The organism is Bifidobacterium sp. WK041_4_12, from assembly GCF_041080795.1.
In the GTDB taxonomy this organism is placed as follows: Bacteria; Actinomycetota; Actinomycetes; order Actinomycetales; family Bifidobacteriaceae; genus Bombiscardovia; species Bombiscardovia aquikefiricola.
In genome coordinates, this window is record NZ_CP129674.1 from 576,717 (window position 1) to 692,059 (window position 115,343).

The window sequence follows — 115,343 nt, forward strand, 5'->3', positions numbered from 1 at the left end:
GCCGTGTGAAATTATACATGCGGGATTGGTCTGCATGTGTTCTAGAGCAAGGTGATTTCCGTTGGAATTGCCGGATCACCCTTCATCAGGCTTTGCGCGGTTATCGGCAGTTCGCACAAGGCCTGAGTGCGATGCTCCTGGGCTGCAATGATTGCATCATTGCCCTGATATTCGCTATTCACCACACCGTCGACGACATAATCGACCAAGAGATTGCGCCAACCCTCCTTGGGTTCATAGGTTGCAAGCTGATCCTCCGAACCGGCGATGATATGTTCGCAATCAGCCAGATTATATTCGTATGACCGGTATGCGAGCTTGCGTCCTGGCACATTGCCCTTGTTCTTGGACTTCTTGGCAACGGGCTGCATGATGCCTGCGCTGTTCTCGCGCTCGGTCAGTTTGTAGACCATCCCGCAGGTGGGAGCTCCCGAACCTGTGACGAGCATGGTGCCGACGCCATAGGAGTCAACCGGAGCGGTCTGCAGTGCGGCAAGGGCGTATTCATCCAGATCGTTGGTCACCGTAATCTTCGTGTTGGTGGCTCCCAGAGCATCCAGCTGGTTGCGAACGCGCTGGGCAAGGGAAGCCAGATCGCCAGAGTCGATTCTTACGCCTCCCAATGCAGGCCCGGCGACTTCGACGGCCGTTCGTACCGCGCTTTCAATGTCATAGGTGTCGGTGAGCAGCGTGGTTCCCACGCCAAGAGCGTCTACTTGCGAAGTGAACGCCTCCTTTTCACTGTCGTGCAGCAGGGTGAAGCTGTGCGCGGCCGTGCCGATGGCGTGCAGACCATACAGCTTGGCAGCCAGCAGATTTGCGGTTCCCTTGAATCCACCGACCACTGCTGCACGCGCTGCGCTGACCGCAGCCCATTCATTGGCCCTGCGTCCGCCCATATCCATGCAAGGACGATTGCCGGCTGCGGAAACCATGCGAGATGCGGCCGAAGCCACAGCAGAGTCGTAGTTCAAGATGGAAAGCAGCAGTGTTTCCAGCAGCGTGCATTCTGCAAAGCTGCCCTCGACCTGAAGTATCGGAGAATCTGGGAAGAACATCTCTCCCTCGCGATATCCGCGAATGGTTCCAGAAAAATGGAAGTTTTCAAGCCACTTCACGCACTGTTTGCTGATCACCTTGTTGTCGCTCAGAAATGCTAGATCATCGTCGGAAAGATGAAAGTGCGCCAGAGCGTCGAGAATCCTGCCGGTTCCTGCGAGCACGGCGTAACGTCTGCCTTCAGGCAGGTGCCTCGTATAGATTTCGAACACGCAGTTGCGGTTTGCCGTGCCATCTTTCAATGCTGCATTGAGCATGGTGTATTCGTACATGTCAGTCATCAAAGCCGGCGAATAATCGTCGGTGAATCCACGAGAAGCGGCCATTTTAATCCCCACTTTTTTCTGAGAAGCGCTATTAATCGCTATTACTGAAGAGTACTCAGACTAGGCGATGATGCCGCGAACGCTGGGCTGAAGCGTGGGCTATGCTTTCGGTATGAGATTTTTTGTGGGCATATACCGTCTGATTATTGCATTTTTCTGTTTTTCTGGAACATATGAAGGCTGGCTTCTGGGAATTGGCAGTAAATGGGTCTACTTCACTTTTGAAACGAATGCCGTTCTTGGCCTTATCATGCTGTGGGCGGGTGCCGCATCGCTGTTGAAGGGCATTCAGCCGCCCGCATGGCTGAAGGGTTGCCTGACACTGTATATCATCATCACCGGGCTGGTTGCCTGGTTGATACTGCCTCCGGCTGATCCGGCGACCACCACGCATCTCTACGGCATGATGACGTCAACGATGGTTCATATCATTGCCCCAATCTTGGCAAGCATCGACTTCGTGCTCTTTGACCCGCATCGCCGTTATCAGTGGCACTACTCGTTGAGCTGGCTGGCCTACTTCCCCTTCTATGTGGCATTTGTCGTGATTCGAGCCCAAATCTGGCCGAATGCAGGCCCCGGCAAGGATCCATACCCATACGGGTTCATCGATCTGAAGGCCTTGGGATGGCAGCAGTTTGGCATCAACATCGTGACCTATGCGCTCGCATTCTTTGTCATGGGACTGTTGCTCTTTGTGATTGACCGTATCCTTCCGAAAAAGACGCCACTGACGGTGTCTTGAGCAGGACTGATTGGGGATCAAGGCCATGGCTTTGAATGGCTGGAGTCTGTGAAGCATGGCTCTCGATGCTTTGTCGGCTTTGAAAGATAGCGTCTGAACAGGATGAACGAAAGTAATACCAGTAGGTAACGAGCAGAAGGCTTGACGATGGCAGCAATACAAGACATGTTGAATCAATCTCAGATTATTCGTCCAGACGGCAGAACCGTCGATGACTTGCGACCGGTGAAGATAACACGCGGATGGACCGATGTGCCAGAAGGATCTGTGCTGATCGAGTGCGGTAATACGCGCGTCATGTGCACGGCGACCTTCACCTCGACGGTGCCGCGCTGGCGCAAGGAGTCAGGGCTGGGATGGGTCACCGCAGAATATTCGATGCTTCCGAGAGCTACCAGCGACCGTACCGATAGAGAGTCGGTCAGAGGCAAGATCGGTGGGCGCACCCATGAAATCAGCCGTCTGATAGGACGTTGCCTGCGCGGGGTAGTCGATATGAAGGCGCTTGGTGAACATCAGATTCAGATTGACTGCGACGTGTTGCAGGCAGATGGTGGGACACGCACCGCCTCCATCACCGGCGCCTATGTTGCGCTCGCTGACGCGTTGAGCTGGGCAGAGAAGAATCATCGCATCCGCAACGCCAAGAAGGTGCTGAAGGAACAGGTCTCAGCGGTCTCCGTCGGTGTTATTGACGGGACTCCGATGCTCGATCTGCCCTATGTCGAAGACAGCAAGGCGATGACTGACATGAACGTAGCGATGACAGGTTCGGGCGCGTTCATTGAGATTCAGGGCACCGCTGAGCATCGACCATTCAATCGTGAAGAGCTCGGAACTCTGCTCGACCTGGCAACGAAGGGTAACAAGGCGTTGCAGAAGGCCCAGCGACAGGCTTTGGAACAAGCACTCTGACGCACGAGCGCTGTGTCAAGCTTGGGTGGGCATGACGCATGGATGGAAGTCCCGGTACTGAGAACCCATTACTCAAGACTCGATGCATTGAATCCATCAGAAGAGATGAAACAAACAGGATGTGAGAGAAGCCACGATGAAACTCATAGTTGCAACGCATAATGAAGGTAAGCTCGTTGAGATTCAGTCGATTCTCAAGGCTGATCTTGGATCTCGCAGCGAGACTGTTGCATTGGTTACCGCTGGGTCGCTTGGATTGCCTGATCCTGTCGAGACGGGAACGAGCTTCGAAGAAAATGCTTTGCTCAAGGCGCGCGATGTGGCGTCTCGAACTGGCTGCCCTGCGTTGGCTGATGACTCTGGTTTGATAGTTGACTTTCTGGGTGCGGCACCGGGAATTCTTTCTGCACGATGGTCCGGCGTGCATGGCAATGATGAGGCGAATCTGCAACTGCTTCTTGCGCAACTGAAGGATATTCCCGATTCCAAGCGTGCAGCCCGTTTCGTGTGTGCCATGGCCTTGGTGATTCCTGCGTCGGGAGCCAGCAGCGAAACATATGAGCATGTTGAATATGGAATCATGAAGGGACGCATCAATCACACTCCGGTGGGGGAGCATGGTTTTGGGTATGATCCTATTTTCGTCCCCGATGATCAGCCGGGGCAGGCGCGTGCGGGCGAAAAAGACGAAAAGCTCACATCGGCGCAAATGTCGGCTCAGCAGAAGAACGCGATATCCCATCGCGGGCAGGCCATACGAAATATCGTCCCGTTCATCGATGACAAGCTGCTGAAATAAGGTCATAAGCCCAAAAGCTGCCGTAGTTGTTATTGTGATTGCGAGTTTTGCGGCAATTTCCAAGTATAAAAGTCGATTCGGGGCAAAATAAGGACCCTAAAAAGCCAAAAACCGTCATTGATACTTTGAAATTGCCGCAAAACTCGTAGTCTTGGTGAAAAATGCGGTCAATCAGACTGAAATGAACTCGTTCAGTATCGTTATCAGCATCAGTGAGAGGATTCCGGTGCTGGCGAGGGTGAAGCCAGCGAGCTTCGCGTTGCCAAGAACTCGATCCGTAAAAAGCGTGCTGAACACTGCGGTTGGAGCGAGGCATACCAGTACCACCGCCTTTCTGACCAGTGGCTCGAACGGCAGAAGATACCAAGCCGCGAAACCGAGCACTATGCCAAACAGCAGTTTCCATCCAATAACCGAGCACACGGATTTCAAATCTTCGACGGATGCCGGAAGATCCATCAGCATGCCAACCATCAGCATCGAGCAGAAACCATTGGCATTGGCGACAGGTCCGAAAAAATTCGCAAACCACCCAGGCAAATGCACCCCAATGACCATAAGTAACACCATCACGACATAGGTGTCGAAGGGGACTGAAGTATAGAAGCTGCGCAGCACATTGCGAACCGTAGCCCTCCGGCGCAGACCTCGGGCATGGCGGTCAGTGAGCCGGTGATAGGGGAGCTTGGCAACGTTGCCAACATTATTCAAATTCACATGACCCTGTTGAGGAATATGCAGAAGCGCCGTGGTCATCACGTACATGCCCGCACACATCATCAGAGAGTTGCCGATATCAAACATGATAACCGACATGCTCGCTCCCTGCCCCAACAACGCGGTGATGACTGGAAGGCAGAAATTGCCGACATTCATGCCGCAGCCGTTGAGCATCATGAAGACGCGGTTGCGAATCTGCATGTGACGAGAAGTCGCAAAGATCGTCAGTAGCGGGATCAAGCTTGACATGACGCCAAACAGCGAGATCCAGAGCATGTTGAGATGATGGTCGCTGGTCGCGAATGAATAGATGATTGCACAGGGAAGCGTGAAGTCAAAAACGACGCCTTCCATGACCTTGTAATCGTTGGGACCAAATATGCGCGCACGCTTGAGCCCATAGCCGCCGAGCAGCACAGCTAACAATGCAAGCGCCTGTATGACTCCCGACACAATCTCTCCTCATTGCTTGGTCTGAGGACCATTCTTCAACTATTGAGAGACTTTCTTAAGTTTCGTCCATCCCGCAATACAACAAACCGCTCCGAACCAGTTGCGTGAATCCGCAATAACTGGTCGAGAGCGGTTTGCATCCATCACCAGCCAGGTGATGAGCCATGACTTCATAACATCTCATACGTGAATTCGAACAGTAGCCGAGCCCACGCAAAGTTTGTAAGAAGAGGCACGGCTATGGAAGGACTACTCGATGGGCTTGCCGGCGTTTGCGCCAGGTGCAAGGCTATCGATGCGGGTGATTTCCATGATGGGAACGGTAACGGGGTGCTTGGTTCCATGTTCGTCAGCGAAGGCGACCGCCTTGTTGAACACATCATCATCGCTATGCAAGGTCACAGGACCGTGGAAGCGGAAACCGACCTTCTTGGCGGTATCGACGACCATGACGATCAGGCGGCCATTGTCTGTGATGTTGCGGTAATGCTGACCTGCAGTGCGCTCATAATATCCAATGTGATTGTCGTCAACGACGTGAATGGACATCTTTGGTCCAATATCTGGATTGCCATCGTGATCAACGGTTGCGATGAAGGCAACGCCATCATCGATCATATGCTTCATTTCATCGGTAAGTTTGGCCATGAATACTCCTCAACTAGCGTGTCAGTTTTCAAAAGAAGATTCTAAGCTCCGATATGCCTACTGACCACTCATTCACCCTGAGAACAATATGGCATAGGTCACATTTCCCTATGCATGGGTGTGTTCGCCAAGGCTATGTGATGCTCCTTGAAGCAGTCGCATAAGTCCGTGAGTCTGGCCACGGAGTCGCGCTTTATAAGAGAAGGTCAGTCCTGCAGCTCGTATCCTTCTCCATCCTGATGCCATTGGCTTCCGGGATGAGAGGCCAGAATGAAGATGCCCTCGACTATCGTCCAGATTTCCACTGCAACCGCACCGATGCCGAAGGTCAGAACGCTGATGAGCAGCTGTGCGACTGCACGTCCGGTTCTTCCCAGATAGAAGTTATGGACGCCAAATACTCCAAAGAAGATAGCGAGAAGCCCGGCAACGATCTTCGACTTTGTTGAGATTCGTGCACCGTATGGGTTGGCCTGCCAGTTCGGTTGTCCGTATGCGTTGTATCCGGGGTTCTGTCCGGCCTGCACGTATGGATTCTGCTGGGCATACTGGGCGTTCTGGGCATATGGCGCATGCTGGTTGTTCTGACCATAGTATGGCCCGGCTCCTGCTGGATTGGATGCCTGATACTGGGAATTCGGGCTCCCGGGCGCATAGGGACCCTGCTGCCCAGCATAGGCATTCGGGTTTGAGTAGCTGCCTTGCCCGCCATATCCGTTCTGTCCCTGCGGTTGTGTGTTATTGCTTGACTGATTGATGTCATCTTCATCATGTGGTGCGGATTGATTGGTCATCATGCTCCTGTCGCTGAAATCGTGGTGATCTAACTGTTGTGAATATCTGACTCTACGATATCAACATCGACGATCTGTCGCACGCTACGTTCTTGCAAGAAGCGACCACATGCGTATCATGGTTGCGTCTGGAGGAGATATGAGAATGTGGAGCGTAACCCCCGCTGCCCTCGATGTCAAGGCATTGGTGGCGTGCTGGAGAGAATCCCTGCTGGCTCAGGCTGTATTGCTGGGGAAAACCAAGGGATATGTGCATCATCCGCAGCTCACCCGCTTTCGAGAGACGGCGGACTCCACGGTAGCCATTGCGACGTTCCTTGCTTACATTGCCGATGAGGCAGATAGGCGTGGCTACCATTTCAACCGGGAACGCATTGTTGAGACACCGAATCCACAGATGTCGATTGATGTTTCCGATGAACAGCTGGCCTATGAATGGCGATTGCTCATGGTCAAGGAATCGCAGCGAGATGCAAAGGCGTATCGCAACATGGTCGCCATGCCAGTCGGCAGCAACCCGCTGTTCCATGTGGTTCAGGGGGCGATTGCCCCATGGGAGCATGTCTTGGATCTGAACGCTCTGGATGGGCTTGGCGTTCTCGCCAGCTCTGAGCAGCACTGAGCAGCTCTGAGCAGCACCGAGTGGCACTGAGCAGCACTGAGTGGAGCGGCCGCGCCAAGCTTCGCAGACAATGCTGAGACAGACAATGCTGAGACAGACAACGGCGACACCGGTGAAGCGGCAATCAGATACGATTGCAAGGTGAGCACAATCGGACTTCTGTGAGTGCTGCATTGCATTCATTGCCACCAAAGGGCCGGATTCTTTGCCCACATTCACCACAGTTGAAGGAATTTCAATGATTTCAAGGGCACTGCGAGTAATCGCCAGAAGTGTGAAGCGCCTGGATGCGAGTGATGTCGGTGCGGGCATCGTATTGCTCGTTGCTGCAGTGGCTGCGCTTGTGGTTGCGAACTCTCCTCTGCGCAATTTCTACGACAATCTTGGCTCCTTCACATTCGGATTCAGTGCCTTGGGTGTGCAGTTGCAGCTCAGGGAATGGGTTACCGATGGGCTGCTTGCAGTGTTTTTCTTCACTGTCGGCCTTGATCTGAAGGAAGAATGTACTTCAGGAATCTTGTGTGATCCTAAGGTTGCGATTCTGCCAGTTGCTGCCGCATGTGGCGGAGTGGTCTGTCCGGCGGTTATATATGTGCTTGCGATCATGCCAATCGGTGGAGAGGCAATGCAGGGATGGGCCATACCTACGGCTACGGATATTGCCTTTGCCGTTTCGATTCTTGCCATGGTCGGCAGGGGTCTGCCACATCAGTTGCGCACATTCTTACTGACCTTGGCCGTTGTTGACGATTTGATTGGCATCACCATCATTGCTGTCTACTACACGGCGGGCATTCATGTATTGCCCTTGCTGCTGGCATTGGGTGCGCTCGCGCTATTCGCGTTCCTGCTCAGGAAGGGCATCTCGTCGCCGTTCATTGCTTTTCCACTGGCAGTGATCGCTTGGATGCTCGTGCATGCTTCAGGGATTCATCCAACTATTTGCGGCGTGGCACTGGGACTATGCGTTCCTGCAAGTGCACCGTGGAAGGGTCATGATTCGATGGCTGGAATGCTGGCGAGAAAGCTTGCACCCTATTCGAAGCTGCTGATTGTCCCGATCTTCGCTTTCTTCTCGACGGGTGTCAATGTAGACGGTTGGGCTGGACTGGCATTGCGGCTTCAAGAACCTGTGACGCTTGCAATCGTGGTTGCCTTGACTTTGGGCAAGATGCTTGGCATAACGGGGACCACATTTCTGCTCACCCGGCTGCCGGTGCTCTCGTTGCCGAAAGGTTTGCGCTGGTCGGAGATGATAGGCATGGGATTCGTTGCAGGGATTGGTTTCACGGTTTCCATGCTGATTGGCGAGCTTGCCTTTGGCGCGCACAGCAGCATAGATGATGATTCCAAGATCGGGATACTTGTTGGATCGCTGCTGTCGGCTTCAATTGGTGCTCTGATCCTGCACGCATGCGCACAGCACAGGCGAAGGAAGGCATACGAGGCAACGCTTCTTCAGTCAGGGCGGGGCACGAGAGATGCTCAGCGCATGCATGATGCATGACGCATGATGCATGACGCATGATGCATGATTGCTTTTCGGCAACACAGGTGCCGGCCGACACAATTTGTTCTCTCAGCCACAAAGCCTGATTGTGATGAAGCATGGCGTAATCTATGATTTGTGGAATTCGACTAGCAATAGTGAGGAATGATCGTTTTATGGCGAGCAGCACGCGCGGGACATATCACAAGGGTGAGGCCAGAAGAAAGCAGATTCTTGACGAGGCCCTGAACATTGTTGCCGTCGAAGGGTTCGATCAGACAACGTTATCGAAGATTTCGAAGGCTGTGGGGATCACTGAGGCCGGTGTGCTTCATTACTTCGATTCGATTGATGATCTGCTCGTCCAGGTGCTGCGTGAACGAGATGCGACGGATTTGGCTGCGAGCAGGCTTATTCCAGAGAATCTGAAGGATCCTGTGACTGTTCAGCCGGAGAGTGACGATAACCCGGTGAGTCATGCGCTCGCCATCATAGCGCACAATCAGAAGACACCAGGGCTTGTCGAGTTGTATGCACACATGTCAGTCAAGGCCGCAGACCCTGAGAGCTGTGCCTATAAGTATTTCAAGGAGCGGGGAACAATCGAACGTGCTCTGGTCGGTCAGACCGTTGCCACGCTCTATGCTTCCCATCGTGTTGCGCCACTGGTTCCTCCAGAGGATGTTGCACGCTTGCTGCAAGCCCTGCTGGATGGGTTGCAGATCCAATGGCTTCTGGAAAACGATCTTGATATGGAATGTTTGGCTCAAAAAGCTATCTTCGCCATGCTCGATCTGCCTATCCCGTCATCGACAGATGCCTCAACGGAGCAGGCTCCGGAGCAGACTCCAAGCAGTGGCTGAGGGAATGCAGATATTATGCAGGTATTACAGGGAGCCGCACCATATGCCAAGGATTCCTGCACCAAGGCAGATCATGAGCATCCCCCCAGTATGGACGAGCACGCGCAGAGGATGCTGGTGCTGAATGAGACGGTATCCTTCGACGCTGGCCGTGGAGAAGGTGGAGTATCCACCAAGCAAACCGGTGCCCAGTATGAATCTGATGGTCTGTGCATCCGCTGCATTCCACGATGACACCCATCCCGTGAGCAGCCCAAGGAGCAGACATGCTGATATGTTCACCGCGATGGTTCCCAGTGGAAAGTTCAGCCGGTTGCGCTTGTTCACCGTGGAGTCCACAAGAAATCTGCAGACGGCTCCCACGCCTCCACACAGTGCCATGAAGGTGAATGTCAGCACGGATTGTGTGTTCATCGGTTATCGCCAACCTTTCGACTGAATTGGCGGACGCAAAGCGACGCAAGTTTGACCCCGCATCCAGCGAAGACCAAGCCAAGGATGATGCTTACTGCCGCATATGACAGTCCAACGAGCAGATGTGCCCCCAGAAGCCTCGTGTCTGTCTCGAGAATGAAGGTCCCATAGGTGGTAAAACCGCCGATGACACCGGTTCCGGCGAAGAGACGGAATGTCTGACGAGCGCCGACATCGTTGCCGGTGCCTGCAAGATACTCAAGAAGGAATCCCAACAGCGCTGCACCAACCATGTTGATGCAGAATGTCACCCATGGCCATGTCCAGTTCGAAGACTGCATTTCGCTTAACGCTGCTCGTATCGCAGTGCCTATCACGCCTCCGACGAATACTGCCGGAGCGGCATGGAGCCGTGGATGCTTCTTGCCGAAGCTGTGTTCTGGATCATCATGTGTGTCTTGCAAACTGTTTCTCCCTCGCATGTGGGTAGAGCATCTGAGCTTGGACGGCCGGCGAACCGAGCACTACCCGTAACGTAGGAACTATCAGCATGTGCGGTTCAGATGACGGGAATCTCATGGAGACCTGTCATCTCGGCGGGTTCCATCGCCAGAAGACAATACGACAAGGTGAGAGTATACCATCAGCATTCACATAGTTGAGTGATATCGTGTTGTCAGGCGATGGAGCCCGCCTGAATCCGTCGATTCAAACCGCTTGTATGCTGATAGCCCCTGCCAAGAGACAAGCATAAGGAGAAATACTATGCATGATGCTAGCGCAGGTTCATCTTCGATAGTTGTTGGAGTCATCCCCGGACAGCCTGATCGGGTCGTGGAAGAGGCATGTCGGATGGCGGGCTCGATGTCAGCTTCGATGCTGTATCTCGTATACGTGAATTCCACGCTGACCGAGGAAAACGGCCACATGGTGCCTTTGGATTCTGACAGCATGAGCGAGACATGGCGTGACGACTCGGCGCGACTTTCTGAACATGTGCTCGGCATCGCCCAAGATGCTGGCGTCACAGCGCAATACCAGCTTCTGGCAGGGGATCCGGCGAAGGAGCTTGCTAAGTTTGCGCACAGCCACAATGCTTCGATGATTGTGGTTGGCACTCGGGAGAGGGGTGCTTTGGCAGCATTGCAGGAGTGGGCCAACGGTTCGGTTTCATTGCGCCTGTCGCACACTCAAAGCATTGCTGTTCTTACCGTTCCGCTTGCAGACCAATATAAGAGTTGACATTCTCTGCTACACTGATCCTCGTGGGTATGAAGTTACCCTGAGACTTCTCAGCACAGCGGCGTTGAGAGTCCGAACCGCCATAAGGCTGATGACTTCTGCAGAGATGCAGGAGTCTGTTTTTTTACCTCCTCATCTGTGCACAACACGTTTGCACAACGAGTTTGCGCAACGAGAGGAGGAACATGAGCGATACGAAACGCTTGTCCGTCCTTGTGGAAATACCACGGGGACAGCGCAACAAGTATGAGATGGATCATGCAACAGGCAGAATCAAGTTGGATAGAACGTTGTTCACATCCATGGGGTATCCCGCAGATTATGGCTACATCGAGAATACCTTGGGGGAAGACGGCGATCCTCTTGACGCTCTGGTGCTCGACGAGGTTCCGGTATTCCCTGGCTGTCTGATTGATGTCCGTCCCGTCGCGATGTTCGTCATGACCGATGAGCACGGGCCTGATCCGAAGATCATCTGCGTGCCGGATGATGTCAGATATGACGGCGTGCGGGATCTGAACGACATTAGTTCGTGGAAGAAGGCAGAGATTCAGCATTTCTTTTCGAATTACAAATCGATAGAGCCAGGCAAGCATGTCGACGCTCACATGCTCTGGTCTAATCTCACCACTGCGCAGCATGAAATTGCTGACGCGTTCGACAGGGCGAGTCAGCACCATTTCAATTCATGAGCGGTGCGGCGACGCGGCACATTGTTGCCTCGAAGCAGTCGAATCCTATGAACGACCATGTTTCACAAGAACGAAGGAAGACTATTATGAGTAAGATTTCGAATATTCACGCACGCGAGATTCTTGATTCTCGTGGCAATCCAACCCTGGAAGTCGACATGCTTCTGGAGGATGGTTCATATGGCCTCGGATCTGTTCCTTCCGGCGCTTCGACCGGGGAGAACGAGGCCAATGAGAAGCGTGATGGTGATGCCAAGCGCTACGACGGCAAGGGTGTGCGAACTGTTGTCGATGGAGTGAACGGTGAGATAGCCAAGGCGGTGGTCGGGCTTGACGCGTCTGATCAACGGCTTGTGGATGAGACGCTGATTCATCTGGATGGAACCGATAACAAGTCTCGGCTTGGTGCCAACGCCATACTGGGTGTTTCTCTGGCCGCACTTCATGCATCGGCAGCCTCGGCGCATCTGCCGCTATACCGGTATATCGGTGGAGCCAACGGACATATTATCCCCGTCACCGCAATGAACGTGCTCAACGGAGGAGTCCATGCCGTCTCTTCCAATGTGGACATTCAGGAATTCATGTTTACGCCCGTGGGGTTTGATTCCTACCATGAGGCGTTGCGAGCCAATGTCGAGTCATATCATGCGTTGAAGAAGGTACTGATCGACAAGGGGCTTGAAACCGGTTTGGGAGACGAGGGTGGTTTCGCGCCCAACCTCAAGTCCAATAAGGAGGCTTTCGATCTGTTGATCGAGGCCATCGAAAGAGCCGGTTACGAACCTGGACGTCAAATCGCCATCTGCTTCGACTCGGCTGCATCGGAGTTCTACGACAAGGAGAACGACGTCTATGACTTCGACGGTTCGAAGGCGAGCGCGCAGGATATGGCTCGGTTCTACGAGAGCCTGATTGACGAATATCCCATTGCATCCATCGAGGATCCATTCGATGAGAACGCGTGGGGTGATTTCGCATCTCTCACAGCCAAGATAGGGGACAAGGTGCAGGTGATGGGAGACGATATTTTCGTCACCAACCCGAAATTCCTGACTCGAGCAATCAGCGAGCATACCGCCAATTCCACGCTTATCAAGCTCAATCAGATAGGAACGGTGACCGAGACCTTAGAGGCGATCAAACTCGCCAATCGCAATGGATTGACCACCATGGTGTCCCACCGTTCTGGCGAGACCACCGATGCGACGATAGCCGATCTGTCCGTGGGCACCAATGCGATGCAGCTCAAGTCCGGTGCTCCTGCTCGTGGCGAACGCGTGGCGAAGTACAACCAGCTGCTGAGAATTGAGGAGCGGCTAGGGGACACTGCCGAATATGCGGGAGTGAACGCATTCCCTCAGCTTGCTGCACGAATCTGAATCGCAGCAATCGCAGGGATCGCACCACTGTCCCAGCACGTGCTGAGGTAACCGGAATTGCAATGCGCAGAGGCATGTTAGGGAGAACATAAGGTAGGGGTTGCAGGAATTCAACTGCAACCCCTACCTCAATCCATTTCAATGCTCACAGCAGGATCATTGCAATTGCAAGGCTAAGCTGTGTGCGCGAGATGGGACTTGAACCCACACGTCCGAAGACACAGGAACCTAAATCCTGCGCGGCTACCATTACGCCACTCGCGCTTGAACTGAACACGGCACGATGGGAATTGTCAGGACTATAACTCTGCATTCGCATCGCGCCATGTCTGGAATGCACGTTGCCCAGCATCCTCTCGGATGTGGTGCAATGTGTGCATGGAGCCACTTGACAGAATCGAACTGTCGACCTGCTCATTACGAGTGAGCCGCTCTACCAACTGAGCTAAAGTGGCAAGTTGTCGAAATCTTCTGCAATAAGCGATTCTCATGATTCCAACCTATAGGGGCTGGTTTCTTGAAAAACCTCGTATTGCTCGGACTTTGCCTCGGCATCAATCATGACAACCATAAGCCTTGGCTTAAACTTCGGCACAATCTCAACAGTGTACTGAAAACTTGAGATTTGTCCAGTCGCCGGCTGAGGTGTCGCGAGTTTCAGCCGTGTACAACATCTGCGAGAGAATGAAGACATGACAATTGAGGACTTTCACGCAATCATTCCGGCTGGTGGCGTTGGCACCCGTCTATGGCCATTGAGCCGCAAAGCCAAGCCCAAGTTCCTGTATGACATGGTTGGCTCAGGGCAGACACTGATTCAATCGACGTACAACCGGCTGGTGCCGCTGTGCGGAGCTGACCACATATACGTCTCGACGGGTGAACGGCATGTCAGCGCCATCTGCGAGCAACTGCCCGAGTTGGATTCCTCGGCACTGTTTCCCGAGCCGTCTCCCAGGGACTCCACGGCTGCCATTGCCTTGGCTGCAGCGGTGATCGCCCGACGCTTTGGAGCGCAGACAGTCGTCGGTTCGTTTGCTGCAGATCATGTTATCCGCAACAATGCTGCGTTCGCGGAATCGGTACGTCAGGCCGTCGTCACCGCTCGTGCCGGATATGTCACGACAATAGGCATTGCTACATCACGGCCCTCCACGGCATTTGGCTATATCCATGAGGGCAGGTCCTTGGCCTCAGAGATTCAGGACGCGCCACAGGCACATCTCGTTGAATCCTTCGTCGAGAAACCGGATGCTCAAACGGCTCAGGCATATCTGGAAACGGGAGAGTATCGCTGGAACGCCGGCATCTTTATCATGCGTGCCGATGTCATGCTCGATAGCCTGCATCAGACGCACCCAGACATCTACAAAGCCATTCAGGCGATTGCACAGGCGTGGGATCAGGGAGAGGAGCAGCGTTCGCAGGCCATGAAGCGCTGGTGGAATGGCATCGAAAAAATCGCCTTTGACTATGCCGTGGCCGAACCGGTGGCGGCAAAAAGTGGCGTGGCTGTGATTCCCGGCGGATTCGGATGGGACGATGTGGGCGATTTCAATTCGGTCGCCGCCCTGCTGCCGAGTTCAAACCGGCAGAATATCAAGGTGTTGGGGGATTCGGACGACTTGGTGTATCTCGATTCGGCAGGTGACGTCGTTGCTCCACAGTCCGGAAGAACCATTGCCTTGCTTGGCGTCGATGACCTTATCGTGATTGACACGCCTGACGCACTCCTTGTTGCGCCGCGCGCTCGGAGCCAAGAGGTCAAGGATATGGTTGCGCATCTGGCTGAATCGGGTCATGACGACATTCTCTAGCGGGAAGCAGTGCTCATTGTGAACTCTTCAAAGTATCAATGGCATTTTTGGACGCAATCAAGCCATTTACGAGTGTTATTTCGCCGATTTGAAGTGTCTATACTTTGAAGAGTTCACAATGAATATTAAGTTGTTAAAAAGCGTGATGAGAATCTGCTTTCGATTTTGCATTATGCAAGAACTTGTTTGATAATGTCCACTTTTGTTAGTAAAATGAACATCGAATTCGAGGCAAACCTGAACTGCAAACGTTTGCATCGCTTGACAATGAAGGTGACGAAAGGACCGAATCATGGCAATTAACCCACCAATTGATGCCACAACCACCCAAGCATGGAAGGACCTGCAGAAGCACTTCGAAGATCTGCAGCGCGAAGGCATCGATCTGCGTACGTGGTTCAATGAGGATTCACAACGTACCGCAAAGCTTAGTTTCGATGCCGGAGACCTGCACTTTGATCTTTCCAAGAATCTGATCAAGCCTGAAACCCTGCCGTTGCTGGCAAATCTTGCCAAAAGCGTGAACTTGGAAGAGCGTCTCAAGGCAATGTACAGCGGTGTTCATATCAATAACACCGAAGATCGTGCAGTGCTGCACACCGCGCTTCGCCGTCCGGTCGAAGACGAGGGCAAATACATCGTCGATGGTCAGGACACCGTCAAGGACGTTCGTGAAACACTTGACCGCATCTATGCATTCGCCGACAAGGTTCGTTCGGGCGAGTGGAAGGGCGTCAGCGGCAAGAAGATCGAAACGGTTGTCAACATTGGCATTGGCGGTTCCGATCTTGGTCCCAACATGGCGTACCAGGCACTGAAGCCATATGCTGACGCTGGCATTTCAGCCCGATACATCTCCAACATCGACCCTAACGATCTCGCTGAAAAAACCAAGGGTCTCGACCCTGAGACCACGCTCTTCATCATCGTCTCCAAGACGTTCTCAACGCTTGAGACCCTGACCAACGCACGTGAGGCAAAGGCGTGGCTGCTCGAAGAGCTGCAGGCACAGGGCGCCATCGATGGTTCCGAAGAACAGAGCAAGGATGCCATCGAGCGTCACTTCGTTGCAGTATCGACCGCGCTTGACAAGGTTGAAGCCTTTGGCATCGATCCTCGCAATGCCTTCGGGTTCTGGAACTGGGTTGGTGGACGCTATTCTGTGGACTCGGCAGTCGGAACATCCCTGGCCATCGTCTTTGGACCGGCACGATTCGAAGAGTTCCTGCATGGCTTCCATGAAATCGACGAGTACTTCGCCAACACCCCGATTGAGCAGAATGTCGTCGCGCTGCTCGGCCTCATCAACGTCTGGTATGTGAACTTCTTCGGCGCTCATTCACACGCCGTTCTGCCATATGACCAATATCTGAACCGATTCCCTGCATATTTGCAGCAGCTGACGATGGAATCGAACGGCAAGTCCGTGCGCTGGGACGGCACTCCCGTCACCACGCAAACTGGAGAAATCTATTGGGGTGAGCCAGGAACGAACGGTCAGCACGCCTTCTACCAGCTGATTCATCAGGGCACGCGCCTTATTCCTGCCGATTTCATCGCCTTCGCCAATACGCCAAACCCGGTCAAGGATGGCGACCAGGACGTTCACGAGCTCTTCCTCGCGAACTACTTCGCACAGACCAAGGCGCTCGCATTCGGCAAGACCGCTGATGAAGTTCGCGAAGAAGGAACGCCAGAGGCAATCGTTCCAGCACGCGTATTCACCGGAAACCGTCCAACGACGTCAATCCTCGGCGATGCGCTGACACCATTCGCACTTGGCGAGCTGATTGCTCTCTATGAGCACATCACCTTCGTTGAGGGTACGGTGTGGGGTCTGGACTCCTATGATCAGTGGGGTGTCGAGCTTGGCAAGGTTCTCGCGAAGCAGATCACACCAGCCATCTCAAGCGATGACCAGGCTCTCGCGAAGCAGGATCAGTCCACCCAGTCGCTGATCAACTTCTACCGCGCACACCGTCAGTAATTACCGTCAGTAATTATCAGTAGCAGTTGTGGTTTGGCCCATCCTTGCATCAAGTCGTGAGAATGGGCTAACATTCTTGTTTGTTATGCCGGAATTAGGGTTGCCGTATAGACTTCAATTCCAATAGGTCCAGCCATACGAGGCGAATGCCTTGCAACGTGGCGGATTGGCAGGATCCCACAGGCAAACTTGTGGGAAATGATTGGGTTTGACTTACGCGGATCAACGCGTGCAAGCCCCTTATCATGCGCTGATATACGGCAGTGATGGAGGAACAGCATGAATGCTATTCAGGACTTTGAAGCCAAGCAGCTCAAGCCAGAAGAGTCAATTCCGGATTTCCGTTCTGGAGATACCGTTGAAGTCAATGTGAACATCACAGAAGGCAACAACACGCGTATCCAGGCTTTCACCGGCGTGGTGATCGCTCGTTCGGGCACCGGACTGCGTGAGACTTTTGTGGTTCGCAAGGTGAGCTTCGGCGTTGGAATCGAACGCCGCTTCCCACTGCACTCCCCACAGATTGCTTCGGTGAAGCTGCTGCGTAGGGGTCGTGTCCGTCGTGCAAAGCTGTATTACCTGCGCAACCTTCGCGGTAAGGCAGCTCGTATCGTCGAGCGCAAGGATAACAAGCCAGCAGCTTCCGAAACGAAGTAGTCTTGTGAGTTCCCTTGCAGCATAGGACATCAGATGACCCGAAGCCTTTTAGCTCCGGGTCATTTATTATGGACTAGACTGCGATATAGTCGTGAGTTGCGTCAAGACTGCCGCGCTGGATTGCAGCGCGAAGTGTGAGTTCAAGAAGGCATTGAGTCACCTCATAGGGCGCTGTGTCACCTCAAGAAAGCGAAGTAGCAAGCCGTGCACGATTCAGATGACGATGAATATGTGATCGCCGTTGCGGATAGAGGCGTTGACCCGGACGCACAGTTGCGTCGTGGCCGCACAGCTCGCCATAAGGCACCGCCGCAGGGGTCTGACACCGAGTCATTGTTTAGCATGAAAACCATGCTCACGGTGCTTGTGCTCCCTCTGGTAATAGTCTTCGTTGTCCGAGTCTTCTTTCTTGGACTCTATTCCATTCCGTCAGCGTCCATGATGGATACCATTCAGATTGGCGATCGAGTCATCACCTCCAAGATTGCACCGAAGTATCCTGGCCTTGCTCGCGGCGATATCATAGTGTTCAAGGATCCCGCACACTGGCTGAGTGCTGAGAGCTCCTCCACTTCCTTTCAAAACAGCGAATATCTGATTAAACGCCTGATAGGTCTGCCCGGTGATACCGTGGCGTGCAAGGGTTCAGGCTGGCCAGTTACGGTCAATGGCGTGGCGATAGACGAGAAGGATTACATTCGGCCGGGCGTTGATCCCAGTTCCATGGCGTTCAATGTCAAGGTGGCCGCCGGGCATGTCTTCGTGCTCGGTGACAACCGCTCAAATTCCGCCGATTCCCGATATCATACTCAGGATGGTGACCATGGCCTCGTACCTGAATCCGATGTCGTCGGTGTGGGTATTGCTGTCTATTGGCCCATATCGCGATGGTCGGTGTTGAGCAATTACGAGAAGGTATTTGCCTCGGTTCCCCAGGCGAGCTCGGCCACGGAGTGAAGATGCTATGTCGTTGAACGCTTCCACCGTTTCCACTGTTTCCAACGTTTCCGCCACGTCCGCCACCTCGACAGCGCGGACAACGATTCATGCCGCTCCGACCTTGACGATGGAGCAGTCACTCGTTGCAGATGGATTTGACCTGGTCATTGGTCTTGACGAGGTGGGACGCGGCTCACTTGCAGGACCTGTTATGGTAGGCGCTGCCGCTGTGAGAGCCGATTCGATGCATGCTCGTCACGTTCCTAACGGCTTGGCGGATTCCAAGATGCTTACTCCACACCGCAGGGAATCGCTGATAGATCCTTTGCAGAGGTGGTCTGATGCATGGTCGGTAGGGTCAGCAAGCAATGCCGAGATAGACCAGTCGGGCATCTCGCACGCTCTCGGATTGGCTGCTCTCCGTGCGATTTCAGCCGTCGAAGACTCCTGCGACTTGCTGGCATCGCAGTATGGGCTGCAAGGGCAGCATGTGACTCAGACCGTTCAGGAGCAGCGGACAAGGCATGCGGCGCAAGCAGCTGTGGTTGGGGAGCAAGCGCCAACCATGCCTCGCCCAATCACCGTGGCAGCGATTCTCGACGGGCCCTTCGACTACATCACGAAGGCCTTGAACACTTTCGATGCTCCAGAAATCACCATCATTCCAACCGTATTCACCAAGATACGGGCCGATGCGTCGTGTGCAACAGTCGCGGCCGCGTCAGTGCTTGCCAAAGTCAGACGGGATGCCCTGATGACACAGCTATCGCAGACACATCCCGAGTATCAGCCATTTCATTGGGAACACAACAAGGGCTATGGTTCCGCTGCTCATCGGGCGGCGATACGGCAGTACGGACCATCCGATCTGCACAGAATCTCGTGGCATTTGAGCTAGTCGTCTTCTCGAACGTAGTGTGCACCTATGATGATTACGGTACTGAATGCATTGAATCGTCCAGAATTCTTGCAGTGTGTTGGTACATGCAATTGCAGCGCATCGAGTATGCTCAAGGGAATCGAGCCTGATAGGAGAATGCGCATATGAGCAGTGCAAATGGCACACGCCATGGCAGCAAGCGCCCTTCGATATTTGAGGTAGCGCGGTGTGCGGGTGTCTCCCATCAGACCGTGTCGCGTGTAATCAATCATTCTCAGGATGTCTCTGACTCGACTCGCGCCAAGGTTCAGAAGACCATCGATAGATTGGGTTATCGACCCAGCAATTCCGCACGAGCCTTGGCTTCCAGCAGGTCGCGCACCATAGGCTTCATTGCAGGTGGCGTCCAGTTCTATGGACCTGTATCCTCAATGAGCGCCATCGAAAGCGTTGCCAGATCCCATAGTCTTTTCATGTCGGTTGGCATGATTGATGAGTCCAAGGCATCGAAGAAGGACGTAGAGGAACTGTGCGAAATGTTCCTCGAACAAAATGTTGATGCCTTCATATTTCTCGCCCCCACCGATCTGATGTTTGCGGCCGCATGCCAGGCGAGAATCACTCAGCCGAAGGTCATCATCACGTCAACCCATGGTGCCATGAGCATTGAGGAGGGCCTCGCTCATAGCCATGGCACGCAGGATGTCTCATTCCTGGGCATAGACCAGTGGTCTGCAATGCGAGACGTTGCCGCCCTGGTCAGAAGTCTGGATCACAGGACGGCGCTGTATCTCGCCGGACCACGTCAATGGCGCGACGCGCATACGAGGCTGCAGGCATGGCAGACCTTCTGCACGCAGCTGAACATTCATACCGATGTGATTCGGGCTTCAAGCTGGTCTGCTGGCGAAGCCTATGCCCTCATGAACCATTTCTTGGATGAAGTCGGCAGTGGGGGCAGCGCATTGCCCACCGTGGTCGTCACCTCCAATGACAATCAGGCGATAGGATGCTCACGCGCGATGCACGAACATGGCATTCGCGTTCCGCAGGATATGAGCCTGGTAGGTTTCGATGACATGCCGGGAATGGACAATCTCTCTGTGCCTCTGACGACCGTTCACCCTCATTTCGATCAACTCGGCACCTTGGCGATGCGCGAAGTGCTTGCACTGCTCAACGAGGGACCTCACCCGCTGTTTCGAGAAAGTCTGCATGGCGCAGGCCTTGTCCCAGCGACGCTTATGAAAAGGCGGTCCTTGGCTCAAGCCAGAAGCAAGTGAGCCTGGCAGCTCGCCATCCATACGTATGCCGTCCCTGTTTTCAACAAGAGAATCACTTCGTTGAAAGCGATTCGGACACGTTGACCCCCGAGAAACTCAGCATGCATAGAAATCCAGCACGTAAGGCTGATCATTTTGTTGAGAATGCGAGTTTTGCGGCAATGTGGGAGTATACCTGCCTAAAAACCTTGAAAAGGTGACCTCAACAAGCAGAAAATCGAGCTTGATACTTCAGAATTGTCGCAAAACTCGAAACCTTGATCCTTTTTCGAGCGCTGGAGGGCATTGGCAAGCATTCGCACGCTGATGGCAGCACATTCGACCACATGGGAGCATCATGCCACACTTCATGCCGTGGGGTAATTAGAGTCGAAACTGCTTGTCGAGCAAACCGATATTTCCTGGATGCCAAGCTTTGAGCAGAAGGGACCACTGTGAACAGAGATCACAGCTCACCGCAGGCCAGCACGCCGCAAGGCATGACACCAGCCAGCGCGCTCGCCGGGGGAGATGCAATCCCCCACACGGATGTGGACATGCTGCGAATCCATGATGTCATAACGTCACGTGGCGGTCCGACACGAATTTCGAAATCGAGGACCCTGCACCGAAGTTGTCAATGGCAATGGCAATGGCGCTTGCGGCGCTTATGGCGGTTTCGTAACGCCAGACCACTGGGACGGCTCTGTGCCTTGATTGGGGTTGCGGTGGTGGCGGGCATCGTCGCTGGCTTGATGCTGCCGAAATTCAGCGACGATATCAATGACCTCAGTGGTGGCTATCACGTCACGGGATCCGCAGCAATTGCCCTGCAGCTGTTGGAGATGAGCGAGAGCAAAGCAGCCAAAACCGTCAAAGCTCAGTATGATCGCGCCTCATTCGGATTTCGTCAGACCGATTTCGACGGCAATGGATGCGATGCACGAGACGATGTGCTTGCCAGAGACCTCACCTCGCTGAAGTTCGCCCATGCCGGCAGTTGCATCGTTCAATCAGGGATTCTCAATGATCCGTATACGGCCCAGACCATCGATTTCGTAAGAGGTCCGAAGACGAGCGCAGCGGTGCAGATCGACCATGTAGTAGCCCTCGAGAATGCGTGGATTTCGGGGGCATATGCATGGACGAAAGCCGAACGATATCGATTCGGCAACGATCCTTACAATCTTCTTGCCGTCGATGGCAGCTCCAACCAAGAGAAAGGCAGCAGTTCCGCGGCATACTGGCTGCCGAGCAGCAAGACATATCAATGCAGCTATGTATCCAGACAAATCGGGGTAAAAACCAAGTATCGCTTGACGATTGCGCAATCGGAGAAGCAGGCAATGCTTGTCGTGCTCCACAGTTGTCCGCATCAGGAGCTGCCGAAAGAGTAGCTCGTCGGCTCAAGGGTTTACCACGTCATCCTTAGGCGTATGAGACACATACGGAACATGAGAAATCACATGACGTTCCGAAAAATCCTCGATGCTGCGCAGAATCGGAGCTGAATGAAGATCGGGCAGATGCACGATGCGCATCTTGCGCAATGCCACGCGAGCCATGGCGCGTCCGCTGCCAGCCCCATCTCCCTTCACCCCGAGGAAAATCAGCATGCACATCGCCACGCATATCAGCGACGATACGCGCAGAATCCACTCAATGCCGAAGATGCTTGCCGGAACTGCCGTAGCCGTCCCGCCGCCCATCGCTGACTGACGTGCAGCCACAAAACTCTCCATAAGGATGACCAGCACCGGTGCTCCCATGGCTCCTGCGAGCTGCCGAACGGTGTTCGTCACTGCCGAACCTGCAGAAACCTCCTCAGGTTCAAGACAGTTGAGTGCCCATGTCGTTATCGGCATCAGCACGAATCCCATGCCGACCTGCCGGACGAATTGGCAGATGGAAACCCACCAAATCCAGGTATCAAGCCCCACGAGACTCATGCCAATCGTGCCGAGCGTCAGTACCAGACTGCCGCTGATAGCGACAGGCCGAGCGCCGAAACGGTCAAGGAAGCGACCTCCGAGGAACTGTGCGATGGCCATGCCCAGAGCACCAGGAAGCATGATCAGACCACTCATGGTTGCCGAATACCCGCGGTCGGTCTGAATGTACAGCGGCATGATCACCATGATCGAGCTGAATGCAAAGAACGAAAGGGAAGCGGTGATGGTCCCGACGGTGAAGCCACGATTGCGGAACACTGCCAGATTGAGCAATGGCACCGTCAGATGTATTTGACGCAACACGAACCATGCAATGCCTACGATTCCTACGATCATGGGAAGCCACGTCAAGGGACTCTGCATCGAATATGCCTGAATGTTCGTGAAGCCGAACAGCAATCCGCCAAAGCCAACCACCGAAAGGCTCGCCGAAAAGAAATCAGCGTGCGCCCTCTCATCGCGGGAACCGAAATTACGCAGCCAGACCATCGAGACGATCAGACATAGCGCGCCAAGAATCGTAAGTGAAAAGAATATCGACCGCCATCCGTGACTGTCGGTCTGCAATCCTCCCAATGTCGGCCCCAATGCGGGGGCGACGCTCATGGCAATACCAACGGTTCCCATCGCCACGCCGCGCTTGGCCAGCGGATATATGGAAAAGACGGTTATCTGGAGAACCGGCCACATCACGCCTGTTCCCACGGCTTCAAGCGTTCGACCTGCCAGAACGAGAATGAAGGAGGGCGAAAGCCAGCTCAGCAACGAACCAGCGGTGAAGATGGCCATTGATGCAATCACGATCTCTCGAGTCGTGAAGCGTTTGGTGAGGAAAGCTGTCAAAGGAATCATGACGCCCATGACGAGCTGGAAGATGGAAGTCATCCATTGGCCGGTGGTGACTGAAATATGGAATTCACGTACCATGGTCGGCAGTGCGCTGGTCAGCTGCAGCTGAGTGAAGTTGCCCACGAAGGTGATGAAGGTCAGAATCGAAATCGAAATAAGTGCTGGACGAGTCAGTTTTCCGTGTGCAAATGCCTTGCTCCCTGTAACCGTTTCAATTGGACCATGCCACCGTGCGCGCATTAACTCACTTCTCTCGAGTTCCTAGAACATTCAACAATTATTTCGCAAGAGAATTGCACCGCAAAAAACTCCCGCAAAAATGTTAAGTTTACCTGCACGGGCAGATATACGATGTGGCCTGCCTGTCCATGATTGTGGCGTTCCGGCAATATCATGGAAGCGGAATCGTCAATGAATCGTCAAAGAACAGTCAAGGAATCATCGAGACTTCAGGGGAGCAAACACAATGCACATCGGCATGCTGGGATGGCAGATCAGTCTTGCAGCAGCAGTGGCTGTCGTGGCACTGTGCTGCGTAGCCTGGTGGTTCTATAGGCTTGGCGCTTCGCGCACAGCGAAGAAGAATGCCATCGATGACGCACGTCGCGATTCGATTTTCGGAAGAACCGTCGTCACCGCTCAGGCTGAACGTGGGCTTATTCAGATCATGTACGGCGGCGTCATCGTGCTCAGTCCCGAGCGAACAGTGGAATATGCAAGTCCTGCCATCGAGGAATTGAAGCTTGTCGATGGAGGCCGTCTCGTCTCCGAAGAACTGATAGACATGCTCAACCAGACCGCCGCTGACGGCATATTGCGAGAGCGTGAAATCGAATGCGACCGCGAAGGTTATGCCGGTCCCGCTGGAAAGTCGGGAAGCCCTGCACCGATGCAGCCGCAGAGCATCTCCGGGCTGGGAGTGCAGCCGGGAACTGTTCTGCCATCCAAGAAGGTCAATCTGCGGGTTCGTGTGGGCAGGGTCGCCGGTGAAATCTATGCGATCCTGATTCAGGACACCAGTGAGCAGCGAAGTTTCGAGCGCATGCGCCGCGATTTCGTCACCAATGTCTCTCACGAACTGAAAACGCCGGCCGGGGCGATCGCCCTGCTCGCAGAAACGGTTTCGGACGCTTCGGATGACCCCGATGCGGTTCGCTACTTCTCAGGAAGAATTTCGAAGGAATCCGAGCGTCTCACGGGGTTGGTCAGCAGGCTGATCGAATTGCAGAAGGCTGAGGAAACGCTGGATGTCTCTGAAAACAAGCAGACGAATGTTCTGGAAACGGTAGCCGACGCCATACGGGAGAATCTCGTACAGGCTGAATCAAAGCATATTGAGATCATGCTCTCAATGAACGGACAGCGCATTGCCTTCGATGGCGAAAAACCAACAAACGATAACCCAAACCCCTTGCTCATTGTGAACAATACCGATGCATTGAAAACGGCCGTGAAGAATCTGGTGGAGAACGCCGTCAGATATTCCCCGGTGAAAACGCATGTGGCCGTGGGAATCGTTGCCGATGATCAGAATATTCGTATCAAGGTTGTCGATCAGGGAATTGGGATACCGGAACGTTCCCTCAGCCGAGTCTTTGAGCGCTTCTATCGCGTTGACCCGGCGCGCTCGCGGGAAACCGGTGGAACGGGTCTAGGTTTAAGCATCACCAAGCATTGCGTGCAGGAGTGCGGGGGAACCATTGCAGTATGGTCTCGTGAAGGGGAGGGTTCCACCTTCACGATAACGTTGCCTCGGCATTCGAAAGTCAACGATGTGCACGAGACTGATGGTGGCGCTGCCGCAATATAAAGGACATCAATACTATGGTGACACTCAGGGAAGGCATTGCATGACTCGCATACTGATTGTGGAGGATGAGGAATCGTACAGAGAGCCTCTGGTATATCAGCTGAATAGGGAAGGATATGACGTTTCCTCAGCCGCGACAGGCGAGGAAGGCCTTGACATATTCACCAAGGGCGGTGTCGATTTGGTGCTGCTCGACCTGATGCTCCCAGGCTTGGACGGCATAGCCTTGTGCAGGCGGATACGCGAGCAGTCGCGCGTTCCCGTCATCATGTTGACGGCAAAAAGTTCGGAAATCGACAAGGTCGTCGGGCTTGAAATCGGGGCAGATGACTATGTCACCAAGCCTTACTCCTTCCGTGAGCTGCTGGCGAGGATCCGTGCCGTGCTTCGGCGCAACCAGAGCGACCAGGCTCCAGAGCGGGGGAATTCGGTTCATGCAGACATGCCTTTGACCTGCGGTGAGGTTTCCATGCAGGTTGGGGAGCATGCAGTGCAGGTTCGAGGCAGTGACGTGTTCTTTCCGCTCAAGGAATTCGAACTTCTCGAATATCTCTTGCAGAACAAGGGCAGGGTGATGACCCGTCATCAGCTCATCGATCGCATCTGGGGATCGGATTACGTCGGCGATACCAAAACTCTTGACGTGCATGTCAAGCGAGTGCGTTCGAAGATTGAAAACGATCCAGCCCATCCTAAATATCTGACAACGGTTCGAGGGCTCGGCTATAAAATCGACGAACCGAAAGACTAGTTCCTCCGAACGTCGAAAAATCAACACCTGTTCATGCTCCGTTAACCTTATTCGCTTCACGGTGCCGGATTCACCCAATACGCTTGGAGTTGTCATGAACTTCCATGTGCCATGTTCATGATGGGTGTGGTCGGTTCGTTTGAGACCGCCACAATGTATTGAGGAAGGCACCCAGGCGGGCAACCGTCAAGGATGATAGAGGAAAGAATATATGCGTAACAATGCGTTGATCCGTTCCGTCGCTGCAATCTCCGGTTTCGCCATGTTGGCAGCCCTTGCAGCTTGCGGTGACAACACAAATGCAACTTCGTCAAGTTCAGCTTCAACTTCTGCCGCTGCTTCAATCTCTGGTGAATTCGCAGGCGCAGGAGCATCGTCACAGCAGAGTGCCGTTGAAGCATGGATTGCAGGCTTCGCGGACAAGCAGCCTGATGCAAAGATTTCGTATGACCCATCCGGTTCAGGTGCAGGTGTGAGCACCTTCCTCACCGGTTCAACGGTCTGGGCAGGTTCTGATGCCGCAATGACGTCAGACCAGGTTTCCCAGTCAAAGTCAGTATGTGCTTCGGGCACAGCCTTCGATGTACCTGTGTACATTTCTCCAATCGCCATCGTCTACAACCTCAAGTCCGCTGGTCTTAACGGCACCAGCAAGCACTTGAAGCTCGATGGTGAGACCATTGCCAAGATCTTCGATGGCAAGATCACCAAGTGGGATGATTCCGCAATCGCCAAGATGAACCCAGATGTCAAGCTCCCTGATCTGGCAATAACGGTCGTTCACCGTTCAGACAAGTCTGGCACGACCAAGAACTTCCTCAGCTACATCAAGGACACCGCCGGTTCGGCATGGTCATATGAGGTTGGTGAGAATTGGCCAAACAACGTCGGTCAGGGTGCCAAGGGCACGTCCGGCGTCATCACGACAGTCAACCAGGCCGAGGGAACCATCGGCTATGCCGACGCTTCACAGGCTGGCAGCCTGGGCACTGCTGCAGTCAAGGTCGGCAGCGACTATGTTCCTTACTCAGCAGAGGCTGCTGCCAAGGTCGTCGATGCTTCTCCCAAGGATGATACGGCAACTCAGGCCAACCGCGTGGTCATCAAGATTGACCACAACACCACTGAGTCGGGCGCATATCCGGTCGTGCTGGTTTCGTACGACATTGCATGCCCCGCATACAAGACTGCCAAGAACGGTGAATTTGCAAAGCAGTGGCTCACCTATGTCGTCAGCAAGGAAGGTCAGAAGACCGCCGCTGACAGTGCAGGAAGCGCCCCAATGTCAGCATCTCTGCGCGCCGATGTCATGAAGTCGATCAACGCCATCAAGACCAAGTGAACGACTTCCACAGGTTCTGACCGATTCGTGAGTGCTGATATGGCAGGAGACATGTTGAATATGCAATCCGTTTCGTGAGTGGCTTTGTCCCTCGCGAGGCGGATTGCTTGCCGAGAAGGTACGGTTCTTCTGCTGTGTCTGGAAGCATCCCGGTAAGGTTATACAGTGAGACTCAATGCGTGAATCGCATACGACGAAGGAGAAGCCTTGAGTTCGCAGACAACGGTGACACAGAACACTACATCGGGAAAGTCCGGCGACAGAGTGTTCAAAGGTCTGGCTTATGGGGCCGGAATCATGATTCTGGTGGCATTGGCCGCCGTGACGTTATTTCTTTTAGTTCGAGCGATGCCTTTGCTGACCGGCAGTCAGAAGGCCAATGAGGATACCATCGTTTCATTCACAGGTGGGCAGGCGCATAACTTCCTGCAATATGTTGGGCCACTGGTTTTCGGCACGATTCTGATTTCTGCTTTGGCCCTGCTCCTTGCATTTCCCATTGCTGTCGGCATTGCATTGTTCATATCGCACTATGCATCGCGTAGGCTTTCCACGGTGTTGAGCTATGTCGTCGACTTGCTGGCTGCCATTCCATCAGTCATATACGGCTTGTGGGGAGGCATCGTGCTCGTGCCTCATATCACCGGTTTCTGGAGTTTGGTGGCGAAATATCTAGGTTGGTTTCCACTGTTTCGTGGTCCGGCTGCAAACCCATCTCGCACGGTTGCAACGGTTTCCGTGGTGCTTGCAGTCATGATTCTGCCCATTATCACTTCCGTCTCCCGTGACATATTCCTTCAGGCTCCTCGCTTGCAGCAAGAGGCGGCTTTGGCCATGGGTGCCACCAAGTGGGAGATGATTAAGCTTGCGGTATTGCCTTTCGGGCGTTCTGGCCTGATTTCGGCATCCATGCTGGGACTGGGACGCGCACTCGGCGAGACAATGGCTGTGCTGATGATTCTTTCACCTGGAATGTCCTATTCCTTCAAGCTGCTGCAAGCCTCGCAGAATCAGACCATCGCGGCCAACATCGCGGCGCAGTTCCCTGAGGCGAACGATTTGGGAGTCTCCACGCTGATTGCGACTGGACTGGTTCTGTTCCTGATCACATTCCTCGTGAACTTCATAGCTCGTAGAATCACTGAGAAAGCGAGAGTATGATGTCAGATTCACGTTCAACGATTGACTTCGACAAATTCAAGCCGACCAGATCATTCCTTGCGGCTCGTAAGCGCAAGGATTGGATGATGCGAATACTCATCGTCCTTGCCTTCCTGATTGCCTTGATTCCGCTGATCTCCGTGCTGTGGACCACGATTTCTGCTGGTGTGGCACGGCTGAATCTGAACTTCCTGAGCTACAACATGTCAGGAGTGGTCGGTGGGAACGCGACACCCAGCGGTGGTTACGGCGGCATTATTCATGCCATCATCGGCACGCTTCTGGTGACCTTTGGATCGATGGTCATTTCGATTCCTCTCGGACTGATGTGCGCCGTGTATCTGGTCGAATACTCGCATAACGGTGCATTGGCTCGATCAATCGGTCTGCTGGTCGATGTCATGAGTGGCATTCCTTCAATCGTTGCGGGCTTGTTTGCCTACGCTCTGTTCAACACCTTGGTGGGTCCGGGAACAGTGAATGGTTTTGTCGGTTCGGTTGCCCTGTCACTGCTGATGATTCCAACCGTGGTCAAGACTTCCGAGGAAATGCTGAAGATCGTTCCTAACGATCTGCGCGAGGCTGCCTATGCACTGGGCGTTACCAAGCAGAGGACGATTACGAAAATCGTGCTCAGAACCGCTCTTCCAGGCATCGTATCCGGCGTGATTCTCGCCATTGCGCGTGTTATCGGCGAAACTGCGCCCCTGCTGATTGCAGCGGGCTTTATTTCCACGACGAACCTGAATCTTTTCAGCGGCCGCATGACGACCCTGCCCGTGTATGTCTATCAGGAATATTCGCAAGGTCTGGCAACATGCTCGGCTGCGGCAATCAAGGCAATACCGCCATGCCTGCCGCAGATTCGCATGGAGCGGGCATGGGCAGCGGCCTTGGTGCTGATCATCATCGTGCTGCTGCTGAATCTGATTGGTCGTCTGGTAGCCAAGCTGTTTGCAGTAAAGACCGAAAACTAAAATCGAAGACTGTGTCATCACGGATTCCAGCAGGAATCGTGAAGTAAAGGAACGAATATGGGACAACGCATAGATGTTAATCATCTGAACGTCTACTACGGGAAGTTTCTCGCGGTTGAAGATGTGAACATGGCCATAGAGCCAAATAAGGTCACGGCCTTTATCGGCCCTTCGGGTTGTGGCAAGTCAACGGTCTTGCGAACCTTGGATCGCATGCACGAGATCATTCCCGGCGCGTATGTCAAGGGCGAAGTGCTTCTGGAAGGCCAGAATCTGTATGCGCAGGACATCGATCCTGTAACGGTTCGCCGCGATATTGGCATGGTCTTTCAACGTCCAAACCCATTCCCGACCATGTCCATTCGTGACAATGTGCTTGCAGGGGTGCGGCTGAACAATCGACATCTCAAGCAGTCTGATGCTGATGAACTCGTAGAGTGGGCTCTGAGGGGAGCAAATCTCTGGGAGGAAGTCAAGGACCGTCTGGGTAATCCTGGCATTGGCCTTTCCGGTGGACAGCAGCAGCGCCTGTGCATCGCACGCGCAGTCGCCGTGCATCCGCAGGTCCTGCTCATGGATGAGCCGTGCTCGGCCTTGGATCCTATTTCGACGCTTGCCGTCGAGGATTTGATCAACGAGCTGAAAAAGGACTACACCATAGTCATCGTGACGCACAACATGCAACAGGCTGCTCGTGTGTCAGATTACACGGCATTCTTCAATCTTCGGGCAGTGGGGGAGCCGGGTCATCTGGTCGAGATGAACGATACGACCACAATCTTCTCCAATCCTGGCGAAAAGGACACCGAGCGCTACATTTCTGGCCGCTTCGGATGATCCAAGATGTAGTGATTGCGAGTTTTGCGGCAATTCTGAAGTATCAAGGCTAAAAATCGTTGAAATGGTGACGAGAAATAGCCAAAAATCGAGCTTATACTTCAGAATTGCCGCAAAACTCGCATTCTTCATTTTTGGCAGCGCAAAGGCACCCAAATTTTGGTGCTTGTGTTAATTTCTCTTTACAATTTTTGGCGCGAAAGTACCGATGTGTGACTTAACGCACATCCTGTCTGATGAGGCAACAATCGCGGGCTATTGCCGGTGATATGCTCTCCTTGTCCAACACATCTATAACTAGGGAGAAGAGAGTATGGACAAGTTCTTCAAATTGAAGGAGAACGGGACTAGCGTCTCAACAGAAGTGGTTGCAGGTATCACAACCTTCTTCGCAATGGCCTACATCATCGCTGTGAATCCAGAAGTGCTTTCGAAAACGGGAATGCCTTGGGGGGCAGTCTTTCTCGCAACAATAATCGCATCCATCATCGGTACGCTCGTCATGGGCTTGGTTGCAAACGTGCCTTACGCTCTGGCTCCAGGAATGGGTCTGAATGCCTTCTTCACCTTCACCGTCGTGAAGGGTCTTGGCTTCACATGGCAAGAGACCTTGAGCATGGTTTTCGTATGCGGTCTGATTAACATCATCATCACGGCCACCAAGATTCGAAAACTCATCATCAAGTCAATCCCGCCAATGCTCCAGCACGCCATCGGCGGCGGTATCGGTATCTTCATCGCCTACGTCGGTCTGCTCAACGTCGGCATCATCAAATTCAGCCCGGACAAGACGGCACCGGCACTCGCCAATCCTGCACTGACCGTATTCAATTCAGGCACGACCATCCTGTTCCTTATCGGTCTTCTGCTCGCCATCTTCTTCTTGGTATTCAAGTTCAAGGGCCGCCTTTCATTCATCAATAAGGGCGGCTTTGTTATTGCCATCGCACTGACGACCCTCATTGGAATTCCTATGGGCATCACGACGATGAGCGCGGCAACAAATCTTGGTGAGTCCTTCAGCGAGCTTCCGCAGACCTTCCTGGCCATCTTCACCCATGCAGGCTTTGGCTCGCTGTTCTCCGATCCAGCAAAGCTGCCAATCGTCATCATCACCATCTTTGCCTTCTCGCTGTCAGACACCTTCGACACCATCGGCACCTTCGTGGGAACCGGTCGTCGTTCCGGCATCTTCTCGCAGGCTGACGAGGATGCGCTTGAGAACGGCTCTGGCTTCAGCTCAAAGATGGACAAGGCTCTCTTCGCAGATGCTACGGCAACTTCCATGGGCGCGCTCTTCGGCACATCCAACACCACGACCTACGTTGAGTCTGCAGCAGGCATCGCAGCCGGTGGCCGTACAGGTCTGACCTCGGTCGTGGTTTCGATCTGCTTCGCATTGAGTGCCTTCCTTGCTCCTGTCGTTTCCGCGATTCCTTCTGCGGCCACGGCTCCAGTGCTTGTGCTCGTGGGCTGCATGATGATGAGCTCGTTCCGCGAAATCAAGTGGGACGACATCACCGAAGCAATTCCTGCCTTCTTCACTTCGGTGTTCATGGCGTTCGCCTACTCGATCTCCTACGGCATCGCAGCGGGCTTCTTGGTCTACTGCCTCACCATGACCTTCAAGCGCAAGGCCAAGGACGTCAACATCGTCATCTGGGTTGTTGCCCTGCTCTTCGTACTTGATTTCGTACTTCAGGCAGTGCTCTAAGCCTCCATATCGGCAGCTGGTCTCCACAGCGATTCCAGCTGCTTGAGCTATGAACCAATCCGCTTACCGAGTGTGCCCGGTCTTCTTGAGAAATATGAATAATCTCAAGAAGACCGGGCACACTTGTTATTGGTTTTGGTTTTGTCTTGGTTTGGTACATTCCCAGGATTGCGATGTTGACAATTCGATTCTGTGCTCATTCCGCACCGCACTCGAAATAAGCGCTAAACAGGCCTTCTTGCGGCTACCTGGCAGAAGATGTACTTTCCTACTCCCTAGCCGCCTATCGTCGTTGATAAGCAGCTAGAGCAACGATTGATTGATTCTCAATCGCATGGATGCAATACGGTTTAATACCATCCAGTGGATTGCGAATGAGACCAGGCACCGCAAGGGCTGGAATAACGTCCCGCGATGTATCCAAGACCCCAGGTAATCTGCGTTGCAGCGTTGGTGGACCAGTCTGCACCTGCGGATGCCATCTTGCTGCCCGGCAGCGCCTGAGGAATGCCGTAGGCGCCTGAAGGATTAGCTGCAGTCGTGCTCCAGCCAGACTCGCGGTTCCACAGCTGAACGAGGCAGGTGAAGTCGCTTTCGCTCCATCCGTGGGCCAGAACCTGAGAATGTGCAATGCTCTGCGCCGTTCCGACTGGGGTTGTGGACGTTGAGGATACAGGAACCGTTGCAGAGGTGGTGGCAGCAGTCGTAGCCTGAACCGTTCCCGTGCCTATAAGAATGACCTTGTTCACTGGTGCAGTCTTCACATACGATGCGAAGATGTTGCTTGAAGAGTCCTTGCCGCCGACCTTGGTAATCAGGCTGGTGGTCTCCATGATGCCTACCTGGCCTTCGGTTTCTACCTTGGTCGTGCCAGCAGGAAGGCTGTCAGTCTTCTCTTCGATGGTGTTGAAGGGAATCTCGCTCTGTGAGGACTGAATCTCGTTATTTGAACGTGAAATCTGAATGACCGTCGATTCCGTGACCTTGGTGTTCAGGCCTGGCGCAACGGTGTCGTCGGGCTCAAGTGTGATGTCTCCCGCATCGAGCACCGATTTCACGGTGGTGAAGTTGTCGCCAAGAATCAGTTTTGATTTACCGTTGATGACTACCTTGACGTAGGACGTGCCTGTGGAAGATCCCCCTTGACCTTCGTTGATGGCCTTACGTACTGAGTCTCTGGAAACTTCAAGGCCTTGCATCTGCGTTGCGGAATAGGACGTGACCTGAGTCTTTGCCTGCGCTTCTGGTTCGCTATAGAATCCTCGTGACACAATGCCCGCGGTGCCTACCAGAATGAGTGCCGCAGCTCCTGCGAAAAGCCTGGTTCGCTGTCTTTTGGTCAAGACCTTGAACACGGAAATACGTTCTCTTCGGTGGCTTACCATCGTTCTCCTCTATGTTCGACTACAAATTCTTAAGCTGCGCGTTCCGAATATATTCCATCTCGGATCACAATGCCTTCTCGTCCCGCGCCGGGCGGGTGCACCCTTAACGCATACGCGCTGATGCTTACACAATTTCAACATAATAGCGCAGCATGCTTATTTATGCATGTTACAAAGTAAGTTAGTGGACTCCCGACATTGCACTACAAAGGTGCTCGTCCACAGAAAAAGGCACGATATGACCCTCGTGCCTTGTGTGACAACCATCTGCAACAGCAGCATTCCTGCTTCAGTTCTCTTACTTCTCTGGAGCTGAAACGTCAGCCTTCTTTGCCTGGGCGATCAAGTCGTCCAGATCGGAGGCGCGGAGCGCTCCTGCCTGCTTGAAGATGATCTGACCCTTTTTCGTCACCATCAGAGTCGGCACGGCCTGAATGTCAGCTGCAGCCGCGAGCTCCTGGTTGGCATCGATATCGACCTTGCCGAAGGTGATGTCAGTATTGGATTCAGATGCCTTTTCGAAGATGGGCTCGAACGCCTTGCACGGACGGCACCAGGTTGCCCAGAAATCGACAAAGACAAGATCGTTGTCATTAATGGTGTGCTCGAAGTTCTGTGAAGTTACTGTCTGTGTTGCCATCGTAATTGCCTTTCATCTGCGGTGTTGCCTCCGCATGCTTAGTGTCATCACTCTAACAAGTGCGCTGATGTAGCACAATCTAGCTCACCCTCGGCTTATACGCTCTAGGCTCATTGCCATGACCCGACCTTGTCTTGGAAAGGCTTTGGTCATGTGCTGTACAGATAATGGGGCTATGCCAGTTTTACATGATGAGATTCCCGACGATGGCGACTTCGACGCCGATCGCAAGCGCGGTGAATTTGACCACATCACGCCTGAAGACTTTGTCAGCGGGGCCGACAACCCTCCAGGGTGGCTGGGGAGTGCGGACATCGACCGTGCCAGGCATCAGCTGCCGATTGCATATGTAGAGATTGTGCCGGTTCGTACCAACGAGTTCGGGCAGATCGAGCAGGTTGGTTCGCTGCTGCGCATGTGTGAGGATGGAGCGATAGAGCGCACGCTCATCACCGGCAGAGTGCTGTTCCATGAGTCGTTACGTGAGGCAATTGCCAGAAACATTGCCAAGGATCTTGGTGAACTTGCCCTGCCAATGATTCCGGTCAGCCTGCAGCCATTCACCGTTGCAGAATTCTTCCCCACTCCCGGTGTATCGGAATTTTATGACGCACGCCAGCATGCCATTTCGCTGTGCTATGTCATTCCGATTGCAGGGGATTGCAAGCCTCGTGACGAGACTCTGGATGTTGAATGGGTTGCTCCGTCCAACGTGGTGCTTGACCAATTCATCAGCCAGATGCCCAATGGCCATGGAAGAATCGTGCGGCAGGCGCTCGCATGGGCAGGTTCACAATCATGAGATACAACTGAACCATACAGTGGATGGATGTAGACGGGAGTATCACATATGACGATGACGATAGAAAACACCACGTATCGGGATGGTTTCGGCATTCCGCTGGTGCTGATTCATGCGTTCCCCATTGACCATCGCATGTGGGACGAGTGTGCACATGCAATCTGCGACCTTTCTGCTCTTAATGACGTGCCGCCATTCTCAATCTATGCCCCAGAGATGCCCGGAGCCGGAATGAGTGAGATACCGACCGCTGCAGCAAGCGGTCCAGCCGATCCAGATGGAGCATATCCGCAGGCATTGGAGCGCATGACGCAGGGGTATGCGGATCTGTTGAAGTCCTTGGGGCACACCAAGGCCATCTGGGTGGGACTGTCCATGGGCGGATACGTCGCACTCATGATGCAGAAGCTGCATCCTGAAATGGTTGCTGGAATTGCATTGTGCGATACCAAGGCACAAGGCGACACTGACCATAGTCGTGAAAAGAGACTGAACATAGCGCAGCAGTGTGAGAAGACGAACTCTATCGAACCGGTGATGGGCTTTGCACATGCCACGAAGAACGATTCATCGGTTAAGCAGTCGGCGGCATTCATCAGACGGTTCACCGCCTGGTTGAATGAGCAACGCCCGGAAGGTGTGGCATGGCGTGAGCGCATGGCAGCCGGACGACCGGATTTGAGCGATGTGCTGCCACAGATCACCGTTCCTGCTGCAATTGTGTCTGGAGAACTGGATCCTTCAAGCCCGCCGAAGTCCATGAAGGAGTTGCAGCGGGCAATGAGTTCGACCAGTGCAAGCTTTACCACCATTCAAGATTGCGGTCATTTCAGCGCAGTCGAACATCCCGAGCAGGTAGCTCGGGCGCTTCTCGATCTGGTAAGTAGGGTACATGACTGATCACATGTCTACAGACAACAATGAAAATGCACAATCCAGCAATGCATCCATGTTCGCGCCTTTGGCGCTGACTCAGGTTCTGCCATTTCTGCCGCTGGCGCAGGATGATGTCGACTATCAGGTAAACCGCAGGGATGACCCAGGGTTGATTGCCAGTCTGCTTGCAGATGATTCGACGCGTGTCATGCTGGTGCGCTCAGGCAAAGTCGCCATTCCTCAGGGGCAGGGAAAGCTCGTCGACTACGATGTTGCCAAGATTCGATTGACCATGCTGGCCGGAAGCTATGTGCGTGATCTCATACCGGAATCTTCATCGCAGCGCCAGACGAGCAAAGCAAGCAGCACAGGGCTGGATACTACAGGGCTGGATACCACGAGGCTGGATTCGCAATGCATCCCTATCTTCCTTGGTTCGCATGCAGGTCACTCCTATATTGCTCTTGACATTTCACGAAGCGCGATGGCTGCCGAGGTTCCGAACCCCAGGCATGGCAGTGTCGACGATGATTTCTTCGCCGACGCATCATCGAGATCCTCATCTGCTCGACCATCCATTCTCGAACTCGCACAGAGTCGCTGCGACTGGGTGGGATTGCGAGAATTCGCGCCACATGCGTCAAAGCTTGAGGCGGGGCTTGCCACCACAGCAGCAACGCTCTCCATGTGGCACAGAGCCGCGCACTACTGCCCGCATTGCGGTGCCGCCACCACCAGCGTCTTCTCTGGCTGGGCGCAGCGCTGCCAGAATGCGGCGGACGACAATCGAACCATATTCCCTAGGATCGAACCCGCCGTCATCACCGCAATCGTCGATGCACAGGATAGGTTGCTCCTGCAACATAACAGCGCATGGAAATCTGGATTCTATTCGGTCACCGCAGGCTTCGTAGAGGCAGGAGAGAACCTCGAACATGCGGCCCGACGTGAGGCATACGAGGAGACAGGAATAGAAATCTCCGATCTTACCTACACCGGTTCTCAGCCCTGGCCGTTCCCGTCTTCGTTGATGGTGTCGTTCAAGGGGTATGCTCGCGATACGTCAATCCATGTCGATGGTGTCGAAACGCAAAGCGCTCGCTGGGTAAGCAGGGACGAGTTCATTCGAGCACTTACCACCGGAGAAATGCAGGCTCCGGGCAAGGCGACCATCGCGCGATACATGATTGAGGAATGGTATGGAATGCCGTTCTAAACGGTGACATGTATCTTATACATAGCAGATAATTTAGCCGAAATGTGAAATTCGCAACATAAGGCATGCCAACTGCAATAATTGGGTTATATGGTGGCTTGTAACTCATTTTGCTAGTAGAATCAGCACGGCAAACGCAGCGAGTCCACGGCCACGAAAGTTGGAAGGCCACCGGTCAACCATCGAATGGGAATTGACGAGTACGAGACAAGCCGTCAACCAGATGAGATGAGCTGTGTGAGAGACATAGAAAGGCCCAGTATGTCAGATAACTGGTATGTTGACTCAGGTATTCCAGAACCACCTGTGCCACACGGGAATTCACGTAATGCTGCAAATGCCAAGTCCCATGCCAGCGATGATGTGCAGAGCACCATGCAGTTCTCGCCACTGCCTCCAGCAGCGCAGTTCACAGGGCCGTCCACAGCGCAGCCTGCTTCGGACGTGAATCTTTCACAGTTTGAGGATCGGTCAGACGAGGGTGCGGCCACATCTCACGGGCATGTGGGATTGATCGTTACCTTGGTACTGCTTTTCCTGCTGATAGCGGCAGCCGTTGGTGGATTCTTCGCGGCGCAATCCTATTTTTCGGATAAGGCGGCACCTGGTGTCATGTTCGGCAGTCGTAGTGTTGCCGGGCAGAATGCAGCTCAGCTGACCCAGACGGTTACGTCGGCCGTTTCCGATTCACGCGTTGAGGTTGCCGATAATACAGAGCACGATACAAAGGTAAGCCTGAAGGATTTGGGCGTGATGGTCAATGTCAAGGCGACCGTCAACAAGCTCTTGCAGGCAAAATCCTCTGCCGGAGCGTTGAGAATCAATCCATTCCAGCGACAGCAGGTTGCGCTCGTCTCTTCGACTGACGAGTCTGCCATGAGTGACTACCTCACCACCACATTCGTCCCACAGAATGAACGAGCCAAGGCTTCAACGGTCGCGTACGACAAGGAAACCAAGCAGTTCGTGGTCACCGTTGGCAGACAGGGCAAGGCCCCACAGCTTGCTACGGTAAAATCTGCGGTCGCACAGATCGTCAACAATCCTGGCTCGACTACTTCGGCTGCAATCACCTATGGCTCGGTGTCAATGCCAATCAGCGAGGATGCCGCTCGGCAGACTGCCGACACTGCCAACAAGCAAATCGACCAAAGCGTTGAAATCAACAACGGCGAGGGCAAGAGCTTCACCATTCCTGCCGATGTGCTCGCAACATGGATCAAGCCAACGAGCAACCTCGACAAAGGAACCGTGACGCTGCAATACGATCAGGATGCGATAAGCGCCTATCTACAGTCTGAACTTCCGAAGCAGCTCAATCAGGATCCTGTAACGCAGGAAGACATTACCAACGCGCAGGGCACCGTTTTGACAGTTACCACCAAGGGCGTCAACGGCGTCACCATCAACAACACCGATACCACGGCGCAGAAGGTGCTCGACAGCCTGACAAACGGTTCCACCCAAGCCATCACCGCCGAGACTTCAGTGGAGAAGTTCACAACCAATTCGCATGTCGCCGACTACACCAAGCCCAATGGTGACATGTGGATTGAAGTTGATCGCGCGAAGCAGATAGCAACGGTCTATAAGGGATCTACGCTGGTCAAAACCTTCAACGTTTGCACCGGCAAGGATGACACCCAGACTGACAGCGGCACCTACTACGTCAATATCAAGTACCAGACGCAGGATATGCGTGGCGCAGACTACTTCTCGCCCGGCGTCAAATGGATCAGCTACTTCAACGGTGGTGAAGGATTCCACTCTGCTCCTTGGAATCCGGTGGGCATCGCAACAGGTAATCCTGTGGCCTATGGCTCCCACGGCTGCGTCAATATGACGGCGGACGACGCCCAATGGGTCTTTGAGAATGCGGGAGTCGGCACGATGGTCAAGGTCATCGGAGCGCAGCCAACAGGAGCTGTTCGCTAGATTCGATAACCGTTTCAGCGGCTTAGCGAGGACTCACAGTGGTTGCACAGATCAGCAATGTGAAAGGTAGGAATAGTCGTGAGTGAAGAACAGAATGCACAGAATACGCAGAATCTTGATGTTCCTGAACATCTTCAATATTCACAGGACCATGTCTGGATTGACACTTCAACATCCCCGGCGGTTGTTGGCGTAACCGAATATGCACAGGATCAGCTTGGCGATTTGGTGTTCGTTGATCTTCCAGAAACCGGTGGACACGTTGAGGCAGGCGATGAGGTCCTTGAACTTGAATCCTCGAAGGCTGTCGAACCGCTTGTCAGCCCGGTTTCCGGCACGATCAAGTATGTAAACCGAGAGGCATCTGACGATCCCAGCGTCATCAACAATGATCCCTATGGCGAGGGATGGTTGCTTAAGATTGAACTCGATGACGACGAGCCTGATTTATTGAGCGCCGAGGACTACGCAAAAATCATCGCGGCATAACGCTCATCAGGGTGTAGCGACGACTCAGACTCGTTGCCTTGTGGGATCTGCATCACACAACTGTGTTTGAGAACAATCAAATTCAGTGAAATGTGTGGAGATTGTGTATGGTAGGGAGTATGGATACGCCCGACTTACCACCAATACGTGCGAGAAAGACTGCGAGTAGCTTTGACACGGTTTCTCCCCGCATGCGGATTGAACGTCAGCCGTTGCTGATTCAGATCGGCAGAAGGGTTCTGATCCATTCCTTCAACCTGTGGACACGTTTCTCCACGGCGGTCACGCGACAGCTTGATTGGTTCCCGCGCGTCGAGCCATATGTCGGCTATGGCACGGATTCCTACTCAAGGCTGATCTGCAGGACCATGCTCGCGCCTCAGCGCGGAAAATCCGGGGCTGCGGTTCGTGGCATCCGTACGTTGTTCACAGTCCCAGCACCCCATACGCGAGTCAAGATAAGCATCGACGGCAACCCTTTGCGCACGGTCCAGATCGGCGAATCCGAGCTTCACGACAGACCCGATTCCTCGAAGGAGCTCAGCAGCAAATACGCGTGGTCGGATACGCGTGGCTATCTGGATCTGCTCGCTCAGCATCACCTCACACCTGGAGTCCATAGCGTCTCATACAAGATTCGCGGACGGGCCCCGGTGTGCTCCGCGTTGTATACCATTCCCAGGGCAGCGGGAATCGGCGTTGTCTCGGATGTCGACGACACGATCATGGTCACCCAGGTGCCCACCATATGGAAGGCAGCGTATAACATGCTGCTTCTCAATCCAAGAAAGAGAATGTCGGTGCCCGGCATGAGCGTTCTCTATTCGAAGATTTCGGACATTTTCCCCGACGCTCCCTTCTTCTATCTCTCAACCTCACCATGGAACGTCGAAAGCTCCATCCGGCATTTCATCTCCTATCACGGCTTCCCATCTGGACCTCTGCTCCTACGCGACTTGGATCCTCGGCCAAAGAGCTTCATCCCTTCGGGAGTGCAGCATAAACTTGAGTTCATCGGCCAGCTCATGGCGGATTTTCCAGAAATGCGCTTCGTTCTCATTGGCGATGACGGACAGAAGGATCCAACCACATACGCAACCATTGCGAAACGGTATCCCGGCAGGATCATAGCCATTGGAATGCGTCAGCTCAGTCCCAAGGAGTCAGCTCTGCCTTCCCTGACCGGAATGACGACCACCCAGCCCATGCCGGAGACCGACATCCCCGTTTTCTACGGAACCACAGGTTCAAATCTGATGAAAACGCTGATTCCGTACCTCGCGCAGTCCCAAATGAGCGACAAACAATCGTGATTGCGAGTTTTGCGGCAATTCCAGAGTATAAAGCTGCGAAAACGGCAAAATCTGGTCGCCGTCACAGCGTTTTCAGGCTTGTCTACACGGCAATCGCCGCAAAACTCGCAATCACGATTTATAATCAACGCCTATGAGTGAATTTTCGAGACCAACAGCGCCAAAATCGCCTTCAACTCGCACCGCTGGAGGAAACAGCGTCATTGACAATTACTCGTGGATGAAAGATAAGGAAGCTGCAGAAACACAGGCTTTCGTGGCTGCAGAGAATGAATACTGCCAGCACGTGATGAAGCCTCTCGAATCGACGCGCAAGGAACTGTTCAACGAGTTGAAGTCTCGCATTCAGGAGACGGACATGTCCGTTCCACTGCGTTCGCACGGATACTGGTATTTTGCGCGAACCAGAGAAGGTCAGCAATACGCCGTCCAATGCAGAATTCCCGTTGCCAACGATGATGACTGGGATGTTCCTACCATCGACGAACAGGGTGAACCGGGTTCTCTTCCGGGTGAAGCCATAGTGTTCGACAGCAATGAAGAATCCCAAGGCCATGACTTCTTCCGAATCGGTGGCATGAGCATGAGTAACGACGGACGCTGGCTGCTCTACGGAGTCGATACCACCGGAAACGAACGTTACGACCTGTTCATACGCGATCTGAAAACCGGCGAAAACCTTGACGAAACGATTTCACAAGTCGCTGCAGGAGGACTGATAACACCGGATGGCGCATGGGTGTTCTATGTAACGGTAGACGATGCCTGGCGCCCGGATTCAGTGTGGCGGCACAAGGTAGGAACTCCTGTCAGCGACGATCAATGCGTCTGGCATGAAGCCGACGAACGCTTCTGGGTTGGCGTCGGTCTCAGTTTCGACGAGCGCCACATCATCATTGGAAGCAGCTCCAAAACAACAAGCGAGGTGCTGCTCCTCTCCGTTGACAACCCTGAGGGAGATTTCATTCCCTTCATCCCCAGGCACGAGGGCATCGAGTACGATGTCAGCTTCTCACGCTTTGAACACGCAGCCGATGACGGCTCTGACATTCCGGTTGCAGTGGTCTGCCACAATGTGTCGAACCCGAATTTTCAAATCAATATCATCGACATGCGCAGCCACAAGCCGCCATACCAGCTCGATGAAGGCGTGTGCATAGCGGCAGGAAGCACATACGGTTGCGAGCAGGGCGGAGAGTTTGCCAGCCAGCCCATCGATACGCCAGACTGGAATCCCGCAAACCCGCAGATTCTCCAAGGCGCTCGCGGCTTGAATATCGAAAGCCTCGACATCCATCAGCAATTCATTACCTTGGGTTACCGGGCCAATGGGCTGACCCATCTGGCGGCAATTACCAAACGTCAGGCAATTGAGGATTACACAGCGGGAAATCCTTGGCATTTCAAGGAGATTGAACCAGCTCCGATCGGCACCACAGCGGCGAATGCCAAAGGGCTGTTCTCGATTGGTACAGCGGGCAATCCTTCGTATGAAGCGCCTCGTCTGCGATATTCATTCTCGAGCTTCACCTATCCGGCCGAACTGCACGAAATTGATCCGGCCACAGGCTCTGACACGCTCCTGAAACAGGCGAAAGTACTGGGCGATTTTCATCCTGACGACTATGCAGAATGCCAGATTTGGGTGAAGACTCGCGATGCCACGAACGTTCCTGTGTCCCTGCTCTGGAAGAAGGGCAAGGTTCCCGCCTTGGATGCGCGCGGATATCAGGGCATGACTGACGTGCAGCTCACCGAAATCGACACAAGCTCAGACAGGCTCGATTCCCAAGGTGCAGCAGGTCGCGCGCCTATGTTCATCACGGGGTACGGTGCCTATGAAATCAGTTCCGATCCAGGGTTCTCGGTTTCGCGCCTGAGTCTGCTGGATCGCGGAGTGCTCTATGCTCTGCCTCACGTTCGCGGAGGCGGCGAAATGGGTCGTGCATGGTATGAGCAGGGGAGAAGACTCAACAAGAAGCATACCTTTGAGGATTTCATCGATGCCACAGCCGCATTGCAACGAGCAGGATTCGCCGATCCGCAGCACACCGTTGCCAATGGAGGTTCGGCAGGAGGGCTGCTGATGGGCGCGATTGCGAATATGGCTCCGCAGCTCTACGCAGGAATCGAGGCGGATGTTCCATTCGTCGATGCGCTGACCTCCATCCTTGATCCAAGCCTGCCACTGACAGTGACCGAATGGGATGAATGGGGCGATCCACTGCACGATCCGAAGGCATACGCATATATGAGGTCATATTCGCCATATGAGAACGTGCTCAGCGCTGCGGAACGTAGGCAACGTTTCGGGACTGAACATTTCCCGAACATCCTCATCACGACCTCGATGAACGATACTCGCGTGCTGTACGTAGAGCCACTGAAGTGGGCTGCGCGACTGAGCGAGAAGGAAGTGGGCGCCAAAGTCTGCGCAAAGATTGAAGTCGAAGCGGGACATGGCGGAACGACCGGGCGATACAAGCAGTGGGAGGAGCTCTGCTTTGAAGTTGCATGGTGCCTCTCCATGATGGGATGTGCGCCCAGCATCGACATGTGAGCTCCGCTGAAACGGCCATGAGCGCTGCGGTCCAGCGGTGGGCGGCCGGGGTTCGACGGTTCGACTGGCTCAACTTGCCCAACCAGCCTGATGTGCTCAACCAGCCCGACGCGCTCAACAAGTAAGCGCGTTCGAATCAAATCCAAATATTGATAACATTCTGTCCAATTGTCGGACGCAGACGATGGCCCTTATCCATTGTTGCCTATTGTCATGAGACATGACTCAAAGCGAGAAGACTCAAAGAACAGAACAATCGCCAACCAGCGCGTACAACATCGCCGTCATTCCAGGTGATGGCATCGGCAAGGAGATCATGCCCCACGTCCAGGCGGTTCTCGAAAAGGCGACCCAAGGCCTCGTGCACTTCAATTATGAGACCTTTGATCTGGGTGCCGAACGATATCTTCGCGATGGGTCCACGCTGCCGGATGACGAGCTGGAACGTATCAAGACCAAGGATGCCATTCTTCTTGGAGCGGTCGGCGATCCCCGCATCAAGGCAGGCATCATCGAGCGCGGTCTGTTGCTGAAACTTCGTTTTGCGCTCGATCAATACATCAACCTTCGCCCATCGAAGCTCTATGACGGGGTGAAGTCGCCGCTTGCCAATCCAGGGAACATCGATTTCGTCGTCGTTCGCGAAGGAACGGAAGGACTCTACGTCGGTGCCGGCGGCGCCATTCGTCGAGGAACTCCCCATGAAGTCGCAACCGAAGTGTCCATTAATACTGCATTCGGCGTCGAACGTGTGGTTCGCTATGCATTTGCGCTGGCGATGAAGCGTCGCAAGCATGTGACGCTGGTGCACAAGAAAAACGTGCTCACGAATGCCGGTGACATGTGGCAGCGCATCGTCGATGCCGTAGCGAAGGAGTTCCCCGAGGTTACGACCGACTATCAGCATGTTGATGCGGCGACCATATTCATCGTCACTGATCCGAGCCGCTTCGACGTGATCTTGACAGACAATCTCTTTGGCGACATCCTCACCGACGAGGCAGGTGCAGTAGTCGGAGGAGTCGGCTACTCAGCCTCAGCCAATATCAATGCTTCGAACGAATATCCTTCCATGTTCGAGCCCATACACGGATCGGCCCCTGACATTGCTGGCAAAGGCATCGCCAACCCAACCGCCGCGATACTCTCGACAGCTCTGATGCTGCGACACCTCGGCATCGATGCCCCTGCTGACCGGATCGAAGTCGCGGTCGAGGCCGATATCAAGGAATCCGCCACCGCACAACGTTTCACGGCTGAAGTAGGAGCCGATATTCTCGCAAGATTGTGACGTGATATCGAGTTTTGTTGCCTTTTTCAGATAGCTACCGCGTTTTTCGCATCATACCGGTCCGAAAACTCAGTGAATTCGGCATATATACTTCAAAAAGGCAACAAAACTCGAAATGCTGTTGCAGAAGGTGCGTTTCTCGTTCACTAGGATGAATGGTCACGGGCGTGTCGTCTGATAATCAGACGACACGCCCGGTTTATGTCAGGGGTACCTTGTGCTTTAATAGAGCAGTTGCCTGTTTTGGGCTCGCACTTTGTAATTAAAAAAGCGAGCGTGGCACAACGGTTGCGAAAGCGGTCGTTGCATGGTCACGCATTGATGTGGTTTGGCTCACTGAGCTTGTCTTGGTTTGCCTGCCTTCGATGCCCGTAGATAGGTTGTTAATCAGAATCAATCGCAAGAAAGGGCGGAAGGCAATGGCGGGACAGAAAATCCGCATCAGGCTTAAGTCCTATGACCATGAGGTCATCGACCAGTCGGCGAAGAAAATTGTCGAGACAGTGACGAATGCGGGTGCAACAGTTGTTGGCCCAGTTCCTCTGCCGACAGAGAAGAACGTATTCTGTGTCATCCGTTCTCCTCATAAATACAAGGATTCTCGCGAGCACTTTGAGATGCGCACACACAAGCGTCTCATCGATATCGTCGATCCCACACCTAAGGCTGTGGATTCATTGATGCATATCGACCTGCCCGCAGATGTCAATATCGAGATCAAGCTCTAGGGGGGAGGGAACCGTTATGACTGCACAGCAAGCACATCGCACTGCGCTACTTGGCAAGAAGCTAGGTATGTCGCAAGTCTGGGACGGAAACGGCTTCTTCGTTCCAGTGACTCTGGTGGACGTTTCCACCAACGTAGTTACCGCTGTCAAAACCGAAGCAACTGACGGCTATCACGCCGTTCAGATCGGTTATGGACAGATTGACCCACTCAAGGTGACCAAGCCACTCGCTGGTCATTTTGCCAAGGCTGGAGTCACTCCTCGTCGCCACCTCGTTGAGGTTCGCACCGAGGATGCCGACAATTACAAGCCAGGTCAAGAGCTGACCGTGGAACTGCTTCCGGAAGGCGCTCAGGTTGATGTCACAGGCACCAGCAAGGGCAAGGGCTTCGCAGGAACAATCAAGCGCTGGGGCTTCAAGTCCTATCGTCGTACCCACGGTTCACACAAAAACGAACGTCGCCCAGGTTCAGTTGGCGCATGCGCCACACCAGGCCGCATTCTCAAGGGCAAGCACATGGCTGGCCGTATGGGCAATGAAACTGCAACTACTTTGAATCTCACTGTCGTTTCTGCAGATTCAGCCAATGGAATCATCGCCGTCAAGGGCGCTGTTCCAGGGCCAAAGGGCAGCATCGTTCTCGTTCGTTCCGCAGTGAAGGGAGCCTGAAACCATGGCTAACATTTCTCTGAACGTCACCGATGCTTCGGGCAAGTCCACTGCAACCGTGGAAGCTCCTGAGGATCTGTTCGGAATTTCATCTGAAGATATCCAAGACCACATTCCGTTGGTGCACCAGGTAGTTGTGGCTCAGCTCGCAGCTGCTCGTCAGGGCACTCACGCCGTGAAGACTCGCTCCACCGTTTCCGGTGGAGGTCGCAAGCCATGGAAGCAGAAGGGAACCGGTCGCGCTCGTCAGGGTTCGATTCGTTCTCCACAATGGGCCGGTGGCGCAATCGTCCACGGACCAGTGCCTCGTGACTATTCACAGCGCACACCTAAGAAAATGAAGGCTGCGGCACTTCGCTACATGCTTTCTGACCGCGCAAATGCAGGTCGCGTGCACGTTGTTGATTTCGGTATCTCCGATACCCCATCGACGAAGACTGCGAGTGCAGTGCTGCTTCAGGTTGCCGAACAGCGTTTCGCAACCGTGGTTCTGGCACGTGAGAATGTCAACGAATGGCTTTCCGTAAGGAACCTGCCAACCGTGCATGTTCTCTTCGCAGATCAGCTCAACACATACGACGTGGTCACCGCTCAGGATCTCGTTTTCAGCAAGGATGGCTTCGATGCCTTCATCGCTGCGAAAACCGGTTCAGCGACCGCTGTCGCCAAGGAGGCCTGATTCTCATGTCAGCAATTCATAAGCCACTGCATGATGTCATCATTAAGCCAGTTGTTTCCGAGAAGAGCTATGCGAATTCAGATCGCGGCCAATACACATTCGTGGTTGCCCCGAATTCCAACAAGGTTCAGATCAAGCAGGCAATTGAGCAGATCTTCAATGTCAAGGTAACGAACGTCAACACCTTCAACCGTCGCGGCAAGACGCAGCGCACTCGTACCGGCCTTGGCCAGCGTGCGAACCAGAAGCGCGCCATCGTGAGCGTTGCTGAAGGTCAGACGATCGATATCTTCGGCAACTGAAGGCTAGCCGACAAAAGTTAGGAAGAACTACATTATGGCTATCCGCACATATAAGCCGACTACTGCGGGCCGTCGCAATGCGTCAGTTTCGGATTTCTCCGAAATCACGCGCTCGACGCCTGAGAAGTCGCTTCTGCGCAAACTAAGCAAGACTGGCGGTCGTAACTCATACGGCCGTATCACAAGCCGTCATCGTGGTGGCGGTCACAAGCGCCAGTATCGTCTCATCGATTTCAAGCGTTGGGACAAGGATGGCGTGCCAGCAACCGTTGCGCATATCGAATACGATCCGAATCGTTCGGCTCGCATTGCGCTGCTGCATTTCGCTGATGGTGAGAAGCGCTACATCGTAGCACCTGAAGGCATTAGCCAGGGTGATCGCATCGAGACCGGTGCACAGGCTGATATCAAGCCTGGCAACAACCTGCCTCTGCGCAATATCCCAACCGGTACCGTTGTTCACGCAATCGAGCTTCGTCCACTCGGTGGAGCGAAGATTGCCCGTTCAGCAGGTGCTGCCGTTCAGCTGGTCGCCAAGGATGGTGCTTTCGCTCAGTTGCGCATGCCATCTGGAGAAATCAGAAACGTGGATGCACGTTGCCGCGCAACGATCGGTGAGGTCGGTAACTCCGATCATGCCAATCTTGAGTTGGGTAAGGCCGGACGTGCACGCTGGGTAGGCAAGCGTCCTATCACACGTGGTGAATCAATGAATCCTGTAGACCATCCACATGGTGGTCGTACGCGCGGTGGCAAGCCGCCGGTTTCGCCTTGGGGCAAGGGTGAGGTTCGTACACGTCATCCTAAGAAGGCTTCGAACAAGATGATTGTTCGTCGTCGCACCAGTGGCAAGAACCGCAAGTAAGGGAGTGTCGAAAAGATGACTCGAAGCATCAAGAAGGGCCCATTCGTCGACGCCCACTTGCAGAAGAAAGTCGACGAGCAGAACGACAAGGGTACGAAGAACGTTATCAAGACATGGTCACGCAGGTCGATGATCACTCCTGATTTCATCGGACACACTTTCGCTGTTCACGATGGTCGTAAGCATGTTCCGGTGTTCGTCACCGAGGCTATGGTCGGTCACAAGCTCGGTGAGTTTGCACCAACCCGCACCTTCAAGGGGCATGTGAAGGACGATAAGAAAGTACGCCGCTGAGGCGAGGAAGAGTAGAGACACATGGAAGCTAAAGCAATCGCTCGTCACGTACGCGTGACGCCGCGCAAAGCTCGCCGCATGGTCAACCTCATCCGAGGCAAGCAGGCGACAGAGGCTGTGACCATTCTCAAATTCGCTCCACAGGATGCGGCGGTTCCCGTTCGCAAGGCTCTGGAGAGTGCAATTGCGAATGCCCGCGTCAAGGCTGACAAGGCCAACGAGGCATTCCACGAGAACAATCTCGTGATCACTGAGACTTATGTTGATGAGGGCGTTACATTGAAGCGTTTCCGTGCTCGTGCACAGGGCCGCGCAGCGCGCATCAACAAGAGGACCAGTCACATCACCGTGGTAGTGGCCGACAAGGAAGGAGCCCGATAATGGGACAGAAGATTAACCCGTTCGGGTATCGACTCGGCATTACCGAGGATCATCGCAGCAAGTGGTTCTCGGACTCCAACAAGTCCGGCGAACGCTACCGTGATTTCGTTCTCGAAGATGACAAGATCCGCAAGGTCATGAACAAGGATCTCGAGCGCGCAGGCGTGTCCCGCGTGATCATCGAGCGCACCCGTGACCGCGTTCGCGTTGACATCCACACTGCACGTCCAGGTATCGTCATTGGACGTCGTGGTGCGGAAGCAGAGCGCGTTCGTGCAAAGATCGAGAAGCTGACCGGCAAACAGGTTCAGCTCAATATCTTCGAAGTCAAGAATGCAACATTGGATGCTCAGCTTGTAGCTCAGGGCATTGCGGAGCAGCTCACCAACCGTGTGACCTTCCGCCGTGCAATGCGCAAGGCTCAGCAGGACGCCATGCGTGCAGGAGCCAAGGGTATTCGAATCAAGCTTTCCGGCCGTCTCGGCGGAGCTGAAATGAGCCGTTCAGAGTTCTATCGCGAAGGCCGCGTGCCTCTGCAGACTCTGCGTGCGCTCATCGATTACGGATTCTTTGAAGCTCGTACCACCTATGGCCGCATCGGTGTCAAGGTTTGGATTTACAAGGGTGACATGACCGAGCGCGAGTTCGAAGAGCAGCAGGCTCAGCAGGGTGGCCGTCAAGGCCGTCGTGGTGACCGTCGCCCACGTAGAGGCTCTCGTCAGTCAGAAGGCCGCGGTCAGCAGGCTCAGCAGAACGCCGCTCCGCAAGCTGCTCAGGCTCAGCCTGCAGCAGCTGCCGCACCTGCGACAACAGAAGCAAAGGAGTGAGCTGATGCTTATCCCAAAGAGAACAAAGTATCGCAAGCAGCAACGCCCGACTCGTCGGGGAATGTCTAAGGGTGGAAACGAAATCGCTTTCGGCGATTACGGAATCCAGGCTCTTGCTCCTGCTTATGTCACCAACCGTCAGATTGAGGCGTCGCGTATCGCCATGACCCGTTACATCAAGCGTGGCGGTCGTGTGTGGATCACGATCTTCCCTGATCGTCCACTCACCAAGCACGCGCTGGGAGCTCGAATGGGTTCCGGTAAGGGTGTGCCTGAGTTCTGGATCGCTAACGTTCACCCAGGTCGCGTCATGTTCGAGATCGGTGGCGTTACCGAGGATGTCGCTCGCGAGGCTCTGCGCCGTGCAATCGACAAATTACCAATGAAATGCAGAATTATCGCTCGTGAAGGCGGTGACATCTGATGTCAGTCGGAACAGCTGAATATACAATCAAGACCCTCGGCGAGAAGACCAACGCGGAAATCGAAGGCTTCCTCAAGAAGTCCAAGGAAGAGCTCTTCAACCTGCGCTTCCAAGCCGCAACCGGTCAGCTCGACAACCAGACTAGGATCAAGGCAGTCAAGCATGATATCGCAAGAATGTACACCATTCTTCGCGAACGCGAACTTGGCATCAGCCCTATCCCTGCTGAGGGTGACAACACCGCTAGTGAAGCTGAGGAGAAGTAAGCATGGCTGAAAAGCAAGAGCGTAACTTCCGCAAGGTTCGTCGTGGATACGTCGTGTCTGAAACTATGGACAAGACCATCACCGTCGAGCTCGAGCAGCGTTCGACCCACCCGCTGTATGGCAAGGTCGTGCGTTCCACTCGTAAGGTCAAGGTTCATGACGAGAAGAATGATGCTCACTTGGGTGATCTCGTGAGTATCATGGAAACTCGTCCACTGAGCAAGACCAAGCGTTGGCGTCTCGAATCAATCGTCGAGCGCGCTAAGTAAACAAGTTCGGCAAGGCTCCGTGCACACCGCCTCATCGCAAGTGGTGTGCAGGGAGAACCAGCTCGGCTAAGGAGAATCAATGATTCAGCAGGAATCGCGGCTTCATGTCGCCGACAACACGGGTGCCAAGGAGATCTTGGCCATCCGAGTGCTCGGTGGATCGAAGCGACGCTATGCCGGCATCGGCGATGTTATCGTCGCCTCCGTCAAGGATGCCATTCCCGGAGGGTCGGTCAAGAAGGGCGAAGTGGTCAAGGCCGTTATCGTCCGTACAGTAAAGGAACACCGTCGTCCAGACGGCTCCTACATTAAATTCGATGAGAATGCAGCTGTTATCCTCGGTTCAGGTCGTGAACCTCGTGGTACGCGTATTTTCGGGCCGGTCGGTCGTGAGCTCCGTGATAGGCGCTTCATGAAGATCGTGTCTCTCGCACCGGAGGTGATCTGAGATGGTAGCGAAGATCAAAACAGGCGACCAAGTCAAGGTTATTCGTGGCAAGGATCGCGGCAAAGAGGGCAAGGTAACCAGTATTCTCAGCAATGATCGTCTCATTGTCGAGGGTGTGCAGATTGTCAAGAAGCATGTTCGTGCAACCCAGCAGGGTCAGCAGTCAGGCATCGTTTCGGTTGAAGCCCCAATTCATCGTTCAAACGTCATGATCGTCGATCCAGAGACCAAGGCACCTACCCGCGTAGGCATCAAGGTCTCGCAAGAGGCACGTGACGGTAAAGTCAAGACTTTGCGCACACGCGTTGCAAAGAAGTCAGGAAAGGAGCTGGCATGAGCGAAACAACATCAACTGCTGTCGAAGCACCTGCAGTTCCACGTCTCAAGAAGCAATACAACGAGGCCATCGTTCCTGAGCTCGAGAAGGAATTCAAGTATTCCAACCCGATGCGCGTTGCACGTCTTGAGAAGATCGTCGTCTCCATGGGGGTCGGAGCCGCAGCACGTGACTCGAAGCTCATCGAAGGCGCAATCGAGGATCTCACCGCAATCACCGGTCAGAAGCCAAAGGTCACCAAGGCCAAGAAGTCTGTCGCACAGTTCCATCTGCGTGAAGGTCAGGCCATCGGTGCATACGTGACGCTTCGCGGCGACCGCATGTGGGAGTTCCTTGATCGTCTGCTCACCCTTGCTCTGCCAAGAATCCGCGATTTCCGTGGTATCAGCAGCAAGCAATTCGATGGCAACGGCAATTATAACTTTGGTCTCACAGAACAGTCGATGTTCCATGAGATTGATCCAGACGAGATTGATCACCAGCGTGGTATGGACATCACCGTTGTCACCACCACGAAGGTAGACGCGGAAGCTCGCGTGCTCCTGAAGCACCTCGGCTTCCCCTTCAAGGAGAACTGATATGGCAAAAACCGCTCTTAAGAACAAAGCGGCCGCAAAGCCCAAGTTCAAGGTGCGTGACTATACACGTTGCCAGGTTTGCGGTCGTCCCCACTCCGTCTATCGCAAATTCGGCCTGTGCCGCATCTGCCTTCGCGAGAAGGCCCACCGTGGTGAACTGCCCGGAGTTACGAAGTCCAGTTGGTAAACATCGACGCTGAAGGTCCGCGGCTCACCGGAATCAATTCTGGTGGGCGGCGGAAACCACGGCGAGGAAGGGCATAAGCCCACATGACAATGACAGATCCAATCGCAGACATGCTTACGCGTCTGCGCAATGCGAGTGCGGCAAAACACGACACCGTTCAAATGCCGTATTCAAAATTCAAGGCGAATATCGCCCAGATTCTTCAGCGTGAAGGATTTATCTCAGATTACTCGGCAAAAGAGGCCAAGGTCGGTCAGACCCTTGAGGTGACACTCAAGTACGGTCCAACGGGAGAGCGTAGCCTTCAGGGCATTAAGCGCGTTTCCAAGCCAGGCCTTCGTCGTTATGCAAAGTCCGATTCACTCCCCATGCCTTTGGGTGGTCTCGGCATTGCAATCATTTCGACAAGTGCCGGATTGCTGACACAAAAGGAATGCCTCGACCGGGGCATCGGCGGCGAAATCGTCGCCTACGTTTGGTGAGAAAGGAGAGCTAACTCATGGCATCACATATTGGTAAGCTCCCTATCGCCGTTCCGGCTGGCGTCGAAGTCGCGATCAAGGGACAGGAATTCACTGCTAAGGGCTCCAAGGGCACCGATTCTTACACTATTCCAGAAGGCATTACTGGAAAGTTTGAAGACGGTACCATCACGTTGGAAGCTTCTGACGATCTGCGTCCAACCCGTGCAAACCACGGATTGAGCCGCTCGATCATCGCCTCAATGGTTCAGGGTGTTCACGAGGGCTTCACCAAGCACTTGATGATCATCGGAACCGGTTACCGCGTGGTCGCCAAGGGCAAGGGCCTCGAGTTCTTCCTTGGATACTCGCACACCATCACGGTTGATCCTCCGGAAGGCATCACTTTCGAGCTGCCTAACGCCAACGAGGTCATCGTGCATGGAACGGACAAGCAGGCTGTTGGCCAGGTTGCTGCAAACATCCGCAAGCTCCGCGCTCCCGAACCTTACAAGGGCAAGGGAATCAAATATGATAACGAACACATCATTCGCAAGGCTGGAAAGGCTGGTAAGTAACCATGACAGTCAAGATTTTCGGTAAGGGTAAGAGCGTTGCTCGTATCCGCCGTCATGCACGCCTGCGCAAGAGTGTGGTGGGAACGGCGACACGTCCGCGTCTCGTCATTACCCGTTCGAACCGCAACATGATCGCTCAGATCGTTGATGATTCCAAGGGTCTGACTCTGGTCAGCGAATCCACACTGATGTCCGATTTCTCTGATTTCAAGGGAAGCAAGACTGAGGCTGCCAAGAAAGTCGGCGAATTGGTTGCGAAGAAGGCTCAGGACAAGGGTATTTCCGAGGTAGTCTTCGACCGTGGCGGCAACAAGTATCATGGACGCGTCGCAGCTGTTGCAGACGGAGCCCGTGAGGGAGGTTTGGCACTGTGAGCGACAACCAGAATACTAAGGAAACCAAGGCAACTGAGGAAACTCAGGCAGCCCAGGGTTCATCGAGCAACAATGACAGCCGTAACGACAACCGCAATGATGACCGCCGTGGTCGTCGTGGCGGACGCGGTGAAGGACGTCGTGGTGAGGGCCGTCGCGGTCGCAAGGATCGTGATGACAACCGTGACGAACTGCTCGACCGCGTCGTTACCATCAACCGTGTGGCAAAGGTTCACAAGGGTGGTCGTACCTTTAGCTTCGCAGCTCTCGTAGTTGTTGGCGATGGCAAGGGCACCGTGGGCGTTGGCTATGGCAAGTCCCGTGAGGTTCCTGCTGCAATCGCCAAGGGTCAGTTGGACGCAAAGAAGAACATGTTCACCGTTCCACGCGTTCGCGGTACTGTGACACATCCTGTTATCGGTCATGAGGCAGCAGGTACCGTACTGCTTCGTCCGGCCGCTCCAGGAACCGGCGTTATCGCCGGTGGTCCAGTCCGTGCAGTCCTTGAATGCGCTGGAATCACCGACATTCTGAGCAAGTCGATGGGATCCGCAACGGCCATCAACATGGTTCGAGCAACTGTCGCAGCTTTGCAGCAGCTTGAAGAGCCAGAGGAGATCGCGTCACGCCGTGGTCTGACGGTCGAGCAGGTCGCTCCTGACGCGCTGCTTCGTGCACGCGCCGAAGGCATTGCTGAGGCTCGCAAGGAGCGCGAAGAGGCAAAGGCCAAGGCTGCTGCCGCTGAGCAGAAAGATGGTGAGTGATGACTAAGCAAATCAAGATCACACTTGTCAAGGGCCTTGTCAATCAGACAGCTCGTCAGAAGAACAACGTTCTTTCGCTCGGTCTGCACAAGATCGGTCAGAGCGTCGTTCGTGAAGACACGCCTGTATATCGTGGCATGGCACATGCTGTTCGTCACCTGGTCACCGTTGAGGAGGTGGACTGATTATGGCTTCTACAACTGAAGCAACAACTTCCACAGAAGATACCAAGTCGGGCGATGCAAGCATCATTCAGATGCATGATCTTCGTCCAGCAGCGGGTGCGAAGAAGAACAAGACTCGTGTAGGCCGTGGTGAAGGTTCAAAGGGTAAGACCTCTGGACGTGGAACCAAGGGCACCAAGGCTCGCTATCAGGTCCGTCCAGGATTTGAAGGCGGCCAGCTGCCTCTCTACATGCGTCTGCCAAAGCTCCGCGGTTTCAAGAACCCATTCAAGAAGCAGTTCCAGGTCGTCAATGTTGGCGCTCTTGCCGAACTCTTCCCGAAGGGTGGAGACGTTACCGTTGAGGCACTCGTGAACAAGGGCGCTGTGCGCCCAGGATACCCGGTAAAGGTTCTCGGCGACGGAGACATTTCCGCAGCCCTCACCATCAAGGGTGTTAAGGTTTCGGCTTCGGCCAAGACCAAGATTGAAACTGCCGGAGGTTCCGTTTCCGAAGACTGATGCAGTCATCGGGGATGAACATTGAGGTGGTCATTGGCCCTCCCCAGGTTGGGGAGGGCCATTTTTTATTAGGTGTATGTGTGTTATTCAGAACTTTCGGCTAGACTCGTACACTAGTGTGTCGGTGCATCATGCGCTGTGCGTTCAGAATGCTTTAGGAGGATCCAGGTGCGGACGCTAATTCAGGCTTTTAGGACGAAGGAGTTGAGGAATAAAATCCTCTTCGTCATCGCAATCATTATCGTCTATCGCATAGGGTCGTTCATACCTACACCTGGCGTTGACTACAAGGTCGTGCAGCAGTGCATCACATCGACAGGCAGCGAAGACTTCATCGGTCTCGTAAACCTCTTCTCGGGTGGCGCACTCCTGCAGCTTTCCATCTTCGCGCTGGGCATCATGCCGTACATCACCGCGTCCATCGTGGTGCAGCTGCTTCGCGTGGTGATTCCTCGATTCGAGGCGCTGCATAAAGAGGGGCAGTCAGGCGAGGCCAAGCTCACGCAGTACACCCGTTATATGACCATCGGTCTGGCTGTGCTGCAGTCCACGACGATTCTGGTCACCGCACGTTCGGGCGCACTGTTCAACTATGCCTGCACCGGCCAGGTCATTCCTGACTCCTCCCCATGGAACCTTGTCGTCATGATTCTGATCATGACAGGTGGCACGGGCCTGATCATGTGGATGGCTGAGCTTATCACCGAGAAGGGCATCGGCAATGGTATGTCAGTGCTTATCTTCATGTCTATTTGCTCTGGATTCCTTCCACAGCTCTGGGCCATCGGCTGGGGCACCACTGGCAAGAACGGTAACTGGACCAAGTTCGGCATCATCACTGGCGTACTGATCGTCATTCTCGTGTTCGTCGTCTATGTGGAACTCGCGCAGCGTCGCATTCCCGTGCAATATACGCGCCGCATGATTGGACGTAAGCAGTATGGCGGTTCATCAACCTATCTGCCGTTGAAGATCAACATGTCGGGTGTTATTCCGCCAATCTTTGCTTCTTCGATTCTTGCAATTCCAACGCTTCTCGCACAGTTCGGCAACTCCAAGCAGAGCTGGGTGTCATGGATTAACGCGAACCTCGCGAATACGACATCAGTCTGGTACATCGGCCTGTATGCGCTGATGATTGTGTTCTTCTGCTTCTTCTATACGTCGATCACCTTCAACCCAGACGAAACTGCAGACAACATGAAGGAATACGGTGGTTTCATTCCAGGCATTCGCGCAGGTCGCGCAACCAGCCAGTACCTGAACTATGTCATGAACCGTCTGAACACGGTCGGTGCCGTCTACCTGCTCTTCGTCGCCCTGATTCCTACGGTTCTGATCATGAGCATGAAGCTTGGAACCAAGCTTCCATTCGGTGGCACCACGATTCTGATTATCGCGGGCGTCGGTTTGGATACGCTTCGTCAAGCCAAGGCTCAGACCGAGCAGTTCCAATATGCCGGCTTCCTCTTCGAGGATACCGACCATAAAGAAGGCTGATTGTCCAATGCCTCGGCAGGAGTTGCCGAGGCATTATTGTATATACACCGGTGCGTGTACGCTTCAATCGCCCGTTCATGTGTAACAGCAATGACAACATAAAAGGAAAACAATGAGACTACTGATTATGGGACCTCAAGGCGTTGGCAAGGGAACTCAGGCTGCGCTGTTGAGCAAGAACCTCGATATTCCGGCCATTTCCACAGGTGATATTTTCCGCTACAACCTGAAGAATGAAACGCCTCTCGGGCTTGAGGCCAAGGCATTCATCGATAAGGGACTTCTGGTTCCAGATGAGCTGACCAACAAGATTGTCAAAGATCGTCTTGCGATGGATGATGCCAAAAATGGTTGGATTCTCGATGGTTACCCACGCAATGAGTCTCAGGTTGAGGCTCTTGATGTAATGCTCAAGGAATTGGGAACTCCACTCGACCATGCCATTGCGTTGAACGCAGATCGCAGCGTTCTGATGGAACGCATGCAGAAGCGTGCCGAAATCGAAGGTCGCGCAGACGATACCCCTGAGATCATCGCCAAGCGTCTTGATGTATATGCGCACGAAACCGCACCGCTTATCGATATCTATCGAAACCGTGGTCTGCTTGTAGAAATCGACAGCACCGGCGGCATTGAAAGCATCTCCAAGAACATTCTTGCAGCCCTTCGGTAGCAAGTAATCGAGTTTTGCGGCAATGCTGAAGTAGAAGAGGCATATTTTCGCGAAATGACGGCTAGAAATCGCTAAAAAACTATGGTTCTACTTCAGGATTGCCGCAAAACTCACCTTGTTGAACTCTACGACTGGTGTAGCGAGCGACAATAATCAAAACTTGAGTCGCATAGACTCAATTATTTATCTCTCGGTAAAATCTGGGAACAATCAACCCCTGCTATCTATTGTCAGAAGTGAACGGCAAGAAAAGGAATCCGAAAGGGTTTCGAGAGTGGCAAGCATCCACAGCCCGCGATTCAAGAAATGATCGTTGAGCTGATTGAGCGAGCAACTCCTCACAGAGTAAGATACAAGGAGTATTGATTATGGCTATGTTTCCTGCTTTGATGAATGATTCTATCTTTAGTGACTTGTTTGACGATCCTATCTTCTCAGCTTGGAATGGAAATCGCACTGCAAACTCGGTAGTTCCTGAAGGAATGTCCAATGCAACCATGATGAGCACGGATGTGCAGGACAAGGATGGTAACTACCTCGTCGACATTGATCTTCCAGGCTTCAAGAAGGAAGACATCAGCATTCAACTCGAAAATGGATACCTTACAGTCTCTGCAAAGCGCGAAGGATCAAAGGAAGACAAGGACACGGATGGCAAGTGGCTGCGTCGTGAACGTTATGCAGGTTCTTGCTCCCGCAACTTCTACATCGGCGATGGTGTGAAGGAATCCGACATTCATGCAAAGTTCGAGGATGGCACCTTGCATCTGGAGGTTCCGAAGGCACAAACTCCGAAAGTCGAGCCACGTCATAATATCGCCATCGAGGGCTGAAGCACAGTACAGAGATTACAGGGTTGAGGCACCTCGTTCTCAACTACGTTTTCTACGCCGATTAATCCGAGAACGTCGACAGAGCTGAAACTGGAATCATAAGGGTAGCAACCGTGAAGAAGCGGTTGCTACCCTTTTTTATGTATCTCGACTGAGTGATATGGGTTGCATTAATCTTCGCTGAGTTTTCTGCTTCACAGAATCTTCGCAGCCGTAGGGCTGCTCATCAGGCCTAGTGGATGCACACCGTGCACCCACTTTCACGGCCTGACACGCCGAAGGTGAAATATTCTCTATATCTGGTATATTTGCAATTTGGTGTGTCTTCGGACATGACATAGTAATTCATCCATAGAACGGATAGGGGCTCATGGCAAAAGACGGTGTGATTGAAGTCGAAGGTCGGGTTGTTGAGGCATTGCCTAACGCGATGTTCAGGGTCGAGCTTGAGAACAAACACATTGTACTCGCCACGATTTCAGGGAAAGTGCGAAAGAATTATATCCGCATCCTTCCACAGGATCGTGTCGTGCTTGAAATGAGTCCATATGATCTCAACCGTGGACGTATTACGTACCGTTACAAGTAAGGTACAAGCAAAGGAAAACCATGAAGGTCAGCCCTAGTGTGAAGAGAATCTGCGAGAATTGCCGCGTGATTCGTCGTCACGGCCGCGTCATGGTGATCTGCTCCAATCCGCGCCATAAGCAGCGCCAAGGCTGAGCAGATTTCCAGCGGCATAACAGAAAAGGCGCTAAGCCACAGCGAGCGGGCAGTCACAGGAATCGAATCTCTTAAGGATTCGGTTCGACACGGACTAGTCACACAGCTGAACCCCGAGTACGTAGGCTCGGGCCGGGAAACCGGAGGACTTGGTGCACGACCTACGGAGAATAAGAAGGAATCGCAATGGCAAGACTTGCCGGAGTCGACATCCCCAATGAGAAGCGCATTGAAATCGCCCTCACCTATATTTTCGGTGTCGGACGCACACGCGCAGATGAAACACTGGCAGCAACCGGAATCAATCCGGATACCCGCGTTAAAGATCTCACGGATGAGCAGCTCATTACGCTGCGTGATTATCTCGAAGAAAACTACAAGATTGAAGGCGATTTGCGTCGTGAAATCGATGCAGACATTCGCCGGAAGATCCAGATCAACAGCTATCAGGGTCAGCGTCATCGTAGAGGACTCCCAGTACGTGGTCAGCGCACCAAGACCAATGCGCGTACACGCAAGGGTCCAAAGCGCACTGTAGCCGGGAAGAAAAAGGCCGTTAAGTAATTGACGCCTTGATTCGAGCCACGGAGCACACGCTCCATCGTTCGCATCAATAATCACGGACAATCAAAGTCATTCGTATTTAGGAAACGAGGGTAAATGGCAGCTGCCAAGCAAGCCGTACGTAAACCTCGCCGTCGGGATCGCAAATCCGTTCCGGTGGGGCAGGCGCACATCAAGTCCACATTTAACAACACCATCATCTCCATCACCGATCCATCCGGCGCTGTCGTCGCATGGGCATCAGGTGGCGATGTCGGTTTTAAGGGTTCACGTAAGTCAACACCATACGCAGCTGGAATGGCTGCAGAATCTGCTGCCCGCAAGGCACAGGAGCATGGTGTGAAGAAGGTCGACGTATTCGTCAAGGGACCAGGTTCAGGTCGCGAGACGGCAATCCGTTCTCTTCAATCAGCCGGTCTCGAAGTCGGCTCTATCTCTGACGTCACCCCACAAGCGCATAACGGCGTCCGTCCTCCAAAGCGTCGTCGCGTCTGAAGCACTTAGGAAACCATCAATCCACCCGCGAAAATCGATGAGTGCACCATCGATTGGAGCTGAAAGGATAACACAGTGCTTATTGCACAGCGTCCGACACTGAATGAAGAAGTAGTCAATGCTCAGCGTTCCCGCTTCACCATAGAGCCACTTGAGCCAGGATTCGGCTATACGCTGGGTAATTCCCTGCGCCGTACTCTCCTGAGCTCGATCCCTGGTGCCGCGGTTACATCCGTAAGAATCTCTGGTGCCCTGCATGAGTTCACCACTCTACCAGGCGTTGAAGAGGACGTTACTGAGATCATGCTGAACATCAAGGGCATCGTTCTCACCAGTGAGTATGACGAGCCAGTCGTTATGTATCTGCGAAAGAGCGGCAAGGGCGAGGCGAAGGCAGGAGACATCACACCACCAGCGGGCGTTGTGATTGCCAATCCTGACCTGCACATCGCGAACCTTGCTGAGGATGGTGAACTTGAAATTGAGTTCACCGTCGAGCGCGGCCGTGGATATGTTCCAGCGCAGATGAACAAGCAGGACAATGATGAAATCGGACGCATTCCGGTCGATTCCATCTATTCCCCTGTTCTCAAGGTCACCTACAAGGTCGAGGCAACTCGTGTCGAGCAGCGCACCGATTTTGACCGCTTGATTCTTGATGTTGAGACAAAGCCGGCCATTTCGCCACGCGATGCCGTCGCTTCTGCAGGATCGACGCTGGTTGAGCTCTTCGGACTCTGCCGTGAGTTGAACACTCAGGCTGAAGGTGTCGAGGTCGGCCCAGCTCCTGTGGTTGAGGAAACCAACCCAGAGATGGCTGTTCCGATTGAGGATCTCAATCTGACGCAACGTTCATACAACTGCCTGAAGCGTGAAGGCATTCATACTATAGGTGAGCTTGTATCACATACAGAGCAGGATTTGCTCGATATTCGCAATTTCGGTATGAAGTCAATAGACGAAGTCAAAGAGAAGCTGCAGACCATGGGTCTGTCTTTGAAGGCATCGCCACTTGGTTTCGATACCAGCAACCTCGAAGGCGGCACTTTCTTCTCGCCTGAAGATGAGTAGCTTTCGGTCGGGAGTTCAATCTCCCGACTGTGACTGCTGTTTTCGACGGTGAGATTGAGTAGTAAGCCGTTGTTGTTTAATCGTTTCGCTTTCGGATGTTAGGGCTGATGCCCACCTGGATGCGGAGCATATAAGGAGAATTCACATGCCAAGACCAAAGCAAGGGCCACGTCTGGCTTCAAGCCCAGCACATGAGCGCCTGATGCTCGCCAATATGTCGACGAGCCTGTTCATGCACGGCCGTATTACCACCACACTGCAGAAGGCCAAGCGTCTTCGCCCTGTGGCTGAGCGCCTGATCACCTTCGCCAAGCGCGGGGATCTTCATTCACGCCGTCGCGTGATGCGCGTCATTCGCAACAAGTCCATCGTGCACCTTCTGTTCACTCAGATTGCTGAGCAGATGGAACAGCGCGAAGGTGGCTACACCCGTATCGTGCGCATTCCTGCACGCCACGGAGACAATGCGCCTCAGGCTGTTATCGAGCTCGTAACCGAGCCGGTTTCCGCCAAGCAGGCCACTGTCAAGGAAGCGGAAGCTGCTACCAAGGTGGCAGCCAAGGACGAAGCGGCCGAAGTTGCCGATGCAACCGAAGCAGCAATCGTCGAAGGTGCAGCGGATGATGCAGTCAACGAGGCAGTAGATGCCAACGAAACTGACACCGATGTTGCCGAAGCTGACAAGGCAGCCGTCGATCTCGAAAAGGATGCCAAGGCAGCCGACGAGACCGCCGATGAAGCTGAAGAGGATGCAGACGAGGCAGAAGACGCTGCGAAGGCTGATTCGGCCGACGCAAAGTCAAAGAAGTAGTCAATAGCTCAATCACTATGATTGTCGAGTAAGTCGGTAAGCGACTCATTCGCAGCAACAGTGGGGGTGACACCAAAAAATGGTGTCACCCCCACTGCGTTGTGTGGCAGCAAATATGATAATCGCGAGCTTCATGTTTCCATGTCTACTCATGTCATCGGTACATGGGTTAAATTCTCGATTTTCTCGTTTGAAGACAATCAACATTAAGCATTATTTTAAAATTCGAGGTCTCAGTGGTCTTTACAGGTTGGGATTACGAGTTTTGTTGCCTTTTTCAAGTAACAAGCGAAATCTTCCCCAGATTCCAAGGATTCTTCATTGCAAAATGGCCGTTAAATCTCTTTATACTTGAAAAAGGCAACAAAACTCAACGCTGCTCAACGAAGCTGGGCTTTTTTCGACGCGATAACTGCTTGTAGGGTATCAACGAACCGTTGCCAGGCGGAATCGTTCATCATGTCCTCAGCAGTAACGGTGATTACATTCCAGTTCAAGCCTTGAAGCGCAGATATTTTTCGACTGTCTCGTATTAATGCTTCCTTCGTTGTATGGAATTCTTGACCTTGATATTCAATGGCGATTTTAAGTTCTGGATACGCCAGATCAGCGAACCACAGTTCTTGAGTAACTGGATGCTGAATTCTATAGTTCACTTCAGGACAGGGAAGATGGCTTTTCACCATGTTCATCCTCCATCGACTCTCCATCAATGAGTCTGTGCCTTCTCGACAGTGTTTAAGAGCCTTCTTTCCCAATGCTTTGCCCTTGAATCGCGTCGGCCCGCAGATTGCAGCTTCAAGATCGGCCAAATTGAGATCGCGATAGTGCGCATTTCTGCTGATTATTGTGTCCAGCAAAGCAACAGCTTCGATTTCATCAAGGTCTCTTAGAGCTTGAAGAATCGCAGTAACTGGATCAACGTAAAGAATCGATTCTTCGGGCATCACGATGACGGAGGTGGTGAATGGCTGTGTCCAATACAGGAATGTGACATTTCGCAATCGAGTCCTTTTCCCCTGCTGTGCAGTGCAGACCTGTAGTGATGTACTGTCTGCTCGCTTCGTTCTCAATTCAGGAAAGCTCATGAGACGAAGCGCGGAAAAGCCTGCGAAAGTGACTGTATTTCGTGACCGACGTACCACGTCGATATAGTCGTCGATGTTGAGTGGCGGGTTCGAGAAGTGGGGGAATGCTGATGCAATAGTTGTTTTCATGCAACGATGCTAAATAAACCCGCTGGTGAAGGCACCTGGGAGAAAGAATGTGGAAAAATGTGGCGAAAATCAAGATGTTGATCTAATCGGACGGAAGTACAGCAACTGAATGCGAGTTTTGTTGCCTTTTTCAGGTATATCAGCTGATTTTCTGTGTAATTGTCCCACCAGAAAGCCCAAAAATGGCAGTTATACTCAGAAAAGGCAACAAAACTCGAATCTGGTTGGATGATGAGTGCAACAATATGAGAAAATGTGTGGCGTGATGCGAATTCGGATGGATATTGCCTATGACGGGACAGAATTTCATGGATGGGCGAAGCAGCCCGGCTTGAGAACAGTTCAAGGAGAGTTGGAAAAGTCCCTCGATATCTTGTTGTCACGCAAAAATCTCGACGTTGAACAGGGACTTGAACATATTCACGTGACCGTAGCAGGAAGAACCGATACAGGAGTGCATGCAGCGCATCAGGTCACACATTTCGATGTTGATGAACAACAACTCGAACACTGCGTCGGCTATTTGAGTCTCGATGGCATTGCCGCACTCGCACATAGACTCCGCCACATTCTTCCCAGCGACATCGTTGTGCTGAGTCTTTCCAAGGCTCCTCAAGGTTTCGATGCACGATTCTCCGCACTCGAGAGAACCTACATCTATCGCATTTTCGACGACTTGTGCCCCGCGGATCCGAGACTTCGAAACTGCGTGCTTACTGTCCGCGGGTTGCTTGATGTCGAGGCAATGAACCTTGCCGCTCAGCAGACGATAGGTCTGCACGACTTCGGCTCATTCGCAACTGCCAATCCTGGCGGGACGACGATTAGAAAGGTCAAGGCGGCCGAGTGGAAAAGAGTATCTTCAGCACACGAAGACAACAATCGAGCGATAAAAAGTGAACCGAACATGCCTGATGACGGAAGCTTTCTCACTCTTCCAGGAATGATAATGTTCACCATTATTGCGGATGCCTTCGCACACAATATGGTTCGTTCCTTGGTGAATGCCTGTGTGAACGTGGGTCTCGGCAAGCGAGATGATCGATGGTTCGTCAAGAAAATCGACACGCCGCTACGCGAAGGTTCGACAGGCCCGATTGATCCGCGCGGATTGACGCTTGAACAAGTGCATTACCCGCCGGATGCTGAGCTGGCGATCAGAGCCAACACAATCAGGGCGAAGCGCAGTTTGGACGATTGAATTGCGCCGTTGTGGAAGCATTCCGTCAGAGGGATAGTGCAAACAATAAATCGATACATTGTGCTGCTGTCAGATGGAAACGTACTGCTTTGGAAGCACAATATTCTGAGGAACTTTCGCAGAATGTGGTGTGTGGTCTGCTCATTGTGGCATAATGGCAAAGTTGCTTTGTTAGCTAAGCTGTGCGTTGTGTTACGGTAGCTGCGTCGCAATGAAGTGCATGGTTGAATGTCCGAGCGGTCTAAGGAGCACGCCTCGAAAGCGTGTGAGGTGAAAACCTCCGAGAGTTCGAATCTCTCTTCAACCGCTCTCAAGGGTTTTGAGCTTCGGCTCAAAGCCCTTTTTTCATGCCGGAAGCCCAATTTTTTCAAGGGCTGAGCGGCTTTTCTGCGCTTCTTGGTCTTTTCCGTTTCATGCCTTGAAAACCCTTTAAAAGGTGTAGGATGGGTGTGAAACAAGGTGTATGAAATTGGTCATTCAGCCTTGTTTACCACCCCTGAACCACCTTGAGGTGTGCAGGCGAAGCGAATGAGGCAGGGAGGCGTTGCCGTGGCGAGGAAATCAAAGCGCAGGGCGTTTGGGTCGGTCATCACCAGAACCAACGCACATGGCAAACCGTATTATGAGGCTCGCTATTCACCACCCGTCGATGCCTATGCCCGATATGCGAAGCTCCCCGAACGGATATCGAAACTCTTTGACGACCGGACGCAGGCAGAAGCATGGCTCGCATCCGAAAAGCGCCTCATCGATCTCGAACAGTGGGAACCCCCAGCGGAGCGGAAAGCCAAGAAGCTGCAAAAACAGCAACAGGCGATGCCGTTCAGGGAATATGCGGCACAGTGGATGGAGATGAAGCGCAAGCCGGACGGGACACCCCTGGCACAGACGACCATCGACAAGAAATGGGAGCATCTCAACAACAATTTGATTCCGTTCTTCGGTGACATGCCGCTCAATCAGATAACCCCCCGCGCAGTCCAGGAATGGGGCGACCGCTTCGATGCGTCCAGGCCTCACGCCAAGTTCAACGCCTACGCCATCCTCAAGCAGATGATGAACGATGCCGCCACCACGCCCGTCAACGACATCGGGGAGACGCTGATCGCCATTTCCCCGTGCTTGATGCGCCTCTCCAAGCCCGGCAAGCAGCACAAGACCGCCATCATCAGCACCGAACAGCTCAGGCAGGTCGCCAACCTCATGCCCGAACGGTTTCGCTTCGCGATCTGGCTCGGAGGCTGCTACGGACTGCGCATAGGCGAAGTGCTCGCCCTGAGACGCAAGGACATCGACATCACGAACAAGGTCATCCACATTCGCGGGTCAGTGAAAACCGTTGTCAACAAGGATGGCGAAGGCACGCATGTGGAGCTGGGAACCACCAAGACCAAAGGCAGCGAACGAACGGTTGACATGTTCCCGGCGCTCGCGGAAATGACCGCAGAGCATCTCAGACGTTACACAGGCAGGGGAGCCGAAGGATTGCTGTTTCCCGCTCCTCACAGCGACAGCCCCATGCGCCCGAACAGTCTGACGGAAACATTCATCAGGGCGAGATTGCGGGTGCCTGGCCTGGAGAAGGCGCGTTTTCACGATCTGCGGCACAATGCGCTGTCCAGGCTCAGCGAGCACGGAGCGTCTAGGGCACTGATAATGCAGGCCGGTGGGCATGTCACCGACATTTACAGCAAATATCAGGATGTGACAAGCGCCACACACAAGCGTCAGGTTCTCGGCACCGTCGATGCAGAACTCAGCCAATCCATCGCCGTGCCCTCGGCTGCGGCGGGAAGCGCGAGCGCCCAGCCCACCCAGTCCGAGGCCGCTTCTTCCACAGGTGTGGCAGATGTCTCGGATGTCCATGTCAAGGACGATGCGGATGCGGATGGACTGCGGGAGATGGCAGTCGTATTGGACGCGATGGCGTTGGGCGAGCGGGTGGCGGTGCTGCGCGAACTGGATGCAGCGCGGCGCGCGCAGGTTGTGCGGCTGCTGACTACGCGCGTGAAAACGATGGTCGAACTACTGAAGAATGAGGTGTAATCATGGTTGTTTTGACGGACAGGCATCGAGCCGTGCTGAAAAAGCTGATAAGCAGCGGACTTCAGGCTGACATGGAGTTGTGGGAGTACTTACTTGCCGTGCAGTGCTACAACCTGGGCGTGTGGGATTTTGATATTGAAAATCCAGACATTCGTGAATTGCGTGCATACAGGCGTGGTTTATACGACGGCGTTTGGAACATCAGGATTACGTTGGAGACTTTGGCGGATGCCGGTGAAGAAAGCCGCATGCGACAGGCCTTTGCCAACATATGCAGTGGCTTCAAGGAGAGATTCGATCATGTGGTGGAGATTCGTCTGCACATGAAGGCAGAGAACTCCCCTCTTGTGTTCTGCGCCGATTCCCCCCATATGTTCGAGCATGACGCAATGAGGAACCTTGCGGAGGAGCATCGCCGGGATGCGCTGCGTTCTGAAGGCAACCGCATAGCCAAGCTGCTCATAAAGGCCATCAGGACAGCGCCCACCGATACCAGCCTCATCAAGGACGAAAACGATTGGGACGACATCTATTACCCGATGGTCGCGGTCTACGAGCTTGCGCGAATGGCCTATGTCAATTGGAAGTACCACGCTGCGCTGCGTGCAGGAAAAATACAGGCTAATGACCGGCAAGCTTACAGGGACATGTGGGTACAGACCGGCTCAATCCTTGAGCCCATCAGTACGGAGCTGATTGGCAACAATGATCTGTTGGGCAGGTCGCCGTATACCATGGCCGACGCTCTGGACGCGGTTGTAGTCGCTTACAGCCGAGGCGTGCGACCTCTATCCGAATGATCGTTTGTTAGTGTCCGAGCCATACACCATGCTTAAGTATCAACAAGCTGTTTGAAGTAGGTTCACTCATTGACACGGGTGGAAAGAGCAGAAACCGAGCTGCGCGTTACTCGGTCAGAACCAGAGCTGTGGCTGGTGCATGTCAAAGCGCATTCCCCAGGTTCAAACACATTCGCGCTCCCGTGCCCAGGGTGTGAACCATCCGAATGCAGGGGACGACCATTCATAAGGAATAACGAACATGCATATCGCAACAATCAACCGACCATTATCGGTGTCAGTGCCTGAAGCCCAGCGGCTTCTAGGATTCAAAGACCCGAAAATAATTTACCGTCTCGTTCGAGAAGGCAAGCTGCGCGCCCGCAAGACCGGGCGAGTCTGGATAGTGTCATACGCGAGCCTCGTGGCCTATGCCGAAGGCGAGGACGAATAGCCATGAGCGCAAAAAAAGACCCCCTCAAGCTGGGACTCAGGGGGGTTGCGAAGCATAATCATTATAGCTTTGCAGCCCCGACTTTCATGCCCCCGCTGCCATTCCTCGAAATGGACATGCAAGCCTCTCGCGCTCGCGTAAACCTGACCAACCGGCGCGACTTCGAACACGTCAGGGTCGAGGAACTACAGCGTCAGCATACGATGCGCACATTGCGCATGTTCGCGAGCGCTATGGGTCAGCCACGCATACGCACCCAGCGCGAGCTATTCAGCCTCACGGCGCGCTTCCACAGAATGGGGGTGGCGGCATGAGTGCAATAGATGAAGTTCTCGCGAAGCACCCAGACACCAGGCAGCGCATGGAGCGGCAATCTTTGAAACAAGCAGCGCTCGCAGACGGGTCAGCTTCGAATTCGAAGAGAGTGGCAGACCAAAGCGGGCAAATCACCAGCATGCAGACGGTAAAGGTTGCAGCATCGAATCGGGTTGAGGCCATTCGTCTGGACAGTTTCGATGTGATTGAACTGCATATGCTGGAACCATGGCTGATTCTCGGCATGGGTACCACGCTCTACTGCGGTGACAATGGGATAGGCAAATCGGCAGCGGCATTGTGGACGGCGGCGAGAGTTACCAGAGGCGCATGCTGGGGTGAACTGCATGAACCGGCGAACGTGCTGCTGCTCTTGACCGAGGATGCGGCTGGAATCGTCCGGCCAAAGCTCGAAGCGCTGGGCGCCGACATGAGCCGCGTCTATGTCGTCGTATGCATCCAGCCGGGGGAAGCGCCCACGGATGGAACCACCTATCTGCGTTTGCCCAAGCAAGGCGGGGAACTCGCGAAGCTGGTAAAGGCCAATGGTATCCGGCTGGTGATTCTCGATGCCCTTGCCGACTGCTTCGAACACCCCGACACTAACAAGGCTGAAAATGTTGCACCCGTGCTCACGCTCCTTAACCGTCTCAGCTCAAAATATGGCATGGCCGTCATCGGCATTCACCATACGAACAAGAATCTGATGGGCGGTGCTAAGAACGCCGTTCGTGGCTCCAAGGCATTCACCGACAAAGCACGTCAGGTAGTCAGTTTCGCCAAGACCGATGAAGGCTATGGCTTTCAGGTCACTAAGACCAACTTTGCGGAAGGCAAACCAGCATGGCGTTACACGCTTGAATCAGCGCCAACCTCGACACCCGGCAAGTCAGTCGGCATCATCACCACACCCGTGTCTGACAATGATCTCGATGTTGACAGGATCATGCGGCAATCAGCGAATCTGGAAGATGAACAGCATTCAATGGACCGTGAGGTGCTCGACTGGCTCATCGAATATCTGCGCGAAGGCCCTGCTAAGTTCAGTGACATTTTGGCTGCGGCCAAGAAGGAAGGATACAGCATAGCGCAGTTGCGCAATGCGCAGCAGCGGTCTTCGAATCCTCACATCGAATCCATTGCCGATCCGACCCATTCGGGACGCGGCCAACGCAGAATATGGCAGCTGCCTCAATAGTGTTCGCTCTTCTCTCGATACTCAGATGAACACTAATGAACACAAATCGGGAACCGTTGCGGCAGTAAGCAAGACGATTAGTAATCAATTAGTGTTCATTTCTGGCATGAACACTGATGTAGGGTTGAGTTTGGCAATCCTCTGCTTGCTATAATCGAATCAGGGCGGTACCGGTAGGCCTTCATGGCCCGCCGCTACCGTCCCGTTGCATGTTCAATAAGATCATTCTTGCCGACGTGTTCGAAAATGCGAAACCCTCCCACGATGAACCGGGGATCGATTCCGTATCGAAGAGGGATAACCCTCCACTTGCAACCGGTTATTTCACGGACGTAGAGGATCCCCCGCCGAACGCACTCAACCCACGTTCGTGGAAGGGTCTGAGACGAATAAGCTGCCACGCATTTCCCTAAACCGAGTCTCGTCCTGACTCACAGGGGTAAAGGGATTCAAAGGCAATCTCACATATCACACACTGTATCATGCACAACCATGATGAACCATCTCCCTTCGCGTCGCCGCATCTGGACGGGTTGGACGCTTCGTCTGACCCTGGCTTGCTGCCTCGATTGCGGTGAGCTGCGGGTGAGTGGCGTGGGATTCAGATGGTGCCGGGGTCGAAGTCGTCGGCTGTGTCCGTGGCCTCGGTCGTGTCCGTCTCTGGGGTGGCTTGGAGTTCTTCGAGTTCTCTGGAGCATTCGAGCAGTCGCCGTACCAGTGGCGGCAGGTCGCGCACGGCTGTGCCCTCATCGTTGACGGCATGGCTCAGCCGCGTGATGCACATTCTCAGCAGCGAGGGATAGGAGCCGTCGCCGTCATGGTCATGGCCGTCCGTCTGCGCGTCCTTGCATGGCTCGATGCCGGACGGCACCGTGTCGGCGGGGTCGCTGGCTTGGGCTGGCGCGATTCGATGCTTGCGTTTCCACATGGTGTCACGGCATTGCTTGCTGCAATAGATCTGGTTGCTGCGCGGATTGTCCAGCTCGATGCCGCAGGTCGGGCAGGCTTGCATGTCGTCGCCTTGTCTGCGCTCTGTCGTCGGTCTGCGGCTCATATTCGTAGCCTAGTCGATGCCAAGTCGATGCCAAGTCGATGCTCTGGCCGCTTCATTGAATCCCGTCGCACGATGCACGCTGGCCGAACGCCGTTGCAGTCGCCAACGATTCCACCCACAGGCTTGCCCATGCGTCTTTCGCTGCAACGGCAACGCTCCCACGGCCATGCGCGCAGCAATCTCAGCATGGGGGGTGTCCCCCAGACCGGCAGCGGCCACTACCGCCGGATAGATGAAAAAAATGCGTGCCGGGTTCAAAACATTTGAAGACGATTCGTTTTTTTGAACCCCACACGTTTAGCGATGGCTTTGCACAGCCGTTCGATTGGCACGTAGCTGGTTCATTGGAGAAGCATGAGCGGGTCAGGGACAATCCCCGATTCATGTTCCAGTCCCATGGCTGGTCACGGGGGATCCAAGACCCGCTATGGGTTCAGCAAAGCAGAAAGGTGAATGCGAAATCGTGGGACCGTCTGCCATATCCATCGATGATAGGATTGACAGCGCAGAATTCCGCGTGGGCCCCTCACCTCTATAAGCTCAAGACGAAGCCCGGTCTGGGGATTACGTTCACGGAAATCCGTTCGTCTTAGCAACCCTTCCACATCTGATCTCCAAGTCTGATCTGGAAGGGTTACGCTTGCCTGTTCCCATTGCCTGACAGGAAAGATGGCCATGAGCATAGACAAGCAGGCAATGGCATTGTTTCCAGCGCTCAAGCTCGAAGTAGCCCATGTGATGACATCAGGACAGCTTCGAGCCGCAGAAATATCGCTGAACGCAGGAGAAGGGCCATGAGGCTCTTAAGTGGCTGCTCGACTTCTGCGATGACCCACAGGTGCAGTTACCGCATGAATTGGTCAGCCTCATCGCGGACTGTCTTGAAGCGGAAGACAAGAAAGAGTATGCAGCAATACTAGCCCGGCACCTCAAGGAACATGGGCGTGGGTAACGAGATGCAGATGATTGTGAACGGGATCAACAACAAGTCCATGCGAGTATTCGACTGCTAGGGCATGGTCGAAGCATTGACCATCGAGCTGCTGGCATCAAACCACACAACAACAGTGCTGCACTTAATAAGTAGACATATGCTAAGTCATACACCCTCAACCCAGCTTCTCGCGAAGATCAGGGGTAAAGGGGCATCCTTGGCAGCGGCATCACCCTATCGAACATTGACGCACCGCTCAGGCGAACATGGCCCCACGGGGGCATGCCCCCACCCCGTGATTGGGGCTACCTCGGGTGCAGCGCCGTTCTCTCTCCACACAATTTCCAAAACGTCGAAGCGTCACCCGAAGCCACCGGGCGAACCACTCTCAGCCCTTGCGGGACAACGGATTGAGCAGTCGTGCGTAAGCACTGAAAAACGTCGCCAATCCGACTCCATCTAACGAGGCGATGGAAACCAGCACGACAGACATGCCGGAAATGTTGAAACAACGCCATCCAGAGGCACATCGCAATCGCCACGAAAGGAAGCAACCGAAGTTGTGCGCATGCCCACAACCGTTCAAGGCTATCCACACTCCAACAACCCCAGCTCACACGCTCAACCATAATCGGCGCTCGCAGGCAGGCGATTCGCGAGCATAACCATGACCCCTCAGCGAACGCCCATGCAGCATCGCTCAAGCCTCACCGTGTGACTGTGGCATCATCGAGAACCCAGAGACAAGACCCACACCCAGCAGGGGAACAAATTCGCGACAGTCTCGCTACAATCCAGCGATGGTTGCCATGGCTGCGTATCTTGCTACCGTCCATGCAGCAGTCAGGCGGAACCAGCGAGCGCACCGAACGCACCGAGCGCGCCGAGCGATGGAACAACCGTCCGTCTTGTCATTGATCTGGGCTGGTCATACCATCGCCGCATCAGCAAACTTCAAGAGAACCGAATTCATCCGCGCATATCGCTTCAAGACCCAGCGGGGTACCCCCCTCCCCGCCCGGCAAGGCTCCCCCCGGTGCATAGCGCCAAGGTATCCCCCCGACTCAGATAGATTGTTGCTATTGGCACGTATCGGGCAGCTCTCCAATGAATGGCCGCAATGCTCAAGATCGAGGCTGCACATCACCGTGATGGCCGAAGGAGAAGAACCGGCTTCTTTGTCATGTACTTTCAGGTGATGAATGCCGATCTGCTGCTAGGTAGGGCAACCGACCTTTGAATTGGTCGAGATAAGCGAGCCGAAGTATATGCGAGCAATCCGACCCTAAACCTAGCCCTCGGCTATGGGTTTGCGGGGTAAAGGGCGGTTCTCGCAAATACCGCTGGCCTCATCGTATAGTATTGTGCATCAGAGAACAAAGCCGTGTGAGTCCTTGAACAAGGGCGAAAATACCTCTCTTAGGTGGTAAACAAGGTGGTAGCAGGATTGGGTGGTTGCTCTGACCTCAATGTTTTCAATGATTTCTAGAGCTAAATGCGGTTTCTCTCTTCAACCGCTCTCAAGGGTTTTGAGCTTCGGCTCAAAGCCCTTTTTTCATGCCGAAACCCCAATGTTTTCAAGGGCTGAGCATTGATGACACCCTTTTCGCTGCAAGCTCTCGCTGTCGTCAGACCATGTCATGCCTATACCCTTGCCGTGCCCAGACAACACGGTGCCCATACTGAAGTCACGAGGTAAACAGTGCGCCTTCGAATGCAGGATAGCCAAGTTTCAGCGCCTGATAAACGCGCAGGGTCGCGAGTTCAGCCACTCTTCTCAGAGCCTTCTCGCGCGATGTGGCCTCTGCACTGGCTTGAGCAGAGCTAGAACTGCCAGTTTCGCTCAAACCGGCTCCTGCTTTACCATCGGAGTTCGAGGTCATCGCCATGACTTCCGCGCGAGCCGCATTCATCAGCACGACAGAGCTTGTGGGAGCGCTCAATCCTGTTGAGGGGTCGGTTATCGTTTGAGTGTGTTCGAGGAGGTTACCAACCGAATAGACCTTTTCGCGTGGATCAGCTGCGTCGGGATGAAGCGAAACGAAAATCTGAGCCACCGATTTCTGATTGTCACTCAGCGACAACAGATAGGTATCGTTGTTATTCTTTGCCGCGAGAATCTCAAGAGCAAAAGCCGAGCGGTCTTCGGCAAGGGCAATCGCTGAAGACTGAGTCTGCTGTATCTCGGAAGCTGCAAGACCTTGATCGGCGAGTTCATGCAGATTCAGACCGTCCTGAGCGATACTCGAATGAGGGGAGAGCGCAGTTTCTTGCTGTCCCGAGAGCAGATACGCTCGATATCCCGCAAGTGCGCTTGCAAATGTGCCCTCCGCGAACCGTCCTGAGCAATATTGGGCGACGTTCAGCCAATCGTTCTGAGCTCGCTGAGCAGCGAAGAGCCGCAGTTGTGAGGTCAAGTCCGAGGTCGATTCGGAATCAGTCTGCGTGGCTGATTGCTGGGCGAGTTCGCAGGGGCTGAGCACATCCTCGCCCTCTTCGCGGCCTGTCAGCCGGAAACCATCAGAAAAGCTTGGCGAACAGCCCGAGCTGAGCAGCAGTGCGGTGCATGCGAGAGCAGCCAACGCAAAGTTGAAGCAATGATGTGCAGCGAGACGTCCGAAGCCTTGTACTGAACGATGTGCAGCATGACTATCGTGAAGCCGCGTCCGATGCGAGCAATGATCTTCGCAATGATCTTCGTAACGATGCAAATACGGTATGTTCAGCCGTCGGTAATGACGGTGACCGTTCCGCCCTCGCTGAAGTGTCTGCATGAATCGTTAGAGTAGTCTGGAACGCAGACCATACGGGCAGGGAGTCCGTTTTATAACTTCATAGGAGGTCTAGCAATGGAACTTGACCTAACTGGAATCCATCAGTTGGCAGCTGAGCAGGGCATAGACACCGAAACTCTTGATGAAGCATTGGCTGAGGCCTTGCGTCAGGCATATTTGAAAACTCCACACGCGGCAAAGCATGCCCGTGTTGAGATTGACGATCGGGCTGGAACATTCACCGTATGGGCCCAGGACGAGATCAGTGAACCAGAGCCGGCAAACGATGCATCGGAGAAATCTGCGGCCACAGTTGACAATGGTGCTTCTGCTGAAGCCACTTCCGGTATGGCTGAGAGTGCCGAACCGCAAACGTCCGATACCGCCCACACGCCAACTGCCGCCGAAAGCTCCGAAAGCTCCGACACCACGGCACATTCTGACGCTGCTGTGACTCCAGAAACCTCGAGCGCGACACCGACAGCATCTCCAGCGACGGTATCCCATGAACGCAGCCACGCGGCATTTGGACCCTACGCACGCGAGAATCGTCCGGTCATCCGTCTTGGAGAAGAATACGACGATACGCCACATAACTTCGGACGACTTGCCGCTGCAACCGCACGCCAGGTCATTTCGCAGCTTTTCAGAGACGCAGAAGACAACAAGATTTTCGGCGCGTTCTCAGGTCAGAAGGGGAAGCTCGTCACAGGCATCATCCAGCAGGATGCCAACGATCCGAGCAACGTTCACGTAGCGGTTGGCGACACCGAGGCGTTGCTGCCACGACGCGAACAGATTCCTGGAGAACGCTATCACCACGGTGAGCGCATACGCGTCTATGTCGTCAATGTTGCACGCGGCTTGAAAGGACCCGAAATCATCGTGTCCCGCTCGCACCCTGAACTGGTGCGTCGCCTTTTCGAACGCGAAGTTCCTGAACTCGTATCCGGTGCAGTATCTATCATGGCCATCGCACGCGAGGCTGGTGCGCGTACAAAGATTGCGGTTCGTGCGAATACGCAGGGAGTCAACCCCAAGGGTGCCTTGATTGGTCCCGGAGGCGCACGAGTTCGCGCTGTCATGGAGAATCTTGGACCTGAAAAGATCGACATTGTCGATTGGTCGGCTGATCCAGCAAAGTTCGTTGCTGGAGCGCTTTCTCCTGCGGTTGCAACGCAGGTTAACGTCATCAGCGAAAAAAACAAGACTGCAATTGCGTTCATTCACGATGACCAGCTATCCTTGGCAATTGGCAAGGAAGGGCAGAATGCCCGACTTTCTGCCAAACTTACCGGTTGGAAGATTGGAATCGAATCAGCCGAGGCACATGCGCAACAGGAGTCATCTCAGAGCGCTGAAAAATAGTCACGCTTTCAGGCGCGCTCACACGTAGAGCACATCCATAGAGTCGAGTATGCTTAACTCGGTATCCGAGTGGGGGTGCAAGACGCGCCCGATTCGGCTTAAGAGACGAGGTAACACGATCATGGTCGCACGATGAGACAGGATATGTTCGCCGTCATGGATGAGTGACCGCGCCGGTCATATGCGCGGTCTGGAATAGGAGATATTGGTGCCCAAAGCACGCGTATATGAATTGGCTAAAGCGCTCGGCGTGGATAGCAAAACAGTCCTTGAGAAACTCAAGGATATGGGTGAATTCGTAAAGTCAGCTTCTTCAACGGTGGAAGCTCCAGTCGTTCGCAGACTGAAAAACGCATTCCCACAATCGAATCAAAACTCACAGAATTCTCAGGCAACCCCGGGACGCGGGTCATCGCAGCACTCAGCGCCAAGGGGTGCCGCACATGGATCTGCTCATGCATCCAATTCGGGCATGAACAGGCCAGGGCCGCATAATGCTTCGGCTAACTCGCATAATGCAAGTTCGCATTCAGATGCTTCTCACGCTACTTCGCAGGCGGTGAATCGCGCAGTTGAGGCACAGCATGCGGAAGAGACACAATCGTCCTCTGCTCAGCACGTAACGCCATTGATGGCGGCTGAGGAGGAACGCAGAGATCCGCGCCGTTCCGGAAGAGCGGGCGGTTCATCGCATGCTCCTATGCCAGGTCAGTCTCGTCATGAACGTGGAGGCTTTGGCGAGCAGCACCGCGGTGAGCGTTCAGAGCGTAGCGAGCATGGCGACCAGCGTCGAAATGACCATGGTCCACGTCCAAATGGCGGTAATCGTTCAAATCATGGACAGCACTTCGGTCGTGATGGACGTGACGGTCGTGATGGTCGCAACGAGCGTGACGGTCGAGATCGGCGTGACTCCCGCGATAACCGCGGCGGTCGTCCACAAGGTGGCAGCGGATCGACTCCACGCCCACGCACAACCGGAACTCCACGTCCAGGAAACAATCCCTTCAGTCGCAGGCAGGGTATGAGTGCTCCAACACCAGGAGACATTCCACGTCCACATCCAATGGCACGACCCACGGTCAACGATGGTCGCGGCAGAGGCGGACGTCCCGGTGGCCGCAATGGTGGCTTCCACAACGGAAGACCAGGGCAGCGTCAAGGTGGCGGCCAAGGCCAGTGGGGTCATAACAACCATTCACAGGGTGGCGGCCAAGGCCAGCACTCAGGGCAAGGTGGCAATCGTTTCGGCGGTGGCAACAACTTCTCCTCGCCTTCGAATGGGCCATCGAACAACAACAACGGTCGTGGCGGACGCGGTCGTGGCGGCGCAGCAGGCGCATTCGGACGTCAGGGCGGAAAGTCATCGAGGTCTCGCAAGAACCGCATGGCAAAGCGTCAGGAGTTCAATGAGCTTCAGGCACCAGTCATTGGTGGCGTCAGAATTCCTGCCGGCAATGGTAGAACAATCAAGCTTCGTCAAGGCTCAACGCTTTCGGACTTGGCAGAGAAGATCAATGTCAATGCAGCGTCCTTGGTGACCGTGCTCTTCCACTTGGGTGAGATGGCAACGGCTACGCAGTCGCTGGATGAGGCGACCTTCCAGATTCTCGGCGAAGAAATTGGCTGGAACATCAAGATCGTTTCCGCAGAAGAGGAAGACAAGGAACTTCTGCAGGAGTTCGACATCAATCTTGAGCAAGAGGAGGAGGGTCGAGACGACTCGAATCTGAAGCCACGTCCGCCAGTGGTCACGGTTATGGGCCATGTCGATCACGGTAAGACGCGACTGCTCGACACCATCAGAAAGACCAACACCTCTGCACACGAGGCAGGCGGCATAACGCAGCGCATCGGTGCCTATCAGGTGAACGTAACCCTTGAGGGCGAAGCCCGGAAGATCACCTTCCTTGATACGCCAGGACACGAGGCGTTCACCGCCATGCGTGCCCGTGGTGCGGAACTTACCGATGTCGCGGTGCTGGTCGTTGCGGCCGATGATGGTGTGATGCCGCAGACCGTTGAGGCCATCAACCACGCGCAGGCTGCAAATGTGCCGATTGTGGTGGCGGTTAACAAGATCGATGTTCCTGGTGCCAATCCTGAGAAGGTTCGCGGTCAGCTCACCGACTTCGGTCTGGTTCCGGAGGAATACGGCGGAGACACGATGTTCGTCGATATTTCGGCAAAGCTCGGAACCAACGTCGACAAGCTACTCGAAGCGGTTCTCCTGACTGCAGACGCTTCGTTGGATCTGCGTGCAAATCCTGACATGGATGCTCGAGGTGCAACGGTCGAAGCTCGCTTGGACAAGGGCCGCGGTGCCGTTGCAACGGTTTTGGTTCAGCAGGGCACCTTGCATGTTGGTGATGCCATTGTTGCAGGAACGTCATACGGCCGCGTGCGCGCCATGCTCGACGAGAACAGCAATCAGATGCAGGAGGCCACGCCTTCGACACCTGTTGCGGTGCTTGGTCTGACATCCGTTCCAAGCGCAGGAGATCTCTTCCTTGTAGCCAGCGATGACCGCACCGCCCGCCAGATCGCTGAAAAGCGTCAGGCGACCGAGCGTGCCGCACAGCTTGCCAAGCGTCGTAAGATCGTCTCGCTTGAAAGCTTGAAGGAACAGTTCGCCAAGTCTGAGATTGACATGCTCAATATCGTCATCAAGGGCGAATCGTCCGGTTCGGTTGAGGCGTTGGAAGATTCCTTGATGAAGATCGAGGTTTCCGAAGAGGTCGGCATTCAGGTGATTCACCGTGGCGTTGGTGCAATCACGCAGAACGATGTCAATCTTGCAACTGTCGATAAGGCTGTCATCATCGGTTTCAACGTGCGTCCAAACCGTCAGGTTCAGGAACTCGCGGACCGTGAGGGTGTCGAAATCAAGTACTACTCCGTTATCTACAAGGCAATTGAAGATATCGAAGCCGCCTTGAAGGGCATGCTCAAGCCTGAGTATGAAGAGGTAACGACCTCGCACTCCGAGATTCGTGAAATCTTCCGCTCCTCCAAGTGGGGCAACATTGCCGGTGTCAAGGTGCTCGATGGTACCGTTTCCAAGGGAACCAAGGCACGCATCATGCGCGAAGGCGTGGTTACCGTCAACGATTTGGAGATTTCGTCGCTCCGTCGCTTCAAGGACGACGTCAACGAGGTCAAGGAAGGCTACGAGGCAGGTATCAACCTCGGCACCTTCAACGATATCCAGGTCGGTGACGTCATTGAGACCTTCGAAATGCAAGAAGTAGAACGTAAGTAAACATTATTGAACATATTTGGCCGTCGCAACGCATTGCGACGGCCAAATTTCTTCGAGCTTTCGAGTTTTGCGGCCTTTTTGAAGTATTCATGTCCTTTTTCGGCTTTTTGGGGTCGAAATTTCCATGGTTTTCGGCTTGTATACTCCAAAAAGGCCGCAAAACTCGATATCTCGTTTTCAGACGCTAGAATTTTGGTGAATAGCGTTCCGATGAACAGAATTTTTATGAGCACAGGTGAGGGGAAAAGACAATGGCAGGAACTAATCCGCGCGCGGTCCGCATTTCGGCGTTGATTCAGCGAGTGATTGCGTCCTCGATTGAATCTCAACTGCACGATCAACGACTTCAAGGCGTAACGATCACTGATGTGCGCGTCACGAACGATTTGCAGATTGCACATGTTTTCTGGACGCAACTTGGTCAGGAAGGCCATGAGCAGGGTGAGAGAAAGCGCGCGCAGCAGGCATTGAACCAGGCAAAAGGTCGTCTGCGCAGTCTCGTGGGCACGAAGGCTGGTCTGCGTTTGACTCCGCAGCTAAGGTTCCAGTTCGACGAGGTTCCACAAGAGGCCACTGAAATCGAGGACATTCTTGTTGCTGCACGTAAGCGCGATGAAGCATTGGCTGATTTGCGGAGCACTGCAAGCTATGCCGGCGATGAAGATCCTTATCGCCACGATGATGACAATGACGAAACAGGTCAAGGCGAAGACGCGATTGAGAATGAAGGTGAAGACGCTGGCGACGATAATGCCAGCAGCATCTCACATAGATGATTCGTCAAGCTGAAATGCATAACTGAATGGATATACGAAATGGGAGAATCGGGCATCCTGCTTGTAGACAAACCGCAAGGCGTAACGAGCCATGATGTGGTTGGGGCGGTAAGAGGGGCATTGCATACACGCCATGTTGGTCATGCGGGAACTCTCGACCCGATGGCTACGGGACTTCTGGTGGTCGGATTCGGCAAATCCACCAGACTGCTGCGATACATGGTCGGCCATACTAAGGAATACCTGGCGACGATACGGCTTGGGCTCGCAACCGATTCAGATGATGCCGATGGAAACTTGATTCGTACAGATCATGCCAAGCAGAATCACATTGAATCGGTGCTGAAATCCATTACGCAAGAAGGGTTGCAGGCACTCGTCAACGAGTTCTTTGTTGGTGCGATTGACCAGATTCCCAGCGCATTTTCGTCAGTTCGCGTGCATGGTAAGCACTCCTATGAACTTGCACGCAACGGTGAGATTCCAGAGCTCAAGCCAAGGGCAATCACTGTTTTCTCCTTCGAGATTCTCGATGTCGAGCATCATGAAGCTCAGATTCCATGCAACTGGCGCAATGAGGCCAACGAGGGCAGTGAGAGCACACAGAACAACGAAGCCGAAGAGAGCGCACAGAGCAATGCGACGTCCAGTGTTACGTCTGCTGGTGGAGAGCGAACGATTGCAGTGCCGGTCGTTGATGTGAAGGTCCGGGTAAGCTGTTCGAGCGGCACCTATATTCGTGCACTGGCACGAGACTTGGGTGCACGATTAGGCACGGGCGGTCATCTGATAGCATTGCGGCGGACTCGGGTCGGCGACTTTTGCATTGACTCCCATGAAGCTTCCAACACTGCAAAGCCTTGCGGAAGTGCTGAAGGCGAATCCAACGAACGTCAAGAATGCACGACTCCTGCGGAAGACATAGCCAAGGTAAAAGTCGAGCAGCGTGAGCGCAGGGACAGGAAAACCGGGGCAGTAGAGATCCGTAACAGAGCGGTGATGACTGACAGTGCGGAAACCCTCCTCAAATATGCGCTAAGTCCAGCGGCAGCAGCTTCAAGAATCATGGATTCCATCGAGATTTCCGCCAAGGAAGCCGTGGATCTGGGCTATGGTCGCGATATCGACAGACGTATCAATACGACATCTGCGGCCATTTACACGGCTCAAGACAGCAAAGAAGCGGAAGCGTTGCATACCGACGAACCGCAGAACACCCCGAGATTGTGTGCCATCCTAGTGCCTGATAGCCATGGTATGGCGAAGCCTCAAACCGTTTTCCCTGTTAACGTCAAAGCATAGCGACTGCATCAGAAGTGAGTAAGATGTGTTGAGGTTAGATTGAAGTTTCGGTGAGATGAAGGTGGGCATTCAGGCTCGGCTGAATGCAGCGATGGGAGTTGAATGAGGATCAGCAGACTTACGCCTGACGAAAGCGGGATTGTTCCATGGCCAACGTTGAGCGTGTCCAAGAAGGCAGTGGTAACTGTTGGCGTTTTTGATGGCATGCATAGGGGGCACACGGCGCTTCTGGAACGTGTGAAAACACTTGCCGAGCAGCAGCGAGCATATTCCGTTGTGGTGATGTTTGACCCTCGCCCAGGCGTGGTTCACCAGTTCGTGAAAGACCATCATGGTTTGGAGCCAACCGCAGAAGACGTTGCCACTGACCCGCAGGCGTTGATGAGCGTCGATGAGCGTGCTCACAGGATGGCTCAGCTTGGCATCGATCATCTGCTGATCGTGTCGTATGGCATGGCGTTTGCAGCAAAGTCATACCGATTCTTCCTTGGACAGCTGGTTGGCAAACTTGGCATGCGAACGCTTGTGCTCGGCAGTGACGCCGCCATGGGATCGAATCGCTCCGGCGATATTGCTGCGATTCAGCGCCTTGCCGAGGCTACTGGCGTTTTTCAGCTGGATGTTGTCGAAGACTTAGGCCCAGGATATACGCGGGTTCCTCGCGCAATTGTTCCGCAGGCTCCGAAAGAGGCCGGCGAGCCAGATGACCCGCTCACACACATGAACAAGGATGAGCAGCGGGCATGGAGCAAAAGCCATGACGCAGCAAAGGTTCGAGTATGGAGCTCAACGAATGTGCGCTATCTGCTTTCGCAAGGTCGCATGGTCGAAGCCAACGATGCGCTCGGACATAGCCACGTTATTGAAGGCGAAGTCGTGCACGGCGAGCAGCGTGGCAGAAATCTGGGCTTCCCAACTGCGAATCTGGGCGATTCCGTTGGCGGTTACATACCTGTCGATGGGGTGTACGCTGGCTGGCTGATTGATCTTGGCGAACATGGCAAGGATTTTGACAACCTTGAAGGCGAAGACACCGCAGCAATTTCTCAGGCAAATGTAGATGCACGGGTTTCTCCCGGCTCCCCTTGGCGCTGGCCGGCAGCAATTTCCATTGGCACCAAGGAAACCTACGAAGAGGAAACCGGTCTGCAGCAGCGAGTTGTCGAAGCGTATGCGATGAGCGATCACTGGCTAGATCTCTATGATCACGACGTGCGCATCGAGTTCACCAACTTCCTGCGCCCGCAATTCAAGTACAATAGTTCCGAAGAACTCGTAGCCCAGCTGAAAAACGACGAACAGAAATCACTCACACTGCTCAAAACCAAATAATCAGCCAAAATCGAGAACCACATTGTTCATTGTGAACTTCTCAAAGTATACAAGCCTAAATTTGGCCGTTTTTGGGCTGAAAACGACCTGAAATCCTATCAAAATGGGCTTCTCTACTTCGACAAGTTCACAATGAGCAACTATATGGGCTGACGTGGGGGTTGTGTTGTGGGAATTGCGTGGGTTCGGGAGAGTCCTAGGGCGTTCAGGGCGTCCTTTATGGAGGAAACTTCGAGGAGCTTCATCTTTCGAGCGTTGAGTTCCCTGGAACCACGGCGCTGCTTGGCAATCACCGCAGTTGAAAAGCCGAGACGTGCTGCCTCATCGATGCGCTGTTGCAATCGGGGGACAGGACGCACCTGCCCGGTCAGTGAAATCTCCCCAATCGCGCAGACCGTTCTTGAAATGGGACAATGCGTCGCGGCGCTCGCGAGAGCGGCAACCACAGCCAGATCGCACGCAGGTTCTCTGGCGGTCGCCCCCGCCATCGTCGACACATAGAGATCGTTGCTGAGCAACGGGATTCGACCGTGACGATACAGCACAGCGACCAGCATCGCGAGCCGATTCGTATCAACCCCGTTCGTGGCTCGCCGTGGTGCGGGAAGCACCGAATTCGTAACCAGCGCCTGGACTTCGATAGGCAGACTGCGATGACCGTCAACGGTGAAAGTGATGCACGTCCCTTCCATCGCATGTTCGTCAGGGGAGAGGAACAGTCCGGCAGGATCGCGCACCTCTTCGATGCCATCACCACTCATGTCGAAGCAGCCAACCTCGTCGGTCGGTCCGAAACGGTTCTTGACTGCGCGAAGCATACGTAGCGCGGTCTGTGAATCACCCTCGAACTGACAGACCACATCCACCAGATGTTCCAAGGTGCGAGGTCCGGCAATCGATCCATCCTTGGTTACATGACCAACCAGAAACGTTGGAATGTTCAGTGTTTTGGAAGCATCAATCAATGCGCTCGCAACTTCTCGAACCTGTGAGGAACCTCCGGTGATGCCGTCGACATCCGCCGAAGATATGGTCTGCGCAGAGTCAACCACGACCAGCGAGGGTTTCTCCTGCTCGATCAGAGCGATGGCGGCACCCAAGTCTGTGGTTGAGGCGAGGAGGAGTCGTGGCTGCACCGCATCGACGCGTGTTGCGCGCATGCGAATCTGCGCCTGTGACTCCTCTCCAGAGATGTAGAGCACCGTGTGATTCTCCCGCGCCGCTATGCGTCCTGCAGACTCGAGCAGCAGCGTGGACTTGCCGATTCCCGGTTCGCCGGCAATCAGAACCACAGATCCCGGCACAATCCCGCCGCCCAGCACGCGGTCAAATTCCTCAAAGCCGGTGGCTATGCGGGCTACCTGATCGGAGCCAACTTCGGTTATCGGCGTGGCTGCCTGTGAAACATCGATGCTCGCTGCACGATTGGATGCGCCAGTTTTTGAAATGCCACTGATCCTTGCCTCATGAAACTCCTCGATGGTTCCCCACTCGCCGCACTGAGGGCAGCGACCGAACCATTTCGCACCACTCCATCCACATTCAGTGCATACATATTGAGTCGTGCTTTTTGCCATACCGAAACGCTATAAAACTTGACGGACAATTCAGCTGATTTTCAGCTCTGCGTCGTCTGGCTGTGAGAGAATCGGCTGCATGGCGCAATATCAATCAGCAAAATCCCGTCGCATGCTGTTCACGGTTCTGTGGGCTATCGCAGCAATCATTATCATCGTTCTTGTCAGTGCATTTGTCTGGCCACGTTGGGCGATTCGCAGCAATGGTGATTCCACCGCATCGCAGAGCGCTGCCACATCGCAATCGCAGAGTTCCAGCGCTTCAGCAACGCCAACGGCTCCAACGATTTCGCCTTCTGCACTGCCTTCAGACGCGACGACTTTGCTGAAGACCATGCCAGATTCGGTTCGCAACTATGCACGAACTCAGGCGAGCTCGGCGACTACATGGAGCACGTCGTCACCCATCGAGGAATATACGGTCGTGTATTCCACCGGTGACAAGACTCAGGATGTCACTCTTACGGTTGCTCAGTGGGCAACTTCAGATGATGCCAAGCAGCAATATGATACCGTTGCGGCAACACTCACGGGCAACGAGCTTGCATCGGGAAATGTGAAGGTTTCAGGCTCCGCAACCGGGGCATATGTGGTCAAAACCGATGCATCGAATGAGAAAGATGCCACAGCCCTGTGGCAGAACAGCACCGTTCTGATTCAGGCTCATGGTCAGAAGGAAGCTGTCATGAACTTCTATCAGAAGTTCCCGTTGTAAGGCATAGCAACGGATATGCCTTACTTTTCGATTATGCCGGTGAATCTATTCTTGATCGCTATCCATTCGTGAATGCGGGACTTACGCTCCGCACATGGTCTGGAAACGTGGCGAAGAGAGTGCAGAGTGCCTGGTGTGGAAAACGTTCGGTAATCGTCGCTGAAGCAGTGTAGTATAGGGCAAGTTGCAATCTTTCAAGTAAGGAACGGAGGCTCGGATGGGTTCTGTCATCAAGAAGCGCCGCAAGCGGATGAGTAAGAAGAAGCATCGTAAAATGCTGCGTAAGACTCGCCACCAGCGCAAGTAGCTTGTATATTATTCCCCGACTGTCAAGCCGGGGAATTTTTTATACTGATTCTTGATGCCATCACTGGCCTCAATGCATTCCCGTGGGGGAGGGCAGATGGCAAGTGTGCTGCGTACTGCTTACTACTTAACTACTTATTCGAGTTCGTCAAGACGCGAGGTCCGCGAGGATCCCCTACAATCACCGTGTTGACCATGTTAAGGAACAGGCCGTGCTCGACAAGTCCAACGGTGTTAATCAGGTCTTCGGCCAGATCCTGGGGATGGTCGATGCGGTTCAGATGAAGATCCACGATGAAGTTGTTCTCATCGGTGCGAATGGGTGTCCTTTCGGCATTCATCCTGACCGTCGGCGCGTATCCCCGATTCTTGAGACGGTCGATCACATGCTGCGCTCCGAATGGAATGACTTCCACGGGGAGCGGGAAGCGGCCAATCGTGTCAACGACCTTGGATTCATCAACGATCCAGACGATCTTCTTTGAGTTGATCGCCACGATCTTCTCCCATAGAAGTGCAGCCCCGCCGCCCTTGATACCGTTGAAGTTCTGGTCCACTTCGTCGGCTCCGTCAACGGTTACATCGATCTGAGGTACATCATCGATGTCAACGATCTTGATGCCGTATGACTCGGCCTGAACCTTGGTGCGGCTCGACGTGGTGACTCCGGTGAAGTGCAGGCCTTCCTCCTTGACTCGTCTGCCCAGCTCGTCGACGAAGAACTTTACTGTCGAACCAGTTCCCAGTCCAGCAATCATATCGTTCTCAATCAGCTTTGCGGCTTCGACGCCAGCGGCCTTCTTCAGCGCGTCCTGTTCAGACTTATCCATAGGTGCCTCTTTCCATACCATGTTTCATAACGTGTGGGCTCAATTCATAATGAAGAGCACAGTTATCAATAGTAGTGGCCTGTATGCCCTGAAGTCATACGGCTAGTTGTCGGCATCCAGCTTTTCTACTTGATTAATCCGCAAAGGTGCATGATGCAGCGTCGCATTGCCGTTGCCGTCGACGGTAACATCGACCGAAATAGTGCCTCTGATGTGCATGGCATGACCCGAGTGCGTCGAACTTGATGACGGTGGAGGAGTGATGCGTATTTCGCCGGAAACCGTGAGTCCGGATGGGCGTGGCTGCTCTTCGGGGAGATCAAAATCAAAGGCATCCTGTGCATGCTCATTACGCTTCTGTGGCTTGGTTTCACGCGATGGTTCATGTGTGACGGAAGACGAATTGGACTGGGAAACGTTTTCGTGACGCGCGTGTGACGGAGATGAAAGCTGTGCCCTCACATCTGCAGGAATGGAGACGCCCGACGCATAGGGGGAGGCGAGAAGGGACTGCCAACCCTCGATGGGAAGATAGCCTGGTTTTCTGCCATTTCCGACTGCGGTTGCATAACCGTGAGCGAGAACGTCAACCTTCTCATTGAATTCATTTCCGGCATGCCCCTTGACCCATACGAACTTGATAGGTGCTGTTCGCGATGCAATCTCATAATCGATGGCTTTGATAACCTCGACGTTCTTAACAGGCTGCTTCTTGCTGTTCTTCCAACCGTTACGCTTCCACCCCTTGAGCCACACCGTCGAACATTGAATTGCATACTTCGAGTCGCTTTCGATAATCAGCGGCATGTCCGAGGGGTGGGCGCGCAAAGCCTGAAGTACGGCGCAAAGCTCGCCAATCTGATTGGTGCCGTTTGAAGCGCCTCCGGCATCACATGCTGAGCCAGAATGATCGACCCAGCCCCAACCCATTGGCCCATTCGGATTCCCCAATGCCGAGCCGTCGGTTGAGACGGTCATTGGGGATTCCGAATGGGCCTTTCGCGCCCTGTGGGGGGCGCTCACTTCACCTGTGGAAACCCTGTTGGGTTTTCCGCTTGTCGGTTCAGCTTTCGGATTCCCCAATGCTGAGCCGTCGGTTGAGACTGTGAGAGTTTGTTTGGATTTTGTCGAATAAGTCATGATTCAAGAGTACTGAAGACACCCGATGGAAAAAACAGAGCAGACTTCAACCAGTATTTTCCGGAGAGTTCGAGTTTTGTTGCCTTTTTGAAGTAAAAGGGTCGAAATCAGTGAAATCACGTGACGAATTCTGCCAAAAAACGGCAGTCTTCATGGAAAAGGCAACAAAACTCGAGTTTACGAAAAAGAATCGCCCCTGAACTGATTGTTTTGCTTCAGTTCAGGGGCGATTCATGCGAATTGAGCGCCGAATTACTCTCCGAGAGCCTTGTCGACCACGTCTTTTGCCTCATCGAGCACAGTGTCAAGTGCAGCAGGTGAAACGAAAGACTCCGCGTAGACCTTATAGATGTTCTCCGTGCCGGAAGGACGTGCTGCGAACCAATTATCCTTGGTCGTGACCTTGAGACCACCGATCTTGGCATGATTGCCAGGAGCTTCCGTGAGCTTGGCTGTGATATCTTCGCCTGCAAGCTTGGAAGTCTCGACGTCTTCACCGCTCAGCTTGGCGAACTTCTGCTTCTGCGCCAGAGTCGTCGGCGTATCAACGCGGCTGTACCAGCTCTCACCAAAGCGAGAGACCTGATCCTTGTGCAATTCTGCAGGATTCTTCCCAGTCTTTGCAGTGATTTCTGCGGCGAGGAGGTCAGGAATCAGACCGTCCTTGTCGGTCGTCCACACATGACCGTCCTTGCGCAGGAAGCTCATGCCGGAGCTTTCCTCTCCGCCGAAGGCAACCTCACCGGAGAACAGAGGATCAACGAACCACTTGAAACCGACAGGAACCTCAACCAACTTTGCGCCGATAGATTCAGCAACGCGGTCAATCAGTGAGCTCGACACGAGAGTCTTTCCGATTCCTGCATGGTCAGGCCATCCTGGACGATTGCCTGAGAACAGATATTCAACGCATACGGCGATGTAATGGTTAGGATTCATCACACCCCAGTCCGGGCACACAATCCCGTGACGATCAGCGTCTGGATCGGTCCCGCCAACCAGATCGTATTTATCCCATGCGCCATTATTAAGCCTGTCAACCAAGCCCTTCATGGCATAGGGGGAACTTGGATCGATGCGAATCTTGCCATCATGATCGATGGTCATGAAACGCCATGTCGGATCGGTATCAGGGTTGATGACACCAATATCAAGACCATACTTTTCATTGATAAGCGGCCAATAGTGAACGCTCGCACCGCCCAAGGGATCGATGCCCAGACGCACGCCGGAGGAACGAATCGCATCAAAGTCAATGACGTTGCCCAGATCGGCAACGTAGTGCTCGCGGTAGTCGAAGCGTTCAACGAGCTCTGACTTCAGCGCCTGCTCGAATGGGACGCGCTTTACAGATTTGAAGGAGCCCAGAAGCTCGTTGGCACGGTCAGCAATCGCATTCGTGGTTTCTGCAGGAGCAGGACCACCTGTTGGCGGATCGTACTTGAAACCACCATCGGTTGGCGGGTTGTGCGAAGGTGTGACCACAATGCCATCGGCAAGGTCGGTGCCAGTGAAGCGCTGTGTGCCGTCAGCCGCACGGTTATGGGTCAAAATGGCCTGTGAAACGGTCGGCGTTGGGGTGAAGTCATCGTTCGCGTCGATGCGCACGCGCACACCATTAGCAACAAGAACCTCGAGCGCGGTTTTCCACGCTGGATGGCTCAGGGCATGGGTATCGCGACCGATATACAAAGGTCCGGTAATGTTGGCAGCCTTGCGATGTTCCGCAATTGCTTGAGTGATGGCAACGATATGCGCTTCGTTGAACGAGGTCTTGAGACTCGAGCCTCGATGCCCGGAAGTGCCGAAGATGACACGCTGTTCAGCTACATCAGGATCGGGAATGGAATCATAATATTGTCCGATGACGTTATTGACGTCGATCAGATCCTTTTCTGTGGCGGGTAAGCCCGCATTTTTTGCAACCATATATCTATACTGCCACGCTCTGAGGATGTCTGCAGAAGACCGTGTTGTTCTCAGCGGAAACCAATGGCCGCAACGATTCCAAGCTCGCCGTCTATCGGGTCTATCGAGACTATCCAGTCTATCGGGGCTGCGGGTCAGTGTGCCGGTCAGCGGGTCTATCGGGTCAGCGGGTCTATCGGGTCAGCGAATCAGGCACGCGCACGCAAAGCGATTCCCTTTCAACGGAGAAGCGGATATGGCTGGTCTCACCCAAAACATCGCCATCAACCTGTACAGGAGCGGCCTTGTCGAGAGTTATTTCAGCGCTCAAGCCTTGCAACTGCTCGACTTTAGAATTCGTGGAGAGAGGACTTTGCCCAGCCTTATGTGTTATCGTCTGGTGCAGCACATCGCCGAACAGGTTTGCCCATCCAATGATTCCGCCCGATGTATCGATGATTTCAAAGTCCAGCAGACCGTCATTCCAGCAGGCCTCGGGCATCAACGAGAGACCAGGAATCTGTCCGCAATTACCGGCCATCAGCGTGCGGAAAACAATGGATTCCTGAGTTCGTGCTCGTCCGTCAGCCCCGGTGATGGTGACGGTGCCTGTATATTTCTTCGCAAACAGATGCTGCGCCCCGCTCACGAAATAGGCAAGCCAACTGATGTTCTTCTTCAACGTTGGATCGGTGTTGTCGATCATCAGCGCGTCGAAACCGGTGCCAGCAATGATCAGAAATGCGTGAGCGTCCTTATCCTCTTCCGAATCCAACATCTCCAAACGACCGACATCCACGAAACACGAGCCATGCGAGGTTGCGACTGCGAGAGCAGCGTCGATGTCGTCGATGGGAATGCCCATATTCCTGGCAAAAAGATTGCCCGTCCCTATGGGAATGATGCCCATCGCATGGCTGGTGCCTGCCAGGGCGCTCGCAACGGTGCGAACGGTTCCATCGCCACCCACGGCAATAACAACGTCCGCGCCGTCACGAAGAGCCTGCAATGCGCACGCTCTGCCATCCCTATCGAGTTCGGTGTTGATGAAGGTGAGATCCTTCAACCCTTTGTCGGCACAATACTTGCGAATCCTGGTCTTAAGCCGCTTGGCATTCGGTTTCGATGGATTGACGATGAATGCGTAGTGAACGCGATCGTTGCCGCGAGTGAAAAGACTATGAAGGAAGGAATGCCTGCGATACATGCGTATGGCAGCAATGGCCACTGCAAGAATGAGAACGAGTGCCGCAAGTGATGAAAGCACGATTATCGCGGAAATGGGCATACCGCAATTGTGCAATATTCGTACGTGCTATGTTCCAGCCGCGGCAATAGCTCAACGAATCCTGCACGTAGCAGCAATGATGACAATGCGCGGCCCGTGAGTGTCTTAATCCGGCATTAGGCTTTGCCTTATGCTTGATATCCAATTTATTCGCGATCATGCCGATATTGTCAAAGATTCACAACGGAAAAGAGGGGAGTCTGTCGAACTCGTCGACGAAGTTCTGAAATCAGATTCCGAACGTAGAGAAGCGCTGCGATCCTTTGAAAGCTCTCGGGCTGAGCAGAAGGAAATGGGTAGAAAAGTAGCTTCCGCTGCCCCTGATGAAAAGGCACAGCTGATTGCGCAGACCAAGGAGCTTGCGGCACAGGTCGGCACGTTCAAGACGCGGGCCGATGAGGCCACGGCAGCCTACACCACGGCAATGTGGAAGCTGAGCAACATTGTTGAGCCCGAAGCCCCCGAAGGCGGCGAAGACGATTACATCGTTGTCAAGAAGGTTGGAACGCTGCCAGACTTCGACGCTAAAGGTTTCAAGCCCAAGGATCACCTTGAGCTGGGAGTTGGCGTGGCGGGCATCGACATGCGTCGTGGCGTCAAGGTTTCTGGCTCTCGCTTCTACTTCCTGCGTGGCGCAATCGCGCGCATGGAAATCGCCATGCTCACCATGGCCGTCGATCAGGCAGAGCAACACGGATTCATCCCCACGATCACTCCAACGCTCGTGCGCCCAGAGGTCATGGCAGGCACCGGATTCCTGAACTCCCATGCTGACGAAATCTATCGTCTGCGCGAACCCGACGATCAATACTTGGTGGGAACATCCGAGGTTGCGCTCGCGGGAATGCACGAGAATGAGATTCTTGACTTGGAAGAGGGACCGCTGCGCTACTGCGGTTGGTCAAGCTGCTATCGCCGCGAGGCCGGCGCTGCCGGCAAGGATACGAGCGGCATTATTCGCGTGCACCAGTTCAACAAGGTTGAGATGTTCGTGTATTGCAAGCAGGAGGATTCCCGCGACCAGCATCAGCAGTTGTTGGGCATGGAGCAGGAGATGCTTGGCAAGGTCGAGGTTCCATACCGCATCATCGATACAGCTGCGGGTGATCTGGGTTCCTCTGCTGCCCGAAAGTTCGATTGTGAGGCTTGGGTGCCAACTCAGGATCGTTACCGTGAGCTCACCTCGACATCGAACTGCACGGAATATCAGGCGCGTCGTCTGAACATCCGCGAGCGTGTCGAGGATGGTGGCACTCGTGCCGTAGCAACGCTGAATGGTACCTTGGCAACAACTCGCTGGCTCGTTGCGATCATGGAAAACCATCAGCAGGCGGATGGTTCCATCGTCGTTCCCACAGCGATGCGCGCCTACATGGGTGGTCGCGAGGTCATTGAACCGACCGCATGGGAGGCATAGGCCGTCTGGAATCGGATTTCATTGGAGTTTGAAGTATGAAGTCTGACGTCTGATGTCTGATGTGTGATGGGTCGGATGATAGGTAGGCTCTTGGATTTGAATTTGTGGAAATCCAAGGTCGGGTTTATCATGAAATCCGTGCTTCGAGAGGGTTACGTATTTATCTCCTGATTTCTAGCACATGGACGGGTGTCTGAGCGGTCGAAAGAGACGGTCTTGAAAACCGTTGAACGCAAGTTCCGCGAGTTCGAATCTCGCCCCGTCCGCAAGCAAGGGTTTTGAGCAGTCGCTCAAAGCCCTTTTTTCATGCGCCATTCCAGTGCTGGGTTATAGGCACAGAAGTGGGGCTATGGGGGTTATAGGTCAAAAGTGTGTCCTCGTGTTAGTTGTTGTGGTTGTGGTATGGGGTGCTGATGTGATGATGTCTTGTTGAATAGGCATGCAGTCCTCGTTTCGACATGTTCGATGATTATCGAACACTGCATCACTGTGGCATCTTGTGGGTGGAGAGGCGGGATTCAAATACGGCAATGAGAGACAGGTGTGATTTACTCCGCTCTTTCTGTTGATGCTGTCGATAGTGCAGGCCGTGGATGCGTTGATGATGCGATTGCCTGAGCTTTATTGTCTCGATAATTCGTTATTGAAAGAAACGATTAATCTTTCGGCGCTGTGTGGTTTCATCACTTGGTTCAGCATCGCTCTGAGCCATCTGCGTTTTCGTCTTGGCTACGTTCGTCAAGGCTATGACCTTAACAAGCTGCAATTTCGAGCGCCACTATCTACTGCCGCTGATGCTTCATGTTGTGACAATTTTCGACATTTTGGGCTTGGTGCAGCGGGTGGCGGGGTGCCTGGTGCAGGGTGGTGTCGGGAAATGCAAAATTTGACAGTGTGGTGAAGTGTGGTTATTGTGTATGAAAATGGTTATGATAACTGTTATCAAATAGAGAAGGTTATCGACTTCTAGAAATTAGAGAAGTGGTGAGCTGGCATCCGGATGTGAGGAATGCCGTAGAAGCGAGGAGAACGATGCGGGCGAATACTCGTCAGCGCCAAGCTGTGTTCAACGCTTCGGCCCCTGTACCAAGACTTCGGTGCGTCATCTTCATGGTCGAGGACACCTTGCTACGGGCAATGTACCTCGCTGCGGATGTGGCTCTGATGTTCTTTCCCTCGCGGTTGATATCGCGGATGGTGTTGCTCCCGCAGACTCCTGGCTTCCAATTCGACAGCAGCACGTCGGTTATGTCCGGGCATGCTTTATTTATTCCGATCGAATGCTCGGCTTCGTCCGCTGACCAGACGATTATCGCTATAACCACGCGAGCGATGAACGTCGCCACGGTCATCGGACGGTCTGAGCGTGGCCTACCTTAGCGAGGCCAATGCCTCGTGTCAGGTTCCCTTCTGCGTGGCAGCCTGTCTCGCAGACATCGTCGCTGTATCACTATCTCAACAACAAGGAGAAACATCATGACCACATCAGTTAAGGAGCGTCCAAGGGCGCGCCGCAGCAAGAAGAGCTTCGCGAGTTCACTCGTCATTGGTATCGGCGCGTTCGCGTTCGCATTCGCGATGCCGTTGGCGGCGCACGCCGCTACGATTATCTCCGCCGAGGATCTCGACGTGATCGAGGTTGAGGCGACGGAGTCTGGACTGAACACGCACATCTGGGATGTCGAGCTGCTCGGCCATGATCACGACGCAAACAATCCCGACCCCGAGTTCGATCCGGCTTCGGTAGAATATCAGCTCGCCGCCGACGAGGATGGCTACGCTTACATCAGCGAGGATACCGACATCTCCCCACTGTCGGCAGGTTTCTCGCCGGGTAGCTCTGACTTTCTCGACGATCTGACCAATCCGTGGGTCACCTTCACGCTCGAGAGCGCAGACTGGGACGCCGCGGACGGAGTGACCGCGGGAGGTGGCGTTATCATCGCTGGTGACGACATCGATCTGGACTTCAACGCTGATGACTACGACCCTGTTTCGACGCCGCAGTCCTTCAATCTCACGAAGCATACGCATCCCGACTGGACCTTCAGAGGCGAGGGCACGTACACGCTCGAGTTTGGTGTGAGTGTAGATTACTCCTCCCCGACAGTGGTGACAGGTCTCCCCGACACTGTGACTGTAATCGTTCACGTCCTATAGGCACGGTCAGCTCAGACAGCTGGGCGGTGGGGCGCGGAAAGACTTGCGCCCCTTCCGTTCGCTGTCCGGTTCGCCCGCCGTTATCAACCACCAAGAAAGCGCACCCATGTCTCGAACCCGTATCTCTGCCAACGCCACCGGCACGGCGCTAATCGCAGCCATCTCACTTCTAGCTTCACTCTTCTCCGCACCGCCAGTGGCGGCCGCGGCCCCGCAATCAGACGATGCGTCTTCTATCTCAGTGCTGTCGGAGGGGGAAGTGAGGTTCGCGGACCGGCTAGTCGATGGTCAGCTTGAGCTTGGGCTGCGGGATGTTTCGACGGACACGCCACAATGGCTTGACCCCTCGCAGACGATTATTCATCTGCCCACCCAAGACAATGACTGGCTTTGCCGGCAAGATAAGGCTGCGAGCTGTCGCGCGGCGAGCGTTCCCTTTTGGGAAGCGATCGCGCCACAGGACGCGAGGTTCTGGACATCCAAAACAAACTCACCTGGAGTGCCTGGCAACTCTTTGGTTGTCAACTTCGACGCTGGCCTCGTCCCGACCTCCCAAGTCATCGCGTCCCCCGAGTTCACCTTCGGAGGACTGGATACCACGAGCGAGGACGGTTACATGGTCATGTGGCCGTATAAAATGACGCAGCCCGTACGGAAGTGGGATTCTCGCATCAACCTCAAAGACCCCTTCACTGCTCGTACAAGCGAGACAGGGGAAGTGCTGAAGCCTTCACCTCGTACGTTAGTGACATTCAGTGCACCAGGCATCTACCACCTGACCATCGACACTTCCGCCTATGCCGCCGCAGATGGGGCTCCGCTGAAAGACTCCGCCGTGTTCACGTTCGTGATCGGATCAGAGATTGACCCCAGCACTGTCACGCCAGCCCCTCAGCCAGAGGGCGGCCCGTCGGACAGTGATGACGATGGACTTGGCAGAGAGGATGGCGTAACTGTATTCAAGGACGGCGACTTGCGGATTGCGCCCGTCCTTGAGGACGGAGAGTACGCGCTTCGAGTTGCCGACCATAGTGGCGCGGCTCCACGACTGCTTGGCGTAGAGGATGCGATTTTCTACTTGCCCAACCAAGATACGTCCTGGCCTGGCGAGGCCATGAGTACCCCAGATGCTCAGCAGCGCTGGGATAGCATTGTGCCACGTGGCACGCTGCCTTGGCGGACACGAGGAAACGCAGGCCAGTCGAGCGTTTACGCACGCAACAACCTGATTCTGAGCTTGGATGGCAGCCGAATCCCTTTTACTAATGGAGAGGAAGGGACCAAAGTTTCACTACAGTCTGCGAACGGCTCTGGGTATTTTGCGAGTTACCAAGTGAATGCCTATGATGAACCAGTCTCTGGCTTGGCGCCTGTCTGGGATTCGCGTTCAGCGACAGATCGCCCTATTGGTGTCACTAAAAGGGTGGACTCGGGTTGGCTTTTCAGTGCGCCGGGCGCGTACTGCGTCACTCTGCGGTCAGAGCTCGGCGCCCGTCTTGCTGCTGCGACATTCACTGTCGTCGTTGGGGATGCTTTGGACCCTCGCAGCGTACCGGTCTGTGAACAGGAGTCGGCGAAGTCTCAACATGAGGATGAAGGCGCAGCGCGTGACGACCTAGACCCTACGGTCACTTACCTTGATCACGGTCACACTGACCTTGCGGTCGGCCTTATCGACGACGAGCTCAAATTCGGGGTTGATGTTCACGAGTTCTACGATCTGAATGACACTGTCTGGGTGGGACAAAGCGCAGCCAACAAATTCACGGTTCCGTCCGTGAGCTCTTCGCGAGATTACTCCTTTATCGGTGAGCCAGGTGACACCTACTGGGGCTTCACCGAAACAGGCAATGATTCGTCTGCCAGACTTTGGCCCGGGCTCTCAACTCAGATGCCTGGACTCGCATCCAAGATGGATCCTAACAGCGTCATCTCGTTCAACCTGCTTGGCGTCGCAGGGCCTGGCGACGTAACCATCTTTGGTGACAACGCGGCAACGGACGGAAAAACTTCCGATGTCTACTGGAGCAGCGCGCAAGGGTATCCACAGTCGCGTTCATTCGAGCGCGGCAATCACTCGCACATGAACTGGGCTTTCACAGAGCAGGGCGTGTATTGCCTCAATTGGCAAGCCAATATGAGGCTCAAGGACCAGAGTAGTGCGAGCACGTCAGCGCAACTCACCGTTGTCGTGGGTGATCAGATTGATCTCAGCAAGGTTCAGCCCTGCGGTAGAGACCGCACTACCCCCGCTCCAGTCGGGAGCATCCTGACACCGAGCGAGCTCTCGACCGAGGCGAAGCTGCTCACGAGCGGACAGGCGTTGGTTTCCCCCTATCTCCGTGATGGTGACCTTGATGTTTTCGCCCGCGTGCAGGACTCGACCCTGAGCAAGCTCGTCCCTCGTGACGTCGAGTCGCTGATCTTCTCGGCAGCGAGAAGAGTGACCGGAGGACCGTGGGGTTTCGACGGCTGGTTGGCTGGGAATGAGGGCTACAGCGCTGCCGACATCTCTTGGGATACCACCTGGCTAGACCACGCCCAACTCAATGGAGACCCATTGCTCTCAGTTGGGAACGTCCAAGGACCAGGGGTGTTCTCCGCAACTCGGCTAGAGTGGCTTGGGGCACCGTATATACCGAACGAGAATGCACTCGCACTGGGAAACGCTCCGAATGACCCATTGGAAACCACGCTCCGTGCAGGGTGGAGGGAACGGCATATCGTTCATTCGTTCTCCAAGCCCGGCGTTTATTGCGTGCCACTTACCTGGGAAGTCAGCCTTGCAGACGGCGGCACCAGCAGCGTTTCTAAGACGCTGACTTTCGTAGCAGGCGACACAGACCCTAGTGCTGCTGAATACATCGACCGTTCCACTGTCGCCCCGTGTGCGGCTGGCGGTGCGGCGACCAATCCAGGAGGAAGCGATCCGGGTAGTGGTGAGGAAGACCCTGAACCTCCGATCGTTGACGTCCCTGATTCAGACGCGGCAGTTCTCTCGAGCGGGCATGTCGATGTCGCAAGTCTTATTGAAGATGGTCGGCTCGTGACCAAGGTCAAAGATGACACGACGGGATCCAATAGCCCTGTGTTTCACAATCTCAATGATGTTGTCTTCCACGTCACATCGCTGGCTGAGAGGCCGATTCCTGCAAGTGACGAGTTCAGCTTCCTTGGCACTGCAGGTAAATCGACCTGGCTGCTCCCGGCAACCCAAGACAGTCTGCTGCTGTGGCCTGGTTGGTCAACGGAACTGATACCAAGTGAACAGCTGAAGACCGACATAACCTGGCGTTTGACGGATGTGTCTGGTCCTGGTGATTTTGCCCTGTTTGAAACGGGTGCGTTTGGTGTGCCTCGTGTGCTGTGGAATACGCGCGATGGCTTGGATGACGCGGATTCATTCGACATTCATGCGGGCGTGCATGCGCATGGCAATTGGGCGTTTAGCGCTGAGGGCGTGTACTGTCTGGCATTTGACCGCACGGGCACGCTCGCCGATGGTGGTGCGCAGACCGCGAGTAGTGTGCTGGCGGTGGCTGTGGGTGATGTTGACCCGCATAAGGTTGACCCTGCTACCTGCTTCAAGGACACCGATACGCCCGGAGATGGCTCGGACCCGGACGATAACGACGATAACGGTGATAGCGGTAACGGCAGTGATACCGGTGATCCGGGCGACCCGGATGACACCGACAATCCGGGTGACCCAGGTGATACAGGTGGAGACGGCAATACCGATACTCCGGGTGATGGCTCTGATGGTGGCGATAATTCCGGTTCGGATACCGGTGACCCGAGCGACCCAGGTGGCACCGACGATCCCACTGATCCTGATAACCCTGATGACCCCGACGACAAGCCGTTTGATATTGTGCCGTTGCCTGAGAGTGGGTTGTCTGGGTCGTTGAGCGGTGTGCTTTCTGCTGCTACTGCTGTTGCCAAGGCGGGTACTACGTTCAGGGTGTTCATCGGTGGTGCTGCTGGTGTGGCTGAGGGTGATAGGCTCGCGGCGTTCATCTATTCGACTCCGGTGCGTTTGAAGTCTACGGCTGGGTTGAGTGATCTGATTGTCCAGAAGGCTGCTGATGGTCGCCTGTTTGTTGACGTGGTGTTGCCAGCCGACTATTCGGGAGATCACAAGGTTGCCTTGTATGACGAGCATGGCCTGTTGCTTGGATGGGTGCCGGTGAACATCCTCGCACCAATCGATGATTCGGATACTGACAAGACGGATCGGAACGCTCCGAACAAGAACGCTCCGAACAAGAATGCTGGCGGTGGTTCGGCAGACGTGTATGGCGGTCTGGCTTCTACCGGTGTGGAAACGAGTGCGCTGGTTGCGTTGATTGCTGTGTTCGCTCTTACCGGTGTCGTTCTGTCAATGCTTCGTAGGAAGAGCGCGAAGTAGTTATTTGTGTTGCTGTGAGTTCAAGGCGCATCCCGGTCTGTTTGGTGGGTGCGCCTTTCTGTGTGCTCGCGTGTGGGGTTGCATCGGGGTGTTGCCCCAAACGGCTGTATCTGTTGGCTTTTCAACAAGAAAAACATAATTGTACCGGTAACGCTCCATTGATATATCTGAACACGTTGTCCGGCAAGGGATTAAAGGTGATGAGTATAGGGATAAAACGTTATCCGATTCACTGACCACGACATGGGTTCATGTGCTACCTCACGCAGACAGCACAGGCAGGTTAATCGTCTGCGAGCGCTGTGAACGCACGACATCTGTCGGTACATGAAGCATCACACGCACGACATTCACACGATGCTTACGATTGTTGTCCGCCCAGTATGGATGCACTCTAGATGGGGGGTGTCCCTCAAACCGGCAGTGGCCACTACCGTCGGATAGGTGAAAAATGCGTGTCGTGTTCAAAACATTTGAAGACGATTCGTTTTTTTGACCCCACGATGTGCTTGTCTTGATTGCCTTGAATGCGAGCAGTAGTGTTTTCTGATGGAACATATTCCGATAATGCTCACTTTGGAGTATTGTTGGAGTTGTTTTGGATTACCTAGAGTGGGGGTGTCGTTATGGCGGCTACGGCTCGTATTCAAGTGCGTACGGATGCGCAGCTCAAAGCGAAGGCTGACCGCTTGTTCCATGACTTGGGGCTTGATACCGGCACGGCCATCAACATGTTCCTGGCACAGGCCGTCGCCGATGAAGGTCTTCCTTTCCGACCGTCAAGGCTGACCCCTTTCGACCGTTCTGTGCTGGAGACCGAGAGTGAACCGGTCTTGCATGGGGGCACTGCCGAGGATATGAAGGCCATCATCGCCCGTGTATGAGTTCGATTACACCACGCGCTTCATCCGGGATGTGAAGAGGCTTAAACGCAAGCATTATGATATGAGCAAGCTAGATGCGGTGCTTGATGTGTTGCAATGCTACGACGTGCAAACGCTCGTGACTCGCTACCGGGATCATGGGCTTCAGGGGCAGCTGTCTTCGTATCGTGAATTGCACATCGAGGGAGACTGGCTGCTGGTATACAGGATTGACGGCAAGCGGCTCATGCTCACTCTGGCGCGCACCGGGAGTCACGACGAAGCGCTGTCTTAGCAGACGTATCCTCGCTACGGTTCAGAGGCGCTGGCTGGCAAGTCAATAAGCCTCTGAATTGGAAGAAAGGAAGACCCCTGCTGGGTGATAAAAATGGTGGTAGAGGTAATGGGTGGTTGCTCAGACCTCAATGTTTCCAATGATTTCTAGAACTAAATCCGGAATTTCGCCCGATCAACAAACGGCATAGTCGTGGCAAGTACCGAGGCGCACACCGCGAGTTTTGCACTTTCCACGCGGATTTCGCAGACCGGATACGAGTTTTGTTGCCTTTCTTTTCAAGAGTAGGCTTTAGTGCCATAGAAATGGCTTTATAACATCGCGAGGGGAGGCTATTCGCAAGGAATCCCGAAAAAAGGCAACAAAACACAGCATGTGCCCATAAAAGAGCATGCGCATGACCCATTTCTGACGCCTAAAAGGTTTTGAAACGCTGTTTCGGAGCAATTTGGAAGGATGCAAGGGTTGCCATCCCAGAATTCACACCCAAAGCTGGCTGCTATCTGGGCAACTCGTCCACTCGGTCTTGCAAAGCGGCAATCATGGCCCATATGGCAATCTGCTTATTTGGACAGTCCGAAGATTCGGCACGGGTTGATAGGGGAAGCGATATAAAACATGCTGATGCACCGTTCGACCGTGATCGGATTGGAATGTATGGTACGGGATACGCGATTGAACCTTGAATCCTACCAAATTTGCTCAGCGGCTCCTTGAGTACGGCAAGGGCTAAATAGAGAATCGCATCCGCTCAAAGCCCTTTCCTATGCAATCAAAGCCTAGAAGCTTTCGTTGCTTAGTCTTGCACTGGCTGACCGCTGTGGATTGCGAAGCCTGCAGCGACTGGGATGTTTTCTCCGGTCATCGGAGCTGATTCCTCGGAAGCCAGGAAGAACATGGTGCGGGCGACATCTTCTGGCTGCACTAGCTTCCTGAGTGGACTTGCCTGTATGAACTCGTCAATCACTGACTGCGGGTTGCGCTTGAACATCGGAGTCATGGTCGGTCCGGGGTTTACGTTGTTGACGCGGATGCCATATTTGCCATAATCAAGCGCCATGGCTCGTACCAGGTTGGCGACCGCTCCCTTTGCTGCGTTATAAACGGCCATGTTGTAATCGCCCTGAAGCCCGGATATCGAGGATGTGTTGACGATTGTTCCTGACTTGCGTTCGATCATTTCGGGCACGAATGCCTTGGTTGTCAGATATATCGACTTCACGTCGGTCGCCATCACGCGATCCCATGCCTGCTCATCGATCTCGTGGACCGCGCCCTTGACAAAGATTCCGGCATTGTTGATCACGCTGTCAACATGGTCGAATGCTTGGTGTGCAGCCTGTGCCAAGTCATCGACGGACTGCGCGTTTGACACGTCGCAGGGTGCGAAGGCGACTTGCTTGGGGGAGTACTGTTCTGAAAGCTCCTTATAGACCTTCTGGCCCAAGTCGTTGTTGAAATCGGCCATCATCACATTCCAACCCTGTGCCAAGAACTGCTTCGACGCGCTCAAACCGATGCCCGAGGCTGCACCCGTAATAACAACTGTTGAATTCATGCGTTTCTCCCTTGCTTGTCGATGGCAACCAGCTTGGTGCCGATTGATGAATGTTTCTCTCTATTCACAGCACTCCGTGTGGTGGACAAGAATCCTTCACATCTCTGATAGAGTATTTCGTTTCGCACTTGACAGAGCAAAGAGACCGCATCGGCATTCCTGTCATATACGCGCAATATAAAGCAGCGCGATTTGCCGTGGCTGAGCATAGAGGTCTTCAGCCTGCTCCTGGCTGTCGCTGGTCATATCATGCTGCTGTTCAACGAGACGCACAGAGCCACATGAACGAGTCCAAAGAATTGCAGTGTCTATTGGAACCGGTTGAACCGGTTGAGCCAACGGCACGCTATGAGCACCAGCGTATCGTTAACAGCAGTGTGTTCTGAACGAGACAGGTGATTTTTTCATGAACAACCAGTTCTCAAACCTTGGCTGTCTGGTCGTCCTCGGGGCATAACGATCTGGACTCGTGTCTATAGTCATTAGCATCGGTTCATGGTTGTATTAGGGGTTTGACTTATGAATATTGCTGATCATGCGCTGTGGCTCAGGGACTTCTATACGAGTCGAGGGTGGTATGCGTATCCGCCATTTATTAGGCTGGCATTTCTCACCGAGGAGCTGGGGGAGTTGTCTCAGGCGGTTCGTGCCTATGAGATAGGGCGCGATCACCCGCATGAACGCGTTCGGACCGAATCGGAGCAGCAGGCCCACATCCTTGAGGAGCTTGCTGATGTCTTCGACAATGTGCTTATTCTGGCTGATACGTACGGTTATTCTCCTGATGAGCTGATTCAGGCAAGCGAAAGCAAGCTTCGTGAACGGTTCAGCGAAAAGTAGACCTATCGGAAAGTATCGTCAGTGTTTCGTACATCCAAAACGCAGAATATTGTGCAGAATATTGTGCAGAATAGCCTCAGAGTCGCCTATATTGTGATTCTGTATTGAGATTGTGCGCGGGTTTGTGCGCAGTGACTTACTTCATATGTTTTCCGCGTATGTCCGGGATGCTTGTGGCTCGATTATTGACGATTCCTGAACGCCACACGAACAGTGCTGCCAGGAGTATTGCGCTTCCCTGTATGACTGCCCACCACGGGAATCCGGGTATGTCGGGTTGTTTGCCAGAGTTCTGGAGTTCTGCTTTCGGGGTTGGATTTACCCGTTCGCCTGTGACGAGTATGCGCTGGGAGTTGATCCCCAATGGCGTGCAGGTCACCAGCGTGACCAGATCCTTGCCTGGAAATGCCTTGAGCGCTGCCGTATCTCCGGGATCGACGACCGCTATTTCGAATACCTTGTATGTGAGGGTCTCTCCGAGGACTTCGATGGTGAATGTGTTGCCCTTCTTTACTTTGTCAAGGTTCGTGAACAGGGTTGCAGTAGCAAGACCCCTGTGCCCGGCCAAGACGGCATGGGTGCCCTTCCCGCCGACCGGTAGGCTCGTGCCTTCAAGATGACCGATGCCTTTTTGAAGCACTGCATCGGAAGTGCCGTGATAGATGGGGAGATCAAGTCGGATCGAAGGGATGCGGATTCTTGCCATCATGCCCGTGGGATCTACAAGAATCTTGTTGTAGTCAAGCTCTGCGTTGGGGTCGGTGCTCGTGCCCGAACCTGTCGGTATGCGATGGTTCGCTTCGAGGATTGCACCAGCGGAAAGCGCGTCATTATAGGCATGCGCCTGTGCGAGCTGCTGTTTGATCGATGGCGACACGTTCCCGGACTTGATCTGCTGGATATTCGCATCTATCAGTCTTGACTCGTCATATTGCGAAAACCAGCTTGCGGTCGAAGGATAGGTCAGAACGAATAGCCCTACCAGAACGAGCAGAGCCGGAATGAATGCATACCACTGGAAATGCCATGTCTTCCTGGTTGCGTGAGCGGAAGAGGGACCCTGCGGCGCATTCACGGGTTTCCTGGAACGCATTGTCGATGAACGGCTGTCTTTGTTGCGAGCGAAGAGTCTGCGATAAAAGTTTTTACGTAACATCGTTCCATCCCACAGTCATGCAAACGTCACGCTTGCAGTTGCAATAGGGCATTCACCCGTAGAGAGCGTCTCGATGAATGCCACACGAATACATAAGAATGGGTGGGTGAGAAGAATTCTTCCCACCCACCCAGATGCCACGACAGTCTATGTCAGACTAATGGCTGAGCGATGCATGTCATTGGTTCTGGCTTGCGCGACGACGTGAAACCACGTAGAGCGTGCCACCAGCTGCGATCAGTACGATGCCGACTACGCTCATCAGCACGATGCCCTGCGCACCAGTCAATGGCAGCGTTGGATGACCTTGCTGCACATCGGTGACGGTAACGGTATTGAGGTTATCCGTTCCAGCCGTGATGGTCACCGTCTGGACGGCTGCAGCGATGTATCCTGCAGGTGCCGCAGTTTCGTACAGGCAGTAGTCCTTGGATGGGGATTGCAAAGGACCATTGTTGCTGTTGGCAACGAACAGGCCCAATGGCGAGGATGCTGGGGATGTCGCATCCCACTGCACGATTCCATTGCCGTCGGAAGTTCCGGTTGAGACAACGCCGTCGGATGGGACGGTAGCTGGGCAGGACGCTGCTGTCTTCGCAGTTACCTGGAAGGTTGCACCCTTGAGCACGTTCTTGTTTTCGTCAACCTTGGTGACTGCAAGCTGGCCCCAATAGGTGTATGGGGTTGGATTTCCTGGAACCTTGTGTCCGTTGAATTCCGAGCCGTATCCTGGCGTGCCAGTGGAAGAACCTGGGTTGGCGATGCTGCCATCCTTGGTGACCTTCAAAACCTTCGTGGTAAAGGTCACGGCCAGTGTGTCGCCTGCCTTGATCTTGCCAAGGCCTGTTGATGTAAGCGTCCAGGTTGTTCCTGCGGGGTCGATTGTGTAGTCAGTGCCCTCGGACAATGCTGCTCCATTCAATGTCAGGGAAGCAGTGGCATCGTATGCGAGGCTGCCATCTGTGGGCATTACATCCCAGATTGATGCAGAATTGTATGAGTCACCTGCGTTCAGTCTCGGCACGGACTGCGTGATGGTCCACTGAACCGTGTCACCGACCTTCAGACCCTTCTGATCCGAATCGCTGTTGATAGTCTTCTGAGGAGCGTTCAGAACCTGGTTCTTCGGGTAGACGTTGACGTCGTACAGCCAGTTGCCGCTGCCCTGAGGGAGTGGAAGTGTCACCAGGAATGGAGCCACTGAAGAGACGATGTTGTTGTTTCCGGAACCGGTCTCCTGCACGAGATAGAGACCATGGGGCAAGCTTTCAGTTGCTGTGCCGCTCGCATCGGTCGTAATTTTCGTGGCATTGGCGCTGTCCTGTGTATATGCGCTGTTGCTTCCGGTGACGTCGGTTGCCTGAATGCCGTTGATGGCATCCCAGCCAGCCTCGGTATCAAGATCGATCTTGGTGGCGCCCTTGTATGTTACTGGCGTGACTGTGAACTCGACGCCTTGCAGAGGATTGCCCATCTTGGAAGTGTCCTGGACCGTGCCGTCGCCAGCATTGCCCTGCGCCCCGTCAAACTTATGGATGGTCAGCGACGTTGCAGTGCCTGGGTTGATGTTGCCAACTCCGGTCACAGGAATATTCTCGTCAGCTTGTGCAGTCTGAGCCAGACCGGCCAGACCAGCCACTCCTAATGCAAGAGCTCCGGCGGCCGCTGCAATTTTGCGCAGCCAGAACTTGTTCCCCGATTGTGTACTCATTTCCATTCCTTTCGAATTCCCCTAGTAAATGAGAAACCTTGTATTACTTCCATTCGCCTGATGCCAAGACAAAGCAAGGCATGTCAGTTCAGCGGACGGAACTTCCCCTTCTCCTACGCATGACATAGCCAATGCCGAAGGAAAGAATCATTATCAAAGACCCGCCAAGCAGATAGAAATCAGTGCTTTGCCCGCCGGTGAGCGGCAGTGAAGGCATTGACTGCTGGTGGTTGGTGATAGGTACCGTGAAGTTTTGATCTAGTGAATCCGCCGAAATTGTAAAATCGTGTTCCGTTGATAAGTCAGTGACATATCCGGCGGGAGCCTGGGTTTCACGGATGCTGTAATCGCCCCAGCTCAGATTGGCGACCTTGAAACTCCCAGGTGTGGGATCCGTATCGTTGGTTCCTGCACACTGGCCGACGGCGACGCAATCCTTCACCACGAGTTTCTGTGCCGAAGTTCCGGTGCCTGGACCTGTTATCGTCCATTCGGATCCAGCAAGAGGAGCCCCGTTTTCGGCAGTCTTGCTCCAAGAAACGCTTCCGGGCTGCTCTCTGTTGATGAAGGTGCAGACAACGTTACTGCCTGGCGCGATTCCTTGGATGAGATTTGACGAGGCAGACGACCCGTTGAGATTGATCGTGGTCGATGTGCCATTCAGGCTTGTCACGCATGAACCACTCAGGAACGTGTAGCCAGTCTGCGGTGTTTCGCCAACATTGATGCTCGCGCTCTCAGTAGCATTGCCGAAAGCAATGGTCCAAGGAGACGGGACGCTGCCACTCGTATTGGTTATGTTGGTCGCGCCGCCGAACATGGAAATGTCCGTGGAAGATCTTGTTGCCAAGTTCGACAACATTTTCCAACCGGCGCCAGGTTCCTGTGTGCCGTTCACCTCCTGTATTACCTTTTTGATGCTCACCGTCGCCTTGGGGATGGAAACATTCTGGATATTCCCCACGTTCACCGGTGTCGCACTGTTGATGGTGAAAGGATGAGTCGTGGCAAAGCTGGTAGCCGGAAGGTGCCGCAGTCTCCGTAAGATTATAATTTCCGTACGGTAGACCGGTCACGTTGAACTTGCCCGCAGCTGGATCCTTGTCGAGACTGTCCGAGCATCCGCTTGCATCGTTCGCAACGCAGTCCGTAACCGTTCGTGTGGTCGAATTCCCATTGATTGGTCCAACAAGCGACCATGTCGAACCGGCCAACGGTACGTTGTTTTCATCAACTTTTGACCAGGTGACGCTCCCATTGCTTACGGGCGTGTTGGTAATGGTGCAGGTGATCGCCGCACCTTTACCGGTCTGAATCGGTATGGTCACTGAACCTGACGATCCTGCACCGTTTGATATGACCATGCCATTGGCGTTGGTACATGACCATGTGGCCGTATAGCTGCTCAAGGCACTGTCGGAGCCGGAGGCCATGGCCTCAGAGAAGTTGTATGCGGTGTTTGCAACTACTGGCATGGGTCCGAGCTCATCACTCTGGATGCCGGATGCGCTCCCTCGTGTCGTTGCGCTGGACAGGGGTTTCGTTCCCTCTGCAACAGACAAGGTGAATTGGTCATTCGTCAAGGCACGACCGTTGGGAAGATTCTTCCTGACAGTCAGCGTTGAAGGAGAGTTGCAGCTCGCCAGATCGGTGCTCGATCCACCGGGAATATTCTTGTTCGCCCCAATCTGCTGCCAGGTTGAAGGATCATATCGGGCGAGTGTTGTGCCATTGCCAAGATAGATTGTGCCGTCCGAGTCGAATGCGACTCCATTGACGTTGGATATTACTGTAGAAGATCCTTGCAGTTGTGAAACCTTGGTAGCAGGAATCTGGTGGTTTGCATCTTCGGCGCTTTCCGCTGACTTGACGTCGGCTGCAGTTATCGAATAGATGTTAGTTTGGTTGCCACTCTGTACGACGTAGAGGTTGCCTGCGGCGTCGAACGCCATATCTCCGTTAGAAGTTATGTTGTCAACCGAGAAAGATCCAAGCTGTAGATAGGTATGCGAGGCAACGACATATTCGAAGAGCTTGAACGAGGTTGATTGACCATAATAAGAATACCTTGTATCGTACCCACCAAATAGATAATTCCCTGTCGAAAGATCCACTGCTCCAGTTACGAGCGATCCATTCAGACCTGTCGAGTAGTCGGAATCGTCAATTGCAGTCCAACCACTCGATGGCGTATATTGCAGAAGCGTATCAATGCCGGAATGGTCATTGGAACGCTGGTATGCGTATGCGCTCGAACCATCGGTACCAATGCTGATGCCATTAACGTCATTGAAATTATCTATCGATGACCAAGCCGGAAGTGTGTTGCTATCTCCGGCTGAATATACAGATCCGTTACTCTTTTGCGAGTAAATGTAACCAGGTGCACAGGTAAAGACCGTTTGATTGGCTGCCTGAGCCTGCTTGGGTGCGATCTGTACCAATGGCACTGTCAATCCGAAGGCAATTCCTAGAACCAGAATCAGCCGAAAAATTCTTTTCCCCAAGACATCTTGGCGATTTCTTGCATGCGGCATGTTGCCCCCATCCCCACATGGTATTCCCCTAAACCACTAAGTATGGTATAACAAGCTTTTGTATACTGAAAGTTTGGGTAGTTGTAGCCGGAAATAAGGGCGATACTCACTATTTACACAGTGAAATTATGGGCTTAAAAAGTGCATTTTTGATGCATTCGTCGCGCAATGCAGATCATCGCAGGATCATAAATATATTTCTACTTGACTTACTTCAAATCCATAGTTTTGCTGATCATTTTTCATTAACAAGTAGACCTTACTATTTGTAAATATTTTGGACTGTCATGGCAGTTCCATCAGACAGAAAGGTGTCCTGAAAACCCTGTAGATGCGTGACCGACAGGGGTCACGCATTGGAGCCTGCGGTAGCTCTGTGTCCGATGTTTGCTTGAACGTTTGAACGCTCGAATACTGGAATACTCGAGTACTCGGATGTCGGAGAGTGCTCGGATGTCGGAGAGTGCTCGGGCGGTTCTTGCCGGAGCTGGAGGGACGCATGGCTCGTTGGCATACACGGTTGCGTGTTCTCATGCACGATAATGTGTGCCAGGCATATGCCTGCCTTGGTGACGGTTGTCTAGCCAAGCGTTTCTGTAGAACTTCTACATGAGAGACTCATGAGGGCAAGGCCTATAGTGCGTCTGTTGATATGGTGATTATGGTTGTTGTGTTTCGCGGAGGGCGTCTTCGTTGATGTCGAGGTTGATGTCGAGGTTGATGTCGAGGTTGATGTCGAGTTGGTTCGCGAGCCAGCGTTTTCCTGTGGTGGTGACGTGGAGCGCTCTTCTTGGCGTGTCTGGGCGTATGGCGTTGAGGTTCATGAGGTGCGAGCACAGTGCGCTTCCTGCACTGCCGCCGATGTGCATGCGTCGTTCGGTCCAGTCGAGGCAGCCCTTGATGCGCGGTGCCTTGCGTAGCTGGGATTCGGGCATGCCGTTGTCGGCGAACCAGAGAGTGCCCTTGTCGGTCAGGCGGATTGAATCGTCCTGGAGGTCTATGAGTCCACGCGTCTGCATTGCTGTGGTGATGAGGATTGCCAGGTGGCCGGCGATGTGGTTGTAGCAGGTTCGGGCGTATCGGAGACGTTGGTCGGCTCGGACCTGCCTGTATCCGATTGCCCGACTCGGTGTGGCTGGTGTCATGGTTCCCATGAATTCGACGATCTGTGCCGCGTGTTCGCCGGAGAGTGTGACGTAGCGGTGCCTGCCCTGGCTCATTCGTGTGATCAGGTGTGATTCTTCCAGCTTGGAGAGGCATGATGTCATGGCCTGGGGGCTGACTCCTGTCAGCCTTGCCAGTTCGCTTGATGTCCATGCGCAGCCGTCCATGAGCGCCGTGCAGACGTTCGCGCGGGTGGGGTCGGCAAGGGTCGAGGCGAGGCGGGCGATGTCGCTTCCGGTATCGAATGTGCACACGGATGTCTAGGGTACCTCGCCGACGCTTCCATGTGGGTGGAAGTGTTCGCGTGCGATGCTTGGTGCATGAACATGAAATCATCAGGCACGCATGTCGTCGTCCATCCCGGCATGCTCTACTATGGCAACACCGTCGTTCTGCTGAGCACCACGAATCCCGACGGGTCTACGAACATCGCTCCGATGAGCAGTTCGTGGGCGTTGGGTGACACGATCGTTCTTGGCATGGGTCTTGGCAGTCGCACGGCTGAGAACCTTGCCGCGAGAGGGCAGGCCGTGCTCAGCCTGCCGGGGCCGGAACTCTTCGCGCAGGTCGAGCGTCTTGGCGACATGACCGGGGTCGATCATGCGCGGAGTCAGCATGGGCATGGCAGCATGCGGGTGAGGGACAAGTTTTCGGCGGTGGGGCTTACCCCTGAGCCGTGCGATCTGGTCTCGTGCGAGGGCGTTCGCGAATGCAGGCTGCAGATAGAGGTGAAGGTGGTCCATTGCGAGGAGGATGTGGGGCATGGTTTCCTGCTTGTCCAGGCGCATGTGCTGCGGGTGCATGCCGATCCGGCTATCGTGGTGGCGGGCACGTCGCATATCGATCCAACCGCGTGGAAGCCGCTGATATACAATTTCCGCCACTATCACACGCTCGCCCCGCAGATCGGGGAAAGCGCAATCACCGAGACACCCACGGCAGCGCGATGAGTAATGCTGCTTCAGCGTGGATTGCTGGCGTGGTTGACATCGACACTTACTCAGAAGGCGTGTATTTTGGCGTTCCCTGCAAGGTGATGAAGGTGATGAAGGTGGCGCGAACTACCGGGCAAAGGGGCAGACGCTGTATGTGTGACGAACGGTAATGAACTTTCTCAAGGCCTGGGCATTGCGTTGTGCGAAATTGCGTTGTTTTGTGGTCTTCCACTGTGGGGGGTGCTTAGGGTGCTTAGGGGGTCTTGCATCAGATTGTTCAAGAAAATCCGATTATTGCTGCAGTCCGAGCTGTCCCATGGCAAGTCGATGGGCAGCTAATTGCGCTGAGATAAATATTGTACTACAATATATGGGATGGCGGTCGTATTTACAGATAGTGCCGGTAAACATGGGTTTACCGAGGATGACGTGATTCACGCCATGACGCTACAAGCGTCTTGTGAAAACGCAATTTGGCCGCTCGCGCGTCTCGCGGAAGGCGGATCCTACGTTATGGATAGGTCCCGCGTGCAACGGTCAGCTGATCGAGGTCATGACGTATATCGATCCACCGCGTGATGTGGTGGTGTTCCATTGCATGCAATTACGCGACAAGTTTAGAAGGTTTTTGGAAGGGGATGCACGATGAGCAAGCTTGCGGAGCAGGAATTGAAAGCGCTAAGCGATTGGGTGGAATCCGACGGGCCGGTCGATTCTGGTGTCACTCTCAACATTGACGAGGCCGATCGTGTTGCTGAGCAGACGCTGCGAATGGTCGGACGCCCCTCGCTCGGGCATCAGCAGGCGACCGGTGTGGGTAGTAGTCCGCGTCGGCAGATGCGTCTGCCATACGAACTCAATTCTGAGCTTGAGCGGTATGTTCATGCCGAGCGAACCACGGCGAGCGAAGTCATACGACTTGCGCTCAGCGAATACCTGCACCATCACAAGCATGGGCTCGCCAACGTCTAAGTGGCGTGCTTGGCAAGGTGAGTTATGAAGGCCGTTCACCGGTCACTCGTTAGTCGCAAGCAGTTCTTGCGTATCGGTGGCTGATTGTGCATTCCAGACGCGACGGATTTGTTGAGAATCTAACAGAGTCGATCACAGTCGAACAAAGTCAAACAATTCCTCACCTCCGAGGAGGATTTCTCGATGAATTTTGGCAACTGGAAGGTCATAATGTAGGTTTCAAGTTGAAGCTTTCGAGTTTTGTTGCCTTTTTCAAGTAGTAAGCATCAATATTGGCTAAAGCAAGTCCTGATTTCAGTGTTTTTAGCCCCTATAACTCGAAAAAGGCAACAAAACTCGAAGTAGGCGATCAAACAGGGCTAAAAGTTGATGATTTGCCGGCGCTCGCAGTCAAGATCGAGTGCGAAAACTCTGGGTATGGTCTTCGCCACCGTCTTCGCCATCGGCCGCACCATCTACCGCATCGTTCATGGCGGCTACCCATCGAGAATTTATTGACTCCATCAATATATCTTTTGATTTTGGTTCATACGCTACAGCGCATATCAATAGTCGTCACGGCTCTGAGCTTATATTGTGTGCCCTAACCAGAAGCATATGCGTGGGATTCTGCATGGGTGTGAGGATCATTGAGGTAATGGCGTTTAGCCATGCCGCGGTTTGGATAACTGTGGGTTGAAAGCAAGAACAGGAATCGTGCATCACTGTCGAAGAACAGAAACTGTCAACGATCTCTTACATCATTTTCAGCAGGCCCGGGTTCTTGCGTTGGAATCAATGGATAACGGAGCTCATAGTATGCGTTTTCACATATGTTCTCACGCCGATTAACGGCTGGATACAATGTTTTGAAATGGGGGTAACGAATATTGGCAAGCAGCCATCTAAAAGCTTCAATCGTGAAATTCTCTAAATTCGGAAGCATCAGGATTGGAATCGAATGCAAGGTAACTGGAACTATGACGTAAAAATATCCTTGTTGAACAAAACCCAGTCCACTTTGAATTGACTTTTCTGGCGTTGGTATGTTTCCTTCGGCCTTGTTATAAGCTAAACATATGGTTCCCTCGTAGACATTCGTCAACTGTCATTCACTGTTACTTATGGACTCTCTTATATGAAAGAAGGAACTACCGACGCATCGCAGCTGCAGTTATGATTCTTGGTAGGTATGTCAGAATCAATTGTAAAGTACCCGGATATGCCGTGCACTGGTCGAGGAGATTTAATACTCTTTATCTTAGCGAAAGAGGGTTGAACCACTTATGGAGAAGAACGTTTTACTTAAGCCAATTTTGAAGTGGGTTGGTGGTAAGCGTCAGCTTCTTGATGAGATAATCCCTCGGATTCCTGAATGCTCGACATATGTTGAACCTTTTGTCGGTGGTGGCGCAGTGCTGCTTAGCCTCCAGCCCCAAAAGGCAATCATTAACGATTACAATGAAGAGCTCATGAATGTGTACGTTTGCGTACGTGATCATCCTGACGAGCTTCTTGATCTGTTGAAAATTCATGCCCAAAGAAACAGTTCAGACTATTTCTATAGTCTTCGATCCGAAGATCGTAAACAGGGATTTGCAGAGCTGTCACGTGTTGAGCATGCTGCACGTGTCATTTATTTGAATAAAACTTGCTATAACGGTTTGTACCGTGTAAATGCGGCGGGCCAATTCAATTCCCCATATGGCAGGTATAAACATCCGGCAATTGTAAATGAACCGGCTATCCGGGCTTTGTCGAAGTACTTGTCCAAAAACGTCAGACTTATGAGCGGTGACTATGCTTGTGCGCTGAAGGGCCTTCGAAAAGGTGCATTCGTATATTTCGATCCGCCTTATATGCCCATATCTTCATCTTCTGCCTTTACTGGTTATACAGAAGGTGGCTTTGATTTTGACGAGCAGCTGAGGTTAAAGGAGCAGTGTGATGTTTTGGCATCGAAGGGCATTCATTTTCTCGAATCGAATTCAGATACGCCAGAAATTCGTGAGTTGTATAAAGAATACGAAATTTTAACAGTGAATGCCACGCGTGCCATCAATTCCAAGGCGAATAGGCGTGGTGCAATTTCGGAGGTGTTGATTCATGGCTGATAGTAAGGCTAATGCTGCTTGGGAGCGATTGTTTGGCTCGTACAATATTGAAGAAGACATTCAACGTGATGGCTTCTCTGTTCTTGACGCGGCGACGATCAAGCAATTTCGTGAGCCGCGACTGATGGCAAAGTGGGACTCGAGCGAGGATCTTCCTTCCCAACTGTCTAGACGTAATTTGAATATTCTACCTATCTCGCGGTCTTCGTATGAAGTTTCAGACTTTCAGCTGTATCAAAAGTTTCCGGAAGATTTAGACGATAAAGTGCAGTTTGTGAATACTCCGAATCTTGAAACCATAGATTTTGACGATTTGACTTCGGAGTCAAATGCCATTAATGCAATGAATATTACTGGAATTTTAGATGATTTTCTGCGCGCGGATAGAACAGTTGAGACATTCAATGGACGGATGGGGACCAAACAGTTTTCTTTCGATGTTGATCTAGTCCACGGTGGAAGTAAAAGAGTCAATGTTAATAGTGCGCAGCTTGAAATTGATGGTGGTTTTGAGAATGATGATTCTATAGTCATCATGGAAGCAAAGAATGTTCCACATCCTGATTTCCATGTCCGACAATTATACTTTCCATATCGATTGTGGCAGGGTAAGGTCAAGAAAAACATACGGCTTGTTTTCTCACAGTATGTTGACTCAACATATCATTTGTTTGAATATTCATTCGATGATCCCGAAAACTATTCTTCGATTCGGCTTTTGCGGCAAGCTAATTATTCCTTCCAGTCTTCAGCCATAACTTGGGATGACTTGCACAAGTTATGGGACAACACACGACCAGTGACGGATGATAATCAGGATCAAACACCCATTCCATTCATCCAAGCAGATCATTTTCCAAGATTGATTTCTCTTATCGAAAAGATGTCTAAGGCAAAGACGATGACTGCCGCAGACATTGCGCTATACATGGAATTCGATATCAGACAATCTTCCTATTATGCTTCCGCGGGCAAGTATCTTGAGATTATAGAGAATGCAGGCCACGGCCACGGTTCTCAGCTCACGGTTCTTGGGCAAAAACTGATGCTGAAAAAAATTCGTGATCGTAGGTTGGAGCTTGTAAGACTTATCATCAGACATCAAATATTTCACGATTTCCTTGCATCGATTTTCGAGTGTGGCGAGCTTCCGTCTAGGGCAGAAGTTAAGGAAAAAATGTTGACATATAACGTATGTGCGCCAGGTGAAACTCTCAACCGTCGAGCATCAAGCGTTCTGGGGTGGCTTCGCTGGATTTCGATGCTGCCTACCGAAAACGATGAATGAAAATCTGTTTGCTTTTTAAAGACCGAGAGTATTAACGCCTATATTTCAAATTGAAGTTAGTATCGCAATATTCAAGGGGACGAAGAATGACAAACGACAATATACCAAAACTTCAGACACAAGGGTACAACCATCATGAACCAACGAGGACTTGTCCAAACTGTGGTCAGGAAAAACCTCTTAGCGATTTTGGCTACCGGGATATGGGAGATAATAATATAAGAAATCAATCTTGGTGCAAAGCGTGCAGATAGTGCAGCTAATGAACTAAGTTGAGCAAGACCGGATAATTAGCATAGAGGGCTCAACGCCACTGTTAAATGCTTTTCTTATCCGGCCTTTCATTTCGACTCTTGTAAGATTCACCTCATAAAGCTAATCTGTTTTGCTCTTTTCAAGAAACCGGGCGTTATCAAGAAACCTTTGTCGTAATGTGACACAAATGCAGTGGTCACTAGCTAGCCGATTTGGTTCATTGAGCAACATACCTTTTTACTTTTTTGGATCACCTAGCTTTGCTTGGTCTAGCAATTGCTGCTTAAAGTCGTCTCGCATCCATGGGCGATTGACCAACGAAGAGGAGTCTCCTGACATCATGTCAATTACTTTTTGCACTATCTTAATATTGCTTTCAGGTGATGCTGGCTTTTTGTGGCAGTTCTTTTGTTGTTCACGTAGAAACAAACCGTACAAAATATGTGCTCTTGAAGTCCCGTGTCCTGAGGCTTTGACGGCGTTTTTATATGATAAATATGCAGTGATCAGCTCAGGGAGTGACGCAAGGTCATAGTTATCCTCCTTTTCATTCTTTGCTCCAAATATCTCATCGTAATTAGCATCCTCAAATAGTCGGCCTGCGCTTCCAATCGCTATTTCCGGCCGTCCTTTTAAGGTATATAAGGCCCCTGCAAGTTCCTCTTTTGTTATAGTCTGCTTAAAATTAACATTGATTTTTTCAGTATAATCTCCGCGTTTTCGAATATAGTTTATTTGTTTATTAAATAAATACTCTCTGATTTTCACTTGCGCAGTATCTACAGATTTTAAATCTTGCGCATTGACTGCGCTTTGGCTGTTAGTGTAACGAGCAATATCATTTGCTAATTTCTTATCGCCTCCAGTCTCAAAAATCCGTACTAAAATGTTTACTTGATCAGAATTAGTCGAACTGTTTTGATTATGAATCCATTCAGATAAATTTCTAATTGTCTGTCCGCCATTCACAATTTGAAAGTTTTCTAGTTTAATCTGGAACTTATCCTTATTAAATTTTTTAGAAACTACCCGTTCCGCGACCATTGTGATTCCGTTATTATAGATAAAGAATTTAGAAGGTTCATTATCCAATGTTTCAAATACCTTTTTATGGAATTTTTTCCTTGGACCTAACCAGCCTCTGACATTTGCGTCGAGTACGGAGACATCAACGTGCGTTTTGCTTAGTATCTGAGAATCATCGAATTGGACGTCATTTCGAAGTTCTTTTTTGTCTGAAGTTATTCTCAACAAGTCAAAGAGTGAGAGGATGACGACAAAATTATTGTCAGAAATTCGAATATCTTCTTTATAAGGTATGACTTTTTCCGCACCTATTGTAATAGTCGCATTGTTGTTGTCAGCACTCTTATCTTCCTCTAAGAAATCATCAAGCACTATACTTCTAGGTTCTTCTGTTAGGAAGGGGAATGTGGAGAGGAAAGCTGTGGGTTCCAGAGTTCTTGCACTTCCTGAATTACCAAGAAGTGGTTGAAAATCATTACTAATCTGAATAAAGCTTCCCTGCCATATGGTGTTTGAATCTAACAGTTTTTTGATATACTGAAATTTTTCGGCCACCTTCCCTGAGAAATTGTTTTCTCCGCCATTGAGAGAATGTAAAAAAGGATATGCTATGTCAGATTCATGCTGCTTTCCAGGTTTTTTATCCCTATATTTGAAGTTGAAAAGATAAAAGTGATTCGAGGTGTCGTCAACAAATACCGCGTCTATTCCCCCGTCTTCAGCAGAGGAATTCTCGACAATATTGCAATAACTCGAATCAATAATTGAGTCTGCGAGAAGATCAATACTGTTTTCCCCTGTTACAAGGGAGATGCCCATAAAGTAAAAACCAATTCGAGCCTTTTCTTGTTCGGCAAGGTGGTCGTCGTTGAACGACGGGTTTTCTTCTTTGAATGAGCGATACCAGATTAGTGCTCGCTGATTTACTAATTTCTAATCGTTTAGATTTGCCATACCTAAAATATAACAAGAGTATGTTTACTAAACCGATGCGCAGATGTTAACCGATGCGAAAGTTCTTCGAGCCAATAAAACTGTTGCACCTCTCAACCATTCTTTGACTGTCAATTATGTGGACTGGGTGTTGTTCCTGATTACACCTTGAATTGGAGATGGTGGAATCATGAGTACGAGATATAGTGATGAGTTCAAGGATCGGGCTTTCAGGCTGTTGTCCGAGTCGCTGGAAAATTATACGTCGGAGACGAAGGCGTTGCAGGGCATGGCCAGGAGAACTGTGTGTTGCCGCGGAGTCGCTGCGGTGAGAGGTTGCGGAGTTGAGTCGCAGCAACGGTGGGGCGATTCCTATGGCAACGCGCTGGCCGAAACCATCAACGGCGCCTGCAAGACGGAATTGGTCAGGCGACTCAAGCCGTTCGATTCCGTGCGTGCGCTGGAGCAAGCCACCTTCCAACGGGTGTCCTGGCGTAACGGTCAGCGCCTGCACGAGCGACTCGGCAACCAGACGCCAGACGAGGTCGAAACCCAGTATCA

112 protein-coding genes, 4 tRNA genes, 1 pseudogene and 3 riboswitches (1 of these 120 only partly in view) are annotated in these 115,343 nt (G+C 53.3%); of the genes and pseudogenes, 91 read left to right on the top strand and 26 right to left on the bottom strand.

The genetic code is table 11. The annotated features are described in order from the left end of the window. Positions 1-41: 41 nt before the first annotated feature. Positions 42-1,385 carry a nicotinate phosphoribosyltransferase gene (locus tag QN215_RS02455; RefSeq protein WP_369345037.1) on the bottom strand — a complete coding sequence of 448 codons (1,344 nt, stop codon included), beginning with the start codon at positions 1,383-1,385 and terminating at the stop codon, positions 42-44. Between the two features lie 112 nt (positions 1,386-1,497). On the opposite strand from QN215_RS02455, the gene QN215_RS02460 reads away from it, so the two are divergent. From QN215_RS02460 to rdgB, 3 genes are all read left to right on the top strand, one after another. Then, positions 1,498-2,130, top strand: a complete 633-nt coding sequence (locus tag QN215_RS02460) for a Pr6Pr family membrane protein (protein WP_369344553.1) — start codon at positions 1,498-1,500, stop codon at positions 2,128-2,130. 147 nt (positions 2,131-2,277) lie between these two features. Beyond that, complete coding sequence (rph, locus tag QN215_RS02465) at positions 2,278-3,045, top strand: ribonuclease PH (RefSeq protein ID WP_369344554.1); 768 nt, start codon at positions 2,278-2,280, stop codon at positions 3,043-3,045. 136 nt (positions 3,046-3,181) lie between these two features. Then, on the top strand, positions 3,182-3,844 hold the full coding sequence (gene rdgB / locus QN215_RS02470) for an RdgB/HAM1 family non-canonical purine NTP pyrophosphatase (RefSeq protein ID WP_369344555.1): 663 nt from the start codon (positions 3,182-3,184) through the stop codon (positions 3,842-3,844). A gap of 171 nt (positions 3,845-4,015) precedes the next feature. Here the strand turns inward: rdgB and QN215_RS02475 are convergent, their stop codons facing one another. The 3 genes from QN215_RS02475 to QN215_RS02485 form a co-directional block, all read right to left on the bottom strand. Continuing rightward, positions 4,016-5,017, bottom strand: a complete 1,002-nt coding sequence (locus QN215_RS02475) for an AEC family transporter (RefSeq protein ID WP_369344557.1) — start codon at positions 5,015-5,017, stop codon at positions 4,016-4,018. A 249-nt stretch (positions 5,018-5,266) separates the two neighbouring features. After that, entirely contained in the window at positions 5,267-5,665 is a 399-nt protein-coding gene (locus tag QN215_RS02480) for a pyridoxamine 5'-phosphate oxidase family protein (protein ID WP_369344558.1), read from the bottom strand. Positions 5,666-5,871: 206 nt separating this feature from the next. Then, positions 5,872-6,462, bottom strand: a complete 591-nt coding sequence (locus tag QN215_RS02485) for a TM2 domain-containing protein (protein WP_369344559.1) — start codon at positions 6,460-6,462, stop codon at positions 5,872-5,874. 142 nt (positions 6,463-6,604) lie between these two features. Here QN215_RS02485 and QN215_RS02490 point away from each other — a divergent pair, with 142 nt between their 5' ends. The 3 genes from QN215_RS02490 to QN215_RS02500 all read left to right on the top strand — a co-directional run bounded on the left by QN215_RS02490 (position 6,605) and on the right by QN215_RS02500 (position 9,433). Further along, positions 6,605-7,081 carry a pyrimidine dimer DNA glycosylase/endonuclease V gene (locus QN215_RS02490; RefSeq protein ID WP_369344560.1) on the top strand — a complete coding sequence of 159 codons (477 nt, stop codon included), beginning with the start codon at positions 6,605-6,607 and terminating at the stop codon, positions 7,079-7,081. Between the two features lie 238 nt (positions 7,082-7,319). Further along, positions 7,320-8,588, top strand: a complete 1,269-nt coding sequence (nhaA, locus tag QN215_RS02495) for a Na+/H+ antiporter NhaA (RefSeq protein ID WP_369344561.1) — start codon at positions 7,320-7,322, stop codon at positions 8,586-8,588. 158 nt (positions 8,589-8,746) lie between these two features. Next, positions 8,747-9,433, top strand: coding sequence for a TetR/AcrR family transcriptional regulator (locus tag QN215_RS02500; RefSeq protein WP_369344562.1), 687 nt, complete (start codon positions 8,747-8,749; stop codon positions 9,431-9,433). Between the two features lie 24 nt (positions 9,434-9,457). Here QN215_RS02500 and QN215_RS02505 read toward each other — a convergent pair whose 3' ends face one another. Together QN215_RS02505 and QN215_RS02510 are read right to left on the bottom strand one after the other, a co-directional pair. After that, on the bottom strand, positions 9,458-9,847 hold the full coding sequence (locus QN215_RS02505; RefSeq protein WP_369344563.1) for a CrcB family protein: 390 nt from the start codon (positions 9,845-9,847) through the stop codon (positions 9,458-9,460). Further along, positions 9,844-10,311, bottom strand: coding sequence for a CrcB family protein (locus QN215_RS02510; protein ID WP_369344564.1), 468 nt, complete (start codon positions 10,309-10,311; stop codon positions 9,844-9,846). The genes QN215_RS02505 and QN215_RS02510 overlap by 4 nt, the downstream gene beginning before the upstream one ends. 65 nt (positions 10,312-10,376) lie before the next feature. Then, positions 10,377-10,467, bottom strand: a riboswitch (Fluoride riboswitch). A gap of 50 nt (positions 10,468-10,517) precedes the next feature. Next, a riboswitch (Fluoride riboswitch) is annotated at positions 10,518-10,591 on the top strand. A 21-nt stretch (positions 10,592-10,612) separates the two neighbouring features. Between QN215_RS02510 and QN215_RS02515 the strand changes: the two genes are divergently transcribed. The 3 genes from QN215_RS02515 (at position 10,613) to eno (ending at position 13,163) form a co-directional block, all read left to right on the top strand. Then, positions 10,613-11,089, top strand: coding sequence for a universal stress protein (locus QN215_RS02515; protein ID WP_369344565.1), 477 nt, complete (start codon positions 10,613-10,615; stop codon positions 11,087-11,089). Between the two features lie 16 nt (positions 11,090-11,105). Then, positions 11,106-11,197, top strand: a riboswitch (Fluoride riboswitch). Between the two features lie 77 nt (positions 11,198-11,274). Continuing rightward, a complete protein-coding gene (locus QN215_RS02520) occupies positions 11,275-11,781 on the top strand; it encodes an inorganic diphosphatase (RefSeq protein WP_369344566.1) in 507 nt (168 codons plus the stop codon). An 86-nt stretch (positions 11,782-11,867) separates the two neighbouring features. Further along, positions 11,868-13,163: a phosphopyruvate hydratase gene (gene eno / locus QN215_RS02525; RefSeq protein WP_369344567.1), complete on the top strand. Its 1,296-nt coding sequence runs from the start codon at positions 11,868-11,870 to the stop codon at positions 13,161-13,163. 183 nt (positions 13,164-13,346) lie between these two features. Here eno and QN215_RS02530 read toward each other — a convergent pair. Both QN215_RS02530 and QN215_RS02535 read right to left on the bottom strand, forming a co-directional pair. After that, positions 13,347-13,427: transfer RNA gene (locus tag QN215_RS02530), tRNA-Leu, on the bottom strand. 115 nt (positions 13,428-13,542) lie between these two features. Then, positions 13,543-13,618, bottom strand: a tRNA-Thr gene (locus tag QN215_RS02535). A 237-nt stretch (positions 13,619-13,855) separates the two neighbouring features. Between QN215_RS02535 and QN215_RS02540 the strand changes: the two genes are divergently transcribed. From QN215_RS02540 to QN215_RS02570, 7 genes are all read left to right on the top strand, one after another. Beyond that, a complete protein-coding gene (locus QN215_RS02540; RefSeq protein WP_369344568.1) occupies positions 13,856-14,980 on the top strand; it encodes a mannose-1-phosphate guanylyltransferase in 1,125 nt (374 codons plus the stop codon). 292 nt (positions 14,981-15,272) lie between these two features. Next, the gene (pgi, locus tag QN215_RS02545) at positions 15,273-16,967 is read left to right on the top strand and encodes a glucose-6-phosphate isomerase (protein ID WP_369344569.1); all 1,695 of its coding nucleotides are present in this window, start codon (positions 15,273-15,275) and stop codon (positions 16,965-16,967) included. 279 nt (positions 16,968-17,246) lie between these two features. Next, the gene (rplS, locus tag QN215_RS02550; RefSeq protein WP_369344570.1) at positions 17,247-17,624 is read left to right on the top strand and encodes a 50S ribosomal protein L19; all 378 of its coding nucleotides are present in this window, start codon (positions 17,247-17,249) and stop codon (positions 17,622-17,624) included. 204 nt (positions 17,625-17,828) lie between these two features. After that, positions 17,829-18,581, top strand: a complete 753-nt coding sequence (lepB, locus tag QN215_RS02555; protein ID WP_369344571.1) for a signal peptidase I — start codon at positions 17,829-17,831, stop codon at positions 18,579-18,581. Positions 18,582-18,690: 109 nt separating this feature from the next. After that, positions 18,691-19,461, top strand: a complete 771-nt coding sequence (locus QN215_RS02560; RefSeq protein WP_369345038.1) for a ribonuclease HII — start codon at positions 18,691-18,693, stop codon at positions 19,459-19,461. Positions 19,462-19,607: 146 nt separating this feature from the next. Beyond that, on the top strand, positions 19,608-20,726 hold the full coding sequence (locus QN215_RS02565; protein ID WP_369344572.1) for a LacI family DNA-binding transcriptional regulator: 1,119 nt from the start codon (positions 19,608-19,610) through the stop codon (positions 20,724-20,726). Between the two features lie 734 nt (positions 20,727-21,460). Beyond that, complete coding sequence (locus tag QN215_RS02570; protein WP_369345039.1) at positions 21,461-22,102, top strand: HNH endonuclease family protein; 642 nt, start codon at positions 21,461-21,463, stop codon at positions 22,100-22,102. A gap of 9 nt (positions 22,103-22,111) precedes the next feature. On the opposite strand, the gene QN215_RS02575 is transcribed toward QN215_RS02570, so the two are convergent. Further along, the gene (locus QN215_RS02575) at positions 22,112-23,746 is read right to left on the bottom strand and encodes an MDR family MFS transporter (protein ID WP_369344573.1); all 1,635 of its coding nucleotides are present in this window, start codon (positions 23,744-23,746) and stop codon (positions 22,112-22,114) included. A 226-nt stretch (positions 23,747-23,972) separates the two neighbouring features. Here QN215_RS02575 and QN215_RS02580 point away from each other — a divergent pair, with 226 nt between their 5' ends. The 7 genes from QN215_RS02580 to QN215_RS02610 all read left to right on the top strand — a co-directional run bounded on the left by QN215_RS02580 (position 23,973) and on the right by QN215_RS02610 (position 32,098). Further along, on the top strand, positions 23,973-25,316 hold the full coding sequence (locus QN215_RS02580; protein WP_369344574.1) for a sensor histidine kinase: 1,344 nt from the start codon (positions 23,973-23,975) through the stop codon (positions 25,314-25,316). A 40-nt stretch (positions 25,317-25,356) separates the two neighbouring features. Beyond that, positions 25,357-26,067, top strand: a complete 711-nt coding sequence (locus QN215_RS02585) for a response regulator (protein WP_369344575.1) — start codon at positions 25,357-25,359, stop codon at positions 26,065-26,067. A 211-nt stretch (positions 26,068-26,278) separates the two neighbouring features. Continuing rightward, the gene (pstS, locus tag QN215_RS02590; RefSeq protein ID WP_369344576.1) at positions 26,279-27,409 is read left to right on the top strand and encodes a phosphate ABC transporter substrate-binding protein PstS; all 1,131 of its coding nucleotides are present in this window, start codon (positions 26,279-26,281) and stop codon (positions 27,407-27,409) included. A gap of 207 nt (positions 27,410-27,616) precedes the next feature. Further along, a complete protein-coding gene (gene pstC / locus QN215_RS02595) occupies positions 27,617-28,570 on the top strand; it encodes a phosphate ABC transporter permease subunit PstC (RefSeq protein ID WP_369344577.1) in 954 nt (317 codons plus the stop codon). After that, positions 28,567-29,547, top strand: a complete 981-nt coding sequence (pstA, locus tag QN215_RS02600; RefSeq protein WP_369344578.1) for a phosphate ABC transporter permease PstA — start codon at positions 28,567-28,569, stop codon at positions 29,545-29,547. Before pstC ends, pstA begins: the two co-directional genes overlap by 4 nt. Before the next feature lie 57 nt (positions 29,548-29,604). Next, the gene (gene pstB, locus QN215_RS02605; protein WP_369344579.1) at positions 29,605-30,384 is read left to right on the top strand and encodes a phosphate ABC transporter ATP-binding protein PstB; all 780 of its coding nucleotides are present in this window, start codon (positions 29,605-29,607) and stop codon (positions 30,382-30,384) included. A 313-nt stretch (positions 30,385-30,697) separates the two neighbouring features. Further along, positions 30,698-32,098 carry an NCS2 family permease gene (locus QN215_RS02610; protein ID WP_369344580.1) on the top strand — a complete coding sequence of 467 codons (1,401 nt, stop codon included), beginning with the start codon at positions 30,698-30,700 and terminating at the stop codon, positions 32,096-32,098. Between the two features lie 350 nt (positions 32,099-32,448). Here QN215_RS02610 and QN215_RS02615 read toward each other — a convergent pair whose 3' ends face one another. Together QN215_RS02615 and trxA are read right to left on the bottom strand one after the other, a co-directional pair. Continuing rightward, complete coding sequence (locus QN215_RS02615; RefSeq protein WP_369344581.1) at positions 32,449-33,483, bottom strand: G5 domain-containing protein; 1,035 nt, start codon at positions 33,481-33,483, stop codon at positions 32,449-32,451. Positions 33,484-33,781: 298 nt separating this feature from the next. Further along, entirely contained in the window at positions 33,782-34,123 is a 342-nt protein-coding gene (gene trxA / locus QN215_RS02620) for a thioredoxin (protein ID WP_369344582.1), read from the bottom strand. A 175-nt stretch (positions 34,124-34,298) separates the two neighbouring features. Between trxA and QN215_RS02625 the strand changes: the two genes are divergently transcribed. The 38 genes and pseudogenes from QN215_RS02625 to rplQ form a co-directional block, all read left to right on the top strand. Next, positions 34,299-34,925: an NUDIX hydrolase family protein gene (locus tag QN215_RS02625; protein ID WP_369344583.1), complete on the top strand. Its 627-nt coding sequence runs from the start codon at positions 34,299-34,301 to the stop codon at positions 34,923-34,925. Between the two features lie 48 nt (positions 34,926-34,973). After that, a complete protein-coding gene (locus QN215_RS02630; protein WP_369344584.1) occupies positions 34,974-35,825 on the top strand; it encodes an alpha/beta fold hydrolase in 852 nt (283 codons plus the stop codon). 49 nt (positions 35,826-35,874) lie between these two features. Then, positions 35,875-37,017, top strand: coding sequence for an NAD(+) diphosphatase (gene nudC, locus QN215_RS02635; RefSeq protein ID WP_369345040.1), 1,143 nt, complete (start codon positions 35,875-35,877; stop codon positions 37,015-37,017). Between the two features lie 261 nt (positions 37,018-37,278). Then, positions 37,279-38,952 (top strand): L,D-transpeptidase family protein, encoded by a 1,674-nt coding sequence (locus QN215_RS02640; RefSeq protein ID WP_369344585.1) that lies wholly within the window; start codon positions 37,279-37,281, stop codon positions 38,950-38,952. 78 nt (positions 38,953-39,030) lie between these two features. Continuing rightward, complete coding sequence (gene gcvH, locus QN215_RS02645) at positions 39,031-39,441, top strand: glycine cleavage system protein GcvH (protein ID WP_369344586.1); 411 nt, start codon at positions 39,031-39,033, stop codon at positions 39,439-39,441. Positions 39,442-39,548: 107 nt separating this feature from the next. Further along, positions 39,549-40,754 (top strand): App1 family protein, encoded by a 1,206-nt coding sequence (locus tag QN215_RS02650; RefSeq protein ID WP_369344587.1) that lies wholly within the window; start codon positions 39,549-39,551, stop codon positions 40,752-40,754. Between the two features lie 133 nt (positions 40,755-40,887). Then, on the top strand, positions 40,888-43,314 hold the full coding sequence (locus QN215_RS02655; protein WP_369344589.1) for a S9 family peptidase: 2,427 nt from the start codon (positions 40,888-40,890) through the stop codon (positions 43,312-43,314). Between the two features lie 220 nt (positions 43,315-43,534). Beyond that, a complete protein-coding gene (locus QN215_RS02660) occupies positions 43,535-44,605 on the top strand; it encodes a 3-isopropylmalate dehydrogenase (protein WP_369344590.1) in 1,071 nt (356 codons plus the stop codon). 419 nt (positions 44,606-45,024) lie between these two features. Next, the gene (gene rpsJ / locus QN215_RS02665; protein ID WP_003827292.1) at positions 45,025-45,333 is read left to right on the top strand and encodes a 30S ribosomal protein S10; all 309 of its coding nucleotides are present in this window, start codon (positions 45,025-45,027) and stop codon (positions 45,331-45,333) included. A 16-nt stretch (positions 45,334-45,349) separates the two neighbouring features. Beyond that, complete coding sequence (gene rplC / locus QN215_RS02670; RefSeq protein WP_369344591.1) at positions 45,350-46,003, top strand: 50S ribosomal protein L3; 654 nt, start codon at positions 45,350-45,352, stop codon at positions 46,001-46,003. A gap of 4 nt (positions 46,004-46,007) precedes the next feature. Beyond that, entirely contained in the window at positions 46,008-46,682 is a 675-nt protein-coding gene (gene rplD / locus QN215_RS02675) for a 50S ribosomal protein L4 (protein WP_369344592.1), read from the top strand. Between the two features lie 5 nt (positions 46,683-46,687). Next, the gene (rplW, locus tag QN215_RS02680; protein WP_369344593.1) at positions 46,688-46,984 is read left to right on the top strand and encodes a 50S ribosomal protein L23; all 297 of its coding nucleotides are present in this window, start codon (positions 46,688-46,690) and stop codon (positions 46,982-46,984) included. Positions 46,985-47,018: 34 nt separating this feature from the next. Continuing rightward, positions 47,019-47,849: a 50S ribosomal protein L2 gene (rplB, locus tag QN215_RS02685; protein ID WP_369344594.1), complete on the top strand. Its 831-nt coding sequence runs from the start codon at positions 47,019-47,021 to the stop codon at positions 47,847-47,849. 15 nt (positions 47,850-47,864) lie between these two features. Further along, positions 47,865-48,143 carry a 30S ribosomal protein S19 gene (rpsS, locus tag QN215_RS02690; RefSeq protein WP_369344595.1) on the top strand — a complete coding sequence of 93 codons (279 nt, stop codon included), beginning with the start codon at positions 47,865-47,867 and terminating at the stop codon, positions 48,141-48,143. A 21-nt stretch (positions 48,144-48,164) separates the two neighbouring features. Continuing rightward, complete coding sequence (rplV, locus tag QN215_RS02695; RefSeq protein ID WP_369344596.1) at positions 48,165-48,524, top strand: 50S ribosomal protein L22; 360 nt, start codon at positions 48,165-48,167, stop codon at positions 48,522-48,524. Then, a complete protein-coding gene (gene rpsC / locus QN215_RS02700; RefSeq protein ID WP_369344597.1) occupies positions 48,524-49,351 on the top strand; it encodes a 30S ribosomal protein S3 in 828 nt (275 codons plus the stop codon). Before rplV ends, rpsC begins: the two co-directional genes overlap by 1 nt. Before the next feature lie 4 nt (positions 49,352-49,355). Next, a complete protein-coding gene (rplP, locus tag QN215_RS02705) occupies positions 49,356-49,775 on the top strand; it encodes a 50S ribosomal protein L16 (RefSeq protein ID WP_094694450.1) in 420 nt (139 codons plus the stop codon). Further along, complete coding sequence (gene rpmC, locus QN215_RS02710) at positions 49,775-50,041, top strand: 50S ribosomal protein L29 (RefSeq protein ID WP_369344598.1); 267 nt, start codon at positions 49,775-49,777, stop codon at positions 50,039-50,041. Before rplP ends, rpmC begins: the two co-directional genes overlap by 1 nt. A gap of 2 nt (positions 50,042-50,043) precedes the next feature. Next, the gene (gene rpsQ / locus QN215_RS02715) at positions 50,044-50,310 is read left to right on the top strand and encodes a 30S ribosomal protein S17 (RefSeq protein ID WP_094694446.1); all 267 of its coding nucleotides are present in this window, start codon (positions 50,044-50,046) and stop codon (positions 50,308-50,310) included. Positions 50,311-50,389: 79 nt separating this feature from the next. After that, positions 50,390-50,758, top strand: a complete 369-nt coding sequence (rplN, locus tag QN215_RS02720; RefSeq protein ID WP_094694444.1) for a 50S ribosomal protein L14 — start codon at positions 50,390-50,392, stop codon at positions 50,756-50,758. A 1-nt stretch (position 50,759) separates the two neighbouring features. After that, on the top strand, positions 50,760-51,095 hold the full coding sequence (gene rplX, locus QN215_RS02725; protein WP_369344599.1) for a 50S ribosomal protein L24: 336 nt from the start codon (positions 50,760-50,762) through the stop codon (positions 51,093-51,095). Next, entirely contained in the window at positions 51,092-51,673 is a 582-nt protein-coding gene (rplE, locus tag QN215_RS02730) for a 50S ribosomal protein L5 (protein WP_369344600.1), read from the top strand. The genes rplX and rplE overlap by 4 nt, the downstream gene beginning before the upstream one ends. 1 nt (position 51,674) lies before the next feature. Continuing rightward, entirely contained in the window at positions 51,675-51,860 is a 186-nt protein-coding gene (locus QN215_RS02735; protein WP_094694439.1) for a type Z 30S ribosomal protein S14, read from the top strand. Positions 51,861-51,943: 83 nt separating this feature from the next. After that, complete coding sequence (gene rpsH, locus QN215_RS02740) at positions 51,944-52,342, top strand: 30S ribosomal protein S8 (RefSeq protein ID WP_369344601.1); 399 nt, start codon at positions 51,944-51,946, stop codon at positions 52,340-52,342. A 17-nt stretch (positions 52,343-52,359) separates the two neighbouring features. After that, entirely contained in the window at positions 52,360-52,899 is a 540-nt protein-coding gene (gene rplF / locus QN215_RS02745; RefSeq protein ID WP_369344602.1) for a 50S ribosomal protein L6, read from the top strand. Between the two features lie 2 nt (positions 52,900-52,901). Next, entirely contained in the window at positions 52,902-53,273 is a 372-nt protein-coding gene (gene rplR / locus QN215_RS02750) for a 50S ribosomal protein L18 (protein ID WP_369344603.1), read from the top strand. Beyond that, positions 53,270-54,037, top strand: a complete 768-nt coding sequence (gene rpsE / locus QN215_RS02755; RefSeq protein WP_369344604.1) for a 30S ribosomal protein S5 — start codon at positions 53,270-53,272, stop codon at positions 54,035-54,037. The genes rplR and rpsE overlap by 4 nt, the downstream gene beginning before the upstream one ends. Then, entirely contained in the window at positions 54,037-54,222 is a 186-nt protein-coding gene (gene rpmD / locus QN215_RS02760; protein ID WP_369344605.1) for a 50S ribosomal protein L30, read from the top strand. The genes rpsE and rpmD overlap by 1 nt, the downstream gene beginning before the upstream one ends. A 71-nt stretch (positions 54,223-54,293) precedes the next feature. Beyond that, entirely contained in the window at positions 54,294-54,722 is a 429-nt protein-coding gene (rplO, locus tag QN215_RS02765) for a 50S ribosomal protein L15 (RefSeq protein ID WP_404978512.1), read from the top strand. A 168-nt stretch (positions 54,723-54,890) separates the two neighbouring features. After that, a complete protein-coding gene (secY, locus tag QN215_RS02770; RefSeq protein WP_369344607.1) occupies positions 54,891-56,222 on the top strand; it encodes a preprotein translocase subunit SecY in 1,332 nt (443 codons plus the stop codon). Between the two features lie 112 nt (positions 56,223-56,334). Beyond that, entirely contained in the window at positions 56,335-56,895 is a 561-nt protein-coding gene (locus QN215_RS02775; protein WP_369344608.1) for an adenylate kinase, read from the top strand. A 368-nt stretch (positions 56,896-57,263) separates the two neighbouring features. Next, a complete protein-coding gene (locus QN215_RS02780) occupies positions 57,264-57,728 on the top strand; it encodes an Hsp20/alpha crystallin family protein (RefSeq protein ID WP_369344609.1) in 465 nt (154 codons plus the stop codon). A gap of 370 nt (positions 57,729-58,098) precedes the next feature. Next, positions 58,099-58,317 (top strand): translation initiation factor IF-1, encoded by a 219-nt coding sequence (gene infA / locus QN215_RS02785; protein WP_094694400.1) that lies wholly within the window; start codon positions 58,099-58,101, stop codon positions 58,315-58,317. 20 nt (positions 58,318-58,337) lie between these two features. After that, positions 58,338-58,451, top strand: a complete 114-nt coding sequence (gene rpmJ / locus QN215_RS02790; RefSeq protein WP_043164480.1) for a 50S ribosomal protein L36 — start codon at positions 58,338-58,340, stop codon at positions 58,449-58,451. A 186-nt stretch (positions 58,452-58,637) separates the two neighbouring features. Next, entirely contained in the window at positions 58,638-59,015 is a 378-nt protein-coding gene (gene rpsM / locus QN215_RS02795) for a 30S ribosomal protein S13 (protein ID WP_094694398.1), read from the top strand. Positions 59,016-59,111: 96 nt separating this feature from the next. Next, the gene (gene rpsK / locus QN215_RS02800) at positions 59,112-59,510 is read left to right on the top strand and encodes a 30S ribosomal protein S11 (RefSeq protein ID WP_094694397.1); all 399 of its coding nucleotides are present in this window, start codon (positions 59,112-59,114) and stop codon (positions 59,508-59,510) included. 75 nt (positions 59,511-59,585) lie between these two features. Next, a complete protein-coding gene (locus QN215_RS02805; protein WP_369344610.1) occupies positions 59,586-60,581 on the top strand; it encodes a DNA-directed RNA polymerase subunit alpha in 996 nt (331 codons plus the stop codon). Positions 60,582-60,726: 145 nt separating this feature from the next. Next, positions 60,727-61,272: pseudogene (gene rplQ, locus QN215_RS02810) on the top strand (50S ribosomal protein L17); the annotation flags it as partial. A gap of 500 nt (positions 61,273-61,772) precedes the next feature. On the opposite strand, the gene QN215_RS02815 reads toward rplQ, so the two are convergent. Further along, entirely contained in the window at positions 61,773-62,609 is an 837-nt protein-coding gene (locus tag QN215_RS02815; RefSeq protein ID WP_369344612.1) for a hypothetical protein, read from the bottom strand. A gap of 265 nt (positions 62,610-62,874) precedes the next feature. On the opposite strand from QN215_RS02815, the gene truA reads away from it, so the two are divergent. From truA to QN215_RS02860, 9 genes are all read left to right on the top strand, one after another. Next, complete coding sequence (gene truA / locus QN215_RS02820) at positions 62,875-63,810, top strand: tRNA pseudouridine(38-40) synthase TruA (RefSeq protein WP_369344613.1); 936 nt, start codon at positions 62,875-62,877, stop codon at positions 63,808-63,810. Between the two features lie 222 nt (positions 63,811-64,032). Beyond that, a tRNA-Ser gene (locus tag QN215_RS02825) sits at positions 64,033-64,117 on the top strand. Between the two features lie 242 nt (positions 64,118-64,359). Further along, complete coding sequence (locus tag QN215_RS02830; protein ID WP_369344614.1) at positions 64,360-65,856, top strand: tyrosine-type recombinase/integrase; 1,497 nt, start codon at positions 64,360-64,362, stop codon at positions 65,854-65,856. A 2-nt stretch (positions 65,857-65,858) separates the two neighbouring features. Continuing rightward, positions 65,859-66,656 (top strand): hypothetical protein, encoded by a 798-nt coding sequence (locus QN215_RS02835; RefSeq protein WP_369344615.1) that lies wholly within the window; start codon positions 65,859-65,861, stop codon positions 66,654-66,656. 241 nt (positions 66,657-66,897) lie between these two features. Next, complete coding sequence (locus QN215_RS02840; RefSeq protein WP_369344616.1) at positions 66,898-67,089, top strand: helix-turn-helix domain-containing protein; 192 nt, start codon at positions 66,898-66,900, stop codon at positions 67,087-67,089. 2 nt (positions 67,090-67,091) lie between these two features. Next, positions 67,092-67,403: a hypothetical protein gene (locus QN215_RS02845; RefSeq protein WP_369344617.1), complete on the top strand. Its 312-nt coding sequence runs from the start codon at positions 67,092-67,094 to the stop codon at positions 67,401-67,403. Continuing rightward, the gene (locus QN215_RS02850) at positions 67,400-68,602 is read left to right on the top strand and encodes an AAA family ATPase (RefSeq protein WP_369344618.1); all 1,203 of its coding nucleotides are present in this window, start codon (positions 67,400-67,402) and stop codon (positions 68,600-68,602) included. Before QN215_RS02845 ends, QN215_RS02850 begins: the two co-directional genes overlap by 4 nt. A 589-nt stretch (positions 68,603-69,191) precedes the next feature. Then, positions 69,192-69,923 (top strand): hypothetical protein, encoded by a 732-nt coding sequence (locus QN215_RS02855; protein WP_369344619.1) that lies wholly within the window; start codon positions 69,192-69,194, stop codon positions 69,921-69,923. A gap of 408 nt (positions 69,924-70,331) precedes the next feature. Beyond that, positions 70,332-70,454 carry a hypothetical protein gene (locus QN215_RS02860; RefSeq protein WP_369344620.1) on the top strand — a complete coding sequence of 41 codons (123 nt, stop codon included), beginning with the start codon at positions 70,332-70,334 and terminating at the stop codon, positions 70,452-70,454. 1,824 nt (positions 70,455-72,278) lie between these two features. On the opposite strand, the gene QN215_RS02865 is transcribed toward QN215_RS02860, so the two are convergent. Continuing rightward, complete coding sequence (locus tag QN215_RS02865; RefSeq protein WP_369344621.1) at positions 72,279-73,172, bottom strand: hypothetical protein; 894 nt, start codon at positions 73,170-73,172, stop codon at positions 72,279-72,281. 20 nt (positions 73,173-73,192) lie between these two features. On the opposite strand from QN215_RS02865, the gene QN215_RS02870 reads away from it, so the two are divergent. From QN215_RS02870 to QN215_RS02895, 6 genes are all read left to right on the top strand, one after another. Beyond that, complete coding sequence (locus QN215_RS02870) at positions 73,193-73,366, top strand: hypothetical protein (protein ID WP_369344622.1); 174 nt, start codon at positions 73,193-73,195, stop codon at positions 73,364-73,366. A 73-nt stretch (positions 73,367-73,439) separates the two neighbouring features. Next, on the top strand, positions 73,440-74,732 hold the full coding sequence (nusA, locus tag QN215_RS02875) for a transcription termination factor NusA (RefSeq protein ID WP_369344623.1): 1,293 nt from the start codon (positions 73,440-73,442) through the stop codon (positions 74,730-74,732). Between the two features lie 208 nt (positions 74,733-74,940). Continuing rightward, complete coding sequence (gene infB / locus QN215_RS02880) at positions 74,941-77,994, top strand: translation initiation factor IF-2 (RefSeq protein WP_369344624.1); 3,054 nt, start codon at positions 74,941-74,943, stop codon at positions 77,992-77,994. Between the two features lie 251 nt (positions 77,995-78,245). After that, positions 78,246-78,770 (top strand): 30S ribosome-binding factor RbfA, encoded by a 525-nt coding sequence (gene rbfA / locus QN215_RS02885; RefSeq protein WP_369344625.1) that lies wholly within the window; start codon positions 78,246-78,248, stop codon positions 78,768-78,770. Positions 78,771-78,809: 39 nt separating this feature from the next. Continuing rightward, the gene (gene truB / locus QN215_RS02890; protein ID WP_369344626.1) at positions 78,810-80,072 is read left to right on the top strand and encodes a tRNA pseudouridine(55) synthase TruB; all 1,263 of its coding nucleotides are present in this window, start codon (positions 78,810-78,812) and stop codon (positions 80,070-80,072) included. A gap of 102 nt (positions 80,073-80,174) precedes the next feature. After that, positions 80,175-81,404: a riboflavin kinase gene (locus QN215_RS02895; RefSeq protein WP_369344627.1), complete on the top strand. Its 1,230-nt coding sequence runs from the start codon at positions 80,175-80,177 to the stop codon at positions 81,402-81,404. 140 nt (positions 81,405-81,544) lie between these two features. On the opposite strand, the gene radA is transcribed toward QN215_RS02895, so the two are convergent. Then, positions 81,545-82,981 carry a DNA repair protein RadA gene (radA, locus tag QN215_RS02900; RefSeq protein ID WP_369344628.1) on the bottom strand — a complete coding sequence of 479 codons (1,437 nt, stop codon included), beginning with the start codon at positions 82,979-82,981 and terminating at the stop codon, positions 81,545-81,547. 79 nt (positions 82,982-83,060) lie between these two features. Here radA and QN215_RS02905 point away from each other — a divergent pair, with 79 nt between their 5' ends. Both QN215_RS02905 and QN215_RS02910 read left to right on the top strand, forming a co-directional pair. Continuing rightward, positions 83,061-83,696 (top strand): hypothetical protein, encoded by a 636-nt coding sequence (locus QN215_RS02905; RefSeq protein ID WP_369344629.1) that lies wholly within the window; start codon positions 83,061-83,063, stop codon positions 83,694-83,696. Between the two features lie 217 nt (positions 83,697-83,913). After that, on the top strand, positions 83,914-84,003 hold the full coding sequence (locus QN215_RS02910; protein ID WP_003817716.1) for a 30S ribosomal protein bS22: 90 nt from the start codon (positions 83,914-83,916) through the stop codon (positions 84,001-84,003). Between the two features lie 130 nt (positions 84,004-84,133). Here QN215_RS02910 and rpiA read toward each other — a convergent pair whose 3' ends face one another. The 4 genes from rpiA to QN215_RS02930 all read right to left on the bottom strand — a co-directional run bounded on the left by rpiA (position 84,134) and on the right by QN215_RS02930 (position 89,168). After that, the gene (rpiA, locus tag QN215_RS02915) at positions 84,134-84,832 is read right to left on the bottom strand and encodes a ribose-5-phosphate isomerase RpiA (RefSeq protein WP_369344630.1); all 699 of its coding nucleotides are present in this window, start codon (positions 84,830-84,832) and stop codon (positions 84,134-84,136) included. Between the two features lie 102 nt (positions 84,833-84,934). After that, the gene (locus tag QN215_RS02920; RefSeq protein ID WP_369344631.1) at positions 84,935-85,810 is read right to left on the bottom strand and encodes a ribonuclease H; all 876 of its coding nucleotides are present in this window, start codon (positions 85,808-85,810) and stop codon (positions 84,935-84,937) included. Positions 85,811-86,224: 414 nt separating this feature from the next. After that, complete coding sequence (gene pgm / locus QN215_RS02925; RefSeq protein WP_369344632.1) at positions 86,225-87,901, bottom strand: phosphoglucomutase (alpha-D-glucose-1,6-bisphosphate-dependent); 1,677 nt, start codon at positions 87,899-87,901, stop codon at positions 86,225-86,227. A gap of 172 nt (positions 87,902-88,073) precedes the next feature. Then, on the bottom strand, positions 88,074-89,168 hold the full coding sequence (locus QN215_RS02930; RefSeq protein WP_369344633.1) for a diacylglycerol kinase family protein: 1,095 nt from the start codon (positions 89,166-89,168) through the stop codon (positions 88,074-88,076). 130 nt (positions 89,169-89,298) lie between these two features. Here QN215_RS02930 and serS point away from each other — a divergent pair, with 130 nt between their 5' ends. The 3 genes from serS (at position 89,299) to QN215_RS02945 (ending at position 91,486) form a co-directional block, all read left to right on the top strand. After that, a complete protein-coding gene (gene serS / locus QN215_RS02935) occupies positions 89,299-90,585 on the top strand; it encodes a serine--tRNA ligase (protein WP_369344634.1) in 1,287 nt (428 codons plus the stop codon). Positions 90,586-90,768: 183 nt separating this feature from the next. After that, positions 90,769-90,851 (top strand) — tRNA-Ser (locus QN215_RS02940). A 302-nt stretch (positions 90,852-91,153) separates the two neighbouring features. Beyond that, positions 91,154-91,486 (top strand): hypothetical protein, encoded by a 333-nt coding sequence (locus tag QN215_RS02945; protein WP_369344635.1) that lies wholly within the window; start codon positions 91,154-91,156, stop codon positions 91,484-91,486. A 148-nt stretch (positions 91,487-91,634) separates the two neighbouring features. Here QN215_RS02945 and QN215_RS02950 read toward each other — a convergent pair whose 3' ends face one another. Next, on the bottom strand, positions 91,635-91,937 hold the full coding sequence (locus QN215_RS02950; protein ID WP_369344636.1) for a hypothetical protein: 303 nt from the start codon (positions 91,935-91,937) through the stop codon (positions 91,635-91,637). A gap of 124 nt (positions 91,938-92,061) precedes the next feature. Here QN215_RS02950 and QN215_RS02955 point away from each other — a divergent pair, with 124 nt between their 5' ends. The 4 genes from QN215_RS02955 to QN215_RS02970 all read left to right on the top strand — a co-directional run bounded on the left by QN215_RS02955 (position 92,062) and on the right by QN215_RS02970 (position 98,314). Then, a complete protein-coding gene (locus tag QN215_RS02955) occupies positions 92,062-92,745 on the top strand; it encodes a hypothetical protein (protein WP_369344637.1) in 684 nt (227 codons plus the stop codon). A gap of 106 nt (positions 92,746-92,851) precedes the next feature. Beyond that, the gene (locus tag QN215_RS02960; protein ID WP_369344638.1) at positions 92,852-97,156 is read left to right on the top strand and encodes a choice-of-anchor M domain-containing protein; all 4,305 of its coding nucleotides are present in this window, start codon (positions 92,852-92,854) and stop codon (positions 97,154-97,156) included. A 626-nt stretch (positions 97,157-97,782) separates the two neighbouring features. Beyond that, the gene (locus QN215_RS02965; RefSeq protein WP_369344639.1) at positions 97,783-98,040 is read left to right on the top strand and encodes a type II toxin-antitoxin system RelB/DinJ family antitoxin; all 258 of its coding nucleotides are present in this window, start codon (positions 97,783-97,785) and stop codon (positions 98,038-98,040) included. After that, the gene (locus QN215_RS02970; protein WP_369344640.1) at positions 98,033-98,314 is read left to right on the top strand and encodes a type II toxin-antitoxin system YafQ family toxin; all 282 of its coding nucleotides are present in this window, start codon (positions 98,033-98,035) and stop codon (positions 98,312-98,314) included. The genes QN215_RS02965 and QN215_RS02970 overlap by 8 nt, the downstream gene beginning before the upstream one ends. Before the next feature lie 796 nt (positions 98,315-99,110). Here the strand turns inward: QN215_RS02970 and QN215_RS02975 are convergent. After that, entirely contained in the window at positions 99,111-99,872 is a 762-nt protein-coding gene (locus tag QN215_RS02975) for an SDR family NAD(P)-dependent oxidoreductase (RefSeq protein WP_369344641.1), read from the bottom strand. A 519-nt stretch (positions 99,873-100,391) separates the two neighbouring features. Here QN215_RS02975 and QN215_RS02980 point away from each other — a divergent pair. Then, entirely contained in the window at positions 100,392-100,712 is a 321-nt protein-coding gene (locus QN215_RS02980) for a MazG nucleotide pyrophosphohydrolase domain-containing protein (RefSeq protein WP_369344642.1), read from the top strand. 136 nt (positions 100,713-100,848) lie between these two features. On the opposite strand, the gene QN215_RS02985 is transcribed toward QN215_RS02980, so the two are convergent. From QN215_RS02985 to QN215_RS03005, 5 genes are all read right to left on the bottom strand, one after another. Further along, entirely contained in the window at positions 100,849-101,805 is a 957-nt protein-coding gene (locus QN215_RS02985) for a class C sortase (RefSeq protein ID WP_369344643.1), read from the bottom strand. Between the two features lie 241 nt (positions 101,806-102,046). After that, positions 102,047-103,579 carry a SpaH/EbpB family LPXTG-anchored major pilin gene (locus tag QN215_RS02990; protein WP_369344644.1) on the bottom strand — a complete coding sequence of 511 codons (1,533 nt, stop codon included), beginning with the start codon at positions 103,577-103,579 and terminating at the stop codon, positions 102,047-102,049. An 88-nt stretch (positions 103,580-103,667) separates the two neighbouring features. Further along, positions 103,668-104,429, bottom strand: coding sequence for a SpaA isopeptide-forming pilin-related protein (locus tag QN215_RS02995; RefSeq protein WP_369344645.1), 762 nt, complete (start codon positions 104,427-104,429; stop codon positions 103,668-103,670). Further along, the gene (locus tag QN215_RS03000; RefSeq protein ID WP_369344646.1) at positions 104,317-106,086 is read right to left on the bottom strand and encodes a collagen binding domain-containing protein; all 1,770 of its coding nucleotides are present in this window, start codon (positions 106,084-106,086) and stop codon (positions 104,317-104,319) included. The genes QN215_RS02995 and QN215_RS03000 overlap by 113 nt, the downstream gene beginning before the upstream one ends. A gap of 689 nt (positions 106,087-106,775) precedes the next feature. After that, positions 106,776-107,534: an ArsR/SmtB family transcription factor gene (locus tag QN215_RS03005; RefSeq protein WP_369344647.1), complete on the bottom strand. Its 759-nt coding sequence runs from the start codon at positions 107,532-107,534 to the stop codon at positions 106,776-106,778. 66 nt (positions 107,535-107,600) lie between these two features. Between QN215_RS03005 and QN215_RS03010 the strand changes: the two genes are divergently transcribed. The 4 genes from QN215_RS03010 to QN215_RS03025 all read left to right on the top strand — a co-directional run bounded on the left by QN215_RS03010 (position 107,601) and on the right by QN215_RS03025 (position 112,568). Beyond that, a complete protein-coding gene (locus QN215_RS03010) occupies positions 107,601-108,230 on the top strand; it encodes a flavin reductase family protein (protein ID WP_369344648.1) in 630 nt (209 codons plus the stop codon). 630 nt (positions 108,231-108,860) lie between these two features. Further along, complete coding sequence (locus QN215_RS03015; protein ID WP_369344649.1) at positions 108,861-109,187, top strand: hypothetical protein; 327 nt, start codon at positions 108,861-108,863, stop codon at positions 109,185-109,187. 1,265 nt (positions 109,188-110,452) lie between these two features. Then, on the top strand, positions 110,453-111,280 hold the full coding sequence (locus QN215_RS03020) for a DNA adenine methylase (protein ID WP_369344650.1): 828 nt from the start codon (positions 110,453-110,455) through the stop codon (positions 111,278-111,280). Next, complete coding sequence (locus tag QN215_RS03025) at positions 111,273-112,568, top strand: type II restriction enzyme (RefSeq protein ID WP_369344651.1); 1,296 nt, start codon at positions 111,273-111,275, stop codon at positions 112,566-112,568. Before QN215_RS03020 ends, QN215_RS03025 begins: the two co-directional genes overlap by 8 nt. A 492-nt stretch (positions 112,569-113,060) precedes the next feature. On the opposite strand, the gene QN215_RS03030 is transcribed toward QN215_RS03025, so the two are convergent. Further along, positions 113,061-114,668 (bottom strand): AIPR family protein, encoded by a 1,608-nt coding sequence (locus tag QN215_RS03030; protein ID WP_369344652.1) that lies wholly within the window; start codon positions 114,666-114,668, stop codon positions 113,061-113,063. 304 nt (positions 114,669-114,972) lie between these two features. Between QN215_RS03030 and QN215_RS03035 the strand changes: the two genes are divergently transcribed. Continuing rightward, positions 114,973-115,343 carry the 5' portion of an integrase core domain-containing protein gene (locus QN215_RS03035; protein WP_404978504.1) on the top strand. 154 nt of this gene lie beyond the right edge of the window, so 371 of the gene's 525 nt are visible here — the first part of the coding sequence; the start codon lies at positions 114,973-114,975; its stop codon lies beyond the right edge, outside the window.

Coding starts and splice junctions, on each gene's coding strand:
- QN215_RS02905 (WP_369344629.1), top strand. CDS start 83,061: ATGGCGCAATATCAATCAGCAAAATCCCGTCGCATGCTGTTCACGGTT.
- rplN (WP_094694444.1), top strand. CDS start 50,390: ATGATTCAGCAGGAATCGCGGCTTCATGTCGCCGACAACACGGGTGCC.
- rpsK (WP_094694397.1), top strand. CDS start 59,112: ATGGCAGCTGCCAAGCAAGCCGTACGTAAACCTCGCCGTCGGGATCGC.
- QN215_RS02520 (WP_369344566.1), top strand. CDS start 11,275: ATGAGCGATACGAAACGCTTGTCCGTCCTTGTGGAAATACCACGGGGA.
- truB (WP_369344626.1), top strand. CDS start 78,810: ATGGGAGAATCGGGCATCCTGCTTGTAGACAAACCGCAAGGCGTAACG.
- QN215_RS02615 (WP_369344581.1), bottom strand. CDS start 33,483: ATGGTAAGCCACCGAAGAGAACGTATTTCCGTGTTCAAGGTCTTGACC.
- rph (WP_369344554.1), top strand. CDS start 2,278: ATGGCAGCAATACAAGACATGTTGAATCAATCTCAGATTATTCGTCCA.
- QN215_RS02955 (WP_369344637.1), top strand. CDS start 92,062: ATGACCACATCAGTTAAGGAGCGTCCAAGGGCGCGCCGCAGCAAGAAG.
- QN215_RS02845 (WP_369344617.1), top strand. CDS start 67,092: ATGAGCGCAAAAAAAGACCCCCTCAAGCTGGGACTCAGGGGGGTTGCG.
- QN215_RS02505 (WP_369344563.1), bottom strand. CDS start 9,847: ATGAACACACAATCCGTGCTGACATTCACCTTCATGGCACTGTGTGGA.
- pstB (WP_369344579.1), top strand. CDS start 29,605: ATGGGACAACGCATAGATGTTAATCATCTGAACGTCTACTACGGGAAG.
- truA (WP_369344613.1), top strand. CDS start 62,875: ATGCGAATTCGGATGGATATTGCCTATGACGGGACAGAATTTCATGGA.
- rpmD (WP_369344605.1), top strand. CDS start 54,037: ATGACTAAGCAAATCAAGATCACACTTGTCAAGGGCCTTGTCAATCAG.
- QN215_RS02560 (WP_369345038.1), top strand. CDS start 18,691: ATGGAGCAGTCACTCGTTGCAGATGGATTTGACCTGGTCATTGGTCTT.
- QN215_RS02815 (WP_369344612.1), bottom strand. CDS start 62,609: ATGAAAACAACTATTGCATCAGCATTCCCCCACTTCTCGAACCCGCCA.
- QN215_RS02485 (WP_369344559.1), bottom strand. CDS start 6,462: ATGATGACCAATCAATCCGCACCACATGATGAAGATGACATCAATCAG.
- QN215_RS02580 (WP_369344574.1), top strand. CDS start 23,973: ATGCACATCGGCATGCTGGGATGGCAGATCAGTCTTGCAGCAGCAGTG.
- QN215_RS02735 (WP_094694439.1), top strand. CDS start 51,675: ATGGCAAAAACCGCTCTTAAGAACAAAGCGGCCGCAAAGCCCAAGTTC.
- QN215_RS02975 (WP_369344641.1), bottom strand. CDS start 99,872: ATGAATTCAACAGTTGTTATTACGGGTGCAGCCTCGGGCATCGGTTTG.
- QN215_RS02850 (WP_369344618.1), top strand. CDS start 67,400: ATGAGTGCAATAGATGAAGTTCTCGCGAAGCACCCAGACACCAGGCAG.
- trxA (WP_369344582.1), bottom strand. CDS start 34,123: ATGGCAACACAGACAGTAACTTCACAGAACTTCGAGCACACCATTAAT.
- QN215_RS02570 (WP_369345039.1), top strand. CDS start 21,461: ATGCTGCCGAAATTCAGCGACGATATCAATGACCTCAGTGGTGGCTAT.
- QN215_RS02775 (WP_369344608.1), top strand. CDS start 56,335: ATGAGACTACTGATTATGGGACCTCAAGGCGTTGGCAAGGGAACTCAG.
- rplO (WP_404978512.1), top strand. CDS start 54,294: ATGCATGATCTTCGTCCAGCAGCGGGTGCGAAGAAGAACAAGACTCGT.
- rplS (WP_369344570.1), top strand. CDS start 17,247: ATGAATGCTATTCAGGACTTTGAAGCCAAGCAGCTCAAGCCAGAAGAG.
- rplP (WP_094694450.1), top strand. CDS start 49,356: ATGCTTATCCCAAAGAGAACAAAGTATCGCAAGCAGCAACGCCCGACT.
- pstA (WP_369344578.1), top strand. CDS start 28,567: ATGATGTCAGATTCACGTTCAACGATTGACTTCGACAAATTCAAGCCG.
- infA (WP_094694400.1), top strand. CDS start 58,099: ATGGCAAAAGACGGTGTGATTGAAGTCGAAGGTCGGGTTGTTGAGGCA.
- rplF (WP_369344602.1), top strand. CDS start 52,360: ATGGCATCACATATTGGTAAGCTCCCTATCGCCGTTCCGGCTGGCGTC.
- QN215_RS02860 (WP_369344620.1), top strand. CDS start 70,332: ATGAGCATAGACAAGCAGGCAATGGCATTGTTTCCAGCGCTCAAGCTC.
- QN215_RS02780 (WP_369344609.1), top strand. CDS start 57,264: ATGGCTATGTTTCCTGCTTTGATGAATGATTCTATCTTTAGTGACTTG.
- rplW (WP_369344593.1), top strand. CDS start 46,688: ATGTCAGCAATTCATAAGCCACTGCATGATGTCATCATTAAGCCAGTT.
- QN215_RS02540 (WP_369344568.1), top strand. CDS start 13,856: ATGACAATTGAGGACTTTCACGCAATCATTCCGGCTGGTGGCGTTGGC.
- rpsJ (WP_003827292.1), top strand. CDS start 45,025: ATGGCGGGACAGAAAATCCGCATCAGGCTTAAGTCCTATGACCATGAG.
- rplR (WP_369344603.1), top strand. CDS start 52,902: ATGACAGTCAAGATTTTCGGTAAGGGTAAGAGCGTTGCTCGTATCCGC.
- QN215_RS02930 (WP_369344633.1), bottom strand. CDS start 89,168: ATGCCCATTTCCGCGATAATCGTGCTTTCATCACTTGCGGCACTCGTT.
- rplC (WP_369344591.1), top strand. CDS start 45,350: ATGACTGCACAGCAAGCACATCGCACTGCGCTACTTGGCAAGAAGCTA.
- QN215_RS02985 (WP_369344643.1), bottom strand. CDS start 101,805: ATGCGTTCCAGGAAACCCGTGAATGCGCCGCAGGGTCCCTCTTCCGCT.
- rpsC (WP_369344597.1), top strand. CDS start 48,524: ATGGGACAGAAGATTAACCCGTTCGGGTATCGACTCGGCATTACCGAG.
- QN215_RS02585 (WP_369344575.1), top strand. CDS start 25,357: ATGACTCGCATACTGATTGTGGAGGATGAGGAATCGTACAGAGAGCCT.
- QN215_RS02895 (WP_369344627.1), top strand. CDS start 80,175: ATGAGGATCAGCAGACTTACGCCTGACGAAAGCGGGATTGTTCCATGG.
- QN215_RS03015 (WP_369344649.1), top strand. CDS start 108,861: ATGAGCAAGCTTGCGGAGCAGGAATTGAAAGCGCTAAGCGATTGGGTG.
- QN215_RS02965 (WP_369344639.1), top strand. CDS start 97,783: ATGGCGGCTACGGCTCGTATTCAAGTGCGTACGGATGCGCAGCTCAAA.
- rbfA (WP_369344625.1), top strand. CDS start 78,246: ATGGCAGGAACTAATCCGCGCGCGGTCCGCATTTCGGCGTTGATTCAG.
- QN215_RS02480 (WP_369344558.1), bottom strand. CDS start 5,665: ATGGCCAAACTTACCGATGAAATGAAGCATATGATCGATGATGGCGTT.
- rpsM (WP_094694398.1), top strand. CDS start 58,638: ATGGCAAGACTTGCCGGAGTCGACATCCCCAATGAGAAGCGCATTGAA.
- rpmJ (WP_043164480.1), top strand. CDS start 58,338: ATGAAGGTCAGCCCTAGTGTGAAGAGAATCTGCGAGAATTGCCGCGTG.
- QN215_RS02625 (WP_369344583.1), top strand. CDS start 34,299: ATGCCAGTTTTACATGATGAGATTCCCGACGATGGCGACTTCGACGCC.
- QN215_RS02835 (WP_369344615.1), top strand. CDS start 65,859: ATGGTTGTTTTGACGGACAGGCATCGAGCCGTGCTGAAAAAGCTGATA.
- nhaA (WP_369344561.1), top strand. CDS start 7,320: ATGATTTCAAGGGCACTGCGAGTAATCGCCAGAAGTGTGAAGCGCCTG.
- QN215_RS02460 (WP_369344553.1), top strand. CDS start 1,498: ATGAGATTTTTTGTGGGCATATACCGTCTGATTATTGCATTTTTCTGT.
- QN215_RS02655 (WP_369344589.1), top strand. CDS start 40,888: ATGAGTGAATTTTCGAGACCAACAGCGCCAAAATCGCCTTCAACTCGC.
- QN215_RS02980 (WP_369344642.1), top strand. CDS start 100,392: ATGAATATTGCTGATCATGCGCTGTGGCTCAGGGACTTCTATACGAGT.
- rplX (WP_369344599.1), top strand. CDS start 50,760: ATGGTAGCGAAGATCAAAACAGGCGACCAAGTCAAGGTTATTCGTGGC.
- rpsQ (WP_094694446.1), top strand. CDS start 50,044: ATGGCTGAAAAGCAAGAGCGTAACTTCCGCAAGGTTCGTCGTGGATAC.
- rdgB (WP_369344555.1), top strand. CDS start 3,182: ATGAAACTCATAGTTGCAACGCATAATGAAGGTAAGCTCGTTGAGATT.
- QN215_RS02660 (WP_369344590.1), top strand. CDS start 43,535: ATGACTCAAAGCGAGAAGACTCAAAGAACAGAACAATCGCCAACCAGC.
- QN215_RS02950 (WP_369344636.1), bottom strand. CDS start 91,937: ATGACCGTGGCGACGTTCATCGCTCGCGTGGTTATAGCGATAATCGTC.
- radA (WP_369344628.1), bottom strand. CDS start 82,981: ATGGCAAAAAGCACGACTCAATATGTATGCACTGAATGTGGATGGAGT.
- pstS (WP_369344576.1), top strand. CDS start 26,279: ATGCGTAACAATGCGTTGATCCGTTCCGTCGCTGCAATCTCCGGTTTC.
- nudC (WP_369345040.1), top strand. CDS start 35,875: ATGTTCGCGCCTTTGGCGCTGACTCAGGTTCTGCCATTTCTGCCGCTG.
- QN215_RS02920 (WP_369344631.1), bottom strand. CDS start 85,810: ATGACCGTCTCAACCGACGGCTCGGCATTGGGGAATCCGAATGGGCCA.
- serS (WP_369344634.1), top strand. CDS start 89,299: ATGCTTGATATCCAATTTATTCGCGATCATGCCGATATTGTCAAAGAT.
- rpmC (WP_369344598.1), top strand. CDS start 49,775: ATGTCAGTCGGAACAGCTGAATATACAATCAAGACCCTCGGCGAGAAG.
- QN215_RS02630 (WP_369344584.1), top strand. CDS start 34,974: ATGACGATGACGATAGAAAACACCACGTATCGGGATGGTTTCGGCATT.
- eno (WP_369344567.1), top strand. CDS start 11,868: ATGAGTAAGATTTCGAATATTCACGCACGCGAGATTCTTGATTCTCGT.
- rpsS (WP_369344595.1), top strand. CDS start 47,865: ATGACTCGAAGCATCAAGAAGGGCCCATTCGTCGACGCCCACTTGCAG.
- QN215_RS02990 (WP_369344644.1), bottom strand. CDS start 103,579: ATGAGTACACAATCGGGGAACAAGTTCTGGCTGCGCAAAATTGCAGCG.
- QN215_RS03010 (WP_369344648.1), top strand. CDS start 107,601: ATGAACATGAAATCATCAGGCACGCATGTCGTCGTCCATCCCGGCATG.
- QN215_RS02455 (WP_369345037.1), bottom strand. CDS start 1,385: ATGGCCGCTTCTCGTGGATTCACCGACGATTATTCGCCGGCTTTGATG.
- rplE (WP_369344600.1), top strand. CDS start 51,092: ATGAGCGAAACAACATCAACTGCTGTCGAAGCACCTGCAGTTCCACGT.
- pgi (WP_369344569.1), top strand. CDS start 15,273: ATGGCAATTAACCCACCAATTGATGCCACAACCACCCAAGCATGGAAG.
- QN215_RS02960 (WP_369344638.1), top strand. CDS start 92,852: ATGTCTCGAACCCGTATCTCTGCCAACGCCACCGGCACGGCGCTAATC.
- rpsH (WP_369344601.1), top strand. CDS start 51,944: ATGACAATGACAGATCCAATCGCAGACATGCTTACGCGTCTGCGCAAT.
- pgm (WP_369344632.1), bottom strand. CDS start 87,901: ATGGTTGCAAAAAATGCGGGCTTACCCGCCACAGAAAAGGATCTGATC.
- QN215_RS02640 (WP_369344585.1), top strand. CDS start 37,279: ATGTCAGATAACTGGTATGTTGACTCAGGTATTCCAGAACCACCTGTG.
- QN215_RS02650 (WP_369344587.1), top strand. CDS start 39,549: ATGGTAGGGAGTATGGATACGCCCGACTTACCACCAATACGTGCGAGA.
- QN215_RS03030 (WP_369344652.1), bottom strand. CDS start 114,668: ATGGGCATCTCCCTTGTAACAGGGGAAAACAGTATTGATCTTCTCGCA.
- rplD (WP_369344592.1), top strand. CDS start 46,008: ATGGCTAACATTTCTCTGAACGTCACCGATGCTTCGGGCAAGTCCACT.
- QN215_RS02575 (WP_369344573.1), bottom strand. CDS start 23,746: ATGCGCGCACGGTGGCATGGTCCAATTGAAACGGTTACAGGGAGCAAG.
- rpiA (WP_369344630.1), bottom strand. CDS start 84,832: ATGGATAAGTCTGAACAGGACGCGCTGAAGAAGGCCGCTGGCGTCGAA.
- QN215_RS02515 (WP_369344565.1), top strand. CDS start 10,613: ATGCATGATGCTAGCGCAGGTTCATCTTCGATAGTTGTTGGAGTCATC.
- QN215_RS02565 (WP_369344572.1), top strand. CDS start 19,608: ATGAGCAGTGCAAATGGCACACGCCATGGCAGCAAGCGCCCTTCGATA.
- QN215_RS02910 (WP_003817716.1), top strand. CDS start 83,914: ATGGGTTCTGTCATCAAGAAGCGCCGCAAGCGGATGAGTAAGAAGAAG.
- QN215_RS02945 (WP_369344635.1), top strand. CDS start 91,154: ATGCTGTCGATAGTGCAGGCCGTGGATGCGTTGATGATGCGATTGCCT.
- rplB (WP_369344594.1), top strand. CDS start 47,019: ATGGCTATCCGCACATATAAGCCGACTACTGCGGGCCGTCGCAATGCG.
- nusA (WP_369344623.1), top strand. CDS start 73,440: ATGGAACTTGACCTAACTGGAATCCATCAGTTGGCAGCTGAGCAGGGC.
- rplV (WP_369344596.1), top strand. CDS start 48,165: ATGGAAGCTAAAGCAATCGCTCGTCACGTACGCGTGACGCCGCGCAAA.
- QN215_RS02840 (WP_369344616.1), top strand. CDS start 66,898: ATGCATATCGCAACAATCAACCGACCATTATCGGTGTCAGTGCCTGAA.
- QN215_RS02490 (WP_369344560.1), top strand. CDS start 6,605: ATGTGGAGCGTAACCCCCGCTGCCCTCGATGTCAAGGCATTGGTGGCG.
- QN215_RS03025 (WP_369344651.1), top strand. CDS start 111,273: ATGGCTGATAGTAAGGCTAATGCTGCTTGGGAGCGATTGTTTGGCTCG.
- QN215_RS02610 (WP_369344580.1), top strand. CDS start 30,698: ATGGACAAGTTCTTCAAATTGAAGGAGAACGGGACTAGCGTCTCAACA.
- QN215_RS03020 (WP_369344650.1), top strand. CDS start 110,453: ATGGAGAAGAACGTTTTACTTAAGCCAATTTTGAAGTGGGTTGGTGGT.
- QN215_RS02500 (WP_369344562.1), top strand. CDS start 8,747: ATGGCGAGCAGCACGCGCGGGACATATCACAAGGGTGAGGCCAGAAGA.